The sequence below is a fragment of the Burkholderia sp. CCA53 genome, from assembly GCF_001685525.1.
Classification (GTDB): domain Bacteria; phylum Pseudomonadota; class Gammaproteobacteria; order Burkholderiales; family Burkholderiaceae; genus Burkholderia; species Burkholderia multivorans.
Genome location: NZ_BDDJ01000002.1, coordinates 1149473 through 1264815, shown reverse-complemented (window position 1 = coordinate 1264815; position 115343 = coordinate 1149473). Strand labels below are relative to the sequence as shown.

The window sequence follows — 115343 nt, the reverse complement described above, 5'->3', positions numbered from 1 at the left end:
CGCGGCAAAGTCGAGCGCGCGCGGATAGGCGGAATAGCCGGCGATGATCAGCTTCGGGCGATGGCGCTGCGCGAGTCGCCGCACGTCGTCGTAATCGATGCGCAGCGTGTCCGGGCTCACGCCGTACTGCACCGCGTTGAACCACTTTCCCGACAGCGCGGGACGCGCGCCGTGCGTCAGGTGGCCGCCCGCGTCGAGCGACATCCCCATCACCGTGTCGCCCGGCTTGACGAGCGCGAGCATGACCGCCCCGTTGGCCTGCGCGCCCGAATGCGGCTGCACGTTTGCGTGATTCGCATCAAACAGCGCGCACGCGCGATCGATCGCGAGCGCCTCGATCCGGTCGACATGGTCGCAGCCGCCGTAGTACCGGCGCGACGGATAGCCTTCCGCGTACTTGTTCGTCAACACGGTGCCCTGCGCTTCCAGCACCGCCGCGGACGCGATGTTCTCGGACGCGATCAGTTCGATCTGCGTCTGCTGGCGACGCATCTCCAATGCGATTTCCGATGCGATCACCGGATCGCGGCTCTGGAGCGTTTCGGCAAAAAATAGAGCGTTCTCGTTCACTTGATGACTCCGCGACGCGATTCGTTACGTTGTGCGTGGATGGGTCGTACGGCCGCCGGCATCGGCCGGCATATGCGCCGGTTCGCGGACGATCGCGACCTCGTCGCCCGCGCCACCGGCACGTGGCTTTACTGCTGCAGCCAGGCCTTCAGCTTGTCCGGATGAGCGTCGACGAACTTCTTCGCGGCGCTCGCGTAGTCGTTCGTGCTGTTGCCTTCGAACTCGATCGCCTCGACATCGGCCAGCGTCAGCTTCAGATGCTTGAAGAACACGGCAGCGCGCGGGAACTTGCCCGCGAACTTCTTCGATGCGAACGCGTGGATCTGCTCTTCACCGCCCAGCGTGCCCTTCGGGTCCTTCAGGTAACGCATCGGCCACTTCTGGAACAGCCAGTGCGGGCTCCAGACCGTCGCGACGATCCACTGCTTCGACTGGTACGCACGCGAGACGCTGGCCAGCATGCCGGCCTCGCTCGACGCCTGGAGGTTGTAGCCGTCCAGGTTGTACGCCTTGATGGTCTTTTCCGACGCCTGCATCAGGCCGCCGCCCGGCTCGATGCCCTGGATCGTGCCGTTCAGCTTGCTCTTGACTTCCGGCTTGTTCAGGTCCGCAATCGACGACAGCTCCGATTCGGGCACGTACGCGGGCACCGCCCAGCCGTTCTTGCCGCCGCTGTAGACGACGCCGACATCGTCCAGGTCGTTCTTGTACTTCGCGTAGTACGCACCGTGCGTGACCGGCAGCCAGCCGCCGACCATGATGTCGAGGTCCCCGCGCGCGATGCCCTGGTACTGGATGCCGATGTCGGCCTGCACGAACTGAACGGGCTGCTTGAGCTGCGTCTCCAGCACATACTTCGCGACGTTGGCCACCGCCAGCACATCGGCCCAGTTGGTGACCGCGATCCTGACCGGCTCGGCGGCCGACGCCGTCCCTGCAGCTGCGCTGCAGGCAACCACTGTCGATACTGCAAGGTTCGCCAGAAGCGACCTGAACGTCTTGGCATTCATCTAGTACTCCTTTTTTAATCGATCGAGTCTTTCACGAGTGAGGAACGCCTTCGATCGGCGTTTCTGGTCTCCACGCACTGCTACACCGGTTGCGCCGCGGCACCGTGGCCGCGGCGCTTCGTCGTCCTTCGATTGCTGCCGACAGCCGTATCCGTCAGGTCCGTGCCGCACCCCGCGGGCCCGCCTTGCCGGCACGCGCGATCGGCTTCGTCAGCTTCTTCTTCGCGTTCACGCCGAAGCTCTCGGTCAGGCGGTCCAGCACGATCGCGAGCAGCACGACGCCGAGCCCGCCCTCGAAGCCGATCCCGATGTCGAGACGCTGGATCCCGCTCAGCACGTATTCGCCAAGGCCGCCCGCGCCGATCATCGACGCGACCACCACCATCGACAGCGCCATCATGATCGTCTGGTTCACGCCGGCCATGATCGACGGCAACGCGTTCGGCAGCTGGATCTTCCACAGCAGCTGCCAGTCGGTGCTGCCGAACGAGCGGCCGGCTTCGATCAGCTCCTCACGGACCTGCCGGATGCCGAGCGTCGTCAGCCGCACGACAGGCGGCATCGCGAACACGATCGTCGCGATCACCGCAGGCACGCGCCCGAGCCCGAACAGGATCACGGCGGGAATCAGGTAGACGAACGCGGGCATCGTCTGCATGAAGTCGAGCAGCGAACGCAGGATCATGCCGATCCGGTTGTTGCGCGCGCCCCAGATGCCGAGCGGCACGCCGATCACGAGGCTGAAGAACGTCGCCGCGGTGACGAGCGCGAGCGTGGAGACCGTCTGCGCCCACAATCCCATGTAGTGAATGACGAACAGCGCGAGGCCGACGAAGACCGAAAACACGACGCCGCGGCGCCACAGCGCGACGCCCACCAGGATCACGACCATCGCGATGAACGGTACGGCGGCGAGACCGTCCTCGAGCAGCTTCACGACCGCGCCGAGACCCGCCGAAAACGTGTCGAAGCCGCCGCGAAAATGCAGAAACAAAAAGTTGACGAAATTCTCCGCGAACTTCCCGATCACCGACGCGTTCATGCTGCCCTCCGTTGCATCATCTGCTTGAGTATCGTCCGGCAGGACACAACGCCCGCCAGTTGTCCCGCCGCATCCGTCACCGGCACGTCGTGCTGCTGCGTCAGCGCGATCGACGCGAGCCGATGCAGATCCGTATCGATCGACACCGCGTTGAAGTCGTCCAGGAACGCGTCGCGAATCGGCCGCGTGCCGGAACGGTGCAGCGTGGCGGGCGTGACACAGCCGAGGTAACGACCGGCCTCGTCGCATACGTAGCCGCACTCCGCGCCGCTGTCGATCAGCTGGTTCAGGTAGCGGTCGGACGGCGTGCCCGCATCGCACCGGAGCAGCCCGCGCTCGACCCGCGTCATCATGCTCGACGCCTTCAGGAAGCGCGATACGTCGACGTTGCGGAAGAAGTCCTGCACGTACTTGTCGGCGGGCGTCTGGATCAGCTCGGCCGGCGTGCCGACCTGGATCAGGCAGCCGTCCTTCATGATGCCGATGCGCCCACCGATCTTGACGGCTTCCTCGATATCGTGGGAGATGAACACGATCGTGCGCTGCTCTTCCTTCTGCAGGCGCAGCAGTTCGTTCTGCATTTCGAAGCGGATCAGCGGATCGAGCGCGGAGAACGCCTCGTCCATCAGCAGCACCGACGGATTCACCGCGAGCGCGCGGGCGAGGCCCACGCGCTGCTGCATGCCCCCGGACAACTCGCTCGGCAGCAGCTTCTCGTACGAGCCGAGTCCGACGCGCTCCAGCGCCGCACGCGCGACCTCGTAGCGCTGCGCCTTCCTGATTCCCGCGACTTCGAGCCCGTACGCGATGTTGTCGAGCACCGAGCGATTCGGCAGCAAAGCGAATGACTGGAACACCATCGCCATCTTCCGGCGCCGCACTTCGCGCAGTTCCGGCGTCGACATCGGCGCGATGTCGCGGCCTTCGAGCACGACCTGGCCCGACGTCGGCTCGATCAGGCGGTTCAGCAGCCGGACGAGCGTCGATTTCCCGGAGCCGGACAGCCCCATGATCACGAAGATTTCGCCGGCGCGCACGCTCAGGCTCACGTCGTTCACCGCCACCATGTTGCCGGTTTCCGCGAAGATCTCGTTGCGGCCGACGCCGCGCTTCATCATCTCGATCGCACGCTCGGGCTTCGGACCGAAAATCTTCGACAGATGCTTGACGGTCAGGATGTCGGATCCGGTCGCGATACTCGACCGGACGATCGACGGCGCACCGTCGGTGTGGACTGCGCCGGGGGCAAGTACGTCGCCCGGCGCAAACGTCAGATTTGGAGCCATTCTGTCATCCCGACTAACTGGAAAGAGAAGCCGTGAACTTCGTCCGAATCGTCATCGATCGCCCGCCCGGCGCGTGGGCTCGATTCCGCTCCTGCGTGGTTGACGGCGCTGATACAGTGAATGCAGCGTATCAATCCAATTTCGTCGCTCCAGATACATTTTCTGTGCGCTTTTCCATACCTTTGGTAATGCATTCCGATACGGGCGAACACGCAGGACTGCACCGAAACCGCGCAAATCGCGTGAAACGCAATGCCGGCGCGGTCGTGCGGGGTTTCGCGGAGATCACGGCCCGGCGGCGCGTGCAACGCGCGAAAGCGTCCGCTAGGGGAAAATCCTGACGAAGACGCTAAACGGAAACGGCCGGAAAATCAGGCCAATGTTGGTAGGAATGGTTTTCGAGCCTGTTCGCGACCGGACCGGGGCGAACGAGCGCAGGAGTCCGCCGATACAGGGCAGGTTGCTCGCCCGGTCGAGCAATAGCCCGGCGCTGTCGGCCGCAACCCGGTAGTCCGTGCACCGCGCAACGCGATGCACGCCAGACAGCGGGAACTGTGGTTCGCGGTCCGCGATACCGTTCAATACCGCGACGCGCCATATTGACGCACATGCGGCAGACCGCCACGCCGGGCGGCCCCGCGCCGCGATCGCCGTTCTTGATACGAATCAACGATTTACGCCGGAATCGGGCGCAACGGGCTGGATATCTGCGACGAGTTGGCACATTTCGCGACGCAACATCGCGTCCGATACTCCAGCCAACCCCGCAGCGCTGTGCCGGGGTCCGCCGGCATCCGTCGGCGGGTATCGTCTGCTTCGGTCAACTGGTATGGACACCGCTTTTTCGGCCCTCGATCTGGCCCGCCTGCAATTCGCGTTCACCGTCTCCTTCCACATCGTCTTTCCGGCCATGAGCATCGGGCTCGCGAGCTTCATCGCCGTACTCGAATACCGCTGGCTGAAAACCGGCAAGGCGTACTACAAGACGCTCTGCCTGTTCTGGTCGAAGATCTTCGCCGTCGCGTTCGGGATGGGCGTCGTCTCCGGCGTGGTGATGAGCTATCAGTTCGGCACCAACTGGTCGGGCTTCTCCAGCTTCGCCGGCTCGGTCACCGGCCCGCTGCTGATGTACGAAGTGATGACCGCGTTCTTCCTCGAAGCCGGCTTCCTCGGCATCATGCTGTTCGGCTGGAATCGCGTGAGCCCGCGCGCGCACTTCGGCGCGACGCTGATGGTCGCGATCGGCACGCTGATCTCGACGTTCTGGATCCTCGCGTCGAACAGCTGGATGCAGACGCCGCAGGGCTTCGAGATCGTCGATGGCCGCATCGTGCCGACTGACTGGTTCGCGATCATCTTCAACCCGTCGTTCCCGTACCGGCTGCTGCACATGGCGATCGCCGCGTTCATCGTCGCCGCGCTGGTGGTGGCCGCGACGGGTGCGTATCACCTGCTGAAAGGCCGGCGCGACAAGAGCGTGAAGAAGATGTTCTCGATGGCGCTGTGGCTGCTGCTCGTGCTCGCGCCGGTGCAGGCGATCATCGGCGACCAGCACGGCCTGAACACGCTGAAGCATCAGCCGGCGAAGATCGCCGCGATCGAAGGGCTGTGGGAAACCGAGAAGGGCGGCACCGCGCTGAACCTGTTCGGCATTCCGGACATGAAGGCCGAGACGACGCGCTACGCCGTCAAGGTGCCGCATCTCGGCAGCCTGATCCTCACGCATAGCTGGGACGGCGAGATTCGCGGGCTGAAGGAATTCCCGCCGGAAGACCGTCCGAATTCGACGCTCGTGTTCTGGAGCTTCCGGATCATGGTCGGCCTCGGCTTCGCGATGATCGGCCTCGCCGTGCTCGCGTGGTTCCTGCGCCGCCGCGGCCGCCTGTATGAGTCGAAGCTGCTGCAGCGCTTCGCGCTCGTGATGGGCCCGGCCGGCTTCGTGTCGCTGCTCGCCGGCTGGGTGACGACCGAAGCGGGCCGTCAGCCGTGGGTCGTGTACGGCGTGATGCGCACCGCGCATGCGGTGTCGCCGCTGACGGTGCAGCAGGTCAGCGTGTCGATGATGACGTTCGTGATCGTGTACTTCCTCGTGTTCGGCACCGGCGTCTACTACATGCTGAAGCTGATGAAGGCCGGGCCCGCGCTGCCCGACGCGAAGCACGACGACACGCCCGACACGCGCCGCGATCACACCGCGCGCCGCCCGATGTCGGCCGTCGACGAACCGCTCGAGACCGTCTGACCCGCCACCCCATCCGCATACGAGAAAACTATGGACGTCACTGTAATCTGGGCCGCGATCATCGCATTGGGGCTCTTCATGTACGTCGTGCTCGACGGCTTCGACCTCGGCATCGGCATCGTCTTCCCGTTCTTTCCGGACGAGAAGGAACGCGACCTGATGATGAACACGGTCGCGCCCGTGTGGGACGGCAACGAAACGTGGCTCGTGCTCGGCGGCGCCGGGCTGTTCGCCGTGTTTCCGGTCGTCTATTCGACCGTGCTGTCTGCGCTCTATCTGCCGCTGATCTTCATGCTCGTCTGCCTGATCTTCCGCGGCGTGTCGTTCGAACTGCGCGCGAAGGCACGGCGCACGAAGCAGCTGTGGGATCTCGCGTTCATCGGCGGCTCGGCCGGCGCGACGTTCTTCCAGGGTGTCGCACTCGGTGCGTTCCTGCAGGGCATCGACGTGAAGGACGGCGTGTTCGCCGGCGACGCGTTCGACTGGCTGACGCCGTTCAGCCTGCTGACGGGCCTCGGTCTGATCGCGACCTACGCGCTGCTCGGCTGCTGCTGGCTCGTCGCGAAGACCGAGGGCGACCTGCAGCGCCGGCTGCATCGCGTCGTGTGGCCGCTGACCGTCGTGCTGCTCGCCTTCATCGCGATCGTCAGCCTCTGGACGCCGCTGCAGGATCCGGCCATCGCGCAGCGCTGGTTCGATACGGGGCTGTTCTGGCGGCTGCTGCCGGTGCCGTTCCTCGTCGCCGGCTGCGCGGTGTGGATGCGCCGCGCGGTGCGCGCCCGGCATGACATGACGCCGTTCGTGCTCGCACTCGCGCTGGTGCTGCTCGGCTACGTCGGGCTGCTCGTCACGCTGTTCCCTTATGCGATTCCGCAGACGATGACGATCTGGGAAGCGGCGGCGCCGCATTCGAGCCAGACCTTCACGCTGGTCGGCGCAGCAGTTATCCTGCCGATCATCATCGCCTACACGACGATGGGTTACTGGGTATTCCGAGGCAAGGTGCGCCATGAAGACCAGCATTACTACCACCACTGATCGCGCCGACGCTCGGCCCGATGCCCGGCGCCCGCGGATGCGCGGCTGGATGTGGTTCGTCGTACTGTGGGCCGGCGGCGTGATCGGCGCCGTCACGCTCGGCTATGCGTTCAAGATCTTCATGAATCTGACGCTGTTCGCGGTGAAATGAAAACGGCCGCTTCGATCGTCGCTCGATCGAAGCGGCCGTTTCTCCTTGGGCGGCCGATTTTGCCGCTTCGCCGCTTACGGCGGCGCCGCACGAGTCGCGGCGCCGCGCCGTTTACGCCTAGCGTCGTTCGCGCAGCGCCGCTTCGATCTTGCGATCGGTCTTGTACTGGCTCAGCGCATACACCGACCAGATCGCCGCCGGCAGCCAGCCGATGATCGTGATCTGCAGGATCAGGCAGATAATCCCGGCGATCGGACGACCGATCGTGAAAAACTGAAACCACGGCAACAACAGGGCAAGCAGCAGACGCATGAGCGGTCCTCGCGATACGTTTCGTTGAACGGGCAATCCGCAACGAATATGCCGGTGCATGCGATGGAATTCAACCCGCGCACCGCCGTCGACACGCGATGGACCGCCGCCGCGCTCAACGCTCGATGCCGAGCCCCGGGAGCACGCGCGTGTTCTCGGCCACGACCGCCTGCAGCAGCCGCGGCTCGACGCCGAGCAGCGCCAGAATCGTCGGCGCGACCTGCGTCGTGCCCACCACGTCGCTCACCGTACGCGCGCGATGCAGGCCCGGATACGATACGAGCAGGCCCAGATGGCTGTCGTCCGGCGCGTTGCCGCCATGCTCTTCATCCTTCTTCGTGCTCGACGTGTAGATCACGCCCGGGTTCGGCTGGACGATGATGTCGGGCGTACGGCCGTTCGCCGGATCGCCGAACCGCTCGGCCAGCGCCGCGCCGTACAGCACATAGGCCTGCGGGCCGTCCGCGCAGATGCCGGGCGCGTTGCAGCCGAGATTCGCGTTCAGCGTCTGCACCACCGCCGTACGCTGGCTTCGGTCGCGCAGCCAGATCAGCCCGACGTCGTCCGTCTGCACGAAGCCGGTGCCGGCGAGGCCCGATCCGTCGTTCGGGTTGCCCGTCTTCGTGTTGTTCTGGCCGAAGTTGCTGTTCGGATCGAGATAGCCGTTCGCCTCGAGCAGCTTCGTCAGCGTATCGCCGTGCTTCACGAGCTTCGTGCGATCGGTCGGCGACTGCCCGTGCTTCGCCGTCACGATCACGGCCGTCGACGTGTAGAGGTTGTGCTGCTTCAGCGCGCCGACGATGCGGCCGATCGCATCGTCCACGTACGTGATCGCGTTCGCAACCTGCCCGTTCGGCGTGAAGTTCGCGTCGAGATAGCCGCCGCCGGCCGCGACCGGCGCCTTCTGCGCGACGCTCAGCGTCTGGAAGTTCGCGCCGAACAGCGTCGGCACCGGCGCGTTCTTCGTGCCCGTCGAATCGCGGCCGTCGATCTGGTTGATCAGCGCCTGCACGTGCAAATTGTCGAAGCGCGCCGTATGCGAATAGACGTCGGTGTAGTCGGTGCCCGTCGCCGGATCGATCGAGTTGATCTCGGTGCGCGCGAGATCGTCGACGCCCGTGCCCGACGGGCCGTTCAGCCAGTCGTAGCCCCACGCGTGCTTGTCGGCCCACGCGGTGCGCGCGTTCGGCACCGCGGCCTTCACGGCCTCGAACACCGTGTTCGTCTTCACGTAGTCGTGCGGATAGACCGGCACGCAGCGGCCGTTCACGCGTGCGTGCGGAATCGCCTGCGGATTGAATGCACCGCCGCCGTCGAGATGCACGAGCGCGCCGCCGTTCTGCGCGTCGATGCCGGTCGTCTCGTCGAACACGACGTTCCAGCCCTGCTTGCCCGAGCACGTCGTGTCGCTCGGCGCATAGAGGTTGCGATCGTACGACACGTCGTAGAACAGGCCGGCCGTCTTCGGCGAGCCGCCGGTCACGAGCGCCGCGAGCCCCGGAAACGAATCGGACAGCCCGGGCGTGTACGCATTCGTATAGGTGACGCCGCTCTGCGCGAGCACCGCGAGGTTCGGGCACGTGTTCGCGCCGATGCAGCGCGCGAGATCCTGCTCGTGCAGGCCGTCGATGCTGAGCAGCAGCACGTGCTTCACGACGCGGCGCCCGTGTGCCGAGTCGCCGGCTGCGCCGTCCTGCCGGGCGTGCGCGCCCACACTTGCCAACGCGAGCGCGCCGGCCACCATCACTGCGATATGTCGCTGTTTGCCGAAGAAAGACCTCATCACCCCACCTCATCGATTGATCGTTGGACTGCGTGACTTGCCGTCAGGCGCGCCAAATATCGCCGCGCTCTGCGGCGGTCCGATGAAGTACGGCTTTCTGTTCTCTATCAAACGTAACGAATCGCAACGCCACGACGTGGCGGCGCGACCACGCGCCGCGCCCCCGGGATTTTTGTCCGGTTGGCACGCCAGTATTGGCGTGTGATAAAGGGTTTTCCCTGATTCGGAGCCCGACAATGTCGACCCTGGAAGCATTGCGGTTCGTGCTCGACGACCCGCGCACGCCCGAGATCATTCGCCATCACGTCGTCGACGCGTTGCAGTACGCGTTGCGCAACTACGGCCAGGTATTTACCGCGAAGGAAGTCGAGTGGATCGCGCAGTGGGACGATGCGCGTCTGCCGCTGAGCGCGCGAAAGGAACTGGAACGGCGCGAGCCGACGGTCGCGCTGCGCTAGGGCCGCGCGCGGCGCGCGACCGATCGATGCGCGCGACCGCGTCGGAAGAAGCCGACGCGGCCGCGCAGCGGCACGCTTACTGCAGCCCGAAGTCGACGCGCGTCGTGGCGCCCTTGTCCTCGATGCCCTTCGCATCGAGCTTCGGCGCGACGACGAACACGCGCTTCGCGTCGATCTTGCCGTCGAGATACTGACGCACCGCCTGCGCGCGCTGCTGCGCGAGCGCGCGCAGCGCATTGTCGTCCGCCGGTGCGTGCTCGGCGAGCGCCTTTTTCATGTCCGCTTCGGGCAGCGTCTTCTGCAGGCCGATCAGGTTGCGCGGCTTCTTGAAATCGGCCGCCTTGTAGGCGCGCGTCAGATACTTGTCGTATTCGCCGGGCTCGACGTTCACCGTCATCGGGTCGATGCTCTCGCCCTGCCCGACGACGTCCTTCAGCTTCTGCTGACGAACGAGCCGGTCGACATACGCGGTGCGCAGCCCCGGCGTGTCCTTGTCGGGATCGACGCGGCCGATCAGGTCGAGCCGGATCGACGGCTTCTCGGTCAGCATCTTCACGACCGTGTCGAGCTTCTTCTGCTGCGCATCGGTCAGCACCGCGGAGCCGGGTGCGAACTCGACGTAGCCGAGATCCTCGCCGCCGCTGCCGAACGCATGCGCGAGCAGCGAGAACGGCGACGTGACGGCCTTCGCGATCAGGTTCAGCAGCGCGCGCCAGATCAGCCCGCCGACGCTGAACTCGGGATTCGACAGCGATCCGGACACCGGCAGGTTCACGTCGATCTCGCCGCGCGTGTTCTTCAGCAGCGAGATCGCGAGCTTCACCGGCAGCTTCGTCGCGGTGTCGTTGTCGATGTGGTCGCCGAACGTCAGCTGGTCGATGAAGATGTGGTTGTTCGCCTTCAGCTGGTCGTTGGCGAGCTGGTAGTGCAGGTCGACGTTGAGCTTGCCCTTCGTGATCGGGTAGCCCGCGTACTTCGCCGAATACGGCGTGAGGTTGGTCAGCTCGATGTCGTGGGCGGTCGCCGTGAGATCCAGCGCCGGCTTGTCGATCAGCGGGTTCACCGAGCCCTTGATCGAGATCGGCCCGTTGCCGGCGAGGTTCGCGGCGACGTCGACCGGCGCGGACGTCGTCGAATCGGTGCCGAACGCCCCGACGGTCCCCTTGATCGCGACGAGGTTCGCCGTGTAGTTCGGCTTGATGAAGTTGTCCGTGTACGTGACACGGCCGTTCTGCAGCACGAGCTCGCCGAAATGCATGCGCACCGGACGCTGCGGCGCGGGCGCCGCCTTGACCACCACCGTCGCCGACGCGGCGGCCGGCGCCGACGCCTGCTGTGCGGCGGCGGCCGAGGCGGCCTGCGCCGCGGCCGGCGGCGTGACGCCCGGCGACAGCGGCACCGGCTCGCTCTTGCTCGCATCGCGCGTGAGCGACTGCGCGGGGCCCGTCTCCTTCGCGACGATGTCGTTCAGGTTCAGGCGCCCTTGCGCATCGAGCAGCACGCGGCCGTAGAAGTTCGAGAACGTGACGCGTGCGGCGTCGACGTCGGTGCCCTTGTCGTCGTAGTTCGCCTTCAGGTTCGTCAGCGCGAGCGAGCGCCAGCCGGCGAACGGATCGGACGTCGCCTTGTCGAGCATCCGCACGTCGACGAGCGCGACGTTGCCGCGATAGGCCGCGCGCATCGTGTCCTTCGCCTGCGCGAACGTCAGGTTGCCCTGCGCGTTGAGCAGCGCGCTCGCGATCGTCGCGTTCAACGCGCTGCCGAAATACGGCTCGAACGCGGCCGCATCGACGCGGTTGCCGTCGATCTTCAGCGCGATCTTCAGCGGCTGCGCGGTCACGTCGCCCGTGACGTTCAGCGAACCCTTGCGATTCAGCGTCGCCTTCAGCTGCACGGGCAGCGGCTTCGTCATGTCGTCGCCGAGCTTCTGCACCGACAGATCGAGCGGCTTGATCGCGAGCTTCACCGGACGCGGCGTCGACAGATCGGTGAAGTTCGCGGATGCCTCCTTCACGTTCAGCGCATCGATCCGGTAGTGCCACGACGGCGCGGCGGCCTGCGCCTTGCGCGCGACCGTGCGCTGCGGCACCGCCGGCTGCGCCGGGCTCGCGAACGCCGCGAGATCGATGTTGCCGTTCTTCAGACGCTTCACGTCGAGCGCGAGCCCGTGCGCGTCGACGCTCGCAATCTCGGCGGTGCGCGCGGCCACGTCGACCTTCGCGATCTTCGCGCGCGCGTCGGGCAGCACGATCGCCGGCGCCTTCGCATCGGGCGTCGCGAGCTTCAGTGACTTCAGGCTCAGTTCGCTGTCGGCGACCTGCGCGTCGAGCGGCGTCTTGCCCCAGTCGGCCTTCGCGTTGACCGTCGCGCCGAGCGCGCCGTCGAGCACGCGCGCGCGCGTCGCCTCGCCGAGATACGGCTGCAACGGCGCGAGCGCGAGCGCATCGACGACGAGCTTCGTGTCGACCTGCTTCGCCGCGACGTCGACCGTGCCTTCGGCCTTCAGGTCGCCGCCGCGCGACAGCGATGTCGACAGCGTGTATTTCGCGGGCGTCTTGCGTTGCAGCGCGAAACCGTCGAGCGTCGCGGCGAGCTTCGTCAGCGCCAGCGCGGTCGGCGTCGCGGGAACGCGGTCGTCGAGGTTCACCGTGCCGCCGTCGATCGCGACATGACGAATCGTCAGGTCGAGCGGCGGCGTCTTCGTGTCCGCGGCCTGCGCGCCGCTCGCCGCGGGCGCGCTCGCGGCGGCGACCGCCGCGCGCGAGGCGCCGTTGGCAGCGGCCGATGCCGCCTTCGGCGCGGCGGCCGGCGAGCCCGCGAGCTTTTCGACGTTCAGCACGCCCTGCTTGTCGCGCGACAGGTCGATCACGGGCCGGTCGAGCCGGATTTCGTCGAAGTGCATCGCATTGCGCAACGGCTCGAGGCCGGCCGCCGCGACGTGCACGCCGCGCGCGGCGAACAGCGGCTCGGACGCCGGGCCCGTGATCTTCGCGTCGGTCAGGTCGACCGTGCCGGACACGCGCAGCGCGGGCGTATCGCCGCTCATCACGAAGTTGACCGAGAGATCGCTGCTCAGCAGGCCGCTCGTCACGGCGACCGGCAACTTCGCGGGGACGTACGAGATCAGCTTCGGCACGTCGAGCCGATCGAACTTCAGCGCGATTTCCGATTCGCGCGACTGCGCGAACGGCTTCGTCTTGCCGTCGATCGCGATCGGGCTGCCGTCGAACCGCATCCGCAGCTTCGGTTCGACGAAGATGTCGGTCTTCGACGGCAGCGTCGCGATATACGGCACGCCGAGCGTCCACTCGTCGACGACGTGCTTTTCGTTCAGCAGCCGATCGTCGAAATCGATCCGGCCGTTGTTGATCTGGATGTTCGACACGGAGAACAGCGTCGGCTTGCTGTCGGGCTTCGACGGCGTCGAGAACTTCTCGATCAGGTCGGTGAAGTTGAAGCGCTGCGCGTCGTAGCGGACGATGCGAAAGCGCGGCGAATCGAGGCGGATCTCGTTGACGATCGGCGCACCGCGAAACAGCGACGTCCACGACGGCCGCACGACGAGCTTCGCAATGTCGATGAAGTCGCCCTGTCCGCCGTGCTCGCCGACATGGATGCTGTCGGCTTCGAGGTTCAGCGTGTACGGGTTCAGCGCGATGCGCCGGATCGTCGCGGGCCGGTCGAGCTGCTTGCTCAGTTGCTGTTCAGCGATATGGCGGATCAGCGGCGGCGCCGCGAAGAATCCCAGCAGGCCGAACAACACGAGGAAGATCAGGATACCGAGGCCGATGCGTCGCGTGCGGCGCGAGCGGGCGACGCCGCCGAGGGCATGGAGGGTCGTGGAAGGGATTTCTTTATCTGGGCTTGCCATGCTGGAATGCCTCGGAAACGGATACCGGGTCGCGCCGGAATCCGGCGCGCCCGAGCCTGTTGTTCCGAGAGTATAGGCTCAGAGGATGACGGGACGCGCATGCGTGCGCCCGCCGCGGGCCGTATGGGACCGCGGCGGCGTCCGCTCGTTCACTTGCGCACGACGGCCGGCGGCATCCACGATCCGTCGGTGGCCTGCGGCTTCGGCGCATACAGCCGCAGCGCGAGCGCGAAATCGGCGCGCGGCGCGGGCAGCCAGTTCGCCGCGCGCGCGCCGCCCGGCACCGCCGACACGACGATGTCGACCGATCCGTCGTGGTTGCGGCGCAGCCGGTCGCGATCGCCGAGCGAACGGCGCGCGGAGCCGACGTCGGGCAGCGCGCCGCCCGGCGTGTACGGCGTGAGCGTCCAGAAGCCGCGCACCGGCGGCAATGCGCCCGGCGCGAAATGCAGCACGTAGCGGTTCGCGCCGTTCAGCGGCTGGCCGTCGCTGTCGACGCGGACGATCGCGATCGTCTCGTCGTCGCGCGTCGCGGTGCCGAACTGCGTATAGGCCGCATACGCGCGCAGCGCATAGTCCTGCCCGTACTTGCCGGCCGTATCGCCGATCCAGCTCCAGCCATTCGCGCTCAGCAGATTCGGCGGCGGCGCCGTGAGCCGTGCGCGCCCTTCGTCGACGCCGGCCGTCGCGGCCGTCAGCCGGTCGCCCGTCCACTGCACCGGATTGCCGGCCGACACGCCGATGTCGTCGAGCAGCTGCTGCGCGTGCGGATCGTCGTCCGGCGCCGGGTTGTCCTGCAGCGCACGCGCAAAGCGCGTGAAGAACGCCTTCGGATCGAGCGCGGCGACCTGTTCGGCCGGCGTGCCGCCCGTCAGCGCGTCGGCCGGTGCACTGCCCGTATGAACGGCGACCGAGGCGCCGCGCGCGTCGCCCGTGTAGACCGACAGCGGCACGATGCGCATCGCGCGCTGCAGTTTCTTCACGGCCGTGAGGTCGCGTCCGCCGCTCGTCTGCAGTCGTACTTCGAGCCACGCATAGCGCGTCGGCACGTCGACCCGCACCGCACCCTTCGGCAGCGTGCCCTGCCAGTCCTTCGCGACGAAGGCAATCGTTTGCGACCGGCGGCCGCCGCGCGCCGCCGCGCTCGAGGCCGACCACAGCACGTTGGTCCACATGTCGAGCGCGCGCGCATCCCAGTACCGGCCGCGCGTGTCGGGCAGCGTGACGATCACCGGCTCGGCCGCGACGTCGAGCCAGCCGGTCGAGTCGAGCGTATCGACGCCCGGCAGCGGCGGATTCACCGCGCCGACCGGCGGCAGCGCCTGCGCGTGACGCAGCGTGTTCAGCGGCGCCTGGCCGGGTTGCGCGCCGTCGCCGCCTGTCGCGGCGTCTTTCGCGACGTCCATCAGCACGAGCGGATACGCATAGACATAGGAATCGGCGACTTCCGTACGCATCCAGCCCGTCTTGCGCTGGATCGCGTCCGGTTGCGACGCGCATCCCGCGAGCAGCGCCGCCATGGCGAGCGACGCGCACGCGCGCCGCAGAGAAAGGGATTCTCGAAGGTGTTCAATCATCGATTACTGGCCGAATATCGTTCTTTTCCGTCAACGCCATGTTCGGTTCCCGAACGGCGCGTGAGCGACGCCGGCGCGCGCGGACGGCCGCTGGTCGGCACGGCGCGCGGGTGTCAGGCCGGTATCATAGCGCCTAAGGGCATCCCCCAATATGCCCGAAGACACATTGGACAGTAGCGGCGGTGTCGGCGCGGCCGCGTGAAATCGGCTCGCGGGCCGCGCGGCATGCATCGGGCGGCGTCGATTCCGGGCGAGCCGGGTGCGCTGGCCCGGCGCGTGCCCCCGCGGTTGGCCCGCGGTTGCCCCGTGAGGCAACGCGTCGTCGCCTATGCTTGACCTTCCCATCATGGGAAAGTTGATACTGGGAACCAATCGCGCGACGAACCGCGCCTTGGGGGAATCCGAATGACTGAATCACTCGCATCCGCGTCGCTGCATACGATCGAACTGGGTGTCGACGGCATGCACTGCGGCGGCTGCACCGGACGGGTGCAGCGCGCACTGGCCGGCGTGCCGGGCGTCGTCGACGCGACGGTCGACCTGGAACGGCAGGCAGCCACGATTACCGCTCGCGAGACTGTGGAGCCGGCGCGGCTCGTCGATGCGGTCGGCGCCGCGGGTTATCGCGCGACCGTGCGCGACGCCGTCGCGGGAAGCGATGCGATGGCGGCGCAGGCGAAGCAAGATGCGCGACCCGGGGCGGCGGCGACGGTCTTGCTCGACATTGACGGGATGACGTGTGCGTCCTGCGTATCGCGTGTCGAAAAGGCGTTGGCGAAGGTGCCAGGCGTCACGCATGCGTCGGTCGACCTCGCAACCGAACGCGCGACCGTCGAAGCGTCCGCCGACGTTTCCGCCGCGCGGCTCGCCAAAGCGGTCGAACAGGCGGGCTATCGTGCGACGCTTATCGAATCGGCTCCGGCGGCCGTGACATCCCAACCGATCGACCATAAAGCTGCGCACAGCGTCGAACTCGACATTGACGGGATGACCTGCGCGTCCTGTGTATCACGCGTCGAAAAGGCGTTGGCGAAGGTGCCAGGCGTCACGCGGGCAACAGTCAACCTCGCAACCGAACGCGCGACCGTCGAAGCGTCCGCCGACGTTTCCGCCGCGCGGCTCGTCGAGGCGGTCGAACAGGCAGGCTATCGCGCGACGCTCATCGAATCGGCTCCGGCGGCCGTGACATCCCAACGGATCGACCATAAAGCTGCGCACAGCGTCGAACTCGACATCGATGGAATGACCTGCGCATCCTGCGTATCGCGTGTCGAAAAGGCGTTGGCGAAGGTGCCAGGCGTCACGCATGCGTCGGTCAACCTCGCAACCGAACGCGCGACCGTCGAAGCGTCCGCCGACGTTTCCGCCGCGCGGCTCGCCGAAGCGGTCGAACAGGCCGGCTATCGTGCGACGCCCGTCGAATCGGCTCCGTCGCCCGCACGCTCGACCTCCGCGGAGCGCGAAGCCACGCACAGCATCGACCTCGACATCGGCGGCATGACCTGCGCGTCCTGCGTATCGCGCGTCGAAAAGGCGCTGGAGAAAGTGCCGGGCGTCACGCACGCGTCGGTCAATCTCGCGACCGAACGCGCGTCGGTCCGGGCCGCCGGCCCGCTCGACGCCGACGCGCTGATCGCGGCGGTCACGAACGCCGGCTACCGCGCGACGCTTGCAGCCGCACCCTCAGCCGGCGCGAAGGCCGCCGCTTCGTCCATCCCCGCCGCACCCGACCGCGACGCGCGCAAGCGTCAGGAAGCACTGCGCGAGCGCAATCTCGTGATCGCGTCGGCCGTGCTGAGCGCGCCGCTCGTCGCGCCGATGCTCGCCGCGCCGCTCGGCATCGACGCGATGCTGCCCGGCTGGCTGCAGCTCGTCCTCGCATCGATCGTCCAATTCGGCTTCGGCGCGCGCTTCTACCGCGCCGCATGGCATGCGGTGAAGGCGCGCGCCGGCAACATGGACCTGCTGGTCGCGCTCGGCACGTCGGCTGCGTATGGCCTCAGCCTGTGGATGCTGCTGCGCGACCCGGCGCATCCGGGCCATCTGTACTTCGAGGCGTCCGCCGTCATCGTCACGCTCGTGCGTTTCGGCAAGTGGCTCGAAGCGCGCGCGAAGCGTCAGACGACCGATGCCATCCGCGCCCTCAACGCGCTGCGGCCCGACCGCGCGCGCATCGTCGACAACGGTGTCGAGCGCGACGTGCCGCTCGCGCAGGTGCGCGTCGGCACGATCGTCAGCGTGCGGCCGGGCGAGCGCCTGCCCGTCGACGGGCGCGTCGTGTCGGGCCGCTCGCATGTCGACGAATCGCTGATCACGGGCGAAAGCCTGCCCGTTCCGAAGGACGACGGCGACGCCGTCACGGCCGGCTCGATCAACGGCGAAGGCGCGCTCGTCGTCGAGACGACCGCGATCGGCGCGGAAACGACGCTCGCGCACATCATCCGCCTCGTCGAATCCGCGCAGGCGGAAAAGGCGCCGATCCAGCGCCTCGTCGATCGCGTCAGTGCCGTGTTCGTGCCGGCGATCCTCGGCATCGCGGTGCTGACACTCGTCGGCTGGCTGCTCGCCGGCGCCGGCGCGGAAACCGCGATCCTCAACGCCGTTGCCGTGCTCGTCATCGCGTGCCCGTGCGCGCTCGGCCTCGCGACGCCCGCCGCGATCATGGCCGGCACCGGTGTCGCCGCGCGGCACGGCGTGCTGATCAAGGACGCGCAGGCGCTCGAACTCGCGCAGCGCGCGACCGTGATCGCATTCGACAAGACCGGCACGCTGACCGAGGGCAAGCCCTCCGTCACGGCTTTCGACGCGGTCGACCTGCCGCGCGACGACGCGCTTGCGCTCGCGGCGGCCGTGCAGCGACACAGCGACCATCCGCTCGCGCGCGCAGTCGTCGCCGCGTATGACGCGCAGCGCAACGCACAGGCCGCGCCCGTCGCGACGGACGCACGTGCGGTGGCCGGACGCGGCGTCGAAGCGCGTGTCGACGGCCGACTGCTCGCGCTCGGCAGCACGCGCTGGCGCGACGAGCTCGGCATCGTCGTGCCGCCCGCGCTCGACGCGCGCGCGGCCGAGCTCGAGCGCGCGGGCAACACGATTTCGTGGTTGATGCACGCCGATGCGCCGCGCGCCGCGATCGCGCTGATCGCGTTCGGCGATACCGTGAAGCCCGGCGCGCGCGACGCGATTGCCGCGCTCGCCGACCGGCACGTCGCGAGCGTGCTCGTCACCGGCGACAATCGCGGCAGCGCGGCGGCCGTGGCTGCGGCGCTCGGCATCGGCGAAGTGCATGCGCAGGTGCTGCCGGACGACAAGGCGCGCGTCGTCGCGTCGCTCAAGCGCGAGCACGGCGGCGTGGTCGCGATGGTCGGCGACGGAATCAACGATGCGCCCGCGCTGGCCGCAGCGGACGTCGGGATCGCCATGGCGACCGGCACCGACGTCGCGATGCATACGGCCGGCATCACGCTGATGCGCGGCGACCCGGCGCTCGTCGCCGACGCGATCGACATCTCGAAACGGACGTACCGGAAGATTCAGCAGAACCTGTTCTGGGCCTTCGTGTACAACCTGATCGGCGTGCCGCTCGCGGCGCTCGGCTGGCTGAATCCCGTGATTGCGGGCGCGGCGATGGCGTTCTCGAGCGTCAGCGTCGTGACGAACGCGTTGCTGCTGAGGAGATGGAAAGGACGCGCGCGGTGATGCGGCGAGGGATGGCCGCGCACGAGCGGGCGCCCGCACGCGCAATCGAGCGCAGCGTATCGGACCGCGAAGTGCATGCCCGAATCGCCGCGACTAGCTCGACACGACCGGCTTGATCAGCGTCGTCGTGATCGGCACGAAGCCGCACGCGCGATAGAGCGCGCGCGCCGCGACGTTGTGATTGAACACCGAGAGCCCGATTTCGGTCACGCCATAGCGGCGCGCCTCGGCCTCGAGCGCCTCGAGCACGCGCGTCGCCCAGCCTTGGCGGCGCCGCGACGGCACGATATCGAGGTCGTAGATGAACAGCGTGCGATGCGGCCCTTCCGTCACGATCGCATACCAGAGGTCGCCGACCGTCTCGCCGCTCGTCGAATCGACGAGCGAGACGAGCGTCTGGCCGGGGGTCGACAGGCCGTCCGGCAGCAACGTATCGAAGCAGCGCTGCGCACGCGGCGCTGCGTCGTCGGTCGGGTTCTGGCCGGAGGCAACGAGATCGCGCGCGTAGCCTTCGATCGCACGCGCGCGGTAGGCGCGGAATTCGCCGGCCGTCATCGGCCGCATCTGCAGCATCGCGCGTTCGTCCGTGTGAGGAATCGAACTCCCAGTGTAGCGGGCGCATCGCGCCGGCGCAGCGCACGGCAGCGGCATGCAGACGCGGCAAGCGCCGCGCGAATCAATGCATCAGTCGATTAGCGACGGTACAGGCACAGCGGCGCGTGCGAGCGGCGCACACGATCGGCTTCCGCACGACGGGCCACGTACGAATATTCCGCGTCGAGCGGGAGGTGCGGCGAAACGAACAGATCGTCGATCTTTTGCAGCAGCGCGAAGATGAAGCTCATGTGAAACTCCTGACAGATAGGCTAGGGTTTTCCCTTAGATGTTTCGTATTCTAAGGGTTTTCCCTAGACTCTGCCAGCGCGCGCAGCAGTTTGCCGCACCTTTGTATCGCGGTGTGCACGCGTCGCCGCGGCCGATTCGTTGCGTGGCGCGGCTCTCGAGGTAGGGTCGGAGGCGTTAGCGCGCGCGGCGAACGCGTTTCGCAGCGGTGTCACGCGACACCGCGCGCTGAAGTCGATCCACCTGCGACAGCAGCGCTTCGTGATGCTCCTGCAGCGTCATCACGCTCGCCTGTTGTGTCGACAAATCGGCCGCCAGCCGGTCGATCCGCAGTTGCTGCGCGGCCGCGTCCTGTTTCAGGTGTGCGATCTGGCGCGTTTGCATGATCAGCGCGACGAGCGTCGCCAGCACGACGATCGCCAGCGCGAGCAGCAGGCGATTCACGCGGCGCTTTTCGCGATCGGCCGAATGTGTCAGCCGCGTCACGTCGGCCTGCAACGCGGCGAGCCGGTCGGATGAGACGAGGCCGCGCGTATCGGGCGCCGTGGGCGACGTGTCGATTGACGGTTTGGTCACGAAGGTCGCTGCGGACGCTGGTGTCGCGGAACCGTCCGCGGGTCGCTCGGCGCTTGAACGCGTGTCCGATGCCGACTGTGGGTCGGCCGGCGCCGTCGCGGCGACCGTCGTCACTGGCTCCCCGGGTACATCGTCGGTCGCGCGCCGCGCCGATGCCGAAGCCGCGCGGCGGGCCTTCGGTGCGGATGGCTCGGAGCGGCGGCGAGCGGCGGGCGTGGCGCGCGTCGCGTCGGCCGCGATTTCGGCGCGCTGCGTGGATGGATTGGCGTCGGCAGCGGCTGACGCTGCCGCGACGCCTGCTTCTGCGATTGCTTCGGCAACCGGCACATCGTCTACCACTGATGCCCGATTGCGTTGCGCCAATTCGTGCGTGTCGCCGGCGGGGGTGGCGTTATCGGCGTTAGGCGCGCCTTCGTCGTTGCGCACGGCGGCCTCGGGCACGCGCGTCGCGGCGACGTCTGATGCGGCAACGTCGTCCAGCACGCGCGTACTAGCGTGTGCCGCCGGCGCGTCGACATCGCGATTCGCCGCGGCGTCGTTTGCGCCCGCCTCAGCGGCCGGTATCGGTTCGGTCGTTTTTGCGACCGTTTCATTCGCAGCAACACCATCGCTGGAATGCACGGCGTTCTTCTGCACGTCTGCCGTCATGCCATCGCGGTCTTCCTCGTGCAGAGCTGCGGTCGTCGGCGCAGTCATCTCGTCCGCTCCCGCGACCGAAGCGACCGCCGCTTCGGCCTCGAATCCGTCGAGCGTCGCTTGCCGCGCGCTGTCGCCTTCGGAGCCGTTGCCGCGTTCCGCCGTTGGCGCACTCGCGCGTGCATCGTCGTCGCGACTCGACGGACCCGCAGCCGACACATCGTCGTCCCGCGCGAACACTGGATCGCCAAACAGGTCGAGCGTGCGTTCGTCCCGCGCCGCATCGGCGGCTGCCGCGCGCTCCGGCTGCGCGGCAGCCGCCGATACGCTGGGCGCGGCCGCAGCCGAACGCTGACGCGCGCGTGTCGAAGAACGGTCGGAACGGGAACGAGAGCGCGGCGTGGTAACGGATTCGGTCATGGCAATCGGATAGCGAGGCCCGCGCGGCGCGGACCCGCATGTCGAACGGAATCGGTGGCCGGCCATTGTCGCACGACCTGTCACTTATTCATCGCCCGACGCGCCCTGCCCGTCGTCGAAGCGCGTCACCCCCGGCAGCGCGCGCAGCTTGTCGCAAATCGCGCGAAATTCCAGATCCGATACGCGCGCCAGCGCAATGCGCACGTCGTCGTGTTCGCCGGTTTCGTCCGCGCGCTGCACGATGAACTGCTTCACGCGCGCGCTATCGGGGCCCAGCGCCGCATGCAGCGAATCGAAGGTCAGCGTGCCGCCCAGCACCGTCAACGCGAGCTGGCGCCGCTGCCGCACCGTGAAGTAGCGCCGCTCGAGCGGCTTGAGGCCGGCCAGAATGATCAGGATGATGATCGTCGCGGCAATCGCCCCAACGTACAGCCCGCCGCCGACCGCGAGCCCCACCGCCGCGACCGACCACAGGCTCGCGGCCGTCGTCAGCCCGCGCACGATCTCGCCGCGCAGCAGGATCGACCCCGCGCCGAGAAAGCCGATCCCCGACACGACCTGCGCGGCCATCCGCGACGGATCGAGCTCGACATGTTCGCGGCCGAGCACGTCCGCGAAGCCGAACGCCGACACGATCATGATCAGCGCCGAGCCGACGCACACCAGCATGTGCGTACGCAGCCCCGCCGCCCACGACAGCCGTTCGCGCTCGAAGCCGATCACGCTGCCGAGCGCCGCGGCAAGCACGAGCCGCATCACGAGTTCAAGGTTGCCTAGCATCGTATTTATCTCCTTTTTATGGTGCCGGCCGCGCGGAATGTTTTATCCTTGGGCCCGGTCGCGCCGATTCGGGCCGCGCCGACACGAATCGATCCCAGCGCACAACCCCGCCATGTCCGTTTCCGACTCCGCATCCGCCCAGGCCGCCCAATTGCGCCACCACTTCGCGCACGTCGTCTTGCCGATCTGGCGAGGTTCAGGGTTCGACCATACATTACGTTTGCCGTTCGAGGCCGTCGATCCGGCCACGCATGCGCCGCTGCCCGTCACGCGCTATCGCGCGATGGCCTGTGCGCGGCAGCTGTTCGTGTTCGCGCAGGCCGGCGATGCCGCGCACGCGGCCGTGCTGTTCGACACGCTGCGCAGCCGCTTCCGCGACGCGCAGCACGGCGGCTGGTTCTACAGCGTCGATGCGCACGGCGCACCGCTCGACACGACGAAGGATCTGTACACGCACGCATTCGTCGTCTTCGCGTGCGCCGCATGGTATGCGGCATCGGGCGACAGCGACGCGCGCACGGTTGCCGAGGAGACGGCCGCGCTGATTCAGGACCGCTTTGCGCCGCAGCCGGGCGACGCGCGGCTCGATGCCGCGCGCGCGGCCGACTTCTCGTCGTCGGGCAGCGGCGCGCTGCAGAATCCGCTGATGCATCTGACCGAAGCATGGCTCGCGGCCGCCGACGCATTCGGCGATACCGCATTCGACGATGCGCTGGCACGCACCGCAGCGGCCGTCGAACGCACGTTCGTCGATCCGGCGACCGGCTGCATCGCCGAACTGCCGCTCGGCGCGGCCGACAACCGTTTCGAGCCCGGCCATCAGTTCGAATGGTTTTATCTGGTCGATGCGGCCGGCGCACGGCTCGCGCAAACGACGCTCCCCGACGCGCTCACGCGCGCGTTCGCGTTCGCGGAACGACACGGCGTCGATCCGCAGACGGGCGGCGTCTGCGCGGCGCTCGACGCACAAGGCACCTGCATCGACGGCACGCAGCGGATCTGGGCGCAGACCGAATACCTGCGCGCGTTGGCAACGCACGGCGGCACGCCGGCGTCCGCGCCGCTCGCGACGCAGATCGCGCGCTTCGCCGCGCGCTTCCTGCATCCGCGCGGCTGGTTCGAATGCAAGACGGCCGACGGCCAGGTGTCGCGCGCCGACATGCCGTCGACGACGCCGTACCACCTCGCGACCGCTTACGCGGCGCTGCCGACCGGCGCGTAACGCGGCTCGGCGGCCGACGTCGCGACACGCGGCGCATACGCCCCGCGCGCGTCGCCGAGCTCGAAGACCGACACCGCGCGCATCAGCTGCGCGGTCTGTTCGTTCAGCGACGCCGCAGCCGCGGCGACTTCCTCGACGAGCGCAGCGTTCTGCTGCGTCAGCTGATCCATCTGCGTGACGGCCTGATTCACCTGCTCGATGCCGGACGTCTGCTCGACCGACGCGGCCGTGATCTCGGACATCGTCTGCACGACGCGCGTGATCGACTCCGACACGGTGCGCATCGCGTCGCCCGCGCGTTCGACGAGTTCCGCGCCGCCGTTGATCTGCGCGACCGATTCCTCGATCAGCGCCTTGATCTCCTTCGCGGACTGCGCGCTGCGCTGCGCGAGCGAGCGCACTTCGCCGGCGACGACCGCGAACCCGCGGCCCTGCTCGCCGGCGCGCGCCGCCTCGACCGCCGCATTGAGCGCGAGGATGTTGGTCTGGAACGCGATGCCGTCGATCACCGAAATGATCTCCGCGATCCGGCCCGAACTTTGCGCGATGCCGCGCATGCGCTCGATCACGCTGTCGACCACGCCGCCGCCGTGGCTCGTCGCTTCGAGCGCCGCGTCGGCCAGCGCGCTCGCGGCCCGCGCGCTGTCGGTGTTCTGCCGGACCGTCGCGGTCAGTTCTTCCATGCTCGCCGCGGTTTCCTCGAGCGACGCGGCCTGCGTGCCGGTACGCGCGGACAAGTCCGCGTTGCCCCCCGCGATTTCGCCCGCGCCGACGTGAATCGCGTCGGACGCCTGCCGCACCGTGCGCACGGTATCGGCGATGCTGGCCTGCATCGCCGCGAGGCCGCGCAGCATCCGGTCGATTTCGAACACGCCGCGCGCGCGCACCGCTTCGTCGAGGCGGCCCTGCGCGATCCGCTCGAAGTGCCGGCCCGCCTCGTCGAGCGGCGCGACGACCGCACGTCGCGCGGCCGCGTAGATCGCCGCGCTGGTCGCGAGCATCGCGATCAGCAGCACGATGCCGACCCACTTGAACCACTGCATGCCGCCGTCGATCGTGTCGAGTGCGCTGCGGCTCGACGCGGCGCCGTAGTCGGCGAAACGGCGCAGTTCGGCGACGTACGCGTCCTGGAAGCGCTGCGTCGGCTGATCGAGGAAGGCCTGGATATTGTCGGCGTCGAGAAACTGCACGAGTTCCCCGAGCGCGCCGCGCAGCGCGCGATAACGCTCGACGAGCGCCGCGACGCGCGCGCGGTTCGCGTCGTCGACGGGCTGCGCGGACGTCAGCACGGCAAACGCCTTGTCGGCCTCGACGAGCGAGTCGCTGGCATGGCGAATGATGTCGTCGGGCTTCGGGCCGCCGCGCACCATCCGCGTGCCGGCGCGCGAGAGGTTCACGCGCGCGTCGAGCAGCCGTTCCGTCGCCTGATTGGCGGAATCGACCTGCGCGATCGCGACGTTCGACAAATCGTCGACGCCGCTGCGCGTCGACGCGAGCGCCCAGAAGCCGAGCGCTTCGATCGCGAACAGAAAGACGCAGAACACGGTCAACACGCCGAGCAGACCCGACGCGAGCTTGATTTTTCCGAACATGGAGAATTCCTGGAGAGCGGACGATGGAGCAATGCCCCGGCATTAGCGGCAATTCTTCGGCCGACTTTAGCTACCTTTCAGTCATTCCGATGGAATCGCCCTCGGACGATGCGCCCCACCGCATTCGACGCAATAATCGCGTCGCATCGCGCCGCCGATCGCAAGAAACGCGGACGAATTTCCTTGCTTATCGGCAGCCCCCTTCCTAGAGTTCAGCGCAAGCGGCCACACATTGCGAGGAAAGTCGATGACCGACATCGTGGACCACGCGCGCGGCGCATTGCGCGCGCAACCGTTCAGCATGCTGCTCGGCACGGAGCTGATGCATATCGGCGACAACGAAGTGTCGCTGTGTCTCGCCGTGCGCGACGAACTGCGGCAGCAGCACGGTTTCGTGCACGGCGGCGTCATCAGCTATCTCGCCGACAACGCGCTCACGTTTGCGGGCGCGCTCGCGCTGGGCCCGCGCGTCGTCACCGGCGAATACAAGATCAACTATCTGCGGCCGGCCGTGAACGGCACGCTGGTCGCGCGCGCGAAGCTCGTCTATGCGGGGCGGCACCAGGCGACGTGCCAGTGTCACGTGTTCGTCATCGACGGCGACCACGAACGGCTCGTCGCGATCGCGCAAGGCACGATCAATCGCGTCGGCGACGGCAAGAATCCGGGCGCGCCGCAGGAAACCGCGTAAGCGCGGTGCGGGCCGCGCGTCGGCTTTCGTGCGGCGCGGCATGCGGCGGCGGGCTCGTCGGCACGGCGCGTCACGCCGTCTCGCCGTCACGCCGGATCGCGCTTCGCTTCACGCCGAATCGTCGTTCAACGGCATGAACCGCGGCGCCACACGCGCGCGCAGATTGCCGTCGCGGTCGGTGCGATAAACGCCGCGCGCGACGTTGTGCGGATGGTCGGCCGCGTCGGCCACGCTCAGCACCGGCGCGAAGCACGCGTCCGTTCCTTCGAGCAGCTTGCGCCAATGCGCAGACGGATGCTGCGCGAACACCTCGGCGAAACGCGCCTTCAGCGCGGGCCAGCGCGTGCGATCGTACTGCGACGCGGGATCGACGTCGGCCAGCCCGAGCCGTTCGATCAGCAGCGCATAGAACGGCGGTTCGAGCGCGCCGATCGTCACGCATTCGCCGTCGGCGCAGCGATACACGTCGTAGAACGGCGCGTCGTGAAACAGGCTCGGCTGCGCGCCGTCGAGCTGGCCGCTCGCACGCGCCCATAGCGCCAGCGTGCCGAGCATCGACACGATGTCGACGATCGCGCCGTCGACGACACGGCCGGGCCCGCCCGCGCGCACGTCGAACAGCGCGCAGGCGATGCCGAACGCGAGGCCGAGCGCGCCGCCCGCATCGCCGACGACGGTCGGCGGCAGGCCCGGCCGGCCGTCGCGAGGCGCTGACAGCGACAGCATCCCTGTCAGCGCGACATAGTTCAGATCGTGTCCGGCGGCCGACGCGAGCGGGCCGTGCTGGCCCCAGCCGGTCATCCGCGCGTAGACGAGCTTCGGATTGCGGCGCGCGCAGGCGTCGGGGCCGAGGCCGACGCGCTCCATCGCGCCGGGGCGCAGCCCTTCGATCAGTGCATCGGCGTGCGCGACGAGGTCCAGTGCGGCCTCGCGGCCGGCGGCGGACTTCAGATCGAGTTCGACGATCGTCTTGCCTTCGCGCAGCAGATCGCCGTCGCGGCTGCGCAAGGCGTCGGGCGCACTCGAGCGCCCGGCAGGACGCGCGACCAGCGTGATGCGCGCGCCCATGCCGGCGAGCATCCATCCGGCGAGCGGGCCGGGGCCGAGGCCTTCGAATTCGACGACGTGGACGCCGGAAAGCGGTGCGTCAAGCGACATGCTGTTCTCCCGTCTTCGCGGCCGGTCGGTACGAGCGCTTTTCGCGTCTGCGCCGAACCCGTGCGTCGCGGTCGATCGACATTCGCGCTCGCACGCCGCTCAAACAAAAAATCCCCGCGCAGCGACTCCGCTTCACGGGGATCGAATCGATGGCCGGTCGCCTCAGAACGCGTCGCCCGGCACGCGCACCCACCCTTCCATCAGCACGCGCGCACTGCGGCTCATGATCGCCTTCGTGACCGTCCATTCGCCGTTCTCGAACTTCGCCTCCGCACCGACGCGCAGCGTGCCGGACGGATGCCCGAAGCGCACCGCGTTGCGCTCGCCGCCGCCGGCCGCGAGATTGACGAGCGTGCCGGGAATCGCCGCGGCCGTGCCGATCGCGACGGCCGCCGTGCCCATCATCGCGTGATGCAGCTTGCCCATCGACATCGCGCGCACCAGCAGGTCGACGTCGCCCGCGTTCACGCGCTTGCCGCTCGACGCGACATAGTCGGCCGGCTTGGCGACGAACGCGATCTTCGGCGTATGCTGCCGCGTCGCGATCTCGTCGAGCGTGTCAATGAGCCCCATGCGCAGCGCGCCATGCGCGCGGATCGTCTCGAACTTCTCGAGCGCCTTCGCGTCGCCGTTGATCGCGTCCTGCAGCTCGGTGCCCTTGTAGCCGATCGCTTCAGCGTCGACGAAGATCGTCGGAATCCCCGCGTTGATCATCGTCGCCTTCAGCGTGCCGACGCCCGGCACCGTCAGATCGTCGACGAGGTTGCCGGTCGGGAACATCGCGCCGCCCGCGCCCTCTTCGTCGGCAGCCGGATCCATGAACTCGAGCTGTACTTCGGCGGCCGGGAACGTCACGCCGTCCAGCTCGAAATCGCCCGTTTCCTGCACCGCGCCGTTCGTGATCGGCACGTGCGCGACGATCGTCTTGCCGATGTTCGCCTGCCAGATCCGCACGGTCGCGATGCCGTCGCGCGGCACGCGCGCCGGATCGACGAGCCCGCCCGCGATCGCGAACGGGCCGACCGCCGCGGACAGATTCCCGCAGTTGCCGGTCCAGTCGACGAACGCGCGATCGATCGCGACCTGCCCGAACAGGTAATCGACGTCGTGGCCGGGCCGCGTGCTCTTCGAGACGATCACCGTCTTGCTCGTCGACGACGTCGCGCCGCCCATCCCGTCGATCTGCTTGCCGTACGGATCGGGGCTGCCGATCACGCGCAGCAGCAGCGCGTCGCGCGCGGCACCGGGCGCCTGCGCGGCATCCGGCAGATCCTGCAGCCGGAAGAACACGCCCTTGCTGGTGCCGCCGCGCATGTAGGTCGCGGGAATCCGGATTTGAGGAATGTGCGCCATGTTGCGTTGCTCCAGTGTGGTCGGATCAGGCCGCGGCCTGCGACGATTCGAGGAAGTCCTGCGCGAAGCGCTGCAGCACGCCGCCCGCCTCGTAGATCGACACTTCCTCGGCCGTATCGAGCCGGCACGTGACCGGCACGTCGACGCGCTCGCCGTTGCGGCGATGGATCACGAGCGTCAGATCCGCGCGCGGCGTGCGCTCGCCGATCACGTCGAACGTCTCGGTGCCGTCGATGCCGAGCGTCTTGCGGTTCGTGCCCGGCTTGAACTCGAGCGGCAGCACGCCCATCCCGATCAGGTTCGTCCGGTGGATCCGCTCGAAGCCCTCGGCGACGATCGCCTCGACACCCGCGAGCCGCACGCCCTTGGCCGCCCAGTCGCGCGACGAACCCTGGCCGTAGTCGGCGCCCGCGACGACGATCAGCGGCTGCTTGCGATTCATGTACGTCTCGATCGCCTCCCACATCCGCATCACCTTGCCGTCCGGCTCGACGCGCGCGAGCGAGCCCTTCTTCACCGCGCCGTCGACCACGGCCATCTCGTTGACAAGCGTCGGGTTCGCGAACGTCGCGCGCTGTGCGGTCAGGTGATCGCCGCGGTGCGTCGCGTACGAGTTGAAGTCCTCTTCCGGCAGGCCCATCTTCGCGAGGTATTCGCCGGCCGCGCTGTCCGGCAGGATCGCGTTCGACGGCGACAGGTGATCGGTCGTGATGTTGTCGCCAAGCACCGCGAGCGGGCGCATGCCGCGCAGCGTGCGCTCGCCGGCCAGCGCGCCTTCCCAGTACGGCGGGCGGCGGATGTAGGTACTCTGCGGCCGCCAGTCGTAGAGCGGCGCCGCGCGCTCGCCCGCGTCGGCCGCGCGCGCGAACATCGGCTCGTAGACGGTGCGGAACTGCTCGGGCTTCACGCTCGACGCGACGATCGCATCGATTTCCTCGTCGGTCGGCCAGATGTCCTTCAGCGTGACGGGCTTGCCGTCCCGGTCGTGGCCGAGCACGTCCTGCTCGATGTCGAAGCGGATCGTGCCGGCGATCGCATATGCGACGACGAGCGGCGGCGAGGCGAGGAACGCCTGCTTCGCATACGGATGGATGCGCCCGTCGAAGTTGCGGTTGCCGGACAGCACGGCCGTCGCGTAGAGGTCGCGCTCGACGATTTCCTGCTGGATCTTCGGATCGAGCGCACCGGACATCCCGTTGCAGGTCGTGCACGCGAACGCGACGATGCCGAAGCCGAGTTTCTCGAGCTCGGGCAGCAGGTTCGCTTCCTTCAGGTACAGCTCGACGGCCTTCGAGCCCGGCGCGAGCGAGCTCTTCACCCACGGCTTGCGCACGAGGCCGCGCGCGTTCGCGTTGCGCGCGAGCAGGCCCGCCGCGATCACGTTGCGCGGGTTGCTGGTGTTCGTGCAGCTCGTGATCGCGGCGATGATCACGGCGCCGTCGGGCATCTCGCCCGGCTTCTCTTCCCACTGGCCGGCGATCCCGCGCGCGGCGAGGTCGGAGGTCGGCAGCCGCTTGTGCGGATTCGACGGGCCGGCCATGTTACGCACGACGCTCGACAGATCGAACGTCAGCGTGCGCTCGTATTGCGCGTGCTGCAGCGTGTCGGCCCACAGGCCCGCTTCCTTCGCGTAGGTCTCGACGAGCTTCACCTGTTCGTCGCTGCGGCCGGTCAGACGCAGATAATCGAGCGTCTGGCCGTCGATGAAGAACATCGCGGCCGTCGCGCCGTATTCGGGCGCCATGTTCGAGATCGTCGCGCGATCGCCGAGCGTCAGGCTCGCCGCGCCTTCGCCGCGGAATTCCAGATACGCGCCGACCACCTTCTCCTTGCGCAGGAATTCGGTCAGCGCGAGCACGATGTCGGTCGCGGTGATGCCGGGCTGGCGCTTGCCGGTCAGCTCGACGCCGACGATGTCGGGCAGCCGCATCCACGATGCGCGGCCGAGCATCACGTTCTCCGCCTCCAGCCCGCCGACGCCGATCGCGATCACGCCGAGCGCATCGACGTGCGGCGTGTGGCTGTCGGTGCCGACACAGGTGTCCGGATAGGCGACGCCGTCCTGCACCTGGATCACCGGCGACATCTTCTCCAGGTTGATCTGATGCATGATGCCGTTGCCCGGCGGAATCACGTCGACGTTCTCGAACGCCTTCTTCGTCCACTCGATGAAGTGGAAGCGATCCTCGTTGCGGCGATCCTCGATCGCGCGGTTTTTCGCGAACGCATCCGGATCGAAGCCGCCGCATTCGACCGCGAGCGAGTGATCGACGATCAGTTGCACGGGCACGACCGGGTTCACCTTGGCCGGATCGCCGCCGCGCTCCGCGATTGCGTCGCGCAGGCCGGCGAGGTCGACGAGCGCGGTCTGGCCGAGGATGTCGTGACACACGACGCGCGCCGGGAACCACGGAAAATCGCGCTCGCGCTTGCGCTCGACGATCTGCTTCAGCGAATCGGCGAGCATCGCCGGATCGCAGCGGCGCACGAGGTTCTCGGCGAGCACGCGCGACGTGTACGGCAGCGTGTCGTAGGCGCCGGGCGCGATCGCCTCGACCGCGGCGCGCGTGTCGAAGTAGTCCAGCGACGTGCCGGGCAGGGGTTTGCGGTAGGCGGTATTCATCATGTGGGGGAAATCGAAGTGGGGCGTGCGGCGCGCACCGGCCGCCCGCGGAACGGGTGCCGGCGCGCGCGGCCGGTATTTCAGCGCTTCTCGATCGGCACGAACTGCAGATCGTCCGGGCCCGTGTAGTTCGCGCTCGGGCGGATGATCTTGTTGTCGACGCGCTGCTCGATGATGTGCGCGGCCCAGCCGGACGTACGCGAGATCACGAACAGCGGCGTGAACATCGCGGTCGGCACGCCCATCATGTGGTACGACACCGCGCTGAACCAGTCGAGGTTCGGGAACATCTTCTTCGCGTCCCACATCACCGATTCGAGGCGCTCGGCGATGTCGTACAGCTTCAGGTCGCCCGCTTCCTTCGACAGCTTGTGCGCGACGCCCTTGATCACCTTGTTGCGCGGATCGGAGATCGTGTAGACCGGGTGACCGAAGCCGATCACGACTTCCTTGTTCTCGACGCGGCGGCGGATGTCGGCTTCCGCCTCGTCCGGCGAGCGGTAGCGGCTCTGGATTTCATACGCGACCTCGTTCGCGCCGCCGTGCTTCGGCCCGCGCAGCGCGCCGATCGCGCCGGTGATCGCCGAGTACATGTCGGAGCCCGTGCCCGCGATCACGCGGCCCGTGAACGTCGACGCGTTGAACTCGTGCTCCGCGTACAGGATCAGCGACGTGTGCATCGCGTCGACCCACGACTTCGACGGCGTCTTGCCGTGCAGCAGGTGCAGGAAGTGGCCGCCGATCGAATCGTCGTCGGTTTCCGTTTCGATCCGCTTGCCGTTGTGCGAGAAGTGATACCAGTACAGCAGCATCGAGCCGAGCGAGGCCATCAGGCGATCCGCGATATCGCGCGCGCCCGGCAGGTTGTGGTCGTCCTTCTCCGGCAGCACGGTGCCGAGCACCGACACGCCGGTGCGCATCACGTCCATCGGATGCGCGGACGCCGGGATTTGCTCGAGGACCGCCTTCAGCGCGTTCGGCAGTCCGCGCAGCGCGCGCAGCTTCGCCTTGTAGGCGGCGAGTTCGGTCAGGTTCGGCAGCGTCTCGTGCACGAGCAGGTGCGCGATCTCCTCGAACTCGCACGATTCCGCGACGTCGAGAATGTCGTAGCCACGGTAGTGCAGGTCGTTGCCGGTCTTGCCGACCGTGCACAGCGCCGTGTTGCCGGCCGTCACGCCCGACAGCGCGACCGACTTCTTCGGCTTGAATGCGCCTGCGGCGGCCGGTGCTGCTGCGTCTTTCGTCTCGCTCATGTTTCCGTTCTCCTGTATCCAGATAGGCAGATTCGTCGTCGCCACGCGGGCCGCTTACTTCTTGCCCTGCGCAAACAGCTCGTCGAGCTTGCGTTCGTATTCGTGATAGCCGAGGAAGTCGTACAGCTCGGCGCGCGTCTGCATCGTCGGCACGGCCGCCTTCTGCGTGCCGTCGCGGCGCACCGTCTCGTAGAAATTCAGCGCAGCCTTGTTCATCGCGCGATACGCGCCGCAGCAGTAGAGCGCGATGTCGACGTTCGCCTCGCGCAGTTCGTCGACCGTGAACAGCGGCGTCGAGCCGAATTCCGTCAGGTTCGCGAGGATCGGCACCTTCACCGCGGCCTTGAAGCGGCGGTAGTCGTCGAGCGTCTTCATCGCCTCGGGGAAAATCATGTCGGCGCCGGCTTCGACGTAGGCGACCGCGCGTTCGATCGCCGAATCGATGCCTTCGGCCGCAGCCGCGTCGGTGCGCGCCATGATCACGAACTGGTCGTCGGTACGCGCGTCGACGGCGGCCTTGATGCGGTCGACCATCTCGTCGGTCGGCACGCACTCCTTGCCCGGACGGTGGCCGCAGCGCTTCTGGCCGACCTGGTCCTCGATATGCACGGCCGCGACGCCCGCGTTGATGAACGAGCGGATCGTGCGCGCGATGTTGAAGGCGCCGCCCCAGCCGGTGTCGATGTCGACGAGCAGCGGCAGGTCGGTCGCGTTGGTGATCCGGTTCGCGTCGATCAGCACGTCTTCCATCGTGCTGATGCCGAGATCGGGAATGCCGAGCGAGTTCGCGGCGACGCCGCCACCCGACAGATAGACAGCCTTGAAGCCGACGGCCTGCGCCATCTTGGCCGCGTACGCGGTGATCGCGCCGACCACCTGCAGCGGCTGCTCGGCCGCGACTGCCGCGCGGAACTTCGCGCCGGCGCTCTGAAGATGCGTGTTGCTCATGAACGGCCTCCTGAAGGAATGCCCATAGACAGCAAGGACCGGGCCAGCGTCGCTTCGCCGCGCTAACCCGCTGATTCTTAAGCGAACGGCGCCGCAGCCGGCGGCCCGTTTCATTTCAATTCGGAAATCTCGTATTCCAAAAATGAAATCCGGCGCGCATAATCGGCGGCCATGGACCTCTCTCCGATCAAGCCCGCCGGCGCGGCCGACCGCACGGTGCGCCCGCGCATCTGGGCGATGGGCATCAGCCGGCTGCGCGACCTGTTTCGCGAAATCGCCGGCGAATTCGACGAACGCGCGGACGTGCGCATCGTCACGCGCGCGTACGAGGATGCGCTCGGCGCCATCGCCGAGGCCGGCACCGCCCGGCCCGACGTGATCGTCGCGGCCGGCTCGAACGGCGGCTTCCTGAAGACGCGCGCGCAGGTGCCCGTCGTCGTCGTGTCGCCGACCGGCTTCGACGTGATGCAGGCGCTCGCGCGCGCGCGGCGCGATGCGACGCGCATCGCGCTCGTCAGCGCCGGCGACACGCCGCCCGAAGTGCGCCGCTTCGTCGCCGCGTACGGTCTGGACGTGCAGTTTGCGTCATATCAGACCGCACAGGAAGCCGAAGCGTGCGTGCACGATCTGCGCGATCGCGGCATCGAAACGATCGTCGGGCCCGGCCTCGTCACCGATCTCGCGGCGAGCGCCGGGATGGGCGCGGTGTTCCTGTATTCGCACGCATCGGTGCGCAAGGCCGTCGAAACGGCGCTCGAAGTCGCGTACGCGACGCATGCCGAAGCGTTTCGCCGCCAGCGGCTCGACACGCTGCTCCAGCATCTGCGCGACGGCGTCGTCGCGCTCGACGCGCAGGGCCGCGTCGAGGCCATCAACGAACGGCTCGCGTCGGCGCTCGGCGTCGAGCCGTCGGCCGCGGTCGGGCGCGCACTCGTCGATCTGCGGCCGGAGCTGCGCACGCTGCGCGGCGAGGACGGCGAGGCGCTCGCGACCGTGCGCGGCGTCCGCTACGTCGTGCATCGCGGGCCGCTCGTCGATCGCGGCGTCACGTCCGGCAGCGTGCTGACGTTCCAGGAATCGCGCGCGGTCGAGCGGCTCGATCGCGCGCTGCGCTCGCAGCCGAACACGCAGCAGTTCGCCGCGCGCTATTCGCTCGACGACGTCGTCGGCGCGTCCGCGCCGATGACGCGCGTGCGCGAGCTCGTGCGCCGCTACGCCAAATCCGACGCGACCGTGCTCGTGCTCGGCGAAAGCGGCACCGGCAAGGAAATGATCGCGCAGAGCCTGCATGCGCTCTCCGCGCGGCGCAGCTACCCGTTCGTCGCGGTCAATTGCGGCGCGTTTCCGGAAGCGCTGCTCGAAAGCGAGCTGTTCGGCTACGAGGAAGGCGCGTTTACGGGTGCTCGCCGCGGCGGCAAGACCGGGCTGTTCGAGGCCGCGCATCGCGGCACGCTGTTTCTCGACGAGATCGGCGAAATGCCGCCGTCGCTGCAAAGCCGGCTGCTGCGCGTACTGCAGGAGCGCGAGGTGATCCGCCTCGGCTCGACGGAACCGATCCGGATCGACGTACGCGTGATCGCCGCGACGCACCGGCCGCTGCTCGCGGCCGTCGAGGCCGGCACGTTCCGCGCCGATCTCTATTACCGGCTCAACATCCTGAACGTCGGCCTGCCGCCGCTGCGCGAACGCGCGACCGACATTCCCGCGCTCGCCGCGACGCTGCTCGTGCAGGCCGCGCGGCGCGAGCCGCGGCTCGCGGAGCGGCTGCGCGACGCCGACGATGCGGCGCGCGTGCTCCGCGCGGTGCAGCCGACGCTCACGCGCTACCGGTGGCCCGGCAACGTGCGCGAATTGCAGAACGTGATCGAGCGGATCGCGGTGGAGCTCGCCGAAGCGGCCGACGAAGGCGATGCGGCCGCGCCCTGCGCGGCGCTCGCGCCCGACGCGCTGCAGACGATCGCGCCCGAGCTGTTCGCCGCGCCGCCCGACGGCGGCGACGCCGAGGACGCACAGACGCTGCATGCGCGCCGCCGCCGCGCGGAAGCGGACGAGATCCGGGCGGTGCTCGACGCCTGCGGCGGCGACCGCGATCGCGCGTGCGCGATGCTCGGCATCAGCAAGACGACGCTTTGGCGGAAGTTGTCGGCGAGATAGCGGCGAGTCGCACCACGTTGCGGGATGCCGCGGCGCTACGACGCGCCGGCGCGCCGGCACGACGGCCTTCAGTCCGCCTTGTGATAGTGGCGGTACGCCTTCGCGCGATTGCCGCACGACGACATCGAGCACCAGCGGCGGCTGCCGTTCTTGCTGTCGTCGACGAACAGCCATTGGCACGCGTCGTTCGCGCACCGCTTCACCTTCGCAAGCCGTACGCCGCCGAGCAAGTCGGTCGCCGACCACAGCACGGGGCTCAGCAGCGCGCCAAGCGTCGCGCCCGGCGGCTCGATCCGCCACGCATAGCGGCCGTCCACGCGCGCCAGCGCGACGCGCGGCGACGCTTCCGCGAGAAACGCACCTACCTGTTTCAGATCTTCGGCCTGCGGCTCGCGCTGCTCCGCCTGCGCAAGGAACAACCGATACAACGCCTCGCGCAACGCGAGCGCATGCGCAAGCCAGGCCGGCCCGTCGTCGATCCCTGCGCGGCACGCGTCGGCGACACAAGCAGGCACGCCGGCCTGATCGCGACACCACGCGAACAGGTCGTCAATCGTCCGCAAGGTTTCGGTCGGCGGCTCGGTGCCGCGCCAATACAACGTGTTCGCGAAATCGATGCTCAGAGTGTCGGCCGGTGCCGGAATCAGGCAGTCCGGCCCGGTAGGGGCGCGTCGGGCATTCATGTCGGCGATCGTACTAACCGCCATGCCGGTTGACAAGCGTCGAAACGGTTCCTAGCATAACCGGCATGGTGGTTAAAAACGGTTTGCTGCACTGACGTCCCCCTTCAGTCCAAGGAGCCCCAGATGATCGATCACCTTTCCTTCGGCGTTGCGCAGATCGAGCGCAGCCGCACGTTCTACGACAACACGCTCGGCGCGCTCGGCTACAAGCGGCTGCACACCGCCGCCGACTCGCTCGGATACGGCGCCGACGAGCCGTCGCTCTGGCTCACGCGTACGGCGCGCCCGGTCGTCGCGGACCCGGAATCGGGCCTGCACATTTCGTTCAAGGCAGCGTCGCCGGTCGAGGTCGACGCGTTCTATCGCGCCGCGCTCGCGCACGGCGGCCAGGACAACGGCGGCCCCGGCAAGCGCGAGCAGTACGGGCCCGGCTATTACGCGGCATTCGTCGTCGATCCGGACGGTTACCGGATCGAAGCGCATTGCGAGCTCGACAACATCGTGTGATGACCTTCCGGCGGCGCGATGAACGCCTGCCGGCGCCAGTAAACGACGACAGCCCGATACCGGGCGATCCGGTATCGGGCTGTGTGCTTTCGGCTCTTCGCGCGCCGCGTGCTGAGCCGCGCCGTCTGCCGCCGGTGCCGCTCAGCGCGCGGCGCGCGTGAGCTGCAATTGCTCGCCGAGCCCTTCGATGCCAAGCCGGACCATCTGGCCGGCCTTCAGATAGACGGGCGCCGGCTTGATGCCCATCCCCACGCCGGGCGGCGTGCCGGTCGTGATGACATCGCCGGGCTGCAGCGTCATGCAACTCGACAGATACGCGATCAACTGCGCGACGGTGAACACCATCGTGCGTGTGTTGCCGTTCTGATAGCGGTGGCCGTCCACTTCGAGCCACAGGTCGAGCGACTGCGGGTCCGGCACCTCGTCGCGCGTGACGAGCCAGGGGCCGATCGGGCCGAACGTATCGAAGCCCTTCCCCTTGTCCCACTGGCCGCCGCGCTCGATCTGCCATTCGCGTTCCGACACGTCGTTGACCACGCAATAACCCGCGACGTAGTCGAGCGCGCGCGCTTCGTCGACATCCTTGCACTGGGCGCCCATCACGACGCCGAGCTCCACTTCCCAGTCCGTCTTCACCGAGCCCTTCGGAATGTCGATTCCGTCGTTCGGGCCGCAGATAGAGCTCGTCCACTTGCCGAACACGACCGGCTCCTTCGGCACCGGCATCCCCGCTTCCGCCGCGTGATCCGCATAGTTCAGACCAATGCCGATGAACTTGCCGACGCGGCCGACGCACGCGCCGATGCGCGGCTCGCCCGATACCAGCGGCAGCGTGGCGGGATCCAGCGCGCGCAGTCGCGCGAGACCCGCGTCGGACAGGACGTCGCCCGCGAGATCCGGCACATGTGCGGACAGATCGCGGATGCGGCCGTCCGCGTCGAGAATGCCGGGCTTTTCCTGGCCGGGCGGGCCATAGCGAAGCAGTTTCATCGTGCTCAACCTCTGTAGTCGAATGTGTCAGGATACCGGCCGCCACCGCAGCGCGCAGCGGCTCGCCGGATTGATCGTCGATCGTCGATGGCATGCGCGGCACGATGGCCGACCTGCCGGCCGACGCGCGAGGCTCGCGCGGGCGCAGCGATCGCGGCGCCGCACGGAGCGGCGCGCATCGGACGGGCGGCCACCGGTCTGCGCATCGGCGACGACGGCGCGGCAGGCGCGTCGCGACGCGCCTCCACATCGGCCGACGTCGCGCGCGGCCCGCACCGTCGTTGGCCCGCGACTCTTTGTACCATCGGCCGCGCAGCATGAAATGACGCACGACGGATACCGACTATTGGCGAAGTCGCGGGCGGTGCGGCGCAGCATCGGGCGCGTTGCACGGTGCGACGGCGCCGCGGACATGCTGCCAAGGTGGCGCGCGCGCCGTGTCGGCCGACAAATATCGGCTATTCGCTGCAATCGTGTCATCGAGAACGCCATCTGACCCGTTCTTGGCAGGTAACGATCGGTAAAAAGACGCTGCATTGCACACTGCGGGTTTATTGTCAGACTTGCGCGAATTGTTTCATCGCGTTCGTCGGCGCCTGCGGGTCGCGTTGCCGCGTACGTCGCCGCCGATCGTCGGCAACTTTCGAACGACATGTCCACCACAATGCAAACGAACAACGACCTGGTTCCCGGTAGCGACGCACGGGAATCGTTGCGGGCACTCGACCGCTATCGCGCGCCCGCGCTCGACAAGGGGCTCGATATTCTCGAGCTTTTGTCCGAACAAAAGGAAGGCCTCACGCGGACCGAGATCACGAAGGAGCTCGGCCGCAACGCGAGCGAGATCTACCGGATGCTCGAACGCCTCGTCGCGCGGCGCTACGTGATGCGCTCGCCGGGCGGCGACCGCTACACGCTGAGCCTGAAGCTGTTCGCGCTCGCGCATCGTCATCCGCCGATGAACCGGCTGATCGCGGAGGCGCTGCCGCCGATGCAGCGCTTCGCCGATGCGGCCGAGCAATCGTGTCATCTGTCCGTGTACGACCGCGGCAGCCTGCTCGTCATCGCACAGGTCGACGGGCCGGGCTCGTGGGGCGTGTCGGTGCGGCTCGGCTCGCGCGTCGGGCTGGCCGACACCGCATCGGGCAGCGTGATGCTCGCGTTCCAGAGCGCCGAGCAGCGCGCGCACATGCTGGCCGAGCACCGGAAGGTGCAGGGCGAAGCGCCGCTGAACGAACCGGAGCTCGCAAGTGCGTGCGAGTCGATCCGGCAGGCCGGTTTCCTGCAACAGGACAGCCGGCAGGCATACGGCGTGACCGATCTGAGCGCGCCGCTGCTCGGCCCGTCCGGACAGGCGATCGCCGTGCTGACCTGTCCGTACATGCGCCGGATCGACGCGCATGCGGCGCCGCCGATCGACGAGGTGGTCGAACGGCTGCGCGATACGGCGCGCAATCTGTCGATGTATCGCTCGGAGACTTGCTGACGAGGTCTGGCGGGCGACGTGCGGCCGTCGTGGGTCCGGCGACGCAGCAAGCGGCTCGGCAAGCGCGGCCGGCATGTGCCGTGCGTGCCGTGCGCGATGTCGGCCGGTTCGCTGCGCGCGTTGCACGGACATCGCGGCACGCTCGCGCGTGCCGCTGGGCGTGTGCGCGCTACGCTAGAATAGCGGCCCTCTCAAAAACTACGGCGGCTGCGGTCGCGGCCGCCGTGTCCGATGGATGTCATGGCCAAACTTCTGAACGATCAAGAATTCCAGCGTTTCTCCGAACTTCAGCAGAAGCAGGCAAGCTTCACGATCACCCCCGAAGAGGCGGACGAGCTCCGCGACATCGTCGCGCGCGCGCAGAAAAAGCGCGACGACCGCGCCGCCGCGATGCAGGCGATCGAAAGCTACATCGAGCAGTTCGACATCACGCCCGACGAGCTCTTCTCGCCCGAGCAGATCGGCGACGCGGCACGCACGTACGGGTTGATCACGGCGACGAAGAAAGAGCGCGTGCTGCCGCCGTCGATCACGTTCAACGGCAAGCCGTATCAGTGGACGAAGACGCTGCCGGACGACGTGCGCAGCGCGCTGTTCGACGCGTTCACGTCCGGCGAGTCGGTCAAGCGTTTCATCGCGATGCCGAAGGACGCCGCGCGCTGCGCGCTGACGATCGCGCGGCTTGAACGCGAAACGGGCGCCGTCTATGCCGACACGCACCTCGAGGAGCTCGCGATTTCGCGTGCTCAGGTAAACGACGCGGCAGCGAAGCTCGCGGCCTAAGGGACGCGCGGGGGCCCGTGCGGCGCGGGCAATGCGCGCGGCGGGCGTGCCGGCTTAGGCCGGCACCGCGCCCACCCAAAACGTACCGCGCGACCATGCTCCCGTAAAACCTCACCTCAATGCCAGTGAGCACTCACGTCTCCTCCCGAAAAGGCTCACCTTCGGCTCCTGCAGACCCTCACCGGCAGTTCCCGAACCCTCTCACCGCGCGGTCCCGCAAGCACTCACCGATGCGCCCGGCCGGCGCTTACCGCCTGTTTTCGCTTCGCGTCGGCAGGTTCGTCCCGGAAAACCTCACCGAGCGATCCCGAAAACGCTCACTTTCGGCTCCTGCATAAGCTCACCGGCCGCTCCCGTATCGGCTCACCGTTTGGCATGGCAAATGCCCGACGCGACGCTCCTGAAAAAGCTCACCTTTTGGGATCGGTCGAGGTTGCGCGAGCCGGGATGCCGGCGGAAACGTGCATCGCGGAACGACGTCGGTCTCACGGTCGCGCCGCGCCATGCCGATGATGGGTCGTGAGGCGAATCGCCACGCTCGGCCACTCCCGCTGCAGGGAAATCGAACAGCGCTCGCACGGACCGGCCCGCGCATTCGCCTCGCACCCAGCCCTCGCACTCACTAAGCCTGCAGCTTCATCCTGAACCCGACGACACCGGGCTCCTCCGTCGCCGACACCTCGAAACCGCACGATTTCGCCAGCGCGATCATCGGCGCGTTCTCGCGCAGCGCCTCGCCGACCATCCATGCGGTACCGCGCGATCGCGCGTAGTCGATGATTCGCGTCAGCAGCAGGCGCCCGAGCCCCTTGCCTTTCTGATCGGGCCGCACCGCGATCGCGAATTCGGCCGTCTCATTGTCCGGATCGCTGACCGCGCGCGCGACGGCGAGCGTGTGCGCCTGCCCGGACGCATCGTTCACGACGGCGATGAACGCCATCTCGCGGTCGTAGTCGATCTGCGTCATCCGCGCGATCTGCGAATGGTCGAAGCTGCGTACCGCGCCGAAAAAGCGCATGCGCAGATCTTCGGGCGTCATCGCGCGCAGCAGCTCGCTGTGCGCCGGCTCGTCTTCGGGACGGATCGGACGGATCGTCACGGTTTCGCCGCGCCAGTCGAGCGTGCGTTCGAGCGCGCGCGGATACGGCATGATCGCAAGCCGGCTCCGTCCGGCCGCGAGCGCTATGCGCGGCGCGATCACGCTGACGCGACCCGGCGACACGCGCAACCTGAGCGACATCGCGACGACTTCGCGCACGTCGCATACGACCTGCGACAGCGCGATCAGTGCGTCGAGCACCGGCTCGATCGGCGCGCGCCGCGCATAAGGCGAACGCGCGATCACGGCACGCGCGAGCACCGTGTTGAGCGGCGGCAGCCCGTAGACGACGAACGGCGCCGATACGCCGTCGGCAGGCGGCACGGCGTAGCGAAACACGGGCCCGAAGTTCGAATCGTCGTACATGTCGACCGTCACGTCGACGATCGCGGCCCCGGGCGGCTCGTCTGCCTCGCCGTGCAGACCGAAGTGGGACAGCCAGTGCAGCGCGGCGTCCCCCGTCAGCGCATGCCGGCCCTCATCGAGCATCCGGCGCGCATCGGCTTGCGCGGTCGCGATGCACGCGGCCGGATGCGAAGGCGTACCTTCCGGCGTCTGCATCAGCAACTGGCGACCGAGGTTGTAGTCGACGAGACGCGCATACGCTCGCGCAAGCCGCTGCGGCGTCGAGTGCACGGGAATGCCGCTTGCATGCAGCGCGTCGCGTGTGGCCGCATCGACTGCGCCGAAGAAGCACGCAAGCACGCCGCGATGCGCGTGCTGCCTGTTGTCGATCAGCACGCGCGCCACCGCATCGGCCGGTGCGCTGTGCGACGTCGAATGCACGACGAACAGCGTGCCTGTTTGCGGAAACGGCGCGAGCGCCTTGACCGCCGCGGCGAAATGCTCGGGCCGCGCATCGTCGCCAAGCGTGAGCGGATTGCCGGGTGTGTCGAGATGCGGCAGCGCAGCCGACATCGCGGCCGCGACCTCGGCCGGCCATTCGGCCAATGCGATGCGCACGTCCCCGACCGCATCGACGGCAAGCTTCGCGACGCCGGCGTCGCTCGTCACGAGCGTCGCCGCGCCGCGCGCCGTGACGCGGCCGACGCCGAGCGTCTCGATTTCGTCGAGCAGATCGTCGAGCGCATCGACGCGGACGATCCCCGCGCGCTGGAACGCCGCCGTGTAGAGCCCGTCGCCGGGATCCGCACGACCGGTGCGCAGCGCGAGCACCGGCTTGTTGCGCGCCGCCGCGCGTGCGGCCGACATGAACTTGCGCGCGGCGCGAACCGAGTCGAGCTCGAGCAGGATCGCGCGCGTGCCCGGATCGCTGGCGAGATAGTCGAGCACGTCGCCCGCATCGACGTCGGCTTCGCCCCCGAGCGCGACGACGTGCGAAAAGCCGAGGCCGCGTGCGTTCGCCCAGCCGAGCACCGCGTTCGTCAGCGCATTCGATTGCGATACCCATGCGACACCGCCGGAACGCACCGTATAAGCGGGCGCGCCGAAATGCGCGTGACGCGCGGGCGACAGCACGCCGAGGCTGCCCGGCCCGACGATGCGAAGCACGAACGGCTTCGCGGCCTTCAGCGCGCGATCGAGTGCCGCGCGATCGGCATCGCTGCGCGCATCGCCGACGATGATCGCCACACGCGTGCCCAGTTCGCCGAGCTTGCGTACGATGCCGGCCCACGTCGCCGGACGCGTACAGATCACGGCGACCGACGGCGGTGCAGGAAGCCGGTCGACGTCCGGTACGACCGCGTGCCCGCCGAGCTCGCGATGCTTCGGATTGACGGGCCACACCGGACCGTCGAACGCGCCGTCGAGCACGCGCGACCAAACCATTGCGCCAATACTGCCCGCACGCGACGACGCACCGACGACCGCAACGGACCTGGGCTGGAACAAGGCATCGAGATGGCGAACAGTCACATCGGCTCCACTGGCTGACGAAACACGGCCCGACCGGCATACGGCTCCGCGCCGCACACCGATCCGCGAATCCCAAGCATAGGCGAAGGGCCCGCGGCTGCCTATATGCCGAACGGCCAGCTGTCCGCCGGCCGTCAAGCCGCGCATCATGCATCGACCGGCGACACATCGCGTGCCGCGCACCGCACTGAGCGACGTGCGTGCATCGATCGCAGCGCCGACGCATCGCGGTACATCGATACACGTGCCGCCGTCAAAGGTGAGGCTTTACAGGAGCGAAGGTGAGAATGTTCGGGAACACCGTCCAGCCCTGCGCGCTAGCGCGTACGGTGATGAAAATGCGCTTTGTGTCCGCACGCGTCGCATGGCGAATAACGTGGCAAGAACGTGCGCAATTGCGCGGCCGTTTACCGACATTCGCCGCGATAGCGAGCCGAATCGCGGTGAAATCGCGAAATACGATCGGTCCATTGCGTGACGCCGCATCGCAATCCAGCGACGCGATGCATTTTGCATGCGCGGAAAAACAGAACGGTGCGACGGCCGCAAGGCCGGTCGCACCGTCGGTCGGTACGCGAAAGGTGAGGATTTTCGGGAGTCAGTCGGCGATCAGGAATCGCGTGCGGTTCTTGCCGAGCCACGCGGGCGCGCGCCCGCGGCCACTCCAGGTTTCGCCCGTCTTCGGGTTGCGATATTTCGGCGGCAACGTGCGCTTCGGCTTTGCGCTCGGCGCGCCGAGCGGCCGGAAACCGAGCTCTTCCGGCGTAATGTCGAATTCGTCGATTTTCGCCCGGATCTCGGCTATCGCGTCGGCAATCGCCTTCTCGCGTTCCTTGTCGATTTTTTGCTGAAGCCTTTCGAGTTGCACGGACAGTTGCCGGTAGGTCGCCATATCGATGGGATTCCTTGAGGGTTATTCATGAAAAATAGCCGACACCAAGCAAATAGAAAAGCGCGTGACCCGAAAGTATTTTCGGTCGCCCATTGCGGGATCAATAGCCGCTTTTCTTGCGGCATGCGAAGAGCAGGCTTCGCGTGCCGCTATCCGTCGATTGCTGGAGCACGTCGTACTCGCCGTTGCAGATCGCGCGCGCATTGTCCGTGCAATTGCTCCACGAGTCGCCCGTGCATTGAACCTGCGTAGTCGGGCGTCCGTCGGACGTGAACAGCGGCGCACCGCCGCCGCACCCGCCGAGCGCCGCGACGAGCGCCAACAACCCGGCCCCGCGCAGCAACGCCCGAGGCCCCCGACAGACCGACGCAAGCATGTGTTTCATTGTTCTTTCCGTCAACCTTTTTTTAAATGTCGCGAGTATGCCATGCACGGCCGCCTATTGTTCAATTGGGCGTGCGGTCCGGCTGCCCGCGCGTCCGATACGGCAACGTTCGTGCCGGATCGTCGGTGATGCGAATGAAAACCTGTTCGACATCGGGCAGCGCCTCGAATTCGCGTTGCAGCGCCTGTCGATCGAATCCAGGATTCGCACAGCCTTCGACATAGACGAAGCGCCGCTGCACGGTGATCCACAGGCTCGTGCCGCGCAGCCGTTCGGATCCGGCGAAATGCGCCTTGGCGGCATCCGCGATCGGCGCGTCGTACAGATAGGAGTTCGGCTTCGTGCAGCGATGCGCGAGCCAGCAGGTCGTCCCGCGCTCGACGCGGTAGTGCGCGTCGTCCTCCATCTCGGCCTTCGTCATCCACGGGCCGAGCGGCAACGGGCATTCGGCGATGTCCCGCGACAGCGCAACGAACGGATCGTTGTACCAGTTGCGCCGCGCCGTGGGCGCCTCGGTATCGCCCGTCTGCGCCAGCGCGGACGTCGCGAGCATCAACGTCACCCAACCTGCGATGCCGATTCGCTTCATATCGCCTCCTGTCGGCCGACTCGCACGCGCATGCCGGCCGGCCTGTGTTTCGCGATCGTTCCCATACCTGATGCGCACCATGCAGGCGCGCGCGCCCGCGCGGTCCGCAGCGGCCTATCGACCGATACCGAGCGCCGCGAGCTTCTTGTACAGCGTTGCGCGTCCGATGCCGATCCGCGCGGCGGCCTCCGCCACCTTGCCGTCGCACGCGGCCAGCGCGTCGACGAAGAACTGGCGTTCCCACGCCGCGAGCGCGTCCGCATACGACACGTGCTGCCCGGCATGCGGGTCGCCGGCGCCGGACCTGGAACCGGCGCCCGCGCCGCCCGCCGTCACGGCAGCCGCCGGCACGGCCGGGGCGGCGTCCGCATGTACGCGCGTCGGTCCGAGAAACGGCGCGAGCGCACGTGCATCGATGATCGCGCGATCCGACAGCATCAGCGCGCGCTCGAGCGTGTTGCGCAGCTCGCGGACGTTGCCCGGCCACGGATAGGCGCAAAGCATCCGCAACGCGTCGTCGGTCAGCTCGCAGTGCGCGGCGCGCCCGTGCTGCGCAGCGAGCTCCTCGAGCGTCACATAAACGAGCGCCGCAATGTCCGACGCACGCTCGCGCAGCGGCGGCGCATGAATCGTCAGCACATTGAGCCGGTAATAGAGATCGGCGCGAAAGCGCCCGGCCGCGACGAGCGCCGGCAGGTCGGCCGACGTCGCCGCAATGATGCGCACGTCCGCGCGCACGATGCGGTTCGACCCGACCGGTTCGAATTCCTTGTCCTGCAGCACGCGCAGCAGCTTGCCCTGCAGCGGCAACGGCATGTCGCCGATCTCGTCGAGAAACAGCGTGCCGCGATCGGCCAGCTCGAACTTGCCGACGCGGCCCTTGCGATCGGCGCCGGTATACGCGCCGGGCGCGGCGCCGAAGAACTCGGTTTCGAGCAGCGTGTCGGGAATCGCCGCGACGTTGACGGTCACGAGCGGCTGCAGCGCACGCGCCGACGCCGCGTGAATCGCATGCGCGAGCAGTTCCTTGCCGGTGCCTGTCTCGCCGAGCAGCAGCACCGGCGAATCGACTTGCGCGGCGCGGCGCGCCTGTCGTTTCGTCTCGAGACTCGCGGCGCTCGTGCCGACGAAGCTCGCGAACGTGTACTTCGCGCGGCGCGCCTGCGCGAGCGAGCGCTGTGTCGCGATCAGCTGCTGCTGAAGCTGCGCGTAGCGCGAGAAGATCGGCGTGAGCGTCTTCAGCTGATCGAACAGCGCGAAGCCGATCGCGCCGACCGTCTCGCCGGCCTCGTTCTTCAGCGGCAGCCGCGTGACGACGAGCGGTTCGCGGCCGGTCTCCATGATGTCGAGCAGGATCGGCTGGCCGCTCGACACGACTTCGCGCAGCAGGCTGTTCGGGATCACGGCCTCGCAGTCGAGGCCGACGGCCTGCTGCGGATCGGCAAAGCCGAAACGCGCCGCGTAGCGCTCGTTCATCCAGACGATCCGCGCATCGCGATCGACGACCACCGTGCCCGCGCTCGAATCCTCGAACGTGCGAAACAGCGACTCGGCGGCGCGCCGCAGCACGTCGCCGTAGTTGGCGGGCAGCCGGGTCCAGTCGTTCATCATCGTGTCGTCGTCTCCGTGTATCTTCGGTCGGATGTCTCCGTATCGGGACGGATTATCTCATTTCGGAGACACGCCGGATTGCCTTGTCGGGGAAGACCCTCGCCGAGTCGACACGCGATCGCGATCGCCGATTCGTCTCCGTCTGGAGACGTTTCACGTAGAATCGTCAGACATTGGCCGGCGCGGGCCCGCCCGACCACGCCGGACCCGCGTCCGGCGGCGCATTGCGGCCGATGGCACGAAACCTGCACGAAGCCGAGCCGGTCCGCGGCGCACCGTCCGACCGAACAACAACCAAAGCAATTAGGAGACTTCCCTTGTCTTTCGTGATCGTCCTCGCCGCGCTGGCGTTCCTGATGTTTGCCGCATATCGCGGCTACAGCGTGATCCTGTTCGCGCCGATCGCCGCACTCGGCGCGGTCCTGCTCACCGATCCGGCCGCCGTCGCGCCCGTCTTCTCCGGCATCTTCATGGAGAAGATGGTCGGCTTCGTCAAACTGTACTTTCCGGTGTTCATGCTCGGCGCGGTGTTCGGCAAGGTGATCGAACTGTCCGGCTTTTCCGAGTCGATCGTCCATGCAGCGATCCGCTACATCGGCCGCTCGCGCGCCAATGCGGTAATCGTCGCGGTGTGCGCGCTGCTCACGTACGGCGGCGTGTCGCTGTTCGTCGTCGTGTTCGCGGTCTATCCGTTCGCGGCCGAGCTCTATCGCCAGAGCAATATTCCGAAGCGGCTGATGCCGGGCGCGATCGCGCTCGGCGCATTCTCGTTCACGATGGACTCGCTGCCCGGCACGCCGCAGATCCAGAACATCATCCCGACCACGTTCTTCAAGACGACCGCATGGGCCGCGCCCGCACTCGGCACGATCGGCTCGCTGTTCATCATCGTCGTCGGTCTCGCGTATCTCGAATGGCGCCGCCGTTCGGCGATGGCGAAGGGCGAAGGCTACGGCACGTCGCTCGTCAACGAGCCGGAGCGCGTCGAAGCGCAGTCGCTGCCGAATCCCGCGCTCGCGATCCTGCCGCTGATCCTGGTCGGCGTGTCGAACTTCGCATTCACGAAGCTGATCCCGCAGTGGTACGGCTCCGCGTCGTACACCGTCGCACCGGAAGTGCTGCCGGGCGTCCATGCGCCGGTGACGACGTCGATCAAGACCGTCGTCGCGATCTGGTCGGTCGAGGCCGCACTGCTGCTCGGCATCGTGCTCGTCGTGCTGACCGCGTTCAAGCGCGTCAGCGAACGCTTCGCGGCCGGCTCGAAGGCGGCCGTCGGCGGCGCGCTGCTCGCCGCGATGAACACCGCGTCGGAGTACGGCTTCGGCGGCGTGATCGCTGCGCTGCCGGGCTTCCTCGTCGTCGGCGACGCGCTGAAGAGCATCCCGAACCCGCTCGTCAACGCTGCGGTGTCGGTCAGCTCGCTCGCGGGCATCACGGGCTCGGCATCGGGCGGCATGAGCATCGCGCTCGCCGCAATGTCGGACCTGTTCATCAAGGGCGCGCAAGCGGCCAACATCCCGATGGACGTGCTGCACCGGGTCGTCGCGATGGCGAGCGGCGGCATGGACACGCTGCCGCACAACGGCGCGGTGATCACGCTGCTCGCCGTCACGGGCCTCACGCACCGCGAGTCGTATCGCGACATTTTTGCGGTCACCGTGATCAAGACGCTCGCGGTGTTCTTCGTGATCGCCGTGTATTACATGACGGGGCTCGTGTAATTCCTTGCGGCGGGCGGCGCTTCGCACGCCGCCCGCGCCTGCCGGCCGCGTCCCCGTAGCCGGGTGCGTTCTACCCGCGTTTCACGAAGGGCACGCAGCCATGCCGGACCGGCGCCTCGATGGCGTCCGGTCCCATACCGGCCGGCACCCGGCCCGCCGGCGCACGCCGCGCCCATCGCACCGCCCTCATCTCCGCGCCATTCGGCCCCGACCACGCCGCCGTCATTGTTGTCCGCAGCAAAACACTGCATTGGTCGCCGGCGCATTTTTCATGCGGCCGACCCGACCTACACTGGTTTCAACGTCGCCCGACGCATTCGTGACACGAAGCGCGGCCGATTCAACGGAAACCAGGAGGTCCCGATCATGAAGCGCCTGATTCAAGCGGTTGCCCTCGCCGTGGCCGTCTCCGGCCCGGTCGTCGCCCATGCGCAGTCGAACCAGCCGCTGACGCGTGCGCAGGTCCGTGCCGAAGTGAAGGCACTGAAGCAGGCCGGCTTCCAGCCGAGCGACTGGTTCTATCCGGCCAGCATCCAATCGGCCGAAGCGAAGATCGCGCAACAGAACGGCGCCGGGTACGGCAGCGCGCGCGACGCGTCGTCGGAATCGGGCCGTTGATCCTCGGCACGGCCACGGCGGCCGTCACGTCTTCACGGGCTGAATCAGCTTCGCGCACGCCGCTGCCTGCGGGTCGCCCGCGGGCAGCTTGCCGCATAGCTCGTCGAACTGCCTGACGACCGTCCTGACCGACGCATCGTGCGCGCCGCCGCTACGCCAGCGGTTCAGTTGCGCGACGACCTTGGTCAGCGCACGCAAATTCGCGCCGTAGAATGCATCGCGCGTCTTGCCGGCCTGCGCGAGCACGCTCGCAGCAATTCCTTCGATCCGCGCCGAGTCCTCGGGCGCCAATTGCACCGCGTTCGCGAAATAGGTCGCGCCCCAGCGCAGCTTCGTCGCGGGGCCCGTCGCCATGTCGTACGCCTTCCGGTACCAGTCGAGCGCCGCCGCCTTGTCGCCGCGCGCCTTCGCGTTCGCGGCCAGCCCGGACATGAAGTAGTACGGCGTCGACGAGCGCGGCAGTTCGGCCTTCAGCAGCGCATCCGACTCGTCGAACAGTCCGGCATCGGTCAACGTATCCGCGCCCTCGCTGACGAGCGCCTGCCGCTCGTACGGATTCGCCGCACCCTGCACCGACGCGGCGATCTGCCGACGCACGGTATCGACGAGCGCCGGCGCATCGAGCGGCGCGCCGGTGCGCGCCTCGCCACGCGCGAGCAGCACGCGGCCGTGCAATGCCATCAGTCGATCGATCGACGACAGCGTCGTATCGGCGGACAGCCGTGCGAGCGCCGCGTCGTATGCGCCGCGCAGCTTCGCGCGCTGCGCTTCACTGCCGCCGAGATACGCGACGACACGCGCCGGCGCCATCACGAGCACGTCGGAATCGGCGCGCGACAGCGCGCGATCGGCCAACACCGCTCGCCATGCGTCGGCGAGCGCCGACTTGTCCAGCGCGCCGGCCTGAGCCGGATCGTCCGACGCGGCGACCACGGCCGCCTTCAGTGCGAAGCGCGCCGCCTCGGCCTTCGCGCCGGCCGCCCGCGCGCGCTGCGACAGCGTCTGTAATGTCTGCGCGACGCGATCGGCCGGCACCGGCAACGCACCGTCGGTATCCCACGAATAGTCCGCCAGCAGCCGCCATTCGTCCGCTTTCAGCGATGCACCGTCCTTCAACGCGCTCGCGAGCGTCTGCCGCACCGGATGCGCGGCGGTCATGCCGAGCGACAGCGCCTGCAGGTAGCGGTCGAGATCGGCCTCGCCCGGCAGCCGCGTCACCTCGGTGCCGTCGGGACGGAACAGGATCATCGTCGGATAGCCGTGCACCTTGAAGCGTTCGCCGAGCTTCTGCGCGCTCTCGGTGTCGCCGTCCAGATAGACGGGCACGAACAGCGACGAGCGCGTCTTGAACGCCTGCTGACTAAAGATCGTCGACTTCACCTGGTTGCACGACGGGCACCACACCGCGCCCCAGTACAGCAGCAGCGGCTTGCCGGTGCGCTTCGCGAGCGCGAAGGCGTCGTCGACGTCGCCCTGCTGCCACGCGATGCCGGGCGGCAGATGGGTACGCTGCGACGACGAACTCGCCGCGACGCCTTCTTGCGGCGCGACGGTGGCAAACGCTGCACCCGACGCGGCGAACAGGCAGGCGGCAGTCAGACTCCGGATAACGGATTTCATCGAAGCGGGTTCCGTTGAAAAGACGATGGCGGGAAGACGCGTCGCGCGCCTGTCGCGACGGCCGGCAAATCGCTCGACGATACGATGCAGGCGCCCGCTTGAAAACGAACGAATTCTTGAATGAATATGAGGCACAGGACGCTCGGCCTCACGGCCGCGACCCGAGCCGCGCCATGCGATACACCGATGCATACGCGCCGTCGCGCAGCGCGTAGTCGGGCGATTCGCCTTCGATGCGAAAAGCGTGCTTTTCGTAGAGCGCGATCGCCGCTCGGTTTGTCGACGAACACGGTCAGCTCGATACGCGTGACGTTGAGCCAATTCTCGGCGAGGTCGATCGCGGTCGCGAGCAGACGGCTGCCGATGCCGCGCCCGTGCTGCGACGCATCGATCATCATGCCGAGCCCGGCCGCATGACGGCGCCGCGGATTCGGTTCGGTATGCGGGGCAAGATAGCCGACCACCGCGCCATCGACTTCGGCGACGAGACTCACGCCCTGTTCGCGAATGCGTTCGAGCCGTTGCTGCCATTTCTCGAACGATGGAAACGGATGCTGCGGCGTGTTCTTGCAGACCGCCGGTTGCGCGGAGATTGTGCGGATCGCATCGACGTCGTGCGCGTCGCCGTGCCGGATCGTGATGTCGATCATGACGGGCGAACGTCCTGGGCATCGTTCTTTCAAGGGCATGCGGCGGTGCGCCTACCGCATGCCATCGATGCATATCCGGGTTTCATGCGAATGCAACATGCTTGCCACGTGCTCGCCCGGCATGTCGATGCCGCCTGACGAAACGAAACCATCGCCGCCGATTCGGTTGCGATCGCAACGGCATGGCACCCAAGCCGTCTCATGCCGGCGGGACACCTTTTTTTACCGACCGCGCCATGGAAAATCGGTAATTTCTCACCGCTCCCCCACTCCTCATTCACGCGCACGCGATTCGTTGCACACACAACGTCATGAGAACGACACGCGATGTCATTTCTCCATCACGTCGACGTCACGTCGGCTCCCTAGACTAGGCGCCGCCCTGCCCGGCATGCGCCGGGCCGGCGCGTGCCGACATCCCGTCCCGCGCATGACGAACGCGCGAACGACGAGGCGGCAACGACGGCCGAAACCGCCACGCGACGCAGCGCGTCGTCCGTGGGGCGCGCCCATCCGGCGCGCGGCCGGCGCATCCGCACGCACGCGCATCGCGGACCGTCCCAGGGGGGACGACGCTTGGGCGCAACCAGACGAAGTCACGAACGCTCCCATCATCAGAGGACTCGAACGCCATGACGTCACGCCGCAAATTTCTCCAGCAGACTGCCACCGCCGGCCTCTCGGCCGCGGCGCTGTCCGCGTTTCCGCCGAGCATTCGCCGCGCGCTCGCGATTCCCGCCTTTCACGAAACGGGCACCATCAACGACGTGAAGCACGTCGTGCTGCTGATGATGGAGAATCGCGCGTTCGACAGCTACTTCGGCACGTTCAAGGGCGTGCGCGGCTACGGCGACCGTTTCGCGGTGCCGTCGCCGAACGGTCGCGACGTGTTCTACCAGACGTATACGAAGACGACGCCCGCGGTCACGGTCACGCCGTATCACCTCGACGCGAGCAAGGGCAACGCGCAGCGCGCAGGCGGCACGCCGCATACGTGGGCCGACGCGCAGGCCGCGTGGGACCACGGACGCATGAACCGCTGGCCCGACGCGAAGACCACGCTGTCGATGGGCTACTACGACGCGGCCGAAGTGCCGTTCCAGCGCGCGCTCGCCGACGCGTTCACGCTGTGCGACCACTATCACTGCGGGATGCATACGGGCACGATCGCGAACCGCCTGTTCTACTGGAGCGGCACCAACGGCCCGAACGGCATCAGCCCCGTCGACGGCAGCCGCGTGAAGGTCGCCGCGCTGAACAATCAGTTCAACGGCGGCAACGACATCGGACCGTCGACGCAGGGCTGGACGTGGACCACGTACGCGGACCGGCTGCAGCAGGCGGGCGTGAGCTGGAAGGTGTACCAGAGCCTGATCGACAACTTCGGCTGCAACGAGATGATGGGCTTTCGCCACTGGCGTGCGGCCATCGAGCAGATGCCGGCCGCGCGTCGGCCGGTCTACGTCGCGTCGACCGACATCACGCAGCCGGTGACGGCCGCCGGCCCGTTCTACGATCCGGCGATCGACGATCCGCTCAGCCCGCTCGCGAAGGGCTTCGGCAACACGATGCCGTACGGCTTTCTCGAATCGTTCAGCGACGACATCCGAAACGGCCGGCTGCCGGCGGTATCGTGGATCATCCCGCCGTCCGCGTACAGCGAGCATCCGGGGCCGTCGAGCCCCGCGCAGGGCGGCTGGTACGTGCAGGCGGTGCTCGATGCGCTGACCGCGAACCCCGAGGTCTGGAGCAAGACGGTCCTGCTGATCAACTACGACGAAAACGACGGCTTCTTCGATCACATGCCGTCGCCAGCCGCGCCGTCGCGCAATGCGGACGGCACGCTCGCAGGCGGCTACACGCTGTCGGGTGCCGACGTCGCCGCCGAGTATCACGACTTCGCACCGGCCACGTCGAGCCAGCCCGCCGCGGACGGACGCCCGTACGGCCCCGGCCCGCGCGTGCCGATGTGGGTCGTGTCGCCGTGGAGCCGCGGCGGCTGGGTGAACTCGCAGGTGTTCGACCATACGTCGACGCTGCGCTTTCTCGAGAAACGCTTCGGCGTCGTCGAGCCGCAGATCAGCGGATACCGACGCGCGATCTGCGGCGACCTGACGAGCGCCTTCAACTTCCGCTCGCCGAACAACGAGCCGCTGCCGACGCTCGCGGGCCGTTCGACGAAGAGCCAGGTCGACGCGCTGAGCGCCGCGCAGCAGGCCGCCCCGAAGATCGCGCCGCCGGCCACGCCCGCGCCGCCCGCACAGACCATCGGCGTGCGACCGTCGCGCGCGCTGCCGTACGAGCTGCATGCGAGCGCGCAGGCCGACGCGCGCAGCGGCACGCTGCGGCTGAAGTTCGCGAATACCGGCGACGCGGCCGCGGTATTCCACGTCTACGACAAGCTTCATCTCGATCGCGTGCCGCGCCGCTACGCGGTCGAGCCCGGCAAGACGCTGCACGGCGACTGGGCGGCAATGGCCGACGACAACGGTCAATACGATCTGTGGTTGCTCGGCCCGAACGGCTATCACCGCCGCTTCACCGGCGACCTCACGCGCATTGCCGCGGCCGGCGCGCCGAATCCGGAGATCCGCGTCGGCTACGCGGGCGCGAGCGGCAACCTGCACCTGCGGCTGAGCAACCACGGCGGCGGCGCCGTGCGCTTCACGATCCGCTCGAATCGGGTCTACGGGCCGCTCGCGGGCCACGGCGCGACCGACACGCACGGTCACGGCGACGGCGCGGGCACGACGTGGACCGTCACGGTGCGCGGCGGCACGCAGTCGGAGCTGCACTGGAAGCTCGACTCGACCGGCTATTGGTATGACTTCATCGTGACCGCCGATCACGACGCGCGCTATGCGCGGCGCATCGCCGGCCGCGTCGAAACGGGCCGCCATTCGGTCAGCGATCCGGCGATGGGCATCGCCGACCGCTTCTGACCGCCGCGGCGACGCGCACGCCTACGGCGCGTCGCCGGCCTGCCCGTCGGCACCGCCCGACACCCGCGCACCACCCGGCGCCGCCGCGCGCAAACGCGCGGCGGCGCGCGCGAAAACATCTGACGGAAGTGTGGTGTAGCCCTCTTTCCGACCCCTACGAAAATGCTCCGTAATGCCGTCCGTTCGCGTTAAACTGCGTCAACCTGTTTTGCAGTTTTTCAACAACGACACCTTCGCCCCCCACGGCACAACGACACGAGGATAGGTTCGATGCGCACTACCGGCTCATCCGGGGCAATGACCCTGCTCACCGAACACGACCCGGCCGACGGCCGCGAGCTGCGCTCGCTCCGGCTCGAAGCGACCGGCGACGGCAAGAGCGTGCTGTTGATCGAAATCGACGAACGCAAGCCCGGCATTCACCGCGAGGTCCGCTACGAGATCACGCCGGCCGAACTGATCGCGGCGATCCGCTCGCACGGCGCCGAACTGCCGGGCGAACACCACGGCGCCGCTTCGCTCGCGCGCACCCCTTCGTGAGATTCCGACGGTGAGCGACGTGCAGCGCGCGCGCTCACCGGCATGTCCCTGCCGCCGTCAGGCGCTTTCCGTCATTCCCGCCGCCGTCTTGAAAATGGCCGATAATCGGCCCATCTGCGCACCCTGCCTGCGCATGTTCTTTTCGGCCAGCCGTCATGCTCCGTGATCTCGTCGCCCAGTACGGGCCGCTTCTCGTATTCGCCAACGTGCTCGCGGCGGCGATCGGCCTGCCCGTGCCCGCGATGCCGACGCTCGTGTTGTTCGGCGCGATGGCCGCGATGCATCCGGCGATGATCGGCTCGCAGCTCGCGACGGTGATTGCGCTATCGGTGCTCGGCGCGCTGCTCGGCGATACGGCGTGGTACGTCGCCGGGCGCCGTTACGGCGGCGCGACGCTGAAGACGATCTGCCGGCTGTCGCTGTCGCGCGACACCTGCGTGAAGAAAACCGAGCGCTTCTTCGGCCGCTACGGCGTGCGCGTGCTCGCAGTAGCACGCTTCATTCCCGGACTGTCGCTGGTATCGGTGCCGATGGCGGGCGCGCTGCATACGCGCTATCGCACGTTCGTCGGCTACGACGCGCTCGGCGCCGCGCTCTGGACGATCGCCGGCCTCGTCGCGGGGCTCGTGTTCTATCGGCAGATCGACTGGCTGTTCGCGGGCGCGAGCCGGCTCGGTCACGCGGTGCTGGTCGTGATCGTCGCGCTGCTCGCCGTCTATGCGGCGATTCGCTGGGTGCGCCGCCGCGCGCTGATCCGCCAGCTCGCGCATGCGCGGATCGGCGTCGACGAGCTCGATGCGCTGCTGCAAGACGATGCAGCACCGGTGATTCTCGACGTGCGCTCGCCCGAGCACCGCAAGCTCGACCCGTTCACGATCCCCGGCGCGCAGTTTGCCGACGAACGGCAGATCGCCGACATCGTCGCGCGCTATCCGCTCACGCAGAAGTTCGTCGTCTATTGCTCGTGCCCGAACGAGGTGACGGCCGCGCTGATGGCGAAGCGCCTGCTCGACGCGGGCTTTACCGACGCGCTCGCGCTGCGCGGCGGCCTCGACGCCTGGCGCGACACCGGTCGCGAACTGGCGCCGCTCGCGGCGGATCTGCCACCGGCCGCGAACGAGCCGGTCGCCGGGCTGCACAAGCCCGCGTAAGAGCGGGCCGCTCGGCGCAGCGGCGGCGCGCGGCGCGCCGTTCGATCAGAACGCGTGCAGCGGCAGGTTCACGACCAGACGGTACTCGCGGTTCGTCGCATCGGAGTAGTGCGTGGAGCCGTTGTGCCACATCGCGATGAACGTGACCTTCGTGTCCTTCAGCTTGCCGCTCTGGAACGTGTACGACGGAATGAAGCCGAACTCGTGGTGACGGCCTTGCACCGGCGCGCCGTTGCTCCAGTAGATGCTCGAGTGGCTCGGATCGTTCGCCGCGCCTGCGCTGCCGTCCGCGCCCCAGCCCGTCACGCCCCACACCATCGCCTTGAAGCCCGGCAGCCCCGCTTCCTTGCCATAGAACGTGTAGCGCAGCTGCAGCGACTTTTCATGCGGCGCGTTGTAGTCGACGTCCATCGAGTTCGCGAGGAAGATGCCGTTCGTTTCGTTCAGATAGTCGAAGAACTGGTCGCCGAGAATCTGCTGATACGCGAGCAGCAGCTCGTGCGGGCCGTGCTGCGCGGCGAGCGACAGGCTATACGCGTTGTTGTTGATCTTGCCCTGCAGCGCGTCGCCCGTGTCGTGCGTCGAATAGACGTTGCCGAAGCCCGTCCACTTGATCGTCTGCGGGCTGCCGATGCTGTGCTTCACCGACGCGTAGTACTGGTGCCACACGTCGTCGGCCTGATTCGCGTACAGCGCGACTTCGCCGTTCGGCGAGTAGTCCCACGTGCCGCCCACATAGGTGATCCGGTTCACGCGCGTACCGCCGTACTGCGTCGTCAGGTTCGTGAGCGTCGAGTGGCCGCGCGCGTCGGTCTTCGTGAAGCTGCCCGCTTCGAGCATCACGTTCTTGAATTCGTTGCTGACGATCGTCGCGCCGAGGAACGTCGGCGGCAGCGCGCGGTTGTCGTGCTGCTCCATGAACGGGTTGTCGACGGCCTGCAGACCGTACTTGATCACCGTGTTCGAGATGCGCGCCTTCACGTCGTAGATGCCCGGATAGGCCCACGCGAGCTGGTTCGAGCCGCCGCCGCCCTTCGCGATGTGTGCCATGCTGCCCGCGCCCGCGCCGCCGTCGAGCTTCAGCGCCGCATACAGCGATGCGTCGAAGCCGATACCGATCAGGCCCGTCGTATAGCCGGACTCGAAGTTCGCCATCACGCCCTGGATCCATGCGTGACGGTGCGGTCCGCCCTTGTTGTCGAGCACGTCCGCGTAATTGCGGAACAGGAAGTCGAGATGGCTGTCGGCGATGAAGCCCTTCGACTTCGATTGCGCGGACGGTTGCTCGTCGGACGGCGTGACGGCCTGGCCGGCCTCCGCGTTCACAACGGCGTTCGGCGTCGTCGCCTGTGCGACGCTCGCACTCGCGCCGGCGGCCGGCGCGGCCTGCGCGACCGTCAGCGGCGCGGGCGCCGCGTCGTCGGCGCGCGCGACGCCCGTCAGCGAGACACCGGCGAGCGCCGGCAGTCCCCATACAAGCAGCATCTTCGATGCCGTCCCGATCGTCTTCTGCTTTTTCATCGTGGTTCTCTTCTTGTGTTGATGTCGTCCCGCCGGTCGCGATCCGCGCCCGGCCCCCACCCGGCGCGACCGGCTACGGACGCGCCTGTACCCGCGACGCGAAGATCGTTCGCGCCGCACTTACCCCTGTCGACCTGCCTGCTTATCGTCGTTCGACACTCATGCCGCACCCGCGCGGATGCAGGCGACGCGCGCCGCCGAGCCGTGCCGCACTTCCGGCAGCGGCGCGTCCTGCGCGCACGCGTCGATCGCCACCGGGCAGCGCGTGCGGAACGCGCAGCCCGACGGCGGATTCAGCGGCGACGGCATCTCGCCCGCCAGCAGCATCGGCCGGCGCGCCCGCTCGCGTGCCGGGTCCGGCGTCGGCGCCGCGTCGAGCAGCGCGCGCGTGTACGGGTGCTGCGGCACGCGGTACACGTCGTCGCGCGTGCCGAACTCCATCACGCGGCCCAGATACATCACGAGCACGCGCTGGCTGATCGCCTTCACGACCGCGAGGTCGTGCGCGACGAACAGATAGGACAGCGACAGATCGCGCTGCAGGTCGCGCAGCAGGTTCACGATCTGCGCCTGGATCGACACGTCGAGCGCCGACACCGGTTCGTCGCAGATCACGAGCTTCGGCTCGCCGATCAGCGCACGCGCGATCCCGACGCGCTGGCACTGGCCGCCGGAAAATTCATGCGGATAGCGCAGCAGGTGATGCGCGTTCAGCCCGACGCGCTCGAGCATCGCGATCACGCGGCGGCGCACTTCGGCACGGCCGAGACCCGGCTGATGCGTGACGAGCGGCTCGGCGACGACCTGCTCGATCGTCATGCGCGGATCGAGCGACGCGAGCGGATCCTGGAAGATCATCTGCACTTCGCGCCGCATCGCGGTGCCGCGCAGCTGCGCTGGCGCGACGGCCTCGCCGCGCCAGCGCACGGTGCCGGCCGTCATCGGTACGAGGCCGATCAGCGCACGCGCGAGCGTCGACTTCCCGCAGCCCGATTCGCCGACCAGGCCGACCGTCTCGCCGCGCTTCACGTCGAACGAGACGCCGTCGACCGCGCGCAGCGTGCCCTTCGGCGACCACGGATAGCCGCCGAGCGGCACGCGGAAATGCACCTTCAGCCCCTCGACGGCGAGCAGCGTGTCGCCGCTCGCGCCGGCGTCGCGGCGTTCGTTGACGCTCATCGCAGTCCTCCCGTCAGATCGGCCGCCGGCCGATGGCAGGCGCGCACCGCACCGGCGGCGCCGTAGGTTTCGAGTGCGGGGCGCAGCGTGCCGCAGCGATCCTCCGCATACGTGCAGCGTTTCGCGAACGCGCAGCCGGCCGGCGCGGTGCCGGGCATCGGCGGATTGCCGGGAATCGCGACGAGCGGCGAATCGTCGGCATCGGTCAGCCGCGGCAGCGCGTTCAGCAGCCCGATCGTGTACGGATGCGACGGCGCCGCGAAGATCGATTCGGCCGGCGCGTATTCGACGGTGCGGCCCGCATACATGACCATCACGTCGTCCGCGAGGCCGGCGACCACGCCCATGTCGTGCGTGATCAGCACGATCGCGGTGCCGCGCTCGCGATTGAGCTCGCGCAGCAGATCGATGATCTGCGCCTGCACGGTCACGTCGAGCGCCGTGGTCGGCTCGTCGGCGATCAGGATTTCGGGTTCGGACAGCAGCGCCATCGCGATCATCACGCGCTGCCGCATGCCGCCCGAGAACTCGTGCGGATACATGCGGATACGCCGCGCGGCGTCGGGAATGCGCACCGATTCGAGCGCCTCGATCGCGCGCTTCGTCGCGGCCTTGCGCGACAGCCCGCGATGCAGCTGCAGGGTCTCGGTCATCTGCCGCTCGATCGTCAGGAAGGGATTGAGCGACGTCATCGGATCCTGGAAGATCATCGCGATCCGGTCGCCGCGCACGGCGTTCAGCGCGCGCGTGTCCATCGCGAGCAGATCGTCGCCGCGATAGCGCGCCGTGCCGCTCGTCGTGCTGTTCGCGGCGAGCAGCCCGAGCAATGCCATCACGGTCTGGCTCTTGCCGGAGCCCGATTCGCCGACGATGCCGAGCGTCTTGCCGGCTTCGAGCGAGAACGACACGCCGCTGACGGCGTCGATCGGCGGCGCATCCTTGCGCGTGAAGCGCACGCCGAGGTTGTCGACTTCAAGTAGTGCGGCCATCTTCAGCGATCCTTCGGGTCAAGCGCATCCCGCAGGCCGTCGCCGACGAAATTCACGCAATAGAGCGTCACGCACAGCATGACGGCCGGGCACAGCAGCAGCCACGGCATCGATTCGAGTTTCTGCGCGCCGTCCTGGATCAGCACGCCCCAGCTCGTCATCGGCTCCTGCACGCCGAGCCCGAGAAACGACAGCACCGATTCGGTCAGCACGATGTTCGGCACCGAGACCGTCGCATACACGACGACGACGCCGAGCAGGTTCGGCACGATATGGCGGCGCACGATCGATACCGGCGACACGCCGATCGCGCGCGCCGCATCGACGAACTCGCGGTTGCGCAGCGACAATGTCTGGCCGCGCACGACGCGCGCCATGTCGATCCACGAGAACGCGCTGATCGTCAGCACGACGAGCAGGAACGAACGGCCGAACAGCGTCATCATCAGGATCGCGATCAGCAAGTACGGGATCGCGTACATCATGTCGACGATGCGCATCATCACCGCGTCGACGCGGCCGCCCGCGAAGCCCGCGGTCGCGCCCCACGCGACGCCGAACAGGCCCGACACGAGCGTGCCGAGCAGCCCGACCTCGATCGACACGCGCCCGCCGATCAGCGTGCGCACGAGCAGGTCGCGGCCGAGCTCGTCGGTGCCGAACCAGTGCTGGTTCGCGAGCGTCGGCGGCAGGCTGATCGCGCCCCAGTCGCTTGCGGCCGGATCGGCTGCGAGCAGCCACGGGCCGACGAAGCAGGCGATCACGATCAGCGCGAGCAGCACGAGGCTGAACAAGGCCGCGCGGTTGTGCAGGAAGCGTGCGAACGCGAGCGCCAGCGGCGAGCGCGAACGCGGCGGCGTATCGGTCTGCGCGGGCAGACCGACGGCTGGCGTAGTGGGAGTCATCGCAGGGCCTCGCTCAGTAACGGATGCGCGGATCGAGCCATGCGTAGGCGAGGTCGACCAGCAGGTTGAACAGCACTGCGCAGACGGTCGTCAGCACGACGAGGCCGAGCACCAGCGTGTAGTCGCGATTGATCGCGCCGTTCACGACGAGCTGCCCGAGCCCCGGCAGCGCGAACACCGATTCGGTGACGACGGCCGCCGTGATCGACGTGATGCAGACCGTGCCGAACAACGATACGACCGGCATCAGCGCGGGCTTCAGCGCGTGGCGCAGCACGATCGTCGAGCCGGGCAGCCCCTTCGCGCGCGCGGTGCGGATGTAGTTGCTCGACAGCGTCTCGATCATCGAGCCGCGCATCACGCGCGCGAGCAGCGACACGTTGATGAAGGTCAGCAGCACGATCGGCAGCAGCCGGTACTGCCAGCCGCCGTCGCCCCAGCCGCCGGCCGGCAGCCAGCCGTTGCCGGCCGACGTCTTAAGCAGGATCGCGAAGATCCACACGAGCACCGGCCCGAGCACGAACGGCGGCACGACGTTGCCGAAGTTGCCGATCAGCATCACGAAGCGGTCGATCGCGCTGTCGCGGCGCACGGCCGCGACGGTGCCGAGCAGCACGCCGAGCACGATCGACAGCGGAATCGACAGGCCGCCCACGCCGAGGCTCACGGGCAGCGCCTTCTTCACGAGATCGTTCACGGACCAGTCGACGTAGCGGAACGACGGCCCGAGATCGCCGCGCAGCAGCGAGCCGAGATACAGCAGGTACTGCTTCCACAGCGGTTCGTCGAGGTGGTACTTCGCGTTCAGGTTCGCGAGCGTCGCGGCGGACAGCTGTTTCTCCGTATCGAACGGGCCGCCGGGCGTGAAGTGCAGCAGCAGGTAGCAGACGGTGACGACCGCGAGGATCGTCGGCACCGCCCACAACGTGCGCCTCAGGGCATAGGCCAGCATGATCGCTCCGCTCAGTGCTTGATCAGATACATGTCCTGCGACGCGCGCATGTCGATCACGTTCTTCAGCGAATAGCCGCCGACGTACGGCTTCACGAGACGATCGGCCGAATACTGGAACAGCGGGACCATCGGCGCGTCGTTCATCGCGGTGTCGTGCGCCTGCGTGAGCAGCGCCGCGCGGGCCTTGTCGTCGAGCTTCTGGTTGCCCTCGTCGACGAGCGCGTCGACCTGCTTGTTGCAGTAGCCGACGGTGTTCTGCGAGCTGCCGCAGCGGATCAGATCGAAGAACGTCATCGCGTCGTTGTAGTCGGCGAACCAGCCGTCGCGCGCGATCTGGACCTTGCCGTCATGCCGCTCCTTCATCAGCACCTTGAACTCGACGTTCTCGAGCTTCGTGTTGATGCCGAGCTTCGTGCGCCATTCCGATGCGGCAAACAGCGCGACCTTCTTGTGCAGGTCGTTGGTGTTGTACGTGAGCGTGAACGACAGCGGCTTCGCGTCCGAATAGCCGGCCTGCTTCAGCAGGTTCTTCGCGGTCTCGACGCGCTTGGCCATCGGCCAGGACGCCCATTCCGGCGTGAACGGCTGCACACCCTTCGTGCCGTTCGGCATCAGGCCGTACATCGGCTTCTCGCCGGCCTGCGTGAGCTTCGACGTCAGCACGTCGCGATCGATGACCATCGACAGCGCCTGGCGCACGCGCTTGTCTTTCAGCACCGGATCGCTGTTGTTCAGGTAGTAGTAGTACGTCGCGAGCTGCAGGCCCGGGCGCAGCTCGGCGCCGAACTGCTTGCTGACCTGCTGGAAAATGCCCGACGGAATCGAATAGCTGTAGTCGATCTGCCCGGCCTGGTACATGCGCATCGCGGTCTCGTCGCTTTCGACGGGCAGATACGTGACCTTGTTGATCACGACCTTCGGCGCGTTCCAGTACTTCGCATCCTTCGTCATCACGATGCGGTTGTTCGGCTGCCAGTCGACGAGCTGGTACGCGCCGTTGCTGACGATGTTGCCGGGACGCGTCCACGCGTCGCCGAACTTCGCGACGACGTCCTTGTTCACCGGCGCGAGCGGCGCCATCGCGGTCAGCTCGGGGAAGAACGCGACCGGCACGTCGGTCGTCACCTCGAGCGTGTACGGATCGACCGCGCGCACGCCGAGCGTCGACGGCGCGGCCTTGCCCGCGATGATGTCCTTCGAGTTCTTCACGAACTCGACGAGGATCGTGTACTTCGAGCCCGTCTTCGGATCGGCGAGACGCTGCCACGAATAGACGAAATCGGCGGCCGTCACGGGCTGCCCGTTGCTCCACTTCGCGTCGTGGCGCAGCTTGAAGATCCACGTCTGCGGCGTCTTGCGCTCCCACGACAGCGCGACGCCCGGCACGACCTGCCCGGCCGCGTCGATGCGCGCAAGCCCTTCGAACAGGTCGAGGCCGATCGTGTTGCCGGTCCACGATTCGATGTGGGCGGGATCGAGCGACTCGACTTCGGCGGGCACCTGTCGCGTCAGATCCTGCTGCGCGGCAAGCGTGACGTTCGACGGGACGGTTACGGCACGGGCGGCGGGCGTCGTCAGGACGAGCGCGGCCAGCACGGCCGACATGGCATGCAAGGATTTCATCGTGGCAGTCTTGAGAAGGTTGTTCGGTGAGCGTCGCGCGGCGAAGGCCGCGGATTACGCGTAAGACGCTGTCGGGGGCAGCGATTGAGGAGGCCCGTGGTTCTCGTATTGCATGTTAGTATCCCTTACGTTTCTTTCGACAGGCATCCCGTCCGAGAAACGAAGGAATACCTGTGCGTTAGAACAGCCTCGGCGTACCGACCCAGACCACCACCGATTCGATCTTCGCGGTGTTGGCCCAGCTGTGCGGAACCGTCGACTGGTAGTGCGAACTATCGCCGGCCTGCAGGACGAACGTCTTGCCTTCCAGCGTCAGCGACACTTCTCCTTCCACCACATACAGGAACTCCTCTCCTGCATGTGTCGTCACCTCGGACCGCTTCTGCCCCGGCGGCATCCGCACGAGGATCGCCTCGAGCTGGCGGCCTTCCGAGAGGTTCGTCAGCCTCGCGAACAGGTTCGCCGAATCGGCGAACCCGAAAAAGCGCAGCTGCTCGCCTCGACACACCGAACGCTCCTCGCTCGGCGTATCGACGAAATACTGCACGGTCACGCCGAGCGCCTGCGCGATGCCGGCCAACGACGTCAGCGACGGCGACGCGAGCCCGCGCTCGACTTGCGACAGAAACGGCTTCGAAATGCCCGCGGCTGTCGCCGTTTCGTCGAGCGTGCGCTTCAATCGTTGGCGCAACGCGCGAATCTTGCTGCCCAGTGCGGCGGCAGCGACGGCAGACCGCGAGTTTTCAGTGGGGGGAACCATAGCAGGCCGAAAAGTGGTCGTCAAAAAATGTTTGATGGAAAGTAACTAAGTTTCGTTAATATCGCTTAGTCTTCAGGTTCGCACATGCCTTCGGCGTTGAGCCCGGTGCACTAAACAGGGCCCGAAGCGCGCGAAAAGACCCGCTATCTTGCCAGACTCGCCGCCTTCACAGGCAAGCTGCAAGCGGCTCTCCGGGATTTTGCGGAGCGCCGGACGCGAAGTTTACAAACAAATCATGAGACGAATGTTCCTGAAAGCTGCTGCCATCTCGGGGATTTCCCTATGTGGCGCGGACCTGACGCACCGGACCGGCAAACGTTACCATTCGCGCGCCGGTCGGGGCCTTGCGCCGCCGACACCGGCGGAGCCAGACCCCGGCCCGGGCTAACCGCCCGACTGCTGCCATTGCCTGCGTAGCGGCCTACCCGGCCCACGCGCCCAGGCGCCAGTTCTACCCTCAGGCGACGCGCGATCCGCGCCGTCCGTTTCAACCGAGATTGATGATGCACGCACCTGTTTCACAAACCCGATCGTTTACGACGGTCTTCCTCATCGAAATGTGGGAGCGCTTCGGCTACTACGGCATGGCCGCGCTCCTCGTCCTCTTCATGGTCGACAGGCTCGGTTTCACCGACAGCCATGCGAACCTCACGTGGGGTGCGTTCACCGCACTCGTCTACGCCTCGCCGTCGATCGGCGGCTGGATCGGCGACAAGGTGCTCGGCGCGCGCCGCACGATGATCCTCGGCGCGGCCGTGCTGTGCGCCGGCTACCTGATGCTGGCGGTGCCGAACGACGCGCTCGCCTATATGTATGCGTCGCTCGGCGTGATCGTCGTCGGCAACGGGCTGTTCAAGGCCAACGCGGCGAACCTCGTGCGCCGCATCTACGAAGGCGACGACGCGCGCATCGACAGCGCGTTCACGATCTACTACATGGCGGTCAACATCGGCTCGACGGTGTCGATGCTCGCGACGCCGTGGATCAAGGATCACTGGGGCTGGCACACCGCGTTCGCGGTCTGCTGCGGCGGCATGCTGCTCGCGATCCTGAACTTCATGCTGATGCATCGCACGCTGGCGCACATCGGCTCGCAGCCCGACGACGAGCCGATCCGCTGGAAGCGCCTCGGGGCCGTCGCGGCGGGCGGCGTCGCGCTCGCGCTCGTCACGCTGTACGTGCTGCAGCACAAGCAACTGGCAGTGGCAAGCGTGTGGACGGCCGCGGTCGCGATTCTCGCGATCTTCGCGTACATGATCGCGAAGTCGGAACGCTCGGAGCGCGCCGGGCTGATCGCCGCGCTCGTGCTGATCGCGCAGGTGATCCTGTTCTTCATCTTCTACGTGCAGATGTCGACCTCGCTGACGCTGTTCGCGCTGCGCAACGTCGATCCGCGCTTCATCCTGTTCGGCACGACGCTGTTTACGTGGAGCGCCGCGCAGTTCCAGGCGCTGAACCCGATCTGGATCATGCTGCTGAGCCCGGTGCTCGTGTGGATCTACAACGCGTTCTCGAAGGGCGGCCGCGATCTGCCGGTCGCCGCGAAGTACGCGCTCGGCTTCGGTGCCGTCGCCGCCGGCTATCTCGTGTTCACGATCAGCGGCCGCTATGCGGTCGACGGTCGCGTGTCGTCGTGGTTCATGGTGTGGGGCTACGGCCTCTACTCGCTCGGCGAACTGCTGGTGAGCGGCCTCGGCCTCGCGATGATCGCGCGCTATGTGCCGGCGCGGATGAGCGGCTTCATGATGGGTGCGTACTTCGTCGCGACCGGCGTGTCGCAGTATCTCGGCAGCGTCGTCGCGAACTTCGCGCAGATGCCGTCGCACGATCTGCCGGCCGTCGATTCGCTGCCGCTCTATCTGTCGCTGTTCGAGAAGCTCGGCTGGCTCGCCGCGATCGGCATGGTGCTCGCGCTGCTGCTGCTGCCGATGATGAACCGCCTGTCGCGCCAGCATCAGCGCTGCGCGGAAGAGCGCCGCGACGAAGCGCTGCAGGCGCAGAACGTCGCCGCCGTTCAGTAAGTCCGGCGGCCGGCGTGCTGCGCGCACGCCACAGGCCGCCACATTATCCTGCCGGCACCGCAATCGCGTCCTACACTGATTGCAAGCGGCGCATCCCCCGAGGTGCGCGCCGGCGGGAGAAGGCCCATGAAAAGCAAGACGACGCGGCTGCTGAGAATGCTGTCCGACATCCGGCGTGCGCAGCGCTGCACCGCACTGCGCGCCGCGCGCGCGGCAGCCGAAGCCGATGCGGTGCTCGCGCAGCAGGACGACCGGGCGACGCCCGGCGACAACGACGAGACCGAAGCCGACGATCCGACCGTCGATCCGCGCACGCGCATCGTCCAGCGTCACTGAGACGCGAAGCGTGCACGCCGGCGCCGGTGCCGGCCCCCACTTTTTTGCCTCCACCCGCGCCCGCGCGCGCGCCGCATCACGCGGCAGCCGTGCGCCGCCGCGAAATCCACGCGCCCGAACCGGCCACCGCCATCATCAGCCCGAGCGCACACGCGTCGGCCGCGAGGCCCACGCCGATGTGCCGCAGCTCGGCGCTCCCCGCGACCGGGTGCAGCAGCGAGTCGATGACGAGCGAGATCGCCGCGCCCGCGACGAAGCAGATCAGTCCGCGCTGCCCGACCGCGACGACGGGCCGTACGGCCTGCGCGACGCGCGCGATCCAGCCGTAGCGCACCCAGTCCGCCATCAGCCACGCCACGGCCGCGAAGCTGACGACGCGCGGCAGCGCGAGATCGCGCTTGAGCACGCCTTCGGGCACCGGCAGGCCCGAGAACAGCTTGTAGCTCGCGCAGCCGAGCACGACCGCGCAGGCGAGGCCGGTCGCCGCGGCGCCCCAGCGGCCGAGCGCGACGCGCCGGTAGAACGGCTGGCAGCGCGCGAGCACGCCCGCGACGAACATCAGCTGCCACGCAAACGGATTGAAGCTCCAGCGGAATCCGTCGGTATCGAGCAGTTCGGGCCCGAGCCAGCCGGCCGCCAGCCACGATGCGACACTCAGCACGACGAGCGGCCACGGATGGCGGCGCGCGAACGGCACGAGCACCGGCGACGCGAGCGCGAACAGCACGTACATCGGCAGCACCGACGCGAGATACGGCTGGCGCTGGAACGTCAGCAGTTCGGCGAGGCCCGTGAGCGGCGACGCGAGCATCACGCTGACGTCGTCGAGCGCAAGGTTCGGCGAGTCGATCCCGTAATGGTCGAGCACCGCCGACACGACCAGCATCAGCGTCGACGTCGCGAGAAACGCGCGGTAGATCTGCATCGCGCGCCGCACGAAGCGCCGCTGCGCGGCGCGCGCGCCCTGCCGTTCGGCGATCGCGCCGTACGCGCTCGCCGTCGCGAAGCCGCCGAGGAACACGAACACCTCGGCCGCATCGCACAGCGCGAACGCGTGCAGCGTCACGCGCGACAGCACGCTCGCGCCGATGTGATCGACGACGATCATCAGCAGCACGATCCCGCGGAAGAAGTCGACTTCGATGAGACGGCCGCTGCGCGGCCACGACACGGCAGCGGAAGGCGGCGCTTTCATCGACATGAGCGCACCTGCACGGGATGGGCACGCGCGGTGCCGGACAAAACGGAAGGCGAAACAGGAAGCCGAGCGCGGCCGGCGGCGATACGCGTATGCCCGTATCGCGCCGACCCGGCAAGGCGGGCACGGAGACGACCGTTCATTGGAGCACTGCATACGAAGAAAGACGGTCAGGTCAGTCTAATAGCCGTCCCGGAACTGCCCTAAGTAACAAAGTGCAACCGAATCTTCGGTTGCATTACAGGGGCGATATCGCTTGCATGAAGCTGGCAACGCGGCCAGTTTGGCGTCAGCGCGACGACGGGCGACGGTCAGAATCGCGCGTGAGGTGTGTCGAGCGAGGTGCGTTTGAGGCGACCCGCGTCGGCGCGACGCTCGCTCAGGTACGCGCCGGCAGGCGTCGCATCAGCATCGCGCTGTGCCATGCGGTCAACGCGACCGCGACCCAGATCGGCCCGTACGTCGCGAGCTTCGCGACCGTCAGCGTCTCGCCGAGCAGCAACAGCGATACGGCGACGAGCAGCACGGGCTCGACATAGCCGAGGATGCCGAACAGCGCCATCGGCAGCATCCGGCTCGCCTTCAGATAGCTCGCGAGCGCAAGCGTGCTGAGCACGCCGAGCCCCGGCAGCAGCGTCGACCACAGCAGCGGATGCGGCGCGACCGGCGTGCCGCTCGTCGCGACCATCGCGATCGCGATCGGACACAGCAGCACGATCTCGACCGCGAACGCGGCCAGCGAATCGGCGTTGATGCGCCGGCGCAGCACGAAATACGGCGGATAGCCGAGCGCGACGACGAGCGTCGGCCACGCGAACGCGCGCGTCGCCCACACTTCGTGCGCAACGCCGAGCGCCGCGCAGGCGACGGCCGCCCACTGCAGCGGATCGAGCCGTTCGTGATAGTAGAAGCGGCCGACGAGCACCATCGTCAGCGGCAGCAAGAAGTAGCCGAGCGACACCTCGAGCATGCGCCCGTGCAGCGGCGCCCACAGGAACAGCCACAGCTGCAGCCCGAGCAGCGCTGCGGTGACGGGCAGCGCGACGAGCAGCCGCCAGTCGCGCACGCTGCGCGCGAGCAGTTCGGCGAGCGCCGGCCAGCGGCCGCGCAGCGCGATCAGCGCGAGCGCACCGGGCGCGGTCCAGAGCACGCGCCACGCGAAAATGTCGAGGCCCGTGAGCGGCACCAGCCATTTCGCATACGCGGACATCAGCGCGAACAGCGTCGACGCCGCCACCGACAACATCACGCCGCGCCCGGCCTCCGGATACCCCGTCACGTGCGCTTACTGCTGCTGAAAGCGCTCGAAGCGCTTGTCGGTCTGCCGTTCCTCGAACGTCACTTCGGTCACGCGCGCGGCCGGCGGCCCGTGCCGCAGCCACGCCAGCATCCGGTCGATCTGGGCGCCGGGGCCCTGGATCATCGCCTCGACGCTGCCGTCCTCGAGGTTGCTGACCCAGCCGCGCAGCTTCAGCGCGTGCGCCTCGCGCACCGTCGCGTGACGGAAGCCGACGCCCTGCACGACGCCGCGCACGCGCACGTAGTAGGTCTCGATCCGTTCGTCCAGCTCATCGCGGTTCATCGCGTCGCCCCTCCAGTTGCATCCAAGCCCGGCATTGTAGTCGCGTCGGCCCGTTCTCACACGGGTGCGGCCGGCCGCCGCGCGCGCCGAACACGTACAATCTCGCCGACGCTCAACCGCCGCGCCGTTCGCGCGCGGCCAAGAAGGAATGGCATGACTGATACCTCCCGCGATCTCGTTCTGGTCACCGGCGCGTCCGGTTTCGTCGGCTCGGCCGTCGCGCGCATCGCGCAGCAGAAAGGCTATGCGGTGCGCGTGCTCGTGCGCCCGACGAGCCCGCGCACGAACGTCGCCGATCTCGACGCCGAGATCGTCACCGGCGACATGCGCGACGAGACGTCGATGCGCGCCGCGCTGCGCGGCGTGCGCTACCTGCTGCACGTCGCGGCCGACTACCGGCTGTGGGCGCCGGACCCGCACGAGATCGAGCGCGCGAACCTCGAAGGCGCCGTCGCGACGATGCGCGCCGCGCGCGCCGAAGGCGTCGAACGGATCGTCTATACGAGCAGCGTCGCGACGCTGAAGGTCACGAGCGCCGGCGATCCGGCCGACGAGAACCGGCCGCTGACGCCCGAGCAGGCGATCGGCGTGTACAAGCGCAGCAAGGTGCTCGCCGAGCGCGCGGTCGAGCGGATGATCGCCGACGAAGGGCTGCCGGCGGTGATCGTCAACCCGTCGACGCCGATCGGCCCGCGCGACGTGAAGCCGACGCCGACCGGCCGCATCATCGTCGAGGCCGCGCTCGGCAAGATTCCGGCGTTCGTCGATACGGGGCTGAACCTCGTGCACGTCGACGACGTCGCGCACGGCCATTTCCTCGCGCTCGAGCGCGGCCGGATCGGCGAGCGCTACATCCTGGGCGGCGAGAACCTGCCGCTGCAGCAAATGCTCGCCGACATCGCGCAGATGACGGGCCGCAAGGCGCCGACGATCGCGCTGCCGCGCTGGCCGCTGTACCCGCTCGCGGTCGGCGCCGAGGCGGTCGCGAAGTTCACGAAGAAGGAGCCGTTCGTCACGGTCGACGGGCTGCGGATGTCGAAGAACAAGATGTATTTCACGTCCGCGAAGGCCGAACGCGAACTCGGCTACCGCGCGCGGCCGTACCGCGACGGGCTGCGCGACGCGCTCGACTGGTTCCGCGGCGCGGGCTACCTGAAGTAGCACAAAGCGGCGCGCAGCGCGCCGGATTGCGGACTTTGTTACACGTGATGCGCGGACCGCGGGCGGCTCAGCGGGTAAAATCGCGGGTCCTACGTAGAGAAAGCACGCATGAACCTGAACGACCAGATCGATGCACTCAACACCGGCGTCGATCAGCTCCTCCACGATCACCACGCTGCGCAACAGGCGGCCCGCAGCGCGGAAGCCTTCGCGCGCGCCGCCGCGGCCGAGGCCCAGGCGGCTGCGCAGCGTCACGCGGCGGCCGAAGCCGAAGCGCAGGCCGCCGCACAGCGCCATCTCGATGCGGCAGCCGAAGCGGAAGCCGCGCAGAAACGCCACGCCGAAGCGACCGCCGCAGCCGAAGCCGCTGCGCGGCGCCACACCGATGCCGCCGCACAGGCCGAAGCCGCCGTGCAGCGGCACGCCGAAGCGACTGCGCTGACCGAAGCGCTGGCGCAACGTCACGCCGATGCCGAAGCCGCATCGCAGCGCCATGCTGCCGCGATCGCCGAAGCGGAAGCCGCCGCACAACGTCATCATGCCGCCGCGGCCGAAGCGGAGGCTGCCGCCCAGCGTCACGCAGCGGCGAGCGCCGAAGCGGAAGCCGCCGCGAAGCGTCACGCGGAAGCGACGGCCGAAGCCGAGGCGGCCACCGCCGAGGCCGAAGCGCTCGCGCAACGTCACGCGCAGGCGATCGCCGAAGCGGAAGCGGCCGCGCAGCGCCACGCCCAGGCCACGGCGGAGGCCGAGGCGCTCGCGAAACGTCATGCGGAAGCGATCGCGGAGGCCGAAGCGGCCGCGCGCCGCCATGCGGACGCGACGGCGGAAGCGCAGGCCGTCGCGCAGCGCCATACCGAAGCGATCGCGAACGCCGAAGCCGCGGCGCAACGCCATGCGAAGGCGATCGCCGATGCCGAAGCGCTCGTCGAAGCCGTGATGAAGGATGCGATGTCGACCGATGCGTCGGCAGCGGAAACCGGTGCGGACGCGGCAGCGCAGGCGCCGTCGGCCGACGCGGTGGCGCACGACGTGCGCGATGCACAAGAGGCGAATGACGCGAATACGACCGACGCAACGTCGGCGAACGCCGCCACGCCGCCCGCAACTGAAGCGGAAACCGAAGCCGACGCAGCGACGGAACGCGGCACCGCAGTCGTCCCCGTCGCCGAAGCCGCCCCGAATGCGGCGCCCGCACCCGCCGACAAATCGACGCTGCACGTCTCGCGGCCGACGCAGAACGAACTGACGCTGACGATCAACGGCGAATCGATGACGTTGCATCCGGAGCAGCTCGGTCAGCTGATCGAGGAACTCGCGCATGCGCGCGCGTCGATGCAGCCGGAGCCGCCGAACGGCATCCCGCCGGGCTGGCGCTTCGTGTCGACGAAGAATCCGATGATGGCCGTGCAGAAGCAGTCGAACGGCGATCGGCTGCTGGTCATGCGTCACACCGGCTACGGCTGGGTGCCGTTCACGTTCTCGCCGGACGTCGTGATCCAGATGTACATGCTGCTCACGCAGCGCTGAGCGCCGCACGCGGCGCCTGAATGCAACACGGCCCGACCGGCGGCATGCCGGTCGGGCCGTTTGTCGTTCGGCGCCACTGCATGCGGCGCCGGCCGGTATCAGCGTTCGACCGGTGCCTGCACGCGCGCCTTCCACTGGCCGCCCTTGCCGCGCCAGTAGCGCCACGCGGACGCGAACGTCGCGCCGACGTAGAACGCGGCGACGAGCGGCAGCGCGGGCGCCCACAGCGGCGAGCGCCGGTAGTAGCGCAGCATCGGCGCGTATGCGGCGCACATCGACGCCCATGCGAGCCATGCGGGCCAGGCGCGCGCGCCGTACGCGAGCGCGGCGACGGGCGGCACCAGATAGATGATCGTCATCCCGACGAGCGTGCCGGCCAGCAGCCACGGCGAATAGTGGAGCTGCGTGAACGCCGTGCGCGCGATCATGTTCCAGATGTCGCGCCAGCTGTCGTACGGGCGCAGCGACACGCTGCGATCGGCGAGATCGAGGCGGATCGGATGGCGGCCGCTGCCGCGATGCTTGATCTGCGCGGCGAGGCTGCAATCGTCGATCAGCGCGCCGCGGATCGACTCGATGCCGCCCGCTTCCTCGAGCGCCGTGCGCTTCACGAGCATGCAGCCGCCTGCGGCGCCGGCCGTCTTGTTGCGCGGATTGTTGATCCACGAGAACGGATAGAGCTTCGCGAAGAAGAACACGAACGCCGGGATCAGCGCCTTTTCCCAGAACGAGTCGCAGCGCAGCCGCACCATCAGCGACACGAGATCGCGCTGCTCGGCCTGCGCGCGCGTGACAAGCTGCGCGACGGCGTCGGGCGGGTGGCCGATGTCGGCATCCGTCAGCAGCAGATAGTCGGCCGGCAGCCCGAGCGTGCGCACCGCCGCGATCCCCTGCGACTGCGCCCACACCTTGCCCGACCAGCCGGCCGGCAGCGGCTTCGCGCTCAGCACGGTCAGCCGGTCCGCGCGGTTCGCGGCCAGCGCGGCCGCGCGCGCGGCGTCCGCGGTGCCGTCGTCGCTGTGATCGTCGACGATGATCAGGTGAAAGTCGCCCGGATAGTCCTGCTCGAGCAGCGACGTCGCGGCGCGCGCAATCACGTCGGCTTCGTTGCGCGCCGGCACGACCGCGACGACGGCCGGCCAGCCGGCGTCCGCGGCCGCGCCGCGCGCCTCGGGCGGCAGCGGACGCGCCGGCTGCGCGCGCCAGAAACCGCCGCGCGCGACGAGCAGCACGATCCAGATCGCGAGCGACAGGCCGGACAGCAGGAATGCGATCGCCAGCATCATCGGCACGTCTCCTGCCGGCGCGCACCGGAGCGTTCAATCAGGGTCGGAATAGCGCCCGAAACCGCACGGGCGAGCAGGCAATACGCGGAAAAATCGACGGTCATCGAAAGGCCTTGAAATGAGCGCGACGCCGGGCGGCCGGACGGGCAGCCCGCGAAACCGCGTAGTTTACTGGGTTCCGCGCGCACGGGCGCCGACGCACCCGTGCCGGGATTGCAACACGGCAAATACGGCACCAAAGCAAGGACCGGCCGATAGGGTTAAAATGCGCGATTAATTCGGGGTTCCGGGGCCTGACCGGGCCGGTCGTTCCTGCCTTCATAACATCAAGCCGGGGCAATCGAGCTGAAGTGCCAACTCCTCGAACCCCGTTTCTGTCGTCGGAGTTCGCTCACCTATGCGAGTCATCCTTGCCCAGCCTCGCGGCTTTTGTGCGGGGGTTGTCCGCGCGATCGAGATCGTCGATCGCGCGCTGCAACAGCACGGCGCGCCGGTTTATGTGCGTCATGAAATCGTCCACAACCGGCACGTCGTCGAAAATCTGCGTAATAAAGGGGCACGATTCGTTGAGGAACTCGACGAGGTGCCGCATGGCGCCGTCGCGATCTTCAGCGCGCACGGCGTCGCCCAGACGGTCGAGCGCGACGCGCAGACGCGCGGCCTCGACGTGCTCGACGCCACCTGCCCGCTCGTCACGAAAGTGCACGTGCAGGGCCGACAGTACGTGGCGGCCGGCCGCCGGCTGATCCTGATCGGCCACGCCGGGCATCCGGAAGTCGAGGGCACGATCGGGCAGATTCCGGCCGAGGTGATCCTCGTGCAAAGTGAAGCGGAAGTCGATACGCTGACGCTGCCGGTCGACACGCCGGTTGCGTACGTGACGCAGACGACGCTGTCGGTCGACGACACGCGCGGCATCATCGAAGCGCTGCAGCGCCGGTTCACCGACATCGTCGGCCCGGACACGCGCGACATCTGCTACGCGACGCAAAACCGCCAGGCCGCCGTGCGCGAGCTGAGCGGGCAAGTCGACGTGCTGCTCGTCGTCGGCGCGACCAACAGTTCGAATTCGAACCGGCTGCGCGAGATCGGCACCGAAAGCGGCGTGCCGAGCTACCTGGTCGCCGACGGCTCGGAAGTGAAGGCCGAATGGTTCGCAGGCGTGCAGACGGTCGGGCTGACCGCCGGTGCGTCGGCGCCCGAAGAGATGGTCGAGGATGTGATCGGCGCGCTGCGCGCGCTGGGGCCCGTCGAGGTCACGACGATGGCGGGCCGTGAAGAAAAAGTCGAATTCAAGCTGCCGGCGAAGCTCATGCAAGCTGTCGCCCGCGAAGTTTAAGGAGGACAACTCTTGTCTATTCCGCTGCTCCAGCAAGTCCGCGTCGGCGCGTACATCATGCGCCAACACCTGTCCGGCAACAAACGCTATCCGCTCGCGCTGATGCTCGAGCCGCTGTTCCGCTGCAACCTCGCGTGCAACGGCTGCGGCAAGATCGATTATCCGGATCCGATCCTGAACCAGCGCCTGTCCGTCGAGGAATGCCTGCAGGCCGTCGACGAGTGCGGCGCGCCGGTCGTGTCGATCGCCGGCGGCGAACCGCTGCTCCACAAGGAGATGCCGGAAATCGTCAAGGGCATCATGAAGCGCAAGAAGTTCGTGTACCTGTGCACGAACGCGCTGCTGATGGAAAAGAAGATGGACGACTACCAGCCGAGCCCGTATTTCGTCTGGTCGGTCCACCTCGACGGCGACAAGGAGATGCACGACCACTCGGTGTCGCAGGAAGGCGTGTACGACAAGGCCGTCGCGGCGATCAAGGAAGCGAAGCGCCGCGGCTTCCGCGTGAACATCAACTGCACGCTGTTCAACGATGCGATTCCGGAGCGCGTCGCGAAGTTCTTCGATACGCTCAAGCCGATCGGCGTCGACGGCATCACGGTGTCGCCGGGCTATGCATACGAGCGCGCGCCGGATCAGCAGCACTTCCTGAACCGCGACAAGACGAAGAACCTGTTCCGCGAAATCCTCAAGCGCGGCGAAGGCGGCAAGCGCTGGTCGTTCAGCCAGTCGTCGCTGTTCCTCGACTTCCTGGCCGGCAACCAGACGTACAAGTGCACGCCGTGGGGCAACCCGGCGCGTACCGTGTTCGGCTGGCAGAAGCCGTGCTATCTGGTCGGTGAAGGCTACGTGAAGACCTTCAAGGAACTGATGGAAACGACCGACTGGGACAGCTACGGCGTCGGCAACTACGAGAAGTGCGCGGACTGCATGGTCCACTGCGGCTTCGAGGCGACCGCCGTGATGGACACCATCGCGCATCCGCTGAAGGCGTTCGCGGTGAGCCGCAAGGGCGTGCGCACCGACGGCCCGTTCGCACCGGACATCTCGATCGCGAAGCAGCGTCCGGCCGAGTACGTGTTCTCGCGCCACGTCGAGATCAAGCTCGAGGAAATCCAGCGCGCCGGCAAGGGCAAGCTGCAAAAGCCGGCGAAGCCGGCCACGGCGGCCTGAGCGACTGTCACGCGATGCGGAGGCCCGGCCTCCGCGCTTGCAGGCAGGAATAGAAGCGCCACGGAGTGAATGCCACTCCGTGGCGCTTTCGTTTTGGGCCGCGTCTTGCCGGTGCGCGCTCGCGTCGGCAGCCGCGAGAACGCGCGGTCGGCCCTGTCCCCTCCTACCTGCCTCGGTGCGCGGCCGCTAGGCGGCCAGTGCCTCTGTGCGATGTATCCGCATCCGCGCGGCCGCATGCTCGATCAGCTTCGGCTGGCCGCTCGCCACAAACGCGCAGACATGCCGCCACAGCTCCGCCAGCCGATATCGCGACAGCGAGTCGACACAGGCGTCGTTCGCGGCAAGCACGCGCTCGAGCAACGCCCCTTCGTCGTCGGTCAGCGTCCATGCGCCGCGCTGCTCGGCGCGCGCCGTGCTCGCGCCGAGCGCGCGTTCCGCGTCGACGCAGAGATCGACGCTCGCGTCCGCGCAGGTCAGGTCGTCGAGTGCCAGGAACACGAGGTAGAGACTCGTGCGCAAGCGCAGCAGCAGCGCTTCGCTGCCGTGCTCGCCGCGCAGCGCGACGAGCGCCATGTGGCATTTGAGGGAAATGTCGCGCGCGTACGCGGGCGGCAGCGGCAACAGCCACTCGCGCGTCAGCGGCGCGTGGCGACGGGTTTTCTTCCTGGCCTTCATGATTCGCGCTCGCTTCGCGGATCGTCGTCCGCGCTCACATCGGGCAATCCGGTTCGGCACGCGCAGGCGCCGCGGCTCGCACCGCGATGGCCGGGCGGACGCCGCCACGCGCCGTGCGGATCCAGCCTTTGCGACGCCGGGCGCACGGCCGGCAGCCGACGCAGTGCCGATGCACGTACGACGTCCGGAGATCGGTTCATGCATCCCATGCTCGCCTCCTGCATCAGAACGTGTTCTCGCCCTTCAGGTAATACGCGGTCTTCAGGAAGAACGCCCTGACCGGATGACCCGTCTGCGCGTCGCGCGCCGCGCGCGCCTGCATCGCGGCCTTCTCTTCGGCCGAGCGGTCCGGCACCGGGTTGCGCACGCGTTCGAGCGCGCGCTGCATGGCGAGCGGATAGTTCTGGTTGCCGGCCGTCGTCGCGCGGTAGCCGGCGCGCGTCATCTGCATCAGCTGCGCGTCGGTTTCCGCGCGTGCCGCGGACCAGGTCAGATGCGTGGCGTTCGGCGACCAGTCGGCACCGGCGGACTGCGCGAAAGCGACGGCGGGCAGCGCAACGAGTGCGCCGGACAGAACGGCAGCGGATACGAGAGATCGCATGGTGGTGTCCTCGAGATAGTTGTTTCCGCATCGATCGTCGCGATGCGTCGAAACCATCGTATGCCGCGCACTGCCCCGCTTGAATAGCCGAATCCGCAATTGATATTTTCGGGTCGGGTGTTCAGGCTGAAACCGGCCGCATTCGAGAATCGCGCCGGAATGGAATTTCCTTATTCCATTCAATTACCTGATCGCGTTTTGCGCGGCAGTTTCGCGCGGCGCGCGCGGCTTTTTTTCAATTTGCGTAACGACATGTTGCCGATGCCAGGAAGGAAGCCGCGCGGATCGTTGCCGGCGATGCGCCGCACGTGACGGCCGCGCGAAAAATCCTGCACTTGCATCGCGCCTTTTCGATATCCGACAAGCACTTGCTCGCCACGACGCGCCACGCCCGACGCGTGCGCGCGATAATGACGTATCGCGCCGCTTCATGCGGCGCATCATGCAGGTTCTACTTTTCTTCGGGTCTTTCCATGGATTTCATCGACGTCAATGCCATCCGGAACTGGCACGCGCACGTCTACTTCGATGCCGCCAGCCGCGACGCGGCATGGACGTTTCGTCAGACCATCGAAGCACGCTTCGGCGCGATCATCGAGCTCGGCCGCTTTCACGAACGCCCGGTCGGGCCGCATCCGGCATGGTCGTACCAGATCGCGTTCGGCCCCGCGCAGTTCGACGAGATCGTGCCGTGGCTCGTGCTGAATCACGGTGCGCTCGATATCTTCCTGCACCCGAATACCGGCGACGATCTGCGCGACCATCGCGATTCGGCGGTGTGGATCGGGAAGTCGTATGCGCTGAATCTCGACGCGCTGGCGCGATAGGCATCGCGCATCGCGCGGCGCCGACGGCATGTCGGCTTCGTCGACATTTCGGTTTGCGTTGAAACGTCCGTCGGCGCAGCGTCGATACAGTGGGCCTCCTTCGTCACCGATCTTTCGAGGAACCCGCGATGACTCCATCCGATGCCGATGCCGACGCCTGCGCCCGGCGCATTCACGACGACTGGCACGCCGCCGTCGTTGCTCGCGATCTCGATGCGCTGATGGCGCTGTATGCGGACGACGCGGTGCTCGAAACGCCGCTGATCGTCGCCACGCTGCCCGCGCACGGTTCAGGCGTGCTGTACGGCAAGGCCGCGATCGGCGCGTTCTTCGCGGCGGGCCTGCGCAATCCGCGCAATCGGCTCGGACGCTGGTACCGCACCGGCCTGTTCTTCTCGAACGGCCGGCAACTCACGTGGGAATATCCGCGCGCGACGCCGGACGGCGATCAGGTCGATCTTGTCGAAGTGATGGATCTTCGCGACGGGCTGATCGCGCATCACCGCGTGTACTGGGGATGGGTCGGCTTCCAGGCGTTGACGGCGGCGGCAGCCGCGCGCGATCGCGGATGAAAGTCGCGCCGCCGCGCAGCGTCACGCGCCGCGCTCACGCGACATACATCGCGACACTGACGAACTGGCACAGGCTGCCGGCCAGCACGAACAGATGCCAGATCCCGTGGCCGTGGCGAATCCGTTCGTCGTTGATGAAGAAGTAGATGCCGACGCTATAGATCACGCCGCCGGCGACGAGCCATGCCGTGCCGACGGGCGGCAACGCATGAATCAGCGGACGGACCGCGACGAGCGCGAGCCACCCCATCAGCACGTACAGCACCATCGACAGCACGCGCGTACGCCGGCCGAGCGTCAGCTCCTGCACGATGCCGAACACCGCGAGCCCCCAGCTCACGCCGAACAGCGACCAGCCCCACGGGCCGCGCAGCGTGACGAGCGTAAACGGCGTATAGCTGCCCGCGATCAGCAGATAGATGGCCGCGTGGTCGCATTTCTGCAGGATCGCCTTCAGGCGCGGATCGCGCACGCTGTGATAGAGCGTCGAGATCGCATAGAGCACGCACAGCATCGCGCCGTACACGCTGAAGCTGACGACCTTGTAAGCGTCGCCGTCGAGTGCGCCCATCGTCACGAGCGTCGCCAGCCCCGCGACCGACAATAGCGCGCCGACGAGGTGCGTAATGCTGTTGAAACGCTCACCGACATGCACGACCCATCCTCCTGCACGATTCCTCGATACGAACGGGCTCCATGATACCGGGCGCCGCACAACGGCGATGCGCCGCGCGCGCAATGAAAAAGCGCCGTGACTTGCGTCACGGCGCCTTCGACTGACATCACCGGAGTCCGGCCGGTTCAGTTCAGCAGCACTTCCCCGCGCCGGATCCGTACCGCGCGTTCTGACGCTCGCGGAAGAATTCCTCGTACGTCATCGGCTCGCGGTCCGGATGCGTGCTGCGCATGTGCGCGACATAGGTGTCGTAGTCGGGCAGCCCGACCATCAGCCGCAGCGCCTGCCCGAGATAACGTCCGGCGCTGCGCAGGTCGCTGCCGAGATCGCTGAACATCGCGGCCTCCGCGTCAGCGTCCGCTGCCGAGCGCCTGCGCGGCCGGCATCGCTTCGTACGGCGTCTCGCGCACGGTCGGCTTCGCCTCGCGGCGTGCGCGCAGCACGGCGATCAGCCCGTACACCGCGATGCTGACGACGACGAGAATGAACAGCCCCGCGAGCGCGGCATCGACATAGTCGTTGAAGATGATCCGCTTCATCTGCGCAATCGACTTCGCCGGCGCGAGCACCTTGCCTTCGTCGACTGCCGCCTGCAGCTTCGCCGCGTGCGCGAGGAAGCTGACCTTCGGATTCGCGTCGAAGATCTTCTGCCAGCCGGCCGTCAGCGTGCAGATCAGCAGCCAGGCCGTCGGCACGATCGTGACCCACGCATAGCGCTCGCGCTTCATCTTGAACAGCACGACGGTGCCGAGCACCAGCGCGATCGCGGCGAGCATCTGGTTCGAGATGCCGAACAGCGGCCACAGCGTGTTGATGCCGCCGAGCGGATCGACCACGCCCTGATACAGGAAGTAGCCCCACGCCGCCACGCACAGGCCGGTCGCGATCAGGTTCGCCGGCAGCGACTCGGTGCGCTTGAGCGCCGGATGGAACGTGCCGAGCAGATCCTGCAGCATGAAGCGGCCCGCACGCGTGCCGGCATCGACCGCCGTCAGGATGAACAGCGCCTCGAACAGGATCGCGAAGTGATACCAGAACGCCATCATCGCTTCGCCGCCGATCACCTGGTGCAGGATGTGCGCCATCCCGACCGCCAGCGTCGGCGCGCCGCCTGCGCGCGCGATGATCGTCGTTTCGCCGACCGCCTTCGCGGTCTGCGTCAGCATGTCGGGCGTCAGCACGAAGCCCCATTGCGTGACGGTGTTCGCGACGGCTTCCGGCGTCGAGCCGAGCACGGCGGCCGGTGCGTTCATCGCGAAGTAGATGCCCGGCTCGATCACGCACGCGGCGACGAGCGCCATGATCGCGACGAACGATTCCATCAGCATCGCGCCGTAGCCGATGAAGCGCGCGTTGGTTTCGTTGTCGATCAGCTTCGGCGTCGTACCCGACGAGATCAGCGCGTGGAAGCCCGACACCGCGCCGCACGCGATCGTGATGAACAGGAACGGGAACAGGTTGCCCGACCAGACCGGGCCCGTGCCGTCGACGAACTTCGTCAGCGCGGGCATCTTCAGTTCCGGCGCGACGATCAGGATGCCGATCGCGAGACCGACGATCGTGCCGACCTTCAGGAACGTCGACAGATAGTCGCGCGGCGCGAGCAGCAGCCACACCGGCAGCACCGATGCGATGAAGCCGTAGCCGATCAGGATCCAGGTGAGTTGCGTGCCGCTGAACGTGAACCAGGCGGCGAGCGTCGGCGAGTCGTGCACGTGCTGGCCGTACGCGATCGACGCCATCAGCAGCACGAAGCCGATGATCGACACTTCGCCGATGCGGCCCGGCCGGATGAAGCGCGTATAGACGCCCATGAACAGCGCGATCGGAATCGTCGCGGCGACGGTGAACGTGCCCCACGGCGAATTGGTCAGCGCCTTCACGACGATCAGCGCGAGCACGGCGAGGATGATCACCATGATCAGGAACGCGCCGAACAGCGCGATCACGCCGGGCACCGTGCCGAGTTCCATCTTGACGAGATCGCCGAGCGAGCGGCCGTCGCGGCGCGTCGAGATGAACAGCACGATGAAGTCCTGCACCGCGCCGGCGAACACGACGCCGGCCAGGATCCACAGCATGCCGGGCGTATAGCCCATCTGCGCGGCGAGCACGGGCCCGACGAGCGGCCCGGCGCCAGCGATCGCGGCGAAGTGATGGCCGAACAGCACGTACTTGTTGGTCGGCACGTAGTCGAGGCCGTCGTTGTACTTGACGGCCGGCGTCATCCGCAGGCCGTCGAGCTGCATGACCTTGCTGGCGATGAAGCGGCTGTAGAAGCGATATGCGATCAGATACACGCAGACTGCGGCGATCACGATCCACAACGCGCTGACGCGCTCGCCGTGTGCGAGTGCGATCGTTCCGAACGCGAACGCGCCTAGCAGCGCGACCGCGATCCAGATCAGGGTGCTGGATGCCCGATTCATGGCGTCTCCTAGTCTCCTATTTGGTTCTCGATTGAGCGCGGCGGCACACCGCGCCCACGTGACGTCAAAGCGTCGCGCCCCGGTCCTGGGCGGCCGGGGCAGTGGGTCGTAGTATTCCGGCGGCGCGCATGGCTTACAAGCGGACAACTACGTACCGCCTCTACGTAGAAATACGTAGCGCGTAGATGCGGCCTTCATGTCGCGTCCCGCGCAGAGGCCCGTAAAATACGACGTCGGCCAGCGCGCGGCGCGCGTTCGCGCCGGCTTGCGCAACGCCCCACTCTTCGACGGCAGGAAACATGGAGCTACGCCATCTGCGGTATTTCGTTGCGGTCGCCGAGGAGCGCAGCTTCACGCGCGCCGCGCAACGCCTGCATATCGCGCAGCCGCCGTTGAGCCGGCAGATCCAGCAGCTCGAACAGCTGCTCGACGTGCAGCTGTTCGAACGCAATTCGCGCCCGCTCAAGCTCACGGAGACGGGGCGCTTCTTCTATCAGCATGCGGCGCAGCTGCTCGCGCAAACCGCCGAACTCGAATCGATGACGCGCCGCGTCGGCAAGATCGAGCGCAGCCTGTCGGTCGGCTTCGTCGGCTCGACGCTGTACGGGATGCTGCCGAAGATCATCCGCCGCTATCGCCAGCAATACGCGGAAGTCGAGCTGAGCCTGCACGAAATGTCGACGATGGATCAGATCAAGGCGCTGAAGGAAGGCCGGATCGACGTCGGATTCGGCCGCATCCGCCTCGAGGATCCGAGCATTCGGCGCGTCGTGCTGCGCGAGGAGCGGCTGATCGCGGCGCTGCCGCTCGGCCATCCGCTGTGCGACGCGAAGCCGGTGCTGTCGCTGCACGATCTGCTGAAGGAAACGCTGATCATCTTCCCGAAGGCGCCGCGGCCGAGCTATGCCGATCAGGTGCTTGCCGCGTTCCACGACCGTTCGCTGAAACCGGCGCGCGTGATCGAGACGCGCGAGCTGCAGATCGCGCTCGGGCTCGTCGCGGCCGGCGAAGGCGTGTCGATCGTGCCGAAGAGCGTGTACGGGCTGAAACGCGACGACATCGCCTACAAGGATCTCGACGACGCGAAGCTCGTGTCGCCGATCATCATGAGCATGCGGATGCTCGACCAGTCCGAGGACATCGAGCGCATGCTGCAGCTGATCTACGATCTGTACGACGAGCAGGGCATGGAATACATGACGCCGTCGGAGCACGAACCGACGGCGCGGCGCGGGCCGGCGCCGGACTGAACGGGCGGACGCCCGTTCGCGTCGTCAGCGGTTCGCCGGTGCGAGATCGGCACCGGGCGTGCGGCCGAGACGCAGCCCGAACGCGGCGAGCGCGGCACCCGCGAGCGGCACCGCCAGCGCGGTGAAGAAGCCGGGCGCAGCGCCCCACGCGAGAAACGTGCCGCCGATCGCCGAGCCCGCAATCGCGCCTGCACGCCCCATTCCGATCGCCCAGCCTGTCGCCGTCGCGCGCAGCGCAGTCGGATACGCACCGACGATCAGATAGTTGAGCGCGATCTGCTGGCCGCCGATCCCGAAGCCGGCCGCGCCGACGAGCACGAACACGAGCGTCCAGTTCGTGCCGGCCTGGCCGAGCGCGAGCGCGACCGCGATACCGAACGCGAACATCGCGCACAGCAGGTTGCGCACGTTCACGCGCGGCAGCACGATCGACAGCGGAATCGCGCAGACGATGAACACCGCGTTCACGATCACGGTGCCGACCGGCGCCTGCTGCGCGGTCAGGCCGGCCGCCTTCAGCACGGTCGGCAGCCACGACAGCAGCATGAACCATGCGATCCAGTTCAGCAGATAGATGGCCCAGATGCCGAGCGTCCGGCGCGCGTAGCCGTTGCGGAACAAGGCGCCGACGCTCGCCTTCGCGCTCGCTTCGTCGGGCGCCGTGAAGCGTACGTCGGCCGGCAGCGGCTGCGTCGCGATTTTCGACAGCGTCGCCCGCACGCGCTGCTGTGCACGCGCATCGTCGCGCGATGCCAGATAGCAGAGCGATTCCGGCAGCAGCAGCGCGACTGCGCCGAGCATCGCGAGCGGCACGCCGCCGCCCACCGCGAAAATGCCCTGCCAGCCGATCGCCGGCAGCATCCGCGCGGCCAGCAGCCCGCCGAGCATCGCGCCTGCGGGCAGCCCGAGCAGCACGCCGGTCATCACGGCGCCGCGCAGCCGCGCGGGGCAGTATTCGGCCGCGAGCGCGAGCAGCACCGGCGTACAGCCGCCCATCCCGAGCCCGGCAATGAACCGCAGGACGAGAATCTGCGACGGACTGCTCGCCCACGCGGTCGCGAGCGTCGCCGCGCCGAACAGCGCGAGCCCGATCATGATCGCGGGCCGGCGCCCGATGCGATCGCCGACGAGGCCGAGCGTCATCGCGCCGATCGTCATGCCGACGATCCCCGCGGTAAGGATCGGCGCGAGCGCGCCGGACGGCAACGCGAACGACGCGAGAATCGCGGGGCCGGTAAAGGCAATCGCCTGTGTGTCGAAGCCGTCGAGCAGCGCGATCAGCACGCACAGCGCGAGCACGCGAATCTGGAACGCGCCGAGCGGCGCATCGTCGATCCACGCGGGGATCGAGCGGGTGGCGGAAGCCGTCATCGAGGGGAGTCTCCTGAGTCCGGGCGCGACGACGGCCCGGTTCGTTTTTGTCCGTCGTGGTCGAATGCCGTCCCCGCACTCAGCGCGACAACACCGCCACGGCCTTGATCTCGACGATATAGCCCGGCGCGCCGCCGAGCATGTGCGCGCCGACCGCCGTCCACGCGGGCAGCGGATCGGCGGTGAAGTAGCGGTTGCGCACCTGCATGAACAGCGGCAGATCGCGCATGTCGGTATGGAATGTGGTTAGATCGACGACGTCGGCGAGCGATGCGCCGGCCGCCTCCAGCACGTAGCGCAGATTCTCGAATGCCTGCACGATCTGCGCCTCGCGGCCGTCGACGAGCTGCATCGACCGGTCGCGCCCGATCTGCCCCGACACATAGATCGTGTCGCCGACCTGAATCGCCGGTGCATAGCCGATCTGTTCGTAGACGGCCTCCATTCCTGCGGGCACGATGGCCTTGCGCTGCTGCATCGATGTCTCCTCGTCCGGCGTATGTGCCGGCTGCGATGATGGAATGCGCGCCGTCGCTCGACGGCGCGCGTACGTGCATGACGCGTGCGCGTCAGCCGTTGTCGCCGCCCGCGACGGGCAGCACGGTGCCGGTGATGTAGCTCGCCTCGTCCGACGCGAGGAACAGGATCGGCGCGATCTGCTCGTCGAGCGTGCCGTAGCGCTTGAAGAACGTCGATTCGGTGACCTGCTTCACGGCCTCGCTCATCCACGCCTGCTCCTGCTTGCTGTCGCCGGCCGCATTGCGCGGCACGCGGCGCGGCGGCGCGGTCGTGCCGCCCGGCGCCGTCGCGACGACGCGGATGTTGTGCTCGCCGTATTCCATCGCGAGCGCCTGCGTCAGCGCATTGACGCCGCCCTTCGCGGCCGAGTACGGCACGCGGCGAATGCCGCGCGTCGCGTTCGACGACACGTTGACGATCGTGCCGCGCCCGCGTTCGAGCAGATACGGCAGCACCGCGTGGCACGCGTAGAGCGTCGGCATCAGCGAACGGCGAATCTCGGCGTCGATCTGGGCGGGCTCGAATTCGGCGAACGGACGCATCCGGATCGCGCCGCCGACGCCGTTGATCAGCACGTCGATCGCGCCGAACCGGCTGGCGGCGAACGCCATCGTCGCGCGCGCGCCTTCGTAGGTTTCGAGATCGGCGACGAAGCCGGCCGCGCGGTCGGTGCCCGCTTCGGCCGCCACGTCGGCGACGAACTCGGCGCGATCGACGAACAGCACTTGACCGCCTTCGGCCGCGGCGCGCAGCGCGACGCCGCGACCGATTCCCTGCGCGGCGCCGGTAACGACGAGGGTCTTGCCAGCGAATCGTTGCATGGTCATGCCGCCTTTGCCGTCACGTTCGGCGTGAACTTCTCGTAGTGGAAGCTGTTCGGCTTCACGCCCGTGTCGTCGAAATGCTTGCGCACCGCGTCGACCATCGGTGGCGGGCCGCACAGATAGACGTCGACGTCGCCGTCGTTCAGCGCATCGGCCGGAATGTGCTGCGTGACCCAGCCCTTGCGCGGGTGGCTCGACGCGTCGTCGGCGACCACCGTCGCGTAGCTGAAGTTCGGCAGCCTCGCGACGTAGGCGTCGATCGCGTCGACCTGCACGAGATCGAGATCGCGCGTCACGCCGTAGACGAGATGGATCTTCTGCTGCGACCCGGCGCGCGCCAGCACTTCGAGCATCGACAGGAACGGCGCGAGCCCCGTGCCGCCTGCCAGGAACAGCAGCGGCCGCTGCACGTCGCGCAGATAGAAGCTGCCGAGCGGCCCGTGCAGGTCGAGCTTGTCGCCCGGCCGCGCCGCCTCGAGCCAGGTGCTCATCACGCCGCCCGGAATCTTCTTGATCAGGAAGCTGACCTTCGTCTCGCCGGGCGCCGAGGAGAACGAATAGGACCGATGCTGGCCGCTGCCCGGCACGTCGATGTTCACGTACTGGCCCGGCAGGAACACCGGTGCGTCGGCGGCCGCGTCGATGTCGAGTTCGAGCACGATCGCCGCGTCGTTGTGCGGCTCGATCTTCGCGACGGTCGCCGCGAACCGGCTGTTGCCGGTCTTGCACGCCGTCGACGACGTCGGCACCGCGATCACGCAGTCGCTCTGCGGCACCATCTGGCACGTGAGCACGAGGCCTTCGTCCTTCTCGTCCTCGGTCAGCGCGTCGTCGATGTAGTCGTCGCCGAGGTCGTAGCGGCCGCTTTCGGCGCGGCACTTGCAGGTGCCGCACACGCCGTCCGAACAATCCATCGGCAGGTTGATGCGCGCACGAAATGCCGCATCGAGCACCTTCTCGCCGGCCTTGCATTCGATGAAGCGCGTGACGCCGTCCTCGAAGTTCAGTGCAATCTTGTAGCTGGACATGGAACGCTCCTCCATTCCGTTTTCGATATCAGGCGTCAGACGTGATAGACGTCGAGCACCTGGCGGATGTAGTCGTTCTTCAGCACGATCTTCTTGTACGAGATCAGCAGCGCGTCGCCGACCTTGCGCAGCGTGACGAACATCGTGCCGAAGAAATGATCGGTGACGCGGTAGCGATGATTGAGCGTGTGGAAGTTGTAGCGCACGTCCACTTCGTCGCCGCGTTCGGCCAGCACCTCGACGTTCGTCACGCTGTGGCTCGTACGCGGCTCCGGCGTCGATGCGCCGCTGCGCTCGGTCTTGATGCGGAACACGCGATCCTCGAGGCCGCCGCGATCGGGGTAGTACATCAGCGAGATCTGGCTTTCGTGATCGTCCGTCAGGCGATCGTCGTCGTCCCACGCGGGCATCCAGTACGTGACGTCGTCGGTGTAGCAGGTCAGCCACTCGTCCCACTGACGATCGTCGAGCAGGCGCGCCTCGCGGTACAGCGTCGCGCAGATGGTGTGGTAATCGAAGCTCATGACAGCGCCTCCTCGCGTTCCTGCTTCAGCGCGTCACGCATCACGCGCACCCAGTATTCGTGCTGGCAGACGAACAGCCCTTCGTCTTCACTGCGCTCGCCCGAGATCAGCGGCTTCAGCCCCATCTTCGTCGCGTTCTCGTCCGGCCCTTCGATCCAGAGCGGCGCGCCGCGCGACAGGTCGTTCCACAGCGACGTGATGCCCGCATAGCCGGCCTGGCATGCGCGAAACTCCTCGAGATCGTCCGCGGTGCCCATGCCCGACACGTTGAAGAAGTCCTCGTACTGGCGGATGCGCAGCGCGCGGTCTTCCGCGCTTTCGCCCTTCGGCGCGAAGCAGAAGATCGTCACTTCGGTCTTGTCGACGGCGAGCGGCCGCACGACGCGAATCTGCGTGCTGAACTGGTCCATCAGGAACACGTTCGGATACACGCACAGGTTGCGCGTCTGGTTCACGATGAAATCGGCGCGCACCTCGCCGACGCGCGCACGAATCTCGTCGCGGTGCCGGTAGACGGGACGCACTTCCGGGTTCATCGTCTTCGTCCACAGCAGGATGTGGCCGTGGTCGAACCCGTACACGCCGGCGACCGAGCGGCTCCAGCTGTTCGCGTCGACCGCCTTCGTGCCGTCTTCCTTGCGCCGGCCCATCGTCGCCGCGTAGTTCCAGTGAACGGTGCTGACGTGATAGCCGTCGCAGCCGTTCTCCATCTGCATCTTCCAGTTGCCCTCGTAGATGTAGGACGAATTGCCGCGCAGCACTTCGAGGCCGTTGGGCGCCTGGTCGACGATCTGGTCGATGATCACGCGCGCTTCGCCGAGATAGTCTTCGAGCGGCAGCACGTCGGCATTGAGGCTGCCGAACAGGAAGCCGCGATAGTTCTCGAAGCGCGCGACCTTCTTCAGGTCGTGCGAGCCGTTCGTGTTGAACTGCACCGGATACTCGGTCGTCTTCTCGTCCTTCACCTTCAGCAGCTTGCCGCTGTTCGAGAACGTCCAGCCGTGGAACGGGCACGTAAAGCTGCCCTTGTTGCCGTGCTTGCGGCGGCACAGCATCGCGCCCTTGTGCGCGCACGCGTTGATCACGGCATGCAGCTCGCCGTTCTTGTCGCGCGTGATCACGATCGGCTGGCGGCCGATCCATGTCGTGTAGTAGTCGTTGTTGTCGGGGATCTGGCTTTCGTGCGCGAGATACACCCAGTTGCGCTCGAAGATGTGCTTCATCTCGAGCTCGAACAGCGCGTCGTTCGTGAAGATGTCGCGGCGGCAGCGGTACAGGCCGGCAGCCTTGTCGTCCTGTACGGCGGACGACAGCAGTTGGTCGAGTGCGTTCGCTTGGTCGAAATTGGCGGACATGGCGGTTCCTCCCATGCACGCGCCGGCGTGCATCGGTGTCGAAAGAGGGGTCGGGGGAGCCGCGCGGCGCAGCGCCGCCGCGGCGCCGGGGCGTTACGCGTCGGCGGACGCGCGCGGACGATGGACGACCTGGTTGTCGCGGCCGTCGAGCAGCGGCGTCAGCACGATGTCGAACTCGATTTCCTTGTACGCATCGCTCTTCATGCCGAGCGCGGCGCCGCCGGTCTTGTCGACCACGTGCGGAATCAGTTCCTCGCGCGTCGCGTATGCGAAGTCGTCCCAGATCAGCGGGTCGCCTTCGATGTTGAACTGCGTCGTGAGCTTGCGATGGCCGTCGCCGGACACGAAGAAGTGCACGTGCGCCGGGCGGTTGCCGTGGCGGCCGAGGCCGTTCAGCAGCTGCTGCGTCGCGCCTTGCGGCGGGCAGCCGTAGCCGACCGGCATCAGCGTGCGGAATTCGTACTTGCCGTCGGCATCGGTGCGCACCGCGCCGCGCAGGTTGAACGCGGTCTGCGCGCCGGTCGGATCGAAGTGCGAGTAGAAGCCCTTCGAGTTCGCGTGCCAGCATTCGACGAGCGCACCGGCGAGCGGCTTGCCGTCGGCGCCCGTCACGGTGCCGCGGATCACGAGCGGGCCCGCGTCGGCATCGTCGTCGAGATCGATCTTCGCGACGCCGTCGCGCACGGGCGCGCCTGCCACGTACAGCGGCCCTTCGATCGTGCGCGGCGTGCCGCCGTCGAGGCCGGCCGCGCGGTCGGCCGCATCCATCCGGATGTCCAGATACTTCTCGAGCCCGATGCCGGCCGCGAGCAGCGCCGCTTCGCCGTCCTGGCCGAGCTTGTTCAGATAGTTGACGCCGGCCCAGACTTCGTCGGGCGTGATGTCGAGATCGTCGATCGCCTTGAACAGGTCGCTCAGCAGACGATGCACGATCTGGCGAAAGCGCGCATTGCCGGCGTCGCCGTTCAGGTTCGCGGCGGCCTTCAGCAGATCCTGCACTTCCTTCGTATCGAATACCTTGACGCTCATGATGGTGTCTCCACGTGTGTTTTAGGAAAAATCGACCGGCGCTCGCGCGGCATCGCGCGGCCGGCTCAGACGTCGTCTTCGCGAACCGACGACGGGTGGCGACACAACGGCGTCACCGAAATCTTCATGTACGGAAACAGCGGCAGCTGCGTCAGGATGTCGTGCAGCTCGGCGTTGTCCGCGACGTCGAAAATGCTGTAGTTCGCGTATTCGCCGACCACGCGCCAGATGTGGCGCCACTTGCCGCTGCGCTGCAGCGTCTGCGAATACGCCTTTTCGCGCGCCTTGATCTCGTCGGCCACGCCGGCCGGCATGTCGGCCGGCAGATTGACGTCCATTCGTACGTGGAAAAGCATCGTGATGATCCTGATACGTGTGTGGGGAATCGGGTTAGCGGACGACCTTCGTCAGCCCGTCGCGCGTAAACCGCGCGACCTTCTCGTCGTCGAGCTCGATGCCGAGGCCCGGGCCGCTCGGCACGGTCAGCTCGAACTCGCTGTAGTCGAGCGGCGTCGCGAGAATTTCTTCGGTGATCAGCAGCGGCCCGAACAGCTCGGTGCCCCACTGCAAGTTCGCGAAGCTCGCGAACAGATGCGCGGACGCGACCGTGCTCACCGCGCCTTCGAGCATCGTGCCGCCGTAGAGCTCGATGCCGGCCGCATCGGCGATCGTCGCCACGCGCTGCGCGGCGAACAGCCCGCCGCTCTGTTCGATCTTGATCGCGAAGACGTCGGCGCCGTGCTGCTTCGCGATGTCGAACGCGCTGTCCGGGCCCTGCAGGATTTCGTCGGCCATCAGCGCGACGGGGAAGCGGCGCATCAGCCGTGCGAGCGCGGCGGCCGATGCGACGGGCTGCTCGACCAGTTCGCAGCCGGCGTCCGCGAGCGCGGGCAGCGCGCGTGCGGCCTGCGTCTCGCTCCACGCCATGTTCACGTCGACGCGCACCGCCGCGCGATCGCCGAGCGCCTTCTTGATCGCGGCGACGTGGCGGATGTCGACATCGAGCGCCTTCGCGCCGATCTTCAGCTTGAACACGTTGTGCCGGCGCACGTCGAGCATGTGCTCGGCCTCGTCGATGTCGCGCGCGGTGTCGCCCGATGCCAGCGTCCATGCGACCGGCAGGCGCTCGCGGCGGCGTCCGCCGAGCAGCTCGCTCACCGGCACGCCGAGACGCTTGCCGTGCGCGTCGAGCAGCGCCGTTTCGAGCGCGCTTTTTGCGAAATGGTTGACCTTCACGAGCTTGCCGACATACGCCATCAGCGCCTGGATGCGCGTCGCGTCGCGGCCGATCATCGCCGGCGCGAAGTACGTGTCGATCGCGAGCTTCATCGCTTCGGGGCTTTCCGGGCCGTAGGCCATCCCCGCGATCGTCGTGCCTTCGCCGATGCCCGTCACGCCGTCGCTGCAGAACACCTTCACCAGCATCAGCGTCTGGCCGTGCATGGTCGCGACCGACAGCTTGTGCGGACGGATCGTCGGCAGATCGACGAGCCGGGTTTCGATGCGTTCGATGGTGATCATGGGATACGTCGTGTATGTGGGGTGCTTGGACCGATTTATACGTCTCGCCCAAATGCAGCGTCCAATACTTTTGGACACCCCTATCCATACCTGCCGGGTATTCGATATTCGGCTCCGCATCGGAATGACCGTGTTTTCCATACCTCACAAGATTGGTCGGACGACCGGGGAGCCGCGTCGGAGCGAGGTTCGCGACAAGTCGGCTGGCGCGGCGACGACGCGCCCGACGGCGCCGGTCCGATGGCCCGCAGCGGCAGGAGAAAACGCGCCCGACGATGCGCGATCAGGGTTTTCCTGAGGGGAAATGGCGGCACCGGCGCGGCCGGTCCGACGGCAATCGCGTTGCTCGCGGAGCCGATGAAGTTGTCTGCGGCCTGAATCGAATCGGTGAAGATGCCGCGGGCATGCGCGCGCATGCCGCTCGGCGGGCGCGGTGCGCGCGACGACGTCGCGCAGGCGATCGCGTCGCTTGCGTCGCCGCAAGCGGCATGGATGAGAGGACAGAGAGTGACGGACGACGGCGGGCTCGATGCACGGCAACCGCCGCGACGCGCGGGATGCGCGTGCAGACGAGCGCCGCACGCGCGGCGCCCGGCGCGCGACACGCGGCGCATCACGCCACGGGCGCACGCGGACGCGCGAGGATCAGTGCTTGTCGTCGACCTTCTTCGGCTTCGGCGGCGACGGCACCTTCGCGTACTGGAATGCCGGCGTCGCCTTCAGCGCGTCCTTCGTCGCGCCCGGCAGATAGATGTTGCCGCTGCGCACGTCGAGCGACGCGATCGGCACCGCGACGTCGTGCGCGGCGACACCGAGGAAGCCGCCGGCCGAGACGATCGCCGCCGACACGGAGCCGTCGGGTGCGACGATCAGGTCGCGCACGGTACCGACCTTCTGGTTCTGATCGTTGTAGACGGCTTTGCCGAGCACGCTCTTCTTCACGCTCCAGCCTTCCAGCAGCGCCTGCGATTGCTCGACGGTCACGCTGAGCGGCTGCGCGCCGGCGATCTGCGCGTGCGCGCTCACGCTCGATGCGAGGACGGCCACTGCGACGAGGGTCTTGTAGAACGCCATGCTTGTTTGCTCCGTTGAATGAGGAACGCTTCTGGCAGCAAAACCCGGACCGCGCCGGCCATCCGCGATACGGACCGCCGCCGCGACACCGGGCTTCGCCGAGGGATCGGCGGCACGGCCGCGCCGCCGCGTGCAGGTATCGAAGGGGCCGGGATCGCGGGCCGTCGATACGTCGCACGGCCCATGTTAGCGTCTGCGCGAAAGCGCTGCAGCGAGCACGATGTCGCAGTGCGCGCGCACCGTCACGCGTTGCGTGCGAACACGCGGCGATGACGCACGGCTTCGGCCAGCACGTCGAGCACGGGTTCGGTCTGCGCCCAGCTCAGGCATGCATCGGTGATCGACACGCCGTACTTCAACGGCACGCCGGGCTTCAGATCCTGACGGCCGGCTTCGAGATGGCTCTCGATCATCACGCCGACGATGCGGTGCTCGCCCTGCGACAGCTGGCGCGCGAGATCCTGCGCGACCTCGATCTGCCGCTCGTGCGACTTGTTCGAATTCGCATGCGAGCAGTCGACCATCACCTGCTCGCGCAGGCCCGCCGCGCGCAGCACGGCGCAGCTCGCGTCGACGTGCGCCGCGTCGTAGTTCGGGCCGTTCTTGCCGCCGCGCAGGATCACGTGCGCGTCGTCGTTGCCGCGCGTCTCGAAGATCGCGGCCATGCCCATCTTCGTCATCCCCATGAACGCATGGCTCGCGCGCGCGGCGACGATCGCGTCCGACGCGACCTGCACGCCGCCGTCGGTACCGTTCTTGAAGCCGATCGGGCAGCTGAGCCCCGACGCGAGCTGACGATGGCTCTGGCTCTCGGTCGTGCGTGCGCCGATCGCACCCCACGCGATCAGGTCCGCGATGTACTGCGGGCTCAGCAGATCGAGGAATTCGGTCGAGGCGGGCAAGCCGAGCGCGTTGATGTCGAGCAGCAGTTGCCGCGCGGCCCGCAGCCCTTCGTTGATGCGGAAGCTGCCGTCGAGACGCGGATCGTTGATGTAGCCCTTCCAGCCGACCGTCGTGCGCGGCTTCTCGAAGTACACGCGCATCGTGATCAGCAGATCGTCCTTCAGCGCATCGGCAGCGGCCTTCAGGCGGCGGGCGTAGTCGAGCGCCTGGTCGTGATCGTGGATCGAGCACGGGCCGACGACGAGCAGCAGCCGATCGTCGCGGCCGTGCAGGATGTCGCCGATCGCCTTGCGCGTATCTTCGACGAGCGTCTGCGTGGCCGCCGGCACCGGCAGTTCGTCGAGCAGCAGCGCCGGCGAAATCAGCGGACGCACGGCGCCGATACGGACGTCGTCGATGCGCGTCGTATCGAGCGTCGCGTCGGCGACGCCGACCTCGCGATCGTGCGTGGGATTGTCGAGCTTCTGCATGGGAATTCTCCGCGGGCGTCTGGATGGATCGGCAGGCTCGATTATGGCACCCGCGTCGGGCGTCAGTTCGCGTCGCCCGGCGCGTCGGCGTCGATCCCGAGTTCGGACGCCATGCGGCGCACCAGCGCGTTCAGCCGCGCGACTTCGTCCGCGAGACGCCTCTGCTCCGCCTTCAGCGCCTCGAACTCGGACGGCGCCACGGCCTCCCCGCCGCCGCCGTCGGCGCCCGCGAATTCGCCGACGTTGACGTCGCCGCACAGCAGATGCATCCAGCGGTTCTCGCGTGCGCCGGGCGCGCGCGGCAGCCGCACGACGAGCGGCGGCTCGCGCGTCGCGAGTTCGTCGAGAAACGCCTCGACCGACGAGATGTCGGCGAAGCCGTGCAGCCGCGCGCTGTTCAGCCGCAGTTCGGCCGCCGTCTGCGGGCCGCGCAGCATCAGCACCGTCAGCAGCGCGATCGCCTGGCTCGGAATGCCGAGCACGCGGTTCAGGTTGTGTTCGAAACGCGGCACGCGGCTGCTGCTGCCCTCGAACACGAGGCTCAGATGCTTGAGCGCGTCGAGCGCCGTCGTCACTTCGTCGTCGGTCACGTTCATCACCGGCGCGCGCGCGGTCTTCTGGTTGCAGCCCGCGGTCAGTGCATTCAGCGACAGCGGATAGGTATCCGGCACCGTGTGCTGCTTCTCGACGAGCACGCCGAGAATGCGGGCCTCGAGGGGCGTGAGTTCGCGAAGGGCGCGTGGCGTGGGCGTATCCGGCGTGGTGTTCATGAGTGGCGTCGCGGCAGCAGCAGAGAGGAATCGGTTCGATGCGCGTCCGGCAGGCGGACGGGTGACGCATATGATAGCTCGCGGCGAAGCGCGCCCGCGCAGGCGCGCGTGCCGCGTTTGCGCGTCGCGCGGTGCGGCGCTACGATAGCCGTTCATCCGGATTTCCACGACGCGATGCGACGCAGCCGCCCGGCGCGCGCCCCGTACCGTTTCGTTTTCGCGCGACGCCGCCGCGCGTGCGCGCTCCACGTTCTTCATCGTTCACCGACATGACTCCATCCGCCAGCGCACCGAACGTGCGCGCCATCGTCACCGGTCACACGCGCGGGCTCGGCGCCGCGCTCGCCACGCAATTGCTCGATCAGGGCATCGCCGTGCTCGGCGTGTCGCGCAGCCGACATCCGTCGCTCGCGGCCGCGTCGCACGCGCAGTTCGCCGAGATCGAGCTCGACCTGTCGGACGCGGCCGCCGTCGCCGCGTGGCTCGCCGGCGATACGCTGCGACGCTTCGTCGATGGCGCATCGCTCGTGCTGCTGTTCAACAACGCGGGGATCGTCGATCCGATCGGCCCGCTCGACGTGCAGGACGCGAACACGGTCGCACGCGCGGTCAACCTCAACGTCGCGGCGCCGCTGATGCTGTCGGCCGCGCTCGCGCAAGCCGTCTCGGCGCCGACGGAGAGCCGGATCGTGCACGTGTCGAGCGGCGCCGCACGCAATGCCTACGCGGGCTGGAGCGTCTATTGCGCGACCAAGGCCGCGCTCGATCACCATGCGCGCGCGGTCGCGCTCGACGCGAATCGCGCGCTGCGGATTGGCAGCGTCGCGCCGGGCGTCGTCGACACCGGCATGCAGGCGACGATCCGCGCGACCGGCGACGACCGCTTTCCGATGCGCGACAAGTTCGAGCAGTTGAAGGCGAGCGGCGCGCTGTCGACGCCCGAGGCGGCCGCGCGGCAGCTGATCCGCTACGCGCTGAGCGACGCGTTCGGCGCGACGCCGACGGCCGACGTGCGCGAACTGCCGGCCGCCTGATCCGCTAGAATCCGTCGATCGCCTTTGCCCGAGAGTTCCCCGATGGTCATGAAGACCACCGCGCCGTTCCAGCAGATCAAGACGCTCGTTCGCCAGAAAACCGAAGCGGGCGAATGGCGGCCGGGCGACCGCATTCCGTCCGAACTCGATCTCGCCGCGCAGTTCGGCGTCGCGCGCATGACGGTCAACCGCGCGCTGCGCGAACTGACCGAGGAAGGCGTGCTGAAGCGGATCGCGGGCGTCGGCACGTTCGTCGCCGAATCGAAGCCGCAGTCGAACCTGCTGATGATCGCGCATATCCGCGACGAGATCCGCGCGCGCGGGCACGCGTACCGATGCCGCGTGCTGAGCCAGTCGCGCGAGCCGGCGTCGTTCGACGTCGCCGCGGCGTTCGGCCTGCCGGTCAATACGCCGGTGTTTCATGTGGTGTGCGTGCACGAGGAAAACGGCCGCCCGATCCAGCTCGAGGACCGCTACGTGAACCCCGCCGCCGCGCCCGCATTCATCGATCAGGACTTCAGCCAGGAACCGCCGTCCGAGTATCTGTACAACAACGTGTCGCACGACGAGCTCGAGATCGAGCACGTGGTCGACGCGTCGCTGCCGACGGCCGAGCAGGCGCGGCTGCTCGACATGCGCGCGGACGAACCGTGCCTGACGCTCACGCGCCGTACGTGGACGAAGGGCGTGCCCGTCACGTTCGTGCACTTCCTGCATCCGGGCAACCGCTATCGGCTCGGTTCGCGCTTCAAGCCCGGCGCGGGGCGCCGCCAGACCTGAGCGCACGCGGCCGCGTGGGTGCCGCACGCATCGCGTGCGCGCGCGCGTTCGCGTTCAGATCGCGCTCGCCTGTCCCGCCTCGCGCGACCACACGATCGGAAACAGCGGATGCGCGAGCGGCGCGCCGTCCGGCAGTTCGTCGGCGAGACCGGGGAAGTCCGGCGACGTCTTCCAGCGACGCGGCGCGTGACGGATGTCGTCGCCGACGAAGCGGATCGAGAACGCGCGCCGCCGGTTGCGCGTGCCGCCCGACGCATGCAGCGTCAGCATCCGGAAGCAGACCATGTCACCGGGCTCGAGCGCCCAGCGACGGATCGGGAACGCGGCGCGGTCGGCTTCGATGTCCGGCAAGTCCGCGAGGCTGCCTTCCGGAAACCACTTCGCTTCCTTGTCCATGAACGTGCGCGGCATCAGCCACGGCCCGCGATGCGAGCCCGCGACGAACTCGAGCGTCGACTCGAGCGGCACCGGATCGACGGGAATCCACATGCTGACGTTGTCGTCGCCTTCGATGTTGTAGTACGGCTGATCCTGATGCCACGGCGTGCGCTGTCGCGTGCCGGGCTCCTTCACGAGTAGATGGTCGTGATGCAGCCGCACGGTCGCGGTGCCCATCAGCGCGGCCGCGACCGACGGCGCCGGCGAACGCACGATGAACTGCCGATACGCGTCGTTGTGCTGCCAGTTGCAGAAATCCTCGAAGAACCAGCCCGGATCGTCGGGGCGGCTCGCGACCTTCGCGCGTGCGCTCGGATGCGCGAGGTTCTCGTCGATGCCGGCGCGCAGCGCGGCCACTTCGTCCGGCGAAAAGATGCCGCGGATGCATACCGCGCCATCGGTGCGGAACGCTTCGATCAGGTCGGGCGTCACGGCTTGCGCGACACGCTCGGAGATGCTCGTCGTCATGATCTGCCTGCAGTCGGTTGAATGCGCGCCGCTTACTGCTTTGCGCCGTAGATGTCGAAGTCGAAGTATTTCGCGGCGATCTTCTGGTAGGTGCCGTTCGCGCGAATCGCCGCGATCGCGTCGTTCAGCCGCGACTTGAGCGCCGCATCGCCCTTGCGCAGCCCCATCGCGACGCCGAAGCCCGTGATCCGCGAGTCGGTGATGTCGTCGCCGGCGAACGCGAAGTGCTTGCCGCGCTCGGTCTTCAGAAACGAATAGCCGGCCTGCGTCTTGTCCTGGAACGTCGCGTCGAGGCGGCCGTTCACGAGATCCTGATACACCTGGTCCTGGTTCTGGTACGTGACGATCGTCACGCCCTTCGGCGCCCATTCGGCCTTCGCGTACATGTCCTGCGTCGTGCCCTGGATGATCCCGACGCGCTTGCCCGCGAGCGACGCAGCCGTCGACTGCAGCTTCGAGCCGGCCGGCGCGACCAGCGCGGCCGGCGACGCGTAGAGCTTGTTCGAGAAGTCGATCTGCTTCAGCCGTTCTTCGGTTGCCGTCATCGCCGACATGATCACGTCGAACTTGCGCGCGCGCAGCGCCGGAATCATCCCGTCGAAGTTCTGCTCGACCCATACGCATTTGGCATGCAGCTGCACGCAGATCGCGTCGCGCAGGTCGATGTCGAAGCCGGTCAGCGAGCCGTCCGGCTGTTTCGCCTCGAACGGCGGATACGTCGGGTCGATGCCCCAGCGGATCGTCGACGTGTCGTGCGCGAACGACACGAGCGGCGCGCAGGCGAGTGCAGTGGCGAGAAGCTTGGCAATCCGGTTCATGGCAGATCCTTTGGGTCTCGACGCGGCGCGCAGGCGCGCGACGTCCGGTGGATACGCCGCGCCGGATGCCGGCGCGGTGCGCGAAACAGGGGACTTCGATGACGTGCGGCGCAGTCTAGACCGCCGATTTTCGGTGCGCAAGACGGGAGCGACGCGCCCGCGCGCGGCTCTATGCGACGAGCGTTCGGTCGCGTGCGGGAAGTCGGATTGATTGGCGTTTGTTATCCGAACTTGAGCGGGACTTAGTCGCACTTTCCATGTTTACCCTGCCCTCTGTTCGACAGCGCACTCCCGGTTTTTTTCGGCTGCCGGCTTGCGACAGATGTCTATACCGCCCGCGAGCAATCGCGCCCGCTCCGGCGAAACCGCGATTGCCGGGCGTGGCGGCGCATGTTAAAAGTCGTCCCCCGCATTCGGAAACGCAATGCTCGCCCCACCAGAAGTGCAGAAATGAATAGACCTTTGTTCGACCTCGATCTGCTTCGCGCGCTCGTGATGGTCGCCGATTGCGGCAGCTTTACGGCCGCGTCCGCGCGGCTGCACTCGACGCAGTCGACGGTGAGCCAGAAGGTGCGGCGACTCGAGGAAATCGCGGGGCATCGCCTGCTCGATCGCGGCACGCGCGACGTGCGGCCGACCGATGCGGGCGTGACCGTGCTCAGCTATGCGCGGCGGATGCTCGCGCTGAACGACGAGATGCTCGAAGTGCTGGCCGGTGCGACGGTGGCGCTCACCATCCGGCTCGGCGTGCCGGACGATTTCGCGGCGGGCCGCACGACGCACGCGCTCGCCGCGTTCAAGCGCGCCCATCCGCAAGTGAAACTCGAAGTGACGTGCGGGCTGAGCCGCGACGTCAGCGCCGCGTACGATCGCGGCGAACTCGATCTCGTGCTGATCAAGCAGCGGCGCGACAGCCGCGAAGCGGTCGCGCGCTGGCCCGAGAAACTGCGCTGGATCGACAGCGCGAAGCATCCGTCGATCGATCTCGACCCGCTGCCGATCGTCGCGTTTCCGCCGCGCGGGCTCTATCGCGACGACATGATCCAGGCGATCGAGGCACGCGGCCGCCGCTGGCGCATCGCGTTCACGACGTCGAGCCTGAGCGGCATTCAGGCGGCCGTCGCCGACGGGCTCGGGATCAGCGTGCTGCCCGCGCGCGCGGTGACGGCCGAGCACATCGTGCTGACCGCGACGCAAGGCTTCGCGCCGATCGAGAACATGGACGTCGCGATCCTGCATCGGCCGACCGCCGATCCGATGGTGCGCGAGCTGACGAAGACGCTCGCGGACATGCTCGAACACGAGCAGTAAGCCGCGTGCCGCAAAGCGGCATGCGAGGCGGTGTGCGGCCACGCACGCGCCGCCGCGCACCGCCGTGCGCAGGTCAGACCAGCGCGCCGTTTCGCGCGACGATCTTCCCCGACGACACGACGAGCCGCCGCACCGGCCGTGCGACCACGGCCTCCGCGAGCGTCATTGCATCGACGAGCACGACGTCGGCGCGCGCGCCGGGCTGCAGCCCGTAAGCGTCGAAGCCGCAGCCGCGTGCGGCACCGTGCGTCACGCATTCGAGCGCGACTTCGAGCGCGTCGTCGCGGCGGAAGTCGTTGCGCATCGCGATCAGCATCGCGCGCTCGAGCATGTCGGGCGATCCGTACGGCGTCCACGTGTCGCGCACGCCGTCGTTGCCGCCGATGACGGTCACGCCGGCCGCGCGGCACGCGAGGACCGACGGCACCGGCACCGCGGCCGGCGCCGTCGTGACGACGGCGACGCCGAGCTCGGCCATCCGCGCGAGCAGCGCATCGCGCTCGCGTTCCGCGATGTCGCCGAGACAGAACGCGTGGCTGATCGTCACCTTGCGCTGCATGCCGAGCGCGGCCGTGCGCTGCAGGATCAGGTCGAGCGAATACGCGCCCATCGAGCCGCGCTCGTGCAGGTGAATGTCGAGGCCGCGGCCGTAGCGTTCCGCGATCGCGAACAGCACGTCGACCGCTTTCACCGGGTCGCCTTCGATTGCGCACGGATCGAGGCCGCCGAGCAGATCGGCGCCGGCCGCGAGCGCGTCGGCGAGCAGCGCGTCGGTACCGGGCCTCTTCAGCACGCCCGACTGCGGAAACGCGACGATCTGGATCTCGACCTGGCCGCGCAACGTCTCGCGCGTATCGAGCACGCGATGCAGATGACGCAGCCCCGCGTCGGTATCGACGTCGACGTGCGTGCGAATCCGCGTCGTGCCGGCCGCGAGAAACGCACGCGCGAGCGCGAGCGATGCCGCGCCGGCATCGTGACCGCTCGTCGCGCGATAGTGCCGCTCGTTCTCGATGCGATCGACGAGGCGCGGACCGACCGCGTTGCGATACCACGGCATGCCCCAATGCGTCTTGTCGAGATGCGTGTGGCCTTCGACGAGGCCCGGCAGCGCGATCGCGCCGGCGCCCTCCTCGATCGCGCAGCCGGGCGGCGCATCGAGCGACGGACCCGTGCGCACGACGCGGTCGCCTTCGATGAGGATGTCGAGCGCGTCGTCGGCGCCCGTGCGGACATTGCGGATCAGCAAGAAGGTCATGTCGATCTCGTGCGGTCAGTGTGAAGTCGAGCGCCGTGCGAGCGGGTGCAATGCAAGCTGACGGCGCGCGATGGGCGCCCGGTCCGCATCATCATCGCGCGAAATCGAGCGCGGGCGCGTACGGCGCGCCGCGGTCGCTTTCGCCGCGACGCACGACCCAGCGCTCGGCGGGCACGCCGGCGACGGCGGCCGCTGCGTTCGGCGCGCGCACCGCGACGAAGGTCGCGTCGCAGCCGACCGCGAGCCCGTAGCGTGCTCGGCCGATGGCGCGTGCGCCCGCGTGCGTCGCCATGTCGAGCGCGACGCGCAGCGCGTCGTCGGTGTAGAAGCCCGACCGATAGCCGATCAGCATCGCGCGCTGCAGCATGTCGCCGTTGCCGTACGGCCACCACGCGTCGCGAATGTTGTCGTTGCCGGCGAACACCTGCACGCCCGCGTCGCGCAACGCCAGCACCGGCGGAAACGCGCAGTCGCCCGGCGCGTTCGTCATGATCGACACGCCGGCGTCGGCCAGCGCGGCCGCGGTGCGCGCGACGACGTCGGCGCCGACCTGGCCGAGCGCATACGCGTGGCTCACGTTCACGCGCCCGCCGAGGCCCGCCGCACGCGTGCGCGCAGCGATCCGCAACAGTTGTGCGATACCGGTGTCGCCCGGCTCGTGCAGATGAATGTCGATCTTCACGCCGCGCTTCTCGGCGATGCCGAACACGATGTCGAGCTGGCCGTCCGCATCGCCGTCGAGCGTCGTCGGATCGATGCCGCCGACGACGTCCGCGCCTTCGCGCACGGCCGCGTCGAGCATCTCCGCCGTGCCCGCGCACGACACGACGCCGGCCTGCGGAAACGCGACGAGCTCGATGTCGACGATGCCGCGCCACCGTTCGCGCGCGGCCATCACCGCGTGCAGGTTCGCGAGGCCCGTCGTCGCGTCGACGTCGACATGGCTGCGCATCGCGACCGTACCGAATGCGGCGGCCTGCGCGATCAGCGCATGCGCGCGCTCGGTGATCGGCGGCGCGGCCGCGAGCTGACGCTTCTCGACCGCGAGCCGCTCGCGCAGCGAGTCGACCGGTTCGTGCGGCACCCAGCGGTCGCCGACGAAGCTTTTGTCCAGATGAATGTGGCCGTCGACGAAGCCGGGCAATACGACGCGGCCGTCGAGATCGATCGTTTCCGTGCCGGGCGCGGCGCCGCAGTCGCGGCCGATCGCAGCAAAACGGCCGTCGCGCACGAGCAGTTCGAGGGGCTGGCCGTCGGCGTCGACGGCATGGGTGAAGAGGCGGTCGGTCATCGTTCGTGATAGGGCGAAGGTCGCGGCGCGACGCCGGGGCGAACGGCAAACGTCGGACGGTGCGGCGCGACCGTGGATGGGGTGCGGCCACGATAGCGGACGGCGCGGCGCGAGGCCAATTAAATGTCACGATGCCGCGCATTCGATTTCGCGATGCATGCGCGAGGGCCGCGCATACGGCCGGCGCGGCCCGCAGCCCGCGCGTGGAGCGACGCCGCAACAGACTTTACACGTTGTTACCCGGCCGCACCGGACGCGCATCGGGCCATTCCTTATACTCACGCCCAGTTCGCCTCCGTCCCGGAATCCGTCGGCGAACACGTGCCGATTCAGGAAACCCCATGATGCGCCTGCCTTCCAAGAAGACCGTCCTGTTTGCGTCGCTCGTCGCCGTCGCGGCGCTTCCGCTGACCGCGTGCGTCGCGCCCGGCTACGGTCCGTACGGCGCGCAGCCCGGCTACCCGCAGCAGCAATATGCGACGCCCGGCTATGCGCAGCCCGCTTACACGCAACCGGGCTACGTGCAGCCCGCGTATCCGAACCAGCCGTACGACTCGCAGCAGCAGTACGGGTCGCAGCCGTACGGCAATCAGTACGGGAATCAGTATGGGAACCAGTATGGCGGCCAGTACCAGAACGCCTACGGCACCCAGTACGGGACCGTTGCGAACATCCGTCCGATCAACAGCGCGGTCGGCCCGTCCGGCGTCGCGGGCACCGTGGTCGGCGCACTGATCGGCGGCGTGCTCGGCAATCAGATCGGCCGCGGTCACGGCCGCGATGCGGCCACCGTGATCGGCGCGCTCGGCGGCGCCGTTGCGGGCAATCAGATCGGTCAGCAGATGGGCGCGCAGCAGGCGCCGAGCGGCTATCGGATCGACGTGCAGGTCAGCGACGGTTCGATGCGCTCGTTCGACGTACAGTCGCCGGGCGACCTGCGCCCTGGCGATCGCGTACAGATCAACGGCAGCCAGCTGTCGCGCTACTGATGTCCGGTCCGCGCGCGACCGGTTTGCCGATCGGTTGCGCGCGCAACGACGATTCTTCACGGACGTGCCGCAACCCGGCACGGTCGCTTGCGCGCTTCGTGGGCATCGGTCGCCGTTGAGGCGAGCGACATGCAGCACGCAACACGCATAAGCAGCCTTTCACATCGGCATCGTTCACGCCACGCATCGCCGAACCATGGCGCGCGCCGCGCCGGCGTACGAACCGCCCTCCCGCATCCTCTCCTCCGCCAGGCCGCATCGAACTGGCGCAACGTCTCAGCATGCGCGTGCGTTTTCGCTTAGCATCGACGTTCGCTGCCGCCTATCGGGCAGCGCCTCCCGACATTCGAAGCGCTTGCGCGCATACCGACCGATGATCACGATCCGCCTGCTCGACGCCGCCGACGCGGCCCCGTTCCAGTCGCTGCGCATTGCCGCGATCCGCACGTCGCCGACGTCCTTCCTGCCGACCGAAGACGAAGTCGCGGCCGTGCCGGTCGAAACCTTCGCGGCGCAGATCGCGCCGACGCACACGCAAGCCGTGTTCGGCGCGTTCGACGGCGATACGCTGGTCGGCAGCACGGGCGTGCGACGCGACGCGCACGCGAAGGTCGCGCACAAGGCGACGATCTGGGGCGTGTATGTCGACGCCGCGTATCGCGGCCGCGGCATCGCGCAGTCGCTGCTCGAACACGCGATCGGGCATGCCGAACGCGTGTGGCAGTGCGCGCAGCTAATGCTGTGCGTGAATGAACTCAACGCGACCGCGGAACGGCTCTATGCGTCGCTCGGTTTCGAGCGGTTCGGCACCGAGCCGCGCTCGCTGTGCGTCGACGGTCGCTTCTACGACGAGCACCACATGGTGAAGCGCATCGCATGATCGGCGCAGCGGCGCGCAGCGCGAGACCGCTCGCCGCTTCTTGCTGCCACGATCAACGCGAATCGGTGATCGTCGTGTTGACCGTCTGTCCCGCAATCACGACGTTGCGCAGCGTCATCCCGCTCACGTTGAACGCATAGATCGGGCCCGGCGACGTGACGGTCGGCGTGCCCGATGCGACCGGCGTGCCGAAATCGCAGTTGCTGATCGTTACGCCGGCGATCGGCTGCACGGTCGGCGCGGGCGACGCGCCGTTGTAGTCGAATGCGACCGGCCCCTGCGCGACGATCGCCTGAAAGCACGATGCGGTCACGCCGTTCAGCGTCACGTTGCGCGCGGTCACGTCGGCGATCGTCACGTTCTGCACGACCGGCGCCCGCGTGCGCACGGCGTCGTTCGCCGGTTGATAGTCGCAATCGAACGTGACGATCCCGCCTTGCGCGGCCGACGGATTGCCGGCGGCCGGCGTCACGACGCCGAGCGGCACGCTCGCGTTGATCGGGCTGCCCGCGAGCAGCGCGCTGCCGTAGCCGCCGCCCTTCAGCGTGACGCCGTTCGGCAGCGACACGCCCTTCACGTGAAAGTCTTTCACGTAGCCGCCGCGATTCATGTTCGTCTTCACGCGAATCGCGATGTTCAGCGGATTGGTCTGCCAGTTCGCGTTCAGCATCGACAGGTTCGTCGCGTAGATCTGCTCGACGCCGCCGCCCATCTCGCTGCCGAGCGTGATCCCGCCGTGGCCGCTGTTCATCGTGCAGTTGCGCACCAGATGCCGCTTCGCCGGCCCGTACTCGGTGTCGCGGTTCTTGCCGGACTTGATCGCGATGCAGTCGTCTCCGGTGTTGAACGTGCAGTCCTCGCACAGCACGTCGGTGCATGCGTCCGGATCGAAGCCGTCGTTGTTCGGGCCGATGCTGTTGGTCGTCACGCCGCGGATCACGACGTTGCGGCACGCGGTCGGATGGTGCTGCCAGAACGGCGTGTTCTGCGTCTGGTAGTTCTCCATCAGCACGTTCGTGCAGCCGATGAATTCGACCATGCACGGCCGCAGATAATGACCGAGCCCGAAGATGCGCTTGTCGACCGGCACGCCGGCTTCCGAGAGCGCGGGCAGATAGTTCTGGTCCTGCTGCCACGGCGTGACGGGCGACGTCAGCATCGCGTACAGCGCATCGGGGATGCCGGGCGCGACGATGCGCAGATCGACGTTGTTCGGATTCGCATACGCCTGGCTCGGCACCGACGCCGCCGCGCCGTACGCGCCCGAGGAGCCCTTGTACGTCCACCAGCACACGCTGCCGTTGCCGCTGCCGGCAAACGGCGTCATCGCCTGCCCGTTCAGCACCGACGTCGGCCCTTCGCCGGTCAGCGCGATGTTCACCGCGTTGCGCGCGTACACGGGCGCGCCGTAGTTCAGGCAGTCGTTAGCCTGCCAGCGGCTGTAGTACAGCCGGCCGTTCGCGCCGCAGTCGACGGGGCCGTCCTTCGCGTAGTCGGCCGGGTTCGGGCTGAAATAGATCGTGCAGTTCGCGCTCAGATGGAAGTTCACGTTGCTCTGCAGCACGATCGGGCCCGCGCAATACCAGTTGCCGGGCGGCACGACGACGCGGCCGCCGCCTTCGCGCACGCACGCGTCGATCGCGGCGAGAAACGCCGGACGCGAGTCGAACGCGCCGGGCGCCGTCGTCCGGTCGGCACCGGGGCTCACCGGCGATTTCGCGGCGTTCGTGTACGGCGACGTTTGCGGGACCGTCGTGCACGGACGCGCGCCGTAATGCGTGACGTCGAAGTCGCGCGCGCGGAACGCAAGCCGCGACACGTGCGCGAGCGACGCGGCGATCCGCGCGGCCGCGCCGTGCTCGCCCCAGATCAGGTCGACCGCGGACGACGCGGGCAGGTTGCCCGCCCAGGCGCGCGTGGCCGCGAGCGGGCCGCCGAGCACCGTGCCCCCGGCCAATGCACCGGTCCAGCCGAGGAAGGCGCGGCGCGACAGGCGCTTCGGCGAGCGCGAACGAACGGACGAAGACGAACGGTGGCGGGCAGCGGCCATGAACACTCCTTCAAATCGATAGAGGGCGGGCGACGCGCCGGGCGGCACGCCGATTATTCATATGTCGTCGTACTACTTGGAGCAGTCTAGTCGCGAATCGCGCGTTCGATGTATTTGTCGTTTACCCTGCTTGTACTGGGGCTTCTGTCTGACGTGTGCGCCCACTCACATCGGCGACTTCCGCTGTGTCGACATACGTTGTCGTATGTTTATGCGCACAAACCATCGCCTGCCGCGCGTGGCGCCTCGTGTCCGCCCCCGTGATTCCGCCCCTGTTCAGCGGCCCGCCGCGCACGCTATCGTGTCTGCTCCTTCACAACCAGGAGCCGCACTTGTCTTCCCGCCACGGAGTCGACCTCACCCGCGCCCGCGCGCTGTTCGACCGCGAGCGCCGCGCGTTCACCGAAGCCATGCCGATTTCCCGCGCGCTGTCCGCGGAAGCGGCGGAGCATCTGCTTTTCGGCGTGCCGTTGCACTGGATGCAGGATTGGTCGACACCGTTTTCGCTGTACGTGAAGGAGGCGCGCGGCGCGACGTTTACCGACGTCGACGGGCACCGCTACGTCGACTTCTGTCTCGGCGATACGGGCGCGATGTTCGGCCATGCGCCCGAGCCGGTCGCACGCGCGCTCGCCGAGCAGGCGACGCGCGGCTACACGACGATGCTGCCGAGCGAGGACGCCGCGTGGGTGTCGCGCGAGCTCGCGCGCCGCTTCCGCCTGCCGTTCTGGCAGTTCGCGCTGAGCGCGAGCGATGCGAACCGCTTCGTGCTGCGCTGGGCGCGCGCCGCGACGGGCCGCAACACGATCGTCGTGTTCAACGGCTGCTATCACGGCACCGTCGACGACGTCTTCGTCGATCTCGTCGACGGCCGCCCGGTGCAGCGCGACAGCCTGCTCGGGCAATCGTACGACCTGCTCGCGAACACGCGTGTCGTCGAATTCAACGATCTGGACGCGCTCGAAGCGGCGCTGAAGCACGACGACGTCGCGTGTGTGATCGCGGAACCCGCGATGACGAACATCGGGATGGTGCTGCCCGAGCCCGGCTTCTGGCGCGAGGCGCGCGCGCTCACGCGCCGCCACGGCACGCTGCTCGTGATCGACGAAACGCACACGATCAGCAGCGGCCCCGGCGGCTACGCGGTCGCGCACGATCTCGAGCCGGACGTGCTCGTGGTCGGCAAGCCGATCGCGGGCGGCGTGCCGTGCGCGGTGTACGGATTCAGCGCCGAATTCGCCGAACGCGCGAAGCAGGCGAAGCTGAACGCGCCGCCCGGCCATTCGGGCATAGGCACGACGCTGACGGCGAACATGCTCGCGATGCACGCGATGCGCGCGACGCTCGCCGAGGTCGCGACCGACGCCGCGTATGCCCACATGTTCGAACTCGCCGCGCGCCTCGCGGCAGGGCTCGAGCAGACGATCGCGAAACACGCGCTGCCGTGGTGCGTGACACGCATCGGCGCGCGCACCGAGTTTCAGTTCGCACCGACACCGCCGCGCAACGGCACGCTCGCCGGCGCGCAGCTCGACAGCGAGCTCGAGCACATCGTGCATCTCTACCTGTTGAACCGCGGCGTGCTGATCACGCCGTTCCACAACATGATGCTCGTGTGCCCGCAGACGACGGCCGACGACGTCGACCGGCTCGTCGCCGAGTTCGACGCGTGCCTGAGCGAGCTGACCTGAGCGCTTGAACCGCGCGGCGACACGCGCGGCCGGTCCGTCGCCGGTCGCCGGTCGCCGGATCGCGCGATCGCCGGACCGCCGGACCGCCGCGCGCACCGCTCGCGCGCTCAGCGGCAACTGAAGCTCGCCGCCGAATTCAGATCGCCCGAGCCGTTATAGCGAGCAACCTGCGGATACGGACACAGCGGCCGCGTACGCCCCGTGCCCCACGACGCGGGCACCTCCGCATTGGGCACCGGATTCGCCGCATCGCGCGCGGCCGCGACGATCGCACCGGGCGCCTGCCCCTGCTCCACCCACGCGACGAGCGGCGTCAGCATGTCGAACTGGTCGGTCGCCGGCCCGCCCGAGCAATGGTTCATCGCCGGCACCGGATAGAAGCGCGCGAAATCCGACGCATCGCCGCCGTTCGCCTGCGCGAGGCGTGCATACCAGTCGCGCGTGTCGTTGAACGAGAACACCGGATCGCCGGTGCCGTGATACACGAGCAGCTTCGCACCGCGCTGCTTCAGCGCGCCGAGGTTCGTTTCGTCGGGCGGCGTCATGAACGACCACGCCGATTGCGTGTACGCGCCGCTCGTCGCGAAAATCGCCGGCGCATCGTTGTCCATGTCGAAGCCGAGCGCGAAACCGGCCAGGTTGGCGAGCGTCGACGCGGGCTTCGGCGGCGTCATGAACGTGAACGCCATCGCGGCCGGATCGAGCGCGATCGAGTTCGACTGCTTCCACGCGGCCCAGCCGCTGCCGGCCACGCCTGGATCGTACGGAAAGCTCGCGTAGAGCGCGGCGCCCGCGCTGTTGCGCGCACCGGCGAACACGTTCGCGAGCGCGGTCTTTTGTGCCGGCGTCAGACACGCACCGGTGCGCGTGCCGTTCGCGCAGTCCGGTATGTCGGCGTCGAGGCTGAAGTGCGCCTGGCATGCGGCGACGTCCTGCACGATCCCGTCGGCCGCGCCGTCGAGCGCGTCGCATTTGGCGAGAATCGCCGCGCCGACGAAGCGGCGCTCCGCATCGTTGAATCCGCTGCGGATGTCCGGCAGCCCGTTCGCGCCCGTCGCCGACGCGATCTTCGCGAACTGCTGCGCGCCGTACATCTCGCCGATCGCCGCCTTTGGCAGATGGAAGCCGGGATCGCCGGCGACGATCCCGTCGTAGTCGGCTGCGTTGCGCACGGCCGTGACCATCGCGTGACGGCCGCCGTTCGAACAGCCGCCGAAATAGCTGCGGTCCGGCGCCTTCCCGTATGCGATGCGGATCACCTGCTTCGCCATCGGCGTCAGCGCATCGACGGCGCCGTAGCCGTAATCGATGCGCGCCTGCGGATCGACGCCGAACAGCGGATTCTGCGCGGCGCTGTGCCCGGAATCCGAGCTGATCACCGCGAAGCCCATCGCGAGCGCATCGGTCAGCGGGCCGCCGCCGCCGATTTCGCCGGTCGCGGTCACGACGTTGCCGTCGAGTCCGCCGTTCGCCTGATAGAAGAAACGGCCGTTCCAGGCCTTCGGCAGGCGCATCTCGAAGCCGATCGCATAGGTGTTGCCGTCGACCGCGCTCACGCGCTCGTTCATCTTGCCGGCGATCACGCAATGCTCGGGAACCGGCCTGCCGGCGACGGTCAGCGCGCCGGCCGCGGCGGTCGTCACCGACGTGAACGACGTGTTCGCGTACGCGAGCTTCGCGGCGAGCGCGTCGCAGGTCTGCGTCATCGCGGCCGGCGTCGCGGCGCTCAGATGCGTCGGTGCGGACGTCACCGAATCGTCGCCGCCGCACGCGGCGAGCAGTGCGGCCGACAGCGGCGCCGCGCACAGCAGTTTGCGGTTCATCATGGTGTCCTCGCGCGCTCGTCGAATCAGAACAGATGCTTGACGCCGACCATCGCGCCGAGCTGCCCCATCCCTTCGCCCGGTGTCGTGCCGGGGCCGCCGCCGCTGACCGCGTAGCGCGCATGCGCGCTGTTCCACAGATACGACGTCTGCGCATAGACGGACGTGCGCTTCGTCAGCAGATACGTCGTGCGCAGCGTCGCCATCGTCGCGCGCGTGTCGTGCGCGCTGTTGACGATCCGGTAGCCTTCGCCGTCGACGATCAGATAAGGCTTCACCGTGTACGACGCACCGACGAAGAACAGATCGGAATGTGCACCGGCCGCGGCCGGCGATCCGGTCGACACGCGGCGCCCGATCCAGCCCGCGCCGACGCGTGCGCCGCCGGCTTGCGCATACGCGCTCAGATGCACGCGCGCGTCCTTGCCCGCGCTGCTCGTGAAGGCGACCGGCGCAACGCCGTCGAAGAAGTTCGCGGCCGCACCGGTCCCGCCGCGCTGCTCTTCGTACGAGGCCGCCGCACCGAAATACGCGCTGTCGTACTTCAGCATCGCCGACCAGTTCCGGCATTCGACCGCATGGCCCGGCACCTGTCCCGCGCAGGTGCCCTGCCCCGGCGAATTGCCGGTGCCCGCGCCGTCGCGGCCGAACGAATACGCGGCGCCGAGCGTCACGCCGCGATAGGTGCCGATGTAGGTGACCGCGTTGTCGGCGCGGCCGTTCGGCACATACGCGTCGAGCGAGCCGAGGCCGTAGATGTCGGGGCCGATGATGTCGGCACCTTGCAGCGCGAGATACGTCATCGTGTACTGGCGGCCGAACGCGAGCGTGCCGAAGCCGCCCTTCAGGCCGACGAACGCCTGCCGGCCGAACAACCGGCCGCCCTGCCCGAGATCGCCGCCGCGCACGTTGAAGCCGCTTTCGAGCACGAACACCGCCTGATAGCCGCCGCCGAGATCCTCGTTGCCGCGAATGCCCCAGCGCGACGGCATCTCGCCCGTCACCGCGGGCATCCGCACGACGTGATCGCCGGCCGCGTTCGCGTGCGTGACGAATTCGACGCCCGTGTCGACGATTCCGTACAGCGTCACGCTCGATTGCGCATGCGCGCCGGTCGCGGCGAGCGCGCATGCGCCGGCCGCCAGCAAGGCTTTGGTGTGCTTCATGATGAGTGTCTCCAGACCTGCGTCGATGTCGCGCTCTGACGGCGCGTCGGGTTGAAAGAAGGAACTCAGTCCTGCGCGTGCGGCCGGCGGATCAGCAGCAGCGCGGCGATCGCGGCGACGAGCGTGACGGGGATGCTCGCGCCGATCACGACCGACGCGCTGCGGCCCATCGCGAGCAGTTCGGCGGCGGCGAGCGGCCCGACGACCGAGCCGAGCCGCCCGACGGCCACCGCGGAGCCCACGCCGGTGCCGCGCATCGCGGTCGGGTAGTAGATCGCGGCGAGCGCATACAGCACCGACTGGCCGCCGACGACGAACATCCCGGCCGCGAACGCGGCGACGGACAGCCACATGAGCCCCGGCGCGATCGCGAGCGCGGCAAGCGACAGCACGATCCCCGCATACATGCCGCCGACGACGCGCGCGGGCCGCATCCGGTCCATCGACATGCCGATGCCGAGCACGCCGAGGCCGCTGCCGATGTTGAAGAAGATCTGCACGATGCCGGCCTGCCCGCGCGCGAGCCCTTTCGCGGCCATCAGCGACGGCAGCCAGTTCAGCAGGAAATACAGCACGATCAGCGTGCAGAAGTAGCTGATCCACAGTGCGAGCGTCGAGCCGGTGCGGCCGCCGCCGAACAGCGTGTCGCGCACGCCCGCGCGCGCGGCGCCCGACGCGCTGACGTCGAGAAACGCGCGCGACTCGGGCAGCAGCGCGATCAACAGCGGCGCAAGCAGCAGCGGCCCGACGCCGCCGACGTAGAAGATGTGACGCCACTCGGTGTCGCCCGCGAGCAGCACGCCGATCAGCGACGCGATCACGCCGCCGAACGGAATCCCGCAGTACATGACGGCGACCGCGCTGCTGCGCGAGCGCGCGCCGACGGCCTCCGACGACAGCGCGATGAGGTTCGGCATCGCGCCGCCGAGCCCGAGCCCCGTGAGCGCACGCACGGCGACGAGCATCGCGAAGCTCGATACCTGCGCGGTCGCGATCGACAGCAGCCCGAACAGGCATACCGACGCAATCAACACGTGTTTGCGGCCGATCCGGTCCGCGAGCCAGCCGCCGAGCATCGCGCCCGGCAGCAGCCCGAACGTGCCCGCGCTGAATGCAATGCCCATCTGCGAAACGGTCAGCCCGAATTCATGCGCCATGCGCGGCGCGGCGACGCCGACCGACTGCAAGTCGAGCCCCTCGAGCAGCGCGATCGCGAAACACAGACCGAGCGTCGTCGCGACGGCCGGCCTCTCGGCAACGGAAGTGTCCATGTCGTCTCCAAACCTGGACCCGCACGCGATGCGACCGCACCTGCGCGAGGGCTTTGTCGTAACCGGATCACGATCGGCTTTATCAGGCTGCCTGATTCTATGTCCGAAATAAAATCCGCGCGGCGTGCTGACGTGCGGACCGTCGTTCCATCGAAGGACGCGACGATTTAATAACAGGTAACCTGATATTTCAAGTGCGAAACGGGCCGGTGTTAACCCGCAACGCGCGCGGAAACCGGCCGAGCGGGCCGTGAAGAAGCCGACGAAACGGTCGCGCTTAGTCGCGCAGATTGCGCACGAACAGCTCGAGCGTGCGCTGGACCTGCGCGACGTCGTCGGCGGTCAGGTCGTCGCCGAGCATGCGGCGCTCGAGCGGGCGCAGCACCTGTTCGCATTCGCGCAGGATCGCCGAGCCTTCGTCGGTCAGGCGCAGCAGGATCACGCGGCCGTGGCTCGGGTCGGCCTCGCGCGTGACGAAGCCGCGCGCGGCCATCGCGCTCATCACCTCGTTCGCCGATTGCGGCGTGATGAACGAGCGCACCGCGAGCTGCGCGTTCGATAGCGCACCGCGCGCCTCGAGCACCGACAGCGCCGTGTACTGCGCGAGCGTCACGCCGAGCGGCGCGAGCGCGTCGCTCATCTGACGCCGCAGCAGGCGGTCGAGATTGCCGATCAGGTAGGTCAGCCGCTGCTGCGTGCGCACGCGCGGCCGGGCTTCGGTGACGCGGGCGGCGCGTTTCGCGCCGGCCGGTTTGACGGGAGTCGAACTCATGAACGTGTCGGAATCGATATCGCGGGCCATCTTACCTCACGCGCTGCGCGTGCCGACAGCGGTCGTGCCGGGCGTTGCGTCGCCGCGCGTCCGGCAGCGGCATGCCGTGCGCGACACTGTATACAGCGCGCGGTCGATCGGCGGCATTCATTCGTGGTTTACCCGTGAAATCGAGCGATTCCACTTGATTTCGTCTCGTCGATGTATACAGTTTTATCAAGCAACCTGATAACCCATCGTGCCGCGATCGCTCGCGGCGCGCACGTTTTCCGCCACCGATGACGACCGTCGACACGCCCGCTTCCGACACGCGCCCTGCCGCGTCCCCGTCCCAGACCGTCCGCGCGCTGCTCGGGCTGCGCGAGCTCATCGTCGGCGGCGAACTCGGCCCCGGCGAGCGCATCTCCGAGCTGTGGGTCGTCGAGCGGCTCGGCGTGTCGCGCACGCCGGTGCGCGCGGCACTGATCCGGCTGCAGGAAGAAGGGCTGATCGAGCCGATCGCGACCGGCGGCTTTGCGGTGCGCGCGTTTTCCGCGCGCGAGATCGGCGACGCGATCGAGCTGCGCGGCACGCTCGAAGGGCTGGCCGCGCGTTTCGCGGCCGAGCGCGGCGTGCCGGCGTCGACGTTGCGCAGCCTGCATGCGTGTGCGGACGAAATCGACAGACTGCTGGCCGGCCCGCTGACCGACGAAACCTTCTCGCGCTACGTCGACGCCAACGCGCGCTTTCACCGCCTGCTCGCCGGCGCGGCGGGCAGCGACGTCGTCGCGCGGCAGATCGACAAGGTCGCGACGCTGCCGTTCGCGTCGGCGAGCGCGTTCGTCGTCGTGCAGTCGCTCGATCCGCGTGCACGCGAAACGCTCGTCGTTGCGCAGGCGCAGCATCGCGCCGTGCTCGATGCGATCGCGCGCCGCCAGGGCGCGCGGGCCGAAGCCCTGATGCGCGAGCACGCGCAGATCGCGCACGACAACCTGCGGCGCGTGCTCGACAACCAGCGGGCGATGACGAAGCTCGCGGGCGGCAACCTGATCCGTCGCGACGCCGGCTGAGCGGCGCGCGGCATTTTCTCGTGCGGCGCGCGACGCGCCGCTTTTCCGAAGACGAACATGGCGTGCAAGCACGCCCTGGAGGAGACGCATGTTCCTGAAAAACGCCTGGTATGTCGCGTGTACGCCCGACGAATTCGCGAGCAAGCCGCTCGGCCGGCAGATCTGCGGCGAGCGCATGGTGTTCTTTCGCGATGGGCAGGGCACGGTCGCCGCGCTCGAGGATTTCTGCCCGCATCGCGGCGCGCCGCTGTCGCTCGGCACCGTGCGCGACGGCCATCTCGTCTGCGGCTATCACGGGCTGACGATGGGCGCGGACGGCAAGTGCACGAGCATGCCGTGCCAGCGCGTCGGCGGCATTCCGGCGATCCGCCGCTATCCGGCCGTCGAGCGCTACGGCTTCGTGTGGGTGTGGCCGGGCGATCCGGGCCGCGCCGATCCGGCGACGATCCACCCGCTGCACTGGGCCGACGATCCGGGCTGGGCATACGGCGGCGGCCTTTATCACATCGACTGCGACTACCGGCTGATGATCGACAACCTGATGGACCTCACGCACGAGACCTACGTGCATGCGTCGAGCATCGGCCAGCCGGAGATCGAGGAAGCGCCGCCGACGACGAAGGTCGACGGCGACACGGTGACGACGAGCCGCTTCATGGAAGGCATCGTGCCACCGCCGTTCTGGGCCGCCGCGTTGCGCGGCAACGGGCTCGCCGACGACGTGCGCTGCGATCGCTGGCAGATCTGCCACTTCACGCCGCCGAGCCACGTAATGATCGAGGTGGGCGTCGCGCATGCGGGCAAAGGCGGCTATCACGCCGACCCGCGCGACAAGGTGTCGAGCATCGTCGTCGACTTCATCACGCCCGAGACCGAGACGTCGATCTGGTACTTCTGGGGGATGGCACGCAGCTTCGCGGTCGACGATCGCGCGTTGACCGAGACGATCCGCAAGGGCCAGGGCGCGATCTTTGCCGAGGATCTGGACATGCTCGAGGCGCAGCAGCGCAACCTGCTGCGCTGGCCGGACCGTCCGCTGCTGAAGCTGAACATCGATGCGGGCGGCGTGCAGTCGCGCCGCGTGCTCGACCGCCTCATCGAACAGGAGCGCGCTGCCGCGCTGTCGTGCTGACCCTCGCGCCGCGTTCGCGCGCACGCGCGGCGCGGCGCCCTCATTGACCGTTGCCATGAAAGTCACGCTTCTTCACAAGCTTCCCGTCGCGACCGACATCTGCATGTTCGAACTCGGGCCGGCCGACGGCGCCGCGTTGCCGCCGTTCACGGCCGGCGCGCATATCGACGTCCATCTCGGCGGACTCGTTCGCCAGTATTCGCTGTGCAACAGCCCGTCGGAGGCGGGCGTCTACCGGCTTGGCGTGCTGCGCGAGCGCGAATCGCGCGGCGGCTCCATCGCGATGCATGCGTGCGAGCCCGGCACGACGCTCGAGATCGGCGAGCCGCGCAATCACTTCCCGCTCGATCCACATGCCGCGCACAGCGTGCTGCTCGCGGGCGGCATCGGCATCACGCCGCTGCTCAGCATGGCGCTGCATCTGGCCGAGACCGGGCGGTCGTTCGAACTGCATTACTGCGCGCGCGAACCGGCGCGCGCGGCGTTCGTCGACCGGCTCGATACGCCGCCGCTGAACGCGCGCACGCGGCTGTGGTTCGACGATGCGCCTGCCGGGCAGCGCATCGATTTCGCGCAGGTACTCGGCAAGCCCCATGCGCATACGCATCTGTACGTGTGCGGGCCGGCCGGGTTCATCGCGGCGGTGCTCGGCGCGGCTGCGCAGGCCGGGTGGGATCCGGCGAACGTGCATCGGGAGTACTTTGGCGCTGCCGGCGTAGGCGCGGCCGGCTTAGGCGCGGCCGGCTTAGGCGCTGCCGACGTAGGTGCAGGCGGCGAAAGCGAAACGTCGGCAGCAGCAACGGCCGATGGCCCGTTCCAGGTATCGCTCGCGCAATCGGGCCGCGTCGTCGACGTGCCGGCCGGTATGACGATCGTCGAAGCGCTGCGCGGCTGCGGGATCGAGGTGCCCGTGTCGTGCGAACAAGGCGTCTGCGGCACGTGCCTCACGCGCGTGCTGTCCGGCACGCCCGATCATCGCGACGTCTACCTGACCGACGACGAACGGGCGGCGAACGATCAGATGCTGCCGTGCTGTTCGCGCGCGCGCACGCCGATGCTCGTGCTCGATCTGTGAGACGGCCGCGCGGCGCGAGCCGCGCAGGCCGACGTGCGGCCGCTACGTTTCGCGGCAAACGCCGCGCGCCGACACCGCGCGGTGCACGCGTTGCGACATGCAACGCAGCGCGCACCGCGCAACGGCATCCGCGCGTGCAGCTTCAGCCGTGTCGCGCAATGCGCTCGATGTCGGCAAAGATCAGCCCCGCTTCCGCATCGTCGCGCGCATCGGCCGCATACATGGCCTCGACCAGCGCCGCACGATGCGCAAGCACCGCGCGCTGATTGATCGACCCCTTGTCGGTGACTTCGCCGAGATCGAGCGACGGCGGTTCGTCGAGAATCCGCAGCCGCGTGATGAGCGTCGCGCTGCCGGTCGCGTCGCGGTTCAGCCGCGCGAGCAACTCGGCGAAGAACGCGCGCACGGCCGGCGCGCGCAGCACCGCCTGCACGTCGGCATCGGGCGCGGCACCCGCGAGACGGCGGCAATCCTCGATGCGCGGAAAGATCATCACGCCCACATCGTCGCGGTTCATCCCCGTCACGACCGCGTCCTGCACGTACGGCGCGCCGTTCGAAATGATGCGCGCGCGCATCGGCCCGACGCTGACGAACGTACCCGACGACAGCTTGAAATCCTCCGCGATGCGGCCGTCGAACA

Annotated in this window: 100 protein-coding genes and 1 pseudogene (2 of these 101 running past the window's edge); 35 read left to right on the top strand and 66 right to left on the bottom strand. The window is 68.0% G+C overall.

The window, feature by feature from the left end; all coding sequences use genetic code 11:
- The 4 genes from glyA to BCR55_RS21965 form a co-directional block, all read right to left on the bottom strand.
- Positions 1-519, bottom strand: the 5' end (the start) of a protein-coding gene (gene glyA, locus BCR55_RS21980; protein WP_370685781.1) for a serine hydroxymethyltransferase. The gene continues 726 nt to the left of window position 1, outside the view; only the first 519 of its 1245 coding nucleotides appear in the window; its start codon is at positions 517-519; its stop codon lies off the left edge, out of view.
- Between the two features lie 179 nt (positions 520-698).
- Positions 699-1580 (bottom strand): glycine betaine ABC transporter substrate-binding protein, encoded by an 882-nt coding sequence (locus tag BCR55_RS21975; RefSeq protein ID WP_006406659.1) that lies wholly within the window; start codon positions 1578-1580, stop codon positions 699-701.
- Between the two features lie 154 nt (positions 1581-1734).
- Positions 1735-2622, bottom strand: a complete 888-nt coding sequence (locus BCR55_RS21970; protein ID WP_053298139.1) for a proline/glycine betaine ABC transporter permease — start codon at positions 2620-2622, stop codon at positions 1735-1737.
- On the bottom strand, positions 2619-3908 hold the full coding sequence (locus BCR55_RS21965) for a glycine betaine/L-proline ABC transporter ATP-binding protein (RefSeq protein WP_053298138.1): 1290 nt from the start codon (positions 3906-3908) through the stop codon (positions 2619-2621). The genes BCR55_RS21970 and BCR55_RS21965 overlap by 4 nt, the downstream gene beginning before the upstream one ends.
- Before the next feature lie 829 nt (positions 3909-4737).
- On the opposite strand from BCR55_RS21965, the gene BCR55_RS21960 reads away from it, so the two are divergent.
- The 3 genes from BCR55_RS21960 to BCR55_RS21950 are packed head-to-tail and all read left to right on the top strand — an operon-like array spanning position 4738 to position 7339.
- On the top strand, positions 4738-6150 hold the full coding sequence (locus BCR55_RS21960) for a cytochrome ubiquinol oxidase subunit I (RefSeq protein WP_006397335.1): 1413 nt from the start codon (positions 4738-4740) through the stop codon (positions 6148-6150).
- Positions 6151-6180: 30 nt separating this feature from the next.
- Positions 6181-7188, top strand: coding sequence for a cytochrome d ubiquinol oxidase subunit II (cydB, locus tag BCR55_RS21955; protein ID WP_006406656.1), 1008 nt, complete (start codon positions 6181-6183; stop codon positions 7186-7188).
- Positions 7160-7339, top strand: a complete 180-nt coding sequence (locus BCR55_RS21950; protein WP_035489112.1) for a hypothetical protein — start codon at positions 7160-7162, stop codon at positions 7337-7339. The genes cydB and BCR55_RS21950 overlap by 29 nt, the downstream gene beginning before the upstream one ends.
- 117 nt (positions 7340-7456) lie before the next feature.
- Here the strand turns inward: BCR55_RS21950 and BCR55_RS21945 are convergent, their stop codons facing one another.
- On the bottom strand, positions 7457-7651 hold the full coding sequence (locus tag BCR55_RS21945) for a YqaE/Pmp3 family membrane protein (RefSeq protein ID WP_006397338.1): 195 nt from the start codon (positions 7649-7651) through the stop codon (positions 7457-7459).
- A gap of 115 nt (positions 7652-7766) precedes the next feature.
- Positions 7767-9434 (bottom strand): alkaline phosphatase family protein, encoded by a 1668-nt coding sequence (locus BCR55_RS21940; protein WP_053298137.1) that lies wholly within the window; start codon positions 9432-9434, stop codon positions 7767-7769.
- A gap of 236 nt (positions 9435-9670) precedes the next feature.
- Here BCR55_RS21940 and BCR55_RS21935 point away from each other — a divergent pair, with 236 nt between their 5' ends.
- Entirely contained in the window at positions 9671-9892 is a 222-nt protein-coding gene (locus tag BCR55_RS21935; RefSeq protein ID WP_006397340.1) for a hypothetical protein, read from the top strand.
- Between the two features lie 76 nt (positions 9893-9968).
- Here the strand turns inward: BCR55_RS21935 and BCR55_RS21930 are convergent, their stop codons facing one another.
- Both BCR55_RS21930 and BCR55_RS21925 read right to left on the bottom strand, forming a co-directional pair.
- Positions 9969-13763, bottom strand: a complete 3795-nt coding sequence (locus tag BCR55_RS21930; RefSeq protein WP_065495920.1) for a DUF748 domain-containing protein — start codon at positions 13761-13763, stop codon at positions 9969-9971.
- Positions 13764-13912: 149 nt separating this feature from the next.
- Positions 13913-15340 (bottom strand): DUF1254 domain-containing protein, encoded by a 1428-nt coding sequence (locus BCR55_RS21925; protein ID WP_006410955.1) that lies wholly within the window; start codon positions 15338-15340, stop codon positions 13913-13915.
- A 405-nt stretch (positions 15341-15745) separates the two neighbouring features.
- Here BCR55_RS21925 and BCR55_RS21920 point away from each other — a divergent pair, with 405 nt between their 5' ends.
- On the top strand, positions 15746-19039 hold the full coding sequence (locus BCR55_RS21920) for a heavy metal translocating P-type ATPase (RefSeq protein WP_083211871.1): 3294 nt from the start codon (positions 15746-15748) through the stop codon (positions 19037-19039).
- A gap of 93 nt (positions 19040-19132) precedes the next feature.
- Here BCR55_RS21920 and BCR55_RS21915 read toward each other — a convergent pair whose 3' ends face one another.
- The 4 genes from BCR55_RS21915 to BCR55_RS21905 form a co-directional block, all read right to left on the bottom strand.
- Complete coding sequence (locus BCR55_RS21915; RefSeq protein ID WP_006407915.1) at positions 19133-19612, bottom strand: GNAT family N-acetyltransferase; 480 nt, start codon at positions 19610-19612, stop codon at positions 19133-19135.
- Positions 19613-19731: 119 nt separating this feature from the next.
- A complete protein-coding gene (locus BCR55_RS33145) occupies positions 19732-19884 on the bottom strand; it encodes a hypothetical protein (RefSeq protein WP_006397347.1) in 153 nt (50 codons plus the stop codon).
- Between the two features lie 175 nt (positions 19885-20059).
- On the bottom strand, positions 20060-21514 hold the full coding sequence (locus BCR55_RS21910) for a hypothetical protein (protein WP_053298134.1): 1455 nt from the start codon (positions 21512-21514) through the stop codon (positions 20060-20062).
- Positions 21515-21598: 84 nt separating this feature from the next.
- Entirely contained in the window at positions 21599-22294 is a 696-nt protein-coding gene (locus BCR55_RS21905; RefSeq protein ID WP_006407913.1) for an MgtC/SapB family protein, read from the bottom strand.
- Between the two features lie 112 nt (positions 22295-22406).
- Here BCR55_RS21905 and BCR55_RS21900 point away from each other — a divergent pair, with 112 nt between their 5' ends.
- Positions 22407-23516 (top strand): AGE family epimerase/isomerase, encoded by a 1110-nt coding sequence (locus tag BCR55_RS21900; RefSeq protein ID WP_053298133.1) that lies wholly within the window; start codon positions 22407-22409, stop codon positions 23514-23516.
- On the opposite strand, the gene BCR55_RS21895 is transcribed toward BCR55_RS21900, so the two are convergent.
- The gene (locus BCR55_RS21895) at positions 23489-25108 is read right to left on the bottom strand and encodes a methyl-accepting chemotaxis protein (RefSeq protein WP_053298132.1); all 1620 of its coding nucleotides are present in this window, start codon (positions 25106-25108) and stop codon (positions 23489-23491) included. The genes BCR55_RS21900 and BCR55_RS21895 overlap by 28 nt on opposite strands.
- A 247-nt stretch (positions 25109-25355) precedes the next feature.
- On the opposite strand from BCR55_RS21895, the gene BCR55_RS21890 reads away from it, so the two are divergent.
- Positions 25356-25799 (top strand): PaaI family thioesterase, encoded by a 444-nt coding sequence (locus tag BCR55_RS21890; protein ID WP_006397391.1) that lies wholly within the window; start codon positions 25356-25358, stop codon positions 25797-25799.
- Positions 25800-25907: 108 nt separating this feature from the next.
- Here the strand turns inward: BCR55_RS21890 and BCR55_RS21885 are convergent, their stop codons facing one another.
- The 5 genes from BCR55_RS21885 to prpB form a co-directional block, all read right to left on the bottom strand.
- Positions 25908-26957: a CaiB/BaiF CoA-transferase family protein gene (locus BCR55_RS21885; protein ID WP_053298131.1), complete on the bottom strand. Its 1050-nt coding sequence runs from the start codon at positions 26955-26957 to the stop codon at positions 25908-25910.
- 162 nt (positions 26958-27119) lie between these two features.
- Entirely contained in the window at positions 27120-28310 is a 1191-nt protein-coding gene (gene prpF, locus BCR55_RS21880) for a 2-methylaconitate cis-trans isomerase PrpF (protein WP_006407909.1), read from the bottom strand.
- 25 nt (positions 28311-28335) lie between these two features.
- Positions 28336-30933 (bottom strand): Fe/S-dependent 2-methylisocitrate dehydratase AcnD, encoded by a 2598-nt coding sequence (gene acnD, locus BCR55_RS21875; RefSeq protein ID WP_088928026.1) that lies wholly within the window; start codon positions 30931-30933, stop codon positions 28336-28338.
- Between the two features lie 80 nt (positions 30934-31013).
- The gene (gene prpC, locus BCR55_RS21870) at positions 31014-32186 is read right to left on the bottom strand and encodes a 2-methylcitrate synthase (protein ID WP_006397395.1); all 1173 of its coding nucleotides are present in this window, start codon (positions 32184-32186) and stop codon (positions 31014-31016) included.
- Between the two features lie 54 nt (positions 32187-32240).
- Entirely contained in the window at positions 32241-33134 is an 894-nt protein-coding gene (gene prpB / locus BCR55_RS21865; protein WP_006397396.1) for a methylisocitrate lyase, read from the bottom strand.
- A gap of 171 nt (positions 33135-33305) precedes the next feature.
- Between prpB and prpR the strand changes: the two genes are divergently transcribed.
- The gene (prpR, locus tag BCR55_RS21860; RefSeq protein WP_053298130.1) at positions 33306-35288 is read left to right on the top strand and encodes a propionate catabolism operon regulatory protein PrpR; all 1983 of its coding nucleotides are present in this window, start codon (positions 33306-33308) and stop codon (positions 35286-35288) included.
- 68 nt (positions 35289-35356) lie between these two features.
- Here prpR and BCR55_RS21855 read toward each other — a convergent pair whose 3' ends face one another.
- The gene (locus BCR55_RS21855) at positions 35357-35995 is read right to left on the bottom strand and encodes an ABATE domain-containing protein (RefSeq protein ID WP_053298129.1); all 639 of its coding nucleotides are present in this window, start codon (positions 35993-35995) and stop codon (positions 35357-35359) included.
- A 99-nt stretch (positions 35996-36094) separates the two neighbouring features.
- Here BCR55_RS21855 and BCR55_RS21850 point away from each other — a divergent pair, with 99 nt between their 5' ends.
- Complete coding sequence (locus BCR55_RS21850; protein WP_006407904.1) at positions 36095-36478, top strand: VOC family protein; 384 nt, start codon at positions 36095-36097, stop codon at positions 36476-36478.
- Positions 36479-36619: 141 nt separating this feature from the next.
- Here the strand turns inward: BCR55_RS21850 and BCR55_RS21845 are convergent, their stop codons facing one another.
- Entirely contained in the window at positions 36620-37468 is an 849-nt protein-coding gene (locus BCR55_RS21845) for an ureidoglycolate lyase (RefSeq protein ID WP_006407903.1), read from the bottom strand.
- A 664-nt stretch (positions 37469-38132) separates the two neighbouring features.
- Here BCR55_RS21845 and BCR55_RS21840 point away from each other — a divergent pair.
- Together BCR55_RS21840 and BCR55_RS21835 are read left to right on the top strand one after the other, a co-directional pair.
- The gene (locus BCR55_RS21840; RefSeq protein ID WP_053298128.1) at positions 38133-38954 is read left to right on the top strand and encodes an IclR family transcriptional regulator; all 822 of its coding nucleotides are present in this window, start codon (positions 38133-38135) and stop codon (positions 38952-38954) included.
- A gap of 231 nt (positions 38955-39185) precedes the next feature.
- A complete protein-coding gene (locus tag BCR55_RS21835) occupies positions 39186-39737 on the top strand; it encodes a hypothetical protein (protein WP_012216270.1) in 552 nt (183 codons plus the stop codon).
- A 622-nt stretch (positions 39738-40359) separates the two neighbouring features.
- Here the strand turns inward: BCR55_RS21835 and BCR55_RS21830 are convergent.
- The 5 genes from BCR55_RS21830 to BCR55_RS21810 all read right to left on the bottom strand — a co-directional run bounded on the left by BCR55_RS21830 (position 40360) and on the right by BCR55_RS21810 (position 46191).
- Complete coding sequence (locus BCR55_RS21830; RefSeq protein WP_065495919.1) at positions 40360-42714, bottom strand: GNAT family N-acetyltransferase; 2355 nt, start codon at positions 42712-42714, stop codon at positions 40360-40362.
- Between the two features lie 598 nt (positions 42715-43312).
- Positions 43313-43606 (bottom strand): H-NS family nucleoid-associated regulatory protein, encoded by a 294-nt coding sequence (locus BCR55_RS21825; RefSeq protein WP_006407894.1) that lies wholly within the window; start codon positions 43604-43606, stop codon positions 43313-43315.
- Positions 43607-43706: 100 nt separating this feature from the next.
- A complete protein-coding gene (locus tag BCR55_RS21820; protein WP_172488724.1) occupies positions 43707-43991 on the bottom strand; it encodes a hypothetical protein in 285 nt (94 codons plus the stop codon).
- Positions 43992-44052: 61 nt separating this feature from the next.
- Entirely contained in the window at positions 44053-44580 is a 528-nt protein-coding gene (locus BCR55_RS21815; protein ID WP_006412208.1) for a hypothetical protein, read from the bottom strand.
- A 114-nt stretch (positions 44581-44694) separates the two neighbouring features.
- Positions 44695-46191 (bottom strand): sigma-54-dependent Fis family transcriptional regulator, encoded by a 1497-nt coding sequence (locus tag BCR55_RS21810; RefSeq protein WP_006407892.1) that lies wholly within the window; start codon positions 46189-46191, stop codon positions 44695-44697.
- A 317-nt stretch (positions 46192-46508) separates the two neighbouring features.
- On the opposite strand from BCR55_RS21810, the gene BCR55_RS21805 reads away from it, so the two are divergent.
- Together BCR55_RS21805 and BCR55_RS21800 are read left to right on the top strand one after the other, a co-directional pair.
- Entirely contained in the window at positions 46509-47912 is a 1404-nt protein-coding gene (locus tag BCR55_RS21805; protein ID WP_006407890.1) for a GntP family permease, read from the top strand.
- A gap of 366 nt (positions 47913-48278) precedes the next feature.
- Complete coding sequence (locus BCR55_RS21800; protein ID WP_006407889.1) at positions 48279-48530, top strand: DUF4148 domain-containing protein; 252 nt, start codon at positions 48279-48281, stop codon at positions 48528-48530.
- 24 nt (positions 48531-48554) lie between these two features.
- Here BCR55_RS21800 and BCR55_RS21795 read toward each other — a convergent pair whose 3' ends face one another.
- The gene (locus BCR55_RS21795) at positions 48555-50150 is read right to left on the bottom strand and encodes a thioredoxin family protein (RefSeq protein ID WP_065495917.1); all 1596 of its coding nucleotides are present in this window, start codon (positions 50148-50150) and stop codon (positions 48555-48557) included.
- A 148-nt stretch (positions 50151-50298) separates the two neighbouring features.
- Positions 50299-50800 (bottom strand): annotated as a pseudogene (locus tag BCR55_RS21790) (GNAT family N-acetyltransferase).
- A gap of 632 nt (positions 50801-51432) precedes the next feature.
- Between BCR55_RS21790 and BCR55_RS21785 the strand changes: the two are divergent.
- From BCR55_RS21785 to BCR55_RS21775, 3 genes are all read left to right on the top strand, one after another.
- Positions 51433-53742 (top strand): phosphocholine-specific phospholipase C, encoded by a 2310-nt coding sequence (locus tag BCR55_RS21785; protein ID WP_035489102.1) that lies wholly within the window; start codon positions 51433-51435, stop codon positions 53740-53742.
- Between the two features lie 270 nt (positions 53743-54012).
- Positions 54013-54282: a hypothetical protein gene (locus BCR55_RS21780; RefSeq protein WP_012216261.1), complete on the top strand. Its 270-nt coding sequence runs from the start codon at positions 54013-54015 to the stop codon at positions 54280-54282.
- A gap of 155 nt (positions 54283-54437) precedes the next feature.
- Entirely contained in the window at positions 54438-55433 is a 996-nt protein-coding gene (locus tag BCR55_RS21775) for a DedA family protein/thiosulfate sulfurtransferase GlpE (protein ID WP_006407885.1), read from the top strand.
- Positions 55434-55478: 45 nt separating this feature from the next.
- On the opposite strand, the gene BCR55_RS21770 is transcribed toward BCR55_RS21775, so the two are convergent.
- From BCR55_RS21770 to BCR55_RS21740, 7 genes are all read right to left on the bottom strand, one after another.
- Positions 55479-56954 carry an OprD family porin gene (locus BCR55_RS21770; RefSeq protein WP_065495915.1) on the bottom strand — a complete coding sequence of 492 codons (1476 nt, stop codon included), beginning with the start codon at positions 56952-56954 and terminating at the stop codon, positions 55479-55481.
- A gap of 159 nt (positions 56955-57113) precedes the next feature.
- Positions 57114-58133 (bottom strand): ABC transporter ATP-binding protein, encoded by a 1020-nt coding sequence (locus tag BCR55_RS21765; protein ID WP_065495912.1) that lies wholly within the window; start codon positions 58131-58133, stop codon positions 57114-57116.
- The gene (locus BCR55_RS21760; protein WP_065495910.1) at positions 58130-59122 is read right to left on the bottom strand and encodes an ABC transporter ATP-binding protein; all 993 of its coding nucleotides are present in this window, start codon (positions 59120-59122) and stop codon (positions 58130-58132) included. Before BCR55_RS21760 ends, BCR55_RS21765 begins: the two co-directional genes overlap by 4 nt.
- Before the next feature lie 2 nt (positions 59123-59124).
- Positions 59125-60027: an ABC transporter permease gene (locus tag BCR55_RS21755; protein WP_065495908.1), complete on the bottom strand. Its 903-nt coding sequence runs from the start codon at positions 60025-60027 to the stop codon at positions 59125-59127.
- 13 nt (positions 60028-60040) lie between these two features.
- Positions 60041-60979, bottom strand: a complete 939-nt coding sequence (locus BCR55_RS21750) for an ABC transporter permease subunit (protein WP_006407880.1) — start codon at positions 60977-60979, stop codon at positions 60041-60043.
- An 11-nt stretch (positions 60980-60990) separates the two neighbouring features.
- Positions 60991-62604 carry a peptide ABC transporter substrate-binding protein gene (locus BCR55_RS21745; RefSeq protein WP_065495907.1) on the bottom strand — a complete coding sequence of 538 codons (1614 nt, stop codon included), beginning with the start codon at positions 62602-62604 and terminating at the stop codon, positions 60991-60993.
- Positions 62605-62782: 178 nt separating this feature from the next.
- On the bottom strand, positions 62783-63364 hold the full coding sequence (locus BCR55_RS21740; RefSeq protein ID WP_012216254.1) for a cupin domain-containing protein: 582 nt from the start codon (positions 63362-63364) through the stop codon (positions 62783-62785).
- Between the two features lie 500 nt (positions 63365-63864).
- Here BCR55_RS21740 and BCR55_RS21735 point away from each other — a divergent pair, with 500 nt between their 5' ends.
- Together BCR55_RS21735 and BCR55_RS21730 are read left to right on the top strand one after the other, a co-directional pair.
- Positions 63865-65385, top strand: a complete 1521-nt coding sequence (locus tag BCR55_RS21735; protein ID WP_006407878.1) for a peptide MFS transporter — start codon at positions 63865-63867, stop codon at positions 65383-65385.
- Positions 65386-65511: 126 nt separating this feature from the next.
- The gene (locus BCR55_RS21730; protein WP_006407877.1) at positions 65512-65721 is read left to right on the top strand and encodes a hypothetical protein; all 210 of its coding nucleotides are present in this window, start codon (positions 65512-65514) and stop codon (positions 65719-65721) included.
- Between the two features lie 76 nt (positions 65722-65797).
- Here BCR55_RS21730 and BCR55_RS21725 read toward each other — a convergent pair whose 3' ends face one another.
- The 3 genes from BCR55_RS21725 to BCR55_RS21715 form a co-directional block, all read right to left on the bottom strand.
- The gene (locus BCR55_RS21725; RefSeq protein WP_065495905.1) at positions 65798-66922 is read right to left on the bottom strand and encodes an OpgC domain-containing protein; all 1125 of its coding nucleotides are present in this window, start codon (positions 66920-66922) and stop codon (positions 65798-65800) included.
- A 376-nt stretch (positions 66923-67298) separates the two neighbouring features.
- Positions 67299-68198 (bottom strand): EamA family transporter RarD, encoded by a 900-nt coding sequence (rarD, locus tag BCR55_RS21720; RefSeq protein ID WP_006407874.1) that lies wholly within the window; start codon positions 68196-68198, stop codon positions 67299-67301.
- 6 nt (positions 68199-68204) lie between these two features.
- Positions 68205-68501: an acylphosphatase gene (locus tag BCR55_RS21715; protein ID WP_006407873.1), complete on the bottom strand. Its 297-nt coding sequence runs from the start codon at positions 68499-68501 to the stop codon at positions 68205-68207.
- Between the two features lie 153 nt (positions 68502-68654).
- On the opposite strand from BCR55_RS21715, the gene hpnA reads away from it, so the two are divergent.
- Together hpnA and BCR55_RS21705 are read left to right on the top strand one after the other, a co-directional pair.
- Positions 68655-69662 carry a hopanoid-associated sugar epimerase gene (gene hpnA / locus BCR55_RS21710; protein WP_006407872.1) on the top strand — a complete coding sequence of 336 codons (1008 nt, stop codon included), beginning with the start codon at positions 68655-68657 and terminating at the stop codon, positions 69660-69662.
- Positions 69663-69770: 108 nt separating this feature from the next.
- On the top strand, positions 69771-71189 hold the full coding sequence (locus BCR55_RS21705) for a hypothetical protein (RefSeq protein WP_053298119.1): 1419 nt from the start codon (positions 69771-69773) through the stop codon (positions 71187-71189).
- 98 nt (positions 71190-71287) lie between these two features.
- Here the strand turns inward: BCR55_RS21705 and BCR55_RS21700 are convergent, their stop codons facing one another.
- The gene (locus tag BCR55_RS21700; RefSeq protein WP_045593042.1) at positions 71288-72475 is read right to left on the bottom strand and encodes a glycosyltransferase; all 1188 of its coding nucleotides are present in this window, start codon (positions 72473-72475) and stop codon (positions 71288-71290) included.
- A gap of 397 nt (positions 72476-72872) precedes the next feature.
- Between BCR55_RS21700 and ispH the strand changes: the two genes are divergently transcribed.
- Complete coding sequence (ispH, locus tag BCR55_RS21695) at positions 72873-73814, top strand: 4-hydroxy-3-methylbut-2-enyl diphosphate reductase (protein WP_006397435.1); 942 nt, start codon at positions 72873-72875, stop codon at positions 73812-73814.
- Between the two features lie 12 nt (positions 73815-73826).
- Complete coding sequence (gene hpnH, locus BCR55_RS21690) at positions 73827-74987, top strand: adenosyl-hopene transferase HpnH (RefSeq protein WP_006397436.1); 1161 nt, start codon at positions 73827-73829, stop codon at positions 74985-74987.
- 186 nt (positions 74988-75173) lie between these two features.
- On the opposite strand, the gene BCR55_RS21685 is transcribed toward hpnH, so the two are convergent.
- The 3 genes from BCR55_RS21685 to BCR55_RS33560 all read right to left on the bottom strand — a co-directional run bounded on the left by BCR55_RS21685 (position 75174) and on the right by BCR55_RS33560 (position 76604).
- A complete protein-coding gene (locus BCR55_RS21685; RefSeq protein WP_065495903.1) occupies positions 75174-75662 on the bottom strand; it encodes a hypothetical protein in 489 nt (162 codons plus the stop codon).
- A gap of 223 nt (positions 75663-75885) precedes the next feature.
- Positions 75886-76263 carry a hypothetical protein gene (locus BCR55_RS21680; RefSeq protein WP_065496714.1) on the bottom strand — a complete coding sequence of 126 codons (378 nt, stop codon included), beginning with the start codon at positions 76261-76263 and terminating at the stop codon, positions 75886-75888.
- A gap of 179 nt (positions 76264-76442) precedes the next feature.
- Positions 76443-76604, bottom strand: coding sequence for a hypothetical protein (locus BCR55_RS33560; RefSeq protein ID WP_244104641.1), 162 nt, complete (start codon positions 76602-76604; stop codon positions 76443-76445).
- A gap of 132 nt (positions 76605-76736) precedes the next feature.
- On the opposite strand from BCR55_RS33560, the gene BCR55_RS21675 reads away from it, so the two are divergent.
- Both BCR55_RS21675 and BCR55_RS21670 read left to right on the top strand, forming a co-directional pair.
- Positions 76737-77090 carry a DOPA 4,5-dioxygenase family protein gene (locus BCR55_RS21675; protein ID WP_065495901.1) on the top strand — a complete coding sequence of 118 codons (354 nt, stop codon included), beginning with the start codon at positions 76737-76739 and terminating at the stop codon, positions 77088-77090.
- A 128-nt stretch (positions 77091-77218) separates the two neighbouring features.
- Positions 77219-77662 (top strand): nuclear transport factor 2 family protein, encoded by a 444-nt coding sequence (locus BCR55_RS21670; protein WP_065495899.1) that lies wholly within the window; start codon positions 77219-77221, stop codon positions 77660-77662.
- Positions 77663-77696: 34 nt separating this feature from the next.
- Here the strand turns inward: BCR55_RS21670 and BCR55_RS21665 are convergent, their stop codons facing one another.
- The 3 genes from BCR55_RS21665 to BCR55_RS21655 form a co-directional block, all read right to left on the bottom strand.
- Entirely contained in the window at positions 77697-78317 is a 621-nt protein-coding gene (locus BCR55_RS21665; protein ID WP_012216244.1) for a hemolysin III family protein, read from the bottom strand.
- Between the two features lie 151 nt (positions 78318-78468).
- A complete protein-coding gene (locus tag BCR55_RS21660) occupies positions 78469-78675 on the bottom strand; it encodes a YbdD/YjiX family protein (protein WP_006407860.1) in 207 nt (68 codons plus the stop codon).
- A 13-nt stretch (positions 78676-78688) separates the two neighbouring features.
- Entirely contained in the window at positions 78689-80767 is a 2079-nt protein-coding gene (locus BCR55_RS21655) for a carbon starvation CstA family protein (protein ID WP_006407859.1), read from the bottom strand.
- Positions 80768-81066: 299 nt separating this feature from the next.
- On the opposite strand from BCR55_RS21655, the gene BCR55_RS21650 reads away from it, so the two are divergent.
- Positions 81067-82017 (top strand): LysR family transcriptional regulator, encoded by a 951-nt coding sequence (locus BCR55_RS21650; protein WP_006397451.1) that lies wholly within the window; start codon positions 81067-81069, stop codon positions 82015-82017.
- Positions 82018-82041: 24 nt separating this feature from the next.
- On the opposite strand, the gene BCR55_RS21645 is transcribed toward BCR55_RS21650, so the two are convergent.
- The 12 genes from BCR55_RS21645 to BCR55_RS21590 form a co-directional block, all read right to left on the bottom strand.
- Entirely contained in the window at positions 82042-83388 is a 1347-nt protein-coding gene (locus tag BCR55_RS21645) for an MFS transporter (RefSeq protein ID WP_065495897.1), read from the bottom strand.
- A gap of 79 nt (positions 83389-83467) precedes the next feature.
- Positions 83468-83866: a RidA family protein gene (locus BCR55_RS21640; RefSeq protein ID WP_006397454.1), complete on the bottom strand. Its 399-nt coding sequence runs from the start codon at positions 83864-83866 to the stop codon at positions 83468-83470.
- Positions 83867-83957: 91 nt separating this feature from the next.
- The gene (benD, locus tag BCR55_RS21635; RefSeq protein WP_053298114.1) at positions 83958-84734 is read right to left on the bottom strand and encodes a benzoate diol dehydrogenase BenD; all 777 of its coding nucleotides are present in this window, start codon (positions 84732-84734) and stop codon (positions 83958-83960) included.
- A complete protein-coding gene (benC, locus tag BCR55_RS21630) occupies positions 84731-85759 on the bottom strand; it encodes a benzoate 1,2-dioxygenase electron transfer component BenC (protein WP_006407853.1) in 1029 nt (342 codons plus the stop codon). Before benC ends, benD begins: the two co-directional genes overlap by 4 nt.
- A gap of 35 nt (positions 85760-85794) precedes the next feature.
- Positions 85795-86283: a benzoate 1,2-dioxygenase small subunit gene (benB, locus tag BCR55_RS21625; RefSeq protein WP_006397461.1), complete on the bottom strand. Its 489-nt coding sequence runs from the start codon at positions 86281-86283 to the stop codon at positions 85795-85797.
- Entirely contained in the window at positions 86280-87638 is a 1359-nt protein-coding gene (locus BCR55_RS21620; RefSeq protein ID WP_006412137.1) for a Rieske 2Fe-2S domain-containing protein, read from the bottom strand. The genes benB and BCR55_RS21620 overlap by 4 nt, the downstream gene beginning before the upstream one ends.
- Positions 87639-87731: 93 nt before the next feature.
- The gene (catA, locus tag BCR55_RS21615) at positions 87732-88667 is read right to left on the bottom strand and encodes a catechol 1,2-dioxygenase (protein WP_006412149.1); all 936 of its coding nucleotides are present in this window, start codon (positions 88665-88667) and stop codon (positions 87732-87734) included.
- A gap of 65 nt (positions 88668-88732) precedes the next feature.
- A complete protein-coding gene (gene catC, locus BCR55_RS21610; protein ID WP_006407850.1) occupies positions 88733-89023 on the bottom strand; it encodes a muconolactone Delta-isomerase in 291 nt (96 codons plus the stop codon).
- 34 nt (positions 89024-89057) lie between these two features.
- Complete coding sequence (locus BCR55_RS21605) at positions 89058-90188, bottom strand: muconate/chloromuconate family cycloisomerase (protein ID WP_053298112.1); 1131 nt, start codon at positions 90186-90188, stop codon at positions 89058-89060.
- Positions 90189-90833: 645 nt separating this feature from the next.
- Entirely contained in the window at positions 90834-91262 is a 429-nt protein-coding gene (locus tag BCR55_RS21600) for a PRC-barrel domain-containing protein (protein WP_006397467.1), read from the bottom strand.
- A 242-nt stretch (positions 91263-91504) separates the two neighbouring features.
- On the bottom strand, positions 91505-92635 hold the full coding sequence (locus tag BCR55_RS21595) for a 3-deoxy-7-phosphoheptulonate synthase (protein WP_006407846.1): 1131 nt from the start codon (positions 92633-92635) through the stop codon (positions 91505-91507).
- Between the two features lie 62 nt (positions 92636-92697).
- Positions 92698-93405 (bottom strand): YceH family protein, encoded by a 708-nt coding sequence (locus tag BCR55_RS21590; RefSeq protein ID WP_065496713.1) that lies wholly within the window; start codon positions 93403-93405, stop codon positions 92698-92700.
- 269 nt (positions 93406-93674) lie between these two features.
- On the opposite strand from BCR55_RS21590, the gene BCR55_RS21585 reads away from it, so the two are divergent.
- Together BCR55_RS21585 and hutC are read left to right on the top strand one after the other, a co-directional pair.
- Complete coding sequence (locus BCR55_RS21585) at positions 93675-94439, top strand: SDR family oxidoreductase (RefSeq protein ID WP_035948577.1); 765 nt, start codon at positions 93675-93677, stop codon at positions 94437-94439.
- A 42-nt stretch (positions 94440-94481) separates the two neighbouring features.
- Positions 94482-95219, top strand: coding sequence for a histidine utilization repressor (gene hutC / locus BCR55_RS21580; protein WP_006407842.1), 738 nt, complete (start codon positions 94482-94484; stop codon positions 95217-95219).
- 54 nt (positions 95220-95273) lie between these two features.
- On the opposite strand, the gene BCR55_RS21575 is transcribed toward hutC, so the two are convergent.
- Together BCR55_RS21575 and BCR55_RS21570 are read right to left on the bottom strand one after the other, a co-directional pair.
- Positions 95274-96125: a phytanoyl-CoA dioxygenase family protein gene (locus BCR55_RS21575; protein WP_006412147.1), complete on the bottom strand. Its 852-nt coding sequence runs from the start codon at positions 96123-96125 to the stop codon at positions 95274-95276.
- Positions 96126-96157: 32 nt separating this feature from the next.
- Positions 96158-96943 (bottom strand): ABC transporter substrate-binding protein, encoded by a 786-nt coding sequence (locus tag BCR55_RS21570; RefSeq protein WP_065495893.1) that lies wholly within the window; start codon positions 96941-96943, stop codon positions 96158-96160.
- Between the two features lie 450 nt (positions 96944-97393).
- On the opposite strand from BCR55_RS21570, the gene BCR55_RS21565 reads away from it, so the two are divergent.
- Positions 97394-98254, top strand: a complete 861-nt coding sequence (locus BCR55_RS21565) for a LysR family transcriptional regulator (protein ID WP_035948573.1) — start codon at positions 97394-97396, stop codon at positions 98252-98254.
- Between the two features lie 73 nt (positions 98255-98327).
- Here the strand turns inward: BCR55_RS21565 and BCR55_RS21560 are convergent, their stop codons facing one another.
- Together BCR55_RS21560 and BCR55_RS21555 are read right to left on the bottom strand one after the other, a co-directional pair.
- Entirely contained in the window at positions 98328-99512 is a 1185-nt protein-coding gene (locus tag BCR55_RS21560; RefSeq protein WP_065495889.1) for an amidohydrolase family protein, read from the bottom strand.
- A 91-nt stretch (positions 99513-99603) separates the two neighbouring features.
- Positions 99604-100803: an amidohydrolase family protein gene (locus tag BCR55_RS21555; protein ID WP_065495888.1), complete on the bottom strand. Its 1200-nt coding sequence runs from the start codon at positions 100801-100803 to the stop codon at positions 99604-99606.
- Between the two features lie 341 nt (positions 100804-101144).
- Between BCR55_RS21555 and BCR55_RS21550 the strand changes: the two genes are divergently transcribed.
- Positions 101145-101792, top strand: coding sequence for a glycine zipper 2TM domain-containing protein (locus BCR55_RS21550; protein ID WP_006411458.1), 648 nt, complete (start codon positions 101145-101147; stop codon positions 101790-101792).
- Positions 101793-102165: 373 nt separating this feature from the next.
- On the top strand, positions 102166-102672 hold the full coding sequence (locus BCR55_RS21545) for a GNAT family N-acetyltransferase (protein WP_065495887.1): 507 nt from the start codon (positions 102166-102168) through the stop codon (positions 102670-102672).
- A 52-nt stretch (positions 102673-102724) separates the two neighbouring features.
- Here the strand turns inward: BCR55_RS21545 and BCR55_RS21540 are convergent, their stop codons facing one another.
- Positions 102725-104722, bottom strand: a complete 1998-nt coding sequence (locus tag BCR55_RS21540; protein ID WP_065495886.1) for a glycoside hydrolase family 28 protein — start codon at positions 104720-104722, stop codon at positions 102725-102727.
- 332 nt (positions 104723-105054) lie between these two features.
- Here BCR55_RS21540 and BCR55_RS21535 point away from each other — a divergent pair, with 332 nt between their 5' ends.
- On the top strand, positions 105055-106413 hold the full coding sequence (locus BCR55_RS21535) for an aspartate aminotransferase family protein (RefSeq protein ID WP_053298104.1): 1359 nt from the start codon (positions 105055-105057) through the stop codon (positions 106411-106413).
- A 107-nt stretch (positions 106414-106520) separates the two neighbouring features.
- Here BCR55_RS21535 and BCR55_RS21530 read toward each other — a convergent pair whose 3' ends face one another.
- From BCR55_RS21530 to BCR55_RS21515, 4 genes are all read right to left on the bottom strand, one after another.
- On the bottom strand, positions 106521-108236 hold the full coding sequence (locus tag BCR55_RS21530; protein ID WP_201776347.1) for a tannase/feruloyl esterase family alpha/beta hydrolase: 1716 nt from the start codon (positions 108234-108236) through the stop codon (positions 106521-106523).
- 26 nt (positions 108237-108262) lie between these two features.
- Complete coding sequence (locus BCR55_RS21525) at positions 108263-109402, bottom strand: porin (RefSeq protein ID WP_006397484.1); 1140 nt, start codon at positions 109400-109402, stop codon at positions 108263-108265.
- A gap of 65 nt (positions 109403-109467) precedes the next feature.
- Complete coding sequence (mhpT, locus tag BCR55_RS21520) at positions 109468-110673, bottom strand: 3-(3-hydroxy-phenyl)propionate transporter MhpT (protein ID WP_006407833.1); 1206 nt, start codon at positions 110671-110673, stop codon at positions 109468-109470.
- Between the two features lie 277 nt (positions 110674-110950).
- Positions 110951-111445 (bottom strand): MarR family winged helix-turn-helix transcriptional regulator, encoded by a 495-nt coding sequence (locus BCR55_RS21515; protein WP_035489176.1) that lies wholly within the window; start codon positions 111443-111445, stop codon positions 110951-110953.
- Between BCR55_RS21515 and BCR55_RS33140 the strand changes: the two genes are divergently transcribed.
- The 4 genes from BCR55_RS33140 (at position 111444) to BCR55_RS21500 (ending at position 114701) form a co-directional block, all read left to right on the top strand.
- Complete coding sequence (locus BCR55_RS33140) at positions 111444-111674, top strand: hypothetical protein (RefSeq protein ID WP_175403840.1); 231 nt, start codon at positions 111444-111446, stop codon at positions 111672-111674. The two genes, BCR55_RS21515 and BCR55_RS33140, sit on opposite strands and share 2 nt — an antisense overlap.
- Before the next feature lie 49 nt (positions 111675-111723).
- Positions 111724-112494, top strand: a complete 771-nt coding sequence (locus BCR55_RS21510) for a GntR family transcriptional regulator (RefSeq protein WP_065495885.1) — start codon at positions 111724-111726, stop codon at positions 112492-112494.
- Between the two features lie 88 nt (positions 112495-112582).
- Positions 112583-113626, top strand: coding sequence for an aromatic ring-hydroxylating dioxygenase subunit alpha (locus BCR55_RS21505; protein ID WP_065495883.1), 1044 nt, complete (start codon positions 112583-112585; stop codon positions 113624-113626).
- A gap of 55 nt (positions 113627-113681) precedes the next feature.
- Positions 113682-114701 (top strand): PDR/VanB family oxidoreductase, encoded by a 1020-nt coding sequence (locus BCR55_RS21500; protein WP_065495881.1) that lies wholly within the window; start codon positions 113682-113684, stop codon positions 114699-114701.
- A gap of 142 nt (positions 114702-114843) precedes the next feature.
- On the opposite strand, the gene BCR55_RS21495 is transcribed toward BCR55_RS21500, so the two are convergent.
- A protein-coding gene (locus tag BCR55_RS21495; RefSeq protein ID WP_065495879.1) for a feruloyl-CoA synthase crosses the window boundary here: on the bottom strand, positions 114844-115343 show its 3' portion. 1423 nt of this gene lie beyond the right edge of the window; 500 of the gene's 1923 nt are visible here — the last part of the coding sequence; its start codon lies beyond the right edge, outside the window — the gene reads right to left on this strand; its stop codon occupies positions 114844-114846.

Bases quoted from the DNA above. Each gene is read 5' to 3' on its own strand.
- BCR55_RS21895 (WP_053298132.1), bottom strand. From the start codon at position 25,108: ATGTTCGGAAAAATCAAGCTCGCGTCGGGTCTGCTCGGCGTGTTGACC.
- BCR55_RS21755 (WP_065495908.1), bottom strand. From the start codon at position 60,027: ATGACTCCCACTACGCCAGCCGTCGGTCTGCCCGCGCAGACCGATACG.
- BCR55_RS21915 (WP_006407915.1), bottom strand. From the start codon at position 19,612: ATGCTGCAGATGCGGCCGATGACGGCCGGCGAATTCCGCGCCTACCGC.
- BCR55_RS21820 (WP_172488724.1), bottom strand. From the start codon at position 43,991: ATGAAACACATGCTTGCGTCGGTCTGTCGGGGGCCTCGGGCGTTGCTG.
- prpC (WP_006397395.1), bottom strand. From the start codon at position 32,186: ATGAGCGAGACGAAAGACGCAGCAGCACCGGCCGCCGCAGGCGCATTC.
- BCR55_RS21795 (WP_065495917.1), bottom strand. From the start codon at position 50,150: ATGAAATCCGTTATCCGGAGTCTGACTGCCGCCTGCCTGTTCGCCGCG.
- BCR55_RS21660 (WP_006407860.1), bottom strand. From the start codon at position 78,675: ATGTTCAGCGATCTCGGCAGCGACCTGCGCAGCGCCGGACGTTATCTC.
- BCR55_RS33145 (WP_006397347.1), bottom strand. From the start codon at position 19,884: ATGAGCTTCATCTTCGCGCTGCTGCAAAAGATCGACGATCTGTTCGTT.
- BCR55_RS21745 (WP_065495907.1), bottom strand. From the start codon at position 62,604: ATGAAATCCTTGCATGCCATGTCGGCCGTGCTGGCCGCGCTCGTCCTG.
- BCR55_RS21655 (WP_006407859.1), bottom strand. From the start codon at position 80,767: ATGAATCGGGCATCCAGCACCCTGATCTGGATCGCGGTCGCGCTGCTA.
- BCR55_RS21585 (WP_035948577.1), top strand. From the start codon at position 93,675: ATGACTCCATCCGCCAGCGCACCGAACGTGCGCGCCATCGTCACCGGT.
- BCR55_RS33560 (WP_244104641.1), bottom strand. From the start codon at position 76,604: ATGCAAGTGCAGGATTTTTCGCGCGGCCGTCACGTGCGGCGCATCGCC.
- BCR55_RS21675 (WP_065495901.1), top strand. From the start codon at position 76,737: ATGGATTTCATCGACGTCAATGCCATCCGGAACTGGCACGCGCACGTC.
- BCR55_RS21530 (WP_201776347.1), bottom strand. From the start codon at position 108,236: ATGAACCGCAAACTGCTGTGCGCGGCGCCGCTGTCGGCCGCACTGCTC.
- BCR55_RS21775 (WP_006407885.1), top strand. From the start codon at position 54,438: ATGCTCCGTGATCTCGTCGCCCAGTACGGGCCGCTTCTCGTATTCGCC.
- BCR55_RS21885 (WP_053298131.1), bottom strand. From the start codon at position 26,957: ATGTCGCTTGACGCACCGCTTTCCGGCGTCCACGTCGTCGAATTCGAA.
- BCR55_RS21605 (WP_053298112.1), bottom strand. From the start codon at position 90,188: ATGATCACCATCGAACGCATCGAAACCCGGCTCGTCGATCTGCCGACG.
- BCR55_RS21970 (WP_053298139.1), bottom strand. From the start codon at position 2,622: ATGAACGCGTCGGTGATCGGGAAGTTCGCGGAGAATTTCGTCAACTTT.
- BCR55_RS21940 (WP_053298137.1), bottom strand. From the start codon at position 9,434: ATGAGGTCTTTCTTCGGCAAACAGCGACATATCGCAGTGATGGTGGCC.
- BCR55_RS21920 (WP_083211871.1), top strand. From the start codon at position 15,746: ATGACTGAATCACTCGCATCCGCGTCGCTGCATACGATCGAACTGGGT.
- BCR55_RS21560 (WP_065495889.1), bottom strand. From the start codon at position 99,512: ATGACCTTCTTGCTGATCCGCAATGTCCGCACGGGCGCCGACGACGCG.
- BCR55_RS21845 (WP_006407903.1), bottom strand. From the start codon at position 37,468: ATGAAACTGCTTCGCTATGGCCCGCCCGGCCAGGAAAAGCCCGGCATT.
- BCR55_RS21835 (WP_012216270.1), top strand. From the start codon at position 39,186: ATGGATGTCATGGCCAAACTTCTGAACGATCAAGAATTCCAGCGTTTC.
- BCR55_RS21825 (WP_006407894.1), bottom strand. From the start codon at position 43,606: ATGGCGACCTACCGGCAACTGTCCGTGCAACTCGAAAGGCTTCAGCAA.
- BCR55_RS21750 (WP_006407880.1), bottom strand. From the start codon at position 60,979: ATGCTGGCCTATGCCCTGAGGCGCACGTTGTGGGCGGTGCCGACGATC.
- BCR55_RS21770 (WP_065495915.1), bottom strand. From the start codon at position 56,954: ATGAAAAAGCAGAAGACGATCGGGACGGCATCGAAGATGCTGCTTGTA.
- BCR55_RS21725 (WP_065495905.1), bottom strand. From the start codon at position 66,922: ATGTCGATGAAAGCGCCGCCTTCCGCTGCCGTGTCGTGGCCGCGCAGC.
- BCR55_RS21950 (WP_035489112.1), top strand. From the start codon at position 7,160: ATGAAGACCAGCATTACTACCACCACTGATCGCGCCGACGCTCGGCCC.
- BCR55_RS21705 (WP_053298119.1), top strand. From the start codon at position 69,771: ATGAACCTGAACGACCAGATCGATGCACTCAACACCGGCGTCGATCAG.
- hutC (WP_006407842.1), top strand. From the start codon at position 94,482: ATGGTCATGAAGACCACCGCGCCGTTCCAGCAGATCAAGACGCTCGTT.
- BCR55_RS21925 (WP_006410955.1), bottom strand. From the start codon at position 15,340: ATGATTGAACACCTTCGAGAATCCCTTTCTCTGCGGCGCGCGTGCGCG.
- BCR55_RS21730 (WP_006407877.1), top strand. From the start codon at position 65,512: ATGAAAAGCAAGACGACGCGGCTGCTGAGAATGCTGTCCGACATCCGG.
- BCR55_RS21855 (WP_053298129.1), bottom strand. From the start codon at position 35,995: ATGGCGGTTAGTACGATCGCCGACATGAATGCCCGACGCGCCCCTACC.
- BCR55_RS21570 (WP_065495893.1), bottom strand. From the start codon at position 96,943: ATGAACCGGATTGCCAAGCTTCTCGCCACTGCACTCGCCTGCGCGCCG.
- BCR55_RS21680 (WP_065496714.1), bottom strand. From the start codon at position 76,263: ATGCGATCTCTCGTATCCGCTGCCGTTCTGTCCGGCGCACTCGTTGCG.
- BCR55_RS21575 (WP_006412147.1), bottom strand. From the start codon at position 96,125: ATGACGACGAGCATCTCCGAGCGTGTCGCGCAAGCCGTGACGCCCGAC.
- BCR55_RS21595 (WP_006407846.1), bottom strand. From the start codon at position 92,635: ATGCAGAAGCTCGACAATCCCACGCACGATCGCGAGGTCGGCGTCGCC.
- BCR55_RS21960 (WP_006397335.1), top strand. From the start codon at position 4,738: ATGGACACCGCTTTTTCGGCCCTCGATCTGGCCCGCCTGCAATTCGCG.
- BCR55_RS33140 (WP_175403840.1), top strand. From the start codon at position 111,444: ATGAACGTGTCGGAATCGATATCGCGGGCCATCTTACCTCACGCGCTG.
- BCR55_RS21640 (WP_006397454.1), bottom strand. From the start codon at position 83,866: ATGCAGCAGCGCAAGGCCATCGTGCCCGCAGGAATGGAGGCCGTCTAC.
- BCR55_RS21910 (WP_053298134.1), bottom strand. From the start codon at position 21,514: ATGACCGAATCCGTTACCACGCCGCGCTCTCGTTCCCGTTCCGACCGT.
- BCR55_RS21735 (WP_006407878.1), top strand. From the start codon at position 63,865: ATGATGCACGCACCTGTTTCACAAACCCGATCGTTTACGACGGTCTTC.
- ispH (WP_006397435.1), top strand. From the start codon at position 72,873: ATGCGAGTCATCCTTGCCCAGCCTCGCGGCTTTTGTGCGGGGGTTGTC.
- mhpT (WP_006407833.1), bottom strand. From the start codon at position 110,673: ATGGACACTTCCGTTGCCGAGAGGCCGGCCGTCGCGACGACGCTCGGT.
- BCR55_RS21685 (WP_065495903.1), bottom strand. From the start codon at position 75,662: ATGAAGGCCAGGAAGAAAACCCGTCGCCACGCGCCGCTGACGCGCGAG.
- BCR55_RS21810 (WP_006407892.1), bottom strand. From the start codon at position 46,191: ATGATGAACGACTGGACCCGGCTGCCCGCCAACTACGGCGACGTGCTG.
- BCR55_RS21905 (WP_006407913.1), bottom strand. From the start codon at position 22,294: ATGCTAGGCAACCTTGAACTCGTGATGCGGCTCGTGCTTGCCGCGGCG.
- BCR55_RS21760 (WP_065495910.1), bottom strand. From the start codon at position 59,122: ATGGCCGCACTACTTGAAGTCGACAACCTCGGCGTGCGCTTCACGCGC.
- prpF (WP_006407909.1), bottom strand. From the start codon at position 28,310: ATGGCGCACATTCCTCAAATCCGGATTCCCGCGACCTACATGCGCGGC.
- BCR55_RS21550 (WP_006411458.1), top strand. From the start codon at position 101,145: ATGATGCGCCTGCCTTCCAAGAAGACCGTCCTGTTTGCGTCGCTCGTC.
- BCR55_RS21540 (WP_065495886.1), bottom strand. From the start codon at position 104,722: ATGGCCGCTGCCCGCCACCGTTCGTCTTCGTCCGTTCGTTCGCGCTCG.
- BCR55_RS21850 (WP_006407904.1), top strand. From the start codon at position 36,095: ATGATCGATCACCTTTCCTTCGGCGTTGCGCAGATCGAGCGCAGCCGC.
- BCR55_RS21555 (WP_065495888.1), bottom strand. From the start codon at position 100,803: ATGACCGACCGCCTCTTCACCCATGCCGTCGACGCCGACGGCCAGCCC.
- catA (WP_006412149.1), bottom strand. From the start codon at position 88,667: ATGAGCGTCAAGGTATTCGATACGAAGGAAGTGCAGGATCTGCTGAAG.
- BCR55_RS21840 (WP_053298128.1), top strand. From the start codon at position 38,133: ATGCAAACGAACAACGACCTGGTTCCCGGTAGCGACGCACGGGAATCG.
- BCR55_RS21650 (WP_006397451.1), top strand. From the start codon at position 81,067: ATGGAGCTACGCCATCTGCGGTATTTCGTTGCGGTCGCCGAGGAGCGC.
- BCR55_RS21785 (WP_035489102.1), top strand. From the start codon at position 51,433: ATGACGTCACGCCGCAAATTTCTCCAGCAGACTGCCACCGCCGGCCTC.
- BCR55_RS21890 (WP_006397391.1), top strand. From the start codon at position 25,356: ATGACCGACATCGTGGACCACGCGCGCGGCGCATTGCGCGCGCAACCG.
- catC (WP_006407850.1), bottom strand. From the start codon at position 89,023: ATGCTTTTCCACGTACGAATGGACGTCAATCTGCCGGCCGACATGCCG.
- benC (WP_006407853.1), bottom strand. From the start codon at position 85,759: ATGTCCAGCTACAAGATTGCACTGAACTTCGAGGACGGCGTCACGCGC.
- BCR55_RS21715 (WP_006407873.1), bottom strand. From the start codon at position 68,501: ATGAACCGCGATGAGCTGGACGAACGGATCGAGACCTACTACGTGCGC.
- BCR55_RS21740 (WP_012216254.1), bottom strand. From the start codon at position 63,364: ATGGTTCCCCCCACTGAAAACTCGCGGTCTGCCGTCGCTGCCGCCGCA.
- BCR55_RS21815 (WP_006412208.1), bottom strand. From the start codon at position 44,580: ATGAAGCGAATCGGCATCGCAGGTTGGGTGACGTTGATGCTCGCGACG.
- BCR55_RS21670 (WP_065495899.1), top strand. From the start codon at position 77,219: ATGACTCCATCCGATGCCGATGCCGACGCCTGCGCCCGGCGCATTCAC.
- acnD (WP_088928026.1), bottom strand. From the start codon at position 30,933: ATGAATACCGCCTACCGCAAACCCCTGCCCGGCACGTCGCTGGACTAC.
- BCR55_RS21930 (WP_065495920.1), bottom strand. From the start codon at position 13,763: ATGGCAAGCCCAGATAAAGAAATCCCTTCCACGACCCTCCATGCCCTC.
- BCR55_RS21800 (WP_006407889.1), top strand. From the start codon at position 48,279: ATGAAGCGCCTGATTCAAGCGGTTGCCCTCGCCGTGGCCGTCTCCGGC.
- BCR55_RS21620 (WP_006412137.1), bottom strand. From the start codon at position 87,638: ATGTCCGCCAATTTCGACCAAGCGAACGCACTCGACCAACTGCTGTCG.
- BCR55_RS21500 (WP_065495881.1), top strand. From the start codon at position 113,682: ATGAAAGTCACGCTTCTTCACAAGCTTCCCGTCGCGACCGACATCTGC.
- BCR55_RS21525 (WP_006397484.1), bottom strand. From the start codon at position 109,402: ATGAAGCACACCAAAGCCTTGCTGGCGGCCGGCGCATGCGCGCTCGCC.
- BCR55_RS21600 (WP_006397467.1), bottom strand. From the start codon at position 91,262: ATGGCGTTCTACAAGACCCTCGTCGCAGTGGCCGTCCTCGCATCGAGC.
- BCR55_RS21780 (WP_012216261.1), top strand. From the start codon at position 54,013: ATGCGCACTACCGGCTCATCCGGGGCAATGACCCTGCTCACCGAACAC.
- BCR55_RS21945 (WP_006397338.1), bottom strand. From the start codon at position 7,651: ATGCGTCTGCTGCTTGCCCTGTTGTTGCCGTGGTTTCAGTTTTTCACG.
- BCR55_RS21965 (WP_053298138.1), bottom strand. From the start codon at position 3,908: ATGGCTCCAAATCTGACGTTTGCGCCGGGCGACGTACTTGCCCCCGGC.
- BCR55_RS21510 (WP_065495885.1), top strand. From the start codon at position 111,724: ATGACGACCGTCGACACGCCCGCTTCCGACACGCGCCCTGCCGCGTCC.
- BCR55_RS21645 (WP_065495897.1), bottom strand. From the start codon at position 83,388: ATGACGGCTTCCGCCACCCGCTCGATCCCCGCGTGGATCGACGATGCG.
- prpR (WP_053298130.1), top strand. From the start codon at position 33,306: ATGGACCTCTCTCCGATCAAGCCCGCCGGCGCGGCCGACCGCACGGTG.
- cydB (WP_006406656.1), top strand. From the start codon at position 6,181: ATGGACGTCACTGTAATCTGGGCCGCGATCATCGCATTGGGGCTCTTC.
- BCR55_RS21765 (WP_065495912.1), bottom strand. From the start codon at position 58,133: ATGAGCGTCAACGAACGCCGCGACGCCGGCGCGAGCGGCGACACGCTG.
- BCR55_RS21700 (WP_045593042.1), bottom strand. From the start codon at position 72,475: ATGATGCTGGCGATCGCATTCCTGCTGTCCGGCCTGTCGCTCGCGATC.
- BCR55_RS21935 (WP_006397340.1), top strand. From the start codon at position 9,671: ATGTCGACCCTGGAAGCATTGCGGTTCGTGCTCGACGACCCGCGCACG.
- BCR55_RS21515 (WP_035489176.1), bottom strand. From the start codon at position 111,445: ATGAGTTCGACTCCCGTCAAACCGGCCGGCGCGAAACGCGCCGCCCGC.
- hpnA (WP_006407872.1), top strand. From the start codon at position 68,655: ATGACTGATACCTCCCGCGATCTCGTTCTGGTCACCGGCGCGTCCGGT.
- prpB (WP_006397396.1), bottom strand. From the start codon at position 33,134: ATGAGCAACACGCATCTTCAGAGCGCCGGCGCGAAGTTCCGCGCGGCA.
- benB (WP_006397461.1), bottom strand. From the start codon at position 86,283: ATGAGCTTCGATTACCACACCATCTGCGCGACGCTGTACCGCGAGGCG.
- BCR55_RS21975 (WP_006406659.1), bottom strand. From the start codon at position 1,580: ATGAATGCCAAGACGTTCAGGTCGCTTCTGGCGAACCTTGCAGTATCG.
- BCR55_RS21505 (WP_065495883.1), top strand. From the start codon at position 112,583: ATGTTCCTGAAAAACGCCTGGTATGTCGCGTGTACGCCCGACGAATTC.
- benD (WP_053298114.1), bottom strand. From the start codon at position 84,734: ATGACCATGCAACGATTCGCTGGCAAGACCCTCGTCGTTACCGGCGCC.
- BCR55_RS21590 (WP_065496713.1), bottom strand. From the start codon at position 93,405: ATGAACACCACGCCGGATACGCCCACGCCACGCGCCCTTCGCGAACTC.
- BCR55_RS21900 (WP_053298133.1), top strand. From the start codon at position 22,407: ATGTCCGTTTCCGACTCCGCATCCGCCCAGGCCGCCCAATTGCGCCAC.
- BCR55_RS21565 (WP_035948573.1), top strand. From the start codon at position 97,394: ATGAATAGACCTTTGTTCGACCTCGATCTGCTTCGCGCGCTCGTGATG.
- BCR55_RS21545 (WP_065495887.1), top strand. From the start codon at position 102,166: ATGATCACGATCCGCCTGCTCGACGCCGCCGACGCGGCCCCGTTCCAG.